This is a genomic window from Pseudomonas monachiensis (genome assembly GCF_047345015.1).
In the GTDB taxonomy this organism is placed as follows: Bacteria; Pseudomonadota; Gammaproteobacteria; order Pseudomonadales; family Pseudomonadaceae; genus Aquipseudomonas; species Aquipseudomonas monachiensis.
This window is the reverse complement of sequence record NZ_CP178857.1, coordinates 5621324-5736666: the sequence shown is the minus strand read 5'-3', so window position 1 is coordinate 5736666 and position 115343 is coordinate 5621324. Positions and strand designations below refer to the sequence as shown.

Here is a 115343-nt window from a genome sequence, read left to right as displayed (position 1 = left end):
TGCGAGTGATTGCTGGGGGAGAGGTGTTGCCTGACCGGGCCTCTTCGCGAGCAAGCCCGCTCCCACATTTGATCTGGGTGTACACAAAATCTGTATTCACCGAAGATCTAGTGTGGGAGCGGGCTTGCTCGCGAATAGCCGTAACGCGGTGTAACGCCTTAAGCGATCTGGCTCACTTCCCGCACCGGCTTGCCTTTCACCGGCGCTTCACCCGCCACATAGTAAGTGGCGGTGCTGCGCGGCAACGGCTTGCGGCCACGGATCTTGTCGGCGATTTTCTCGGCCATCATGATCGTTGGTGCGTTGAGGTTGCCGGTGGTGATGATCGGCATGATCGAGGCATCGACCACGCGCAGGCCTTGCATGCCATGCACGCGACCTTCGCCATCGACCACGGCCATTTCGTCGGTGCCCATCTTGCACGAGCAGGACGGGTGGAACGCGGTTTCGGCGTGTTCGCGGATGAACTTGTCCAGTTGCTCGTCGCTCTGCACGTCGATACCCGGGCTGATTTCGCGACCACGGAAGGCGTCCAGTGCAGGCTGCTGCATGATTTCACGGGTCAGGCGGATGCCGTCGCGGAATTCCTGCCAGTCCTGCTCGGTGGCCATGTAGTTGAACAGGATGCTCGGGTGCTGGCGCGGGTCCTTGGACTTGGCCTGGATGCGCCCGCGGCTCGGCGAACGCATGGAGCCCATGTGCGCCTGGAAGCCGTGCTCTTTCACGCCGTTGCTGCCGTTGTAGTTAATCGCTACCGGCAGGAAGTGGTACTGGATGTTCGGCCATTCGAATTCCGGACGGGTACGGATGAAACCGCCGGCTTCGAACTGGTTGCTGGCGCCGATGCCGGTGCCGTTGAACAGCCACTCGGCACCGATGGCCGGCTGGTTGTACCAGAGCAGCGACGGGTACAGCGAGACCGGTTGGGTGCAAGCGTATTGCAGGTACAACTCAAGGTGATCCTGCAGGTTTTCACCGACGCCCGGCAGGTCGTGGACCACCGGAATGTCGAGCTTGTTCAGCAGTTCGGCCGGGCCGACGCCGGAGCGTTGCAGGATCTGCGGCGAAGCGATGGCGCCGGAGCACAGCAGCACTTCCTTGCGCGCCTTGACCTCAACGCGCTCTTCAGCGGCGCCGACCAGGTAACGCACGCCGACCGCACGCTTGCCTTCGAACAGGATCTTGTCGGTCAGGGCATGGGTGACGATGGTCAGGGTCGAACGCTTCTTGGCCACGTCCAGGTAACCACGGGCGGTGGAAGCACGACGACCTTTGGGTGTCACGGTGCGGTCCATCGGGCCGAAGCCTTCCTGCTGGTAGCCGTTCAAGTCTTCGGTACGCGGGTAACCGGCCTGCACGCCGGCTTCAACCATGGCGTGGAACAGCGGGTTGTTGCCGGCTTTCGGCGTGGTCACGCTGACCGGGCCGTCGCCACCGTGGTAGTCGTTCGGGCCGATGTCGCGGGTTTCCGCTTTACGGAAATATGGCAGGCAATCCAGGTACGACCAGTCTTCCAGGCCTGGCAGTTTCGCCCAGCCGTCGTAGTCCATAGCGTTGCCGCGGATGTAGCACATGCCGTTGATCAGCGAGGAACCACCCAGGCCCTTGCCGCGACCGCATTCCATGCGACGGCCATCCATGTGTGGTTCTGGATCGGTTTCGTAGGCCCAGTTGTAGCGACGGCCTTGCAGCGGGAACGCCAAGGCGGCCGGCATCTGCGTGCGGAAGTCGAAACGGTAGTCCGGGCCGCCCGCTTCGAGCAGCAGGACGGTGACGCCGGCGTCTTCGGTCAGACGGGTCGCCAGGGTGTTACCGGCCGAGCCGGCACCGATGATGATGTAGTCGAATTCTTGGGACATTGAATGCACCCTCTTTGATGTTGGTCAGGTCTGGCCTGACGAGTGCTGCGCACTCGATTCGCGAGTAAGCCCGCTCCCACATTTGATCTCTGGTGTACACAGGATCTGTGTTCGCCACTGGTCCCTTGTGGGAGCGGGCTTGCTCGCGAGAGGCCCTCGCGAGCAATACGGGTCTCAGTCTTAGAACACCGAGACGTAATCGCCCAGCTCGACCTGTACCGATTTGATGCGGGTGAAGTTGTTCAGCGAGCTGATGCCGTTCTCACGGCCGACACCCGACTGCTTGTAGCCGCCAACCGGCATCTTCGCGTCGGACTCGCCCCAGGCGTTGATCCAGCAGATACCGGCTTCCAGCTGATGAATCACGCGGTGGGCGCGGTTCAGGTCCTTGGTGACGATACCGGCGGCCAGGCCGAAGTCGGTGTCGTTGGCGCGGCGGATCACTTCTTCCTCGGTTTCGTAGGACAGGATCGCCATGACCGGGCCAAAGATTTCTTCACGCACGATGGTCATGTCGTCGGTGCAGTCGGTGAACACGGTCGGCGCCACGAACGCACCTTTGGCGAATTCGCCGTCGGTCAGGCGCTCACCGCCGCACAGCAGGCGGGCACCTTCTTCCTTGCCCTTGGCGATGTAGCCCAGCACGCTTTCCATGTGCGCAAAACTGACCAGCGGACCGAAGTTGGTGTTTTCGTCTTGCGGGTTGCCGATGCGGATGCGTGCAACGCGCTCGGCGATCTTGGCTTCGAAAGCGGCTTTCAGGTGGGCCGGGACGAACACGCGAGTGCCGTTGGTGCAGACCTGCCCGGAGCTGTAGAAGTTGGCCATCATCGCGGTGTCGGCGGCGCGATCGAGGTCGGCGTCGTCGCAGATGATCAGCGGGGATTTGCCGCCCAGTTCCATGGTCACGTCCTTGAGCGAAGAGCTCGAGGCGCTGGCCATGACTTTCTTGCCGGTGTCGGTGCCGCCGGTGAACGAGACTTTCTCGATGCGCGGGTGCTCGGTCAACCAGGTGCCGACTTCACGGCCGCTGCCGGTCAGGACGTTGAACACGCCGTTTGGCACGCCGGCTTCGGTGTAGATCTCGGCCAGTTTCAGGGTGGTCAGCGAGGTGACTTCGCTTGGCTTGAAGATCATCGCGTTGCCGGCCGCCAGGGCGGGTGCGGATTTCCACAGGGCGATCTGGATCGGGTAGTTCCACGCGCCGATACCGGCCACGACGCCCAGCGGCTCGCGACGGGTGTAGACGAACGAAGTGGTGCGCAGTGGAATCTGCTCGCCTTCGATGGCCGGTACCAGGCCTGCGTAGTACTCCAGCACGTCAGCGCCGGTGACGATGTCGACATAGCGGGTTTCGGAGTAGGCCTTGCCGGTGTCCAGGGTTTCCAGGGCGGCCAGTTCGTCGTTGCGCTCGCGCAGGATTTCCACGGCGCGACGCAGGATGCGCGAACGCTCCATGGCGGTCATGGCGGCCCAGATCTTCTGGCCCTTTTCGGCGCTGACGACGGCGCGTTCGACGTCTTCCTTGGTCGCACGTTGCACTTTTGCGAGGACTTCACCGTTAGCCGGGTTGATGGCTTCGAAAGTGGCGTCGCTGCTGGCGTCGCTGTACGCGCCATCGATGTAGAGTTTTTGCAGTTCGAAACGGGCCATAAAGTCCTCGCAAGAGCATTAAGTGGCTGGCGCGGTTCGGTGGTTGAGCGTTTATGTGTGCTCTAACTCACCCGCTTGGCCAGTTGGGTATCCATGTATTCGTAAGCAATCTGTTGCGCCTGCCCGGTGTCGAAAGCATCTCCCGACAGCGCGCCGCGTAACCACAGGCCGTCGATCAACGCAGCCAGGCCTCGGGCGGCACTGCGCGCATCATTGAGCGGCAGTACGCGGCGGAACTGGCAGCACAGGTTGGAATACAGACGGTGATCGTTGATCCGCTGCAACCTGTGCAAAGACGGCTGGTGCATGCTGGTGGCCCAGAAGGCCAGCCAGGTTTTCATCGCCGGGCCATTGACCTGGCTGGCGTCGAAGTTGCCTTCGATGATCACCTGCAGATGCGCCCGCGGGCTGTCATCTGTCAGCGCCTGTCGGCGCAGGGTGACGTTCTCGCTCAGGACGGTCATCAGGTACCCCATGGTGGCGGCAATCAGGCCGTTCTTGTCCTGAAAGTAGTGACTGATGATGCCATTCGAGACACCTGCCAAACGGGCGATCAGCGCAATGCTGGCGTCCCCCATTCCGACCTGATCGACGGCCAGCAAAGTGGCTTCGATCAATTGCTGGCGGCGGATGGGTTGCATACCGACCTTGGGCATCTTGCACATCTCCTTAGGCCTTCCGGTGGACGTAGTACGGCTACCGGGTTGAAGGCCAGTCTATTTTGTTTTGATTGAACGTTCAATCAACAAAGAATAAGATCTGCGACAAATCGTCGCTGCCTGTGAATTTTCCTACGCGCTGTGGCGGAAAAAACGACAACTGAAACGGCTCGAAACCTACGCGCTGCGGCGCTCCAGGGGTTTCGGGCTTTTTTCGGGGTGTCTTTATATCACCCGCCGGTCGGCTGCCCACTAACCGATTGGTCGGGTAACACGTTTGTCTTGCGTTCTTCTCTCGCACTGCCCGGAGCATCTGTGCCATGAGTTCTGCCTCGCTAATAAAGACCCCACCCGAGAAGGTGACGGTCAACGGTTGGGTGTTCTACACCTCTACCGCGTTGATTCTGTTGTTGACCGCCATTCTGATCATCGCCCCGCAAGAGGCCGGCAGAATGCTGGGTACGGCGCAAGCCTGGTTGTCCCGCAGCTTCGGCTGGTACTACATGGTGGTGATTGCCGCCTACCTGATTTTCGTCGTCGGCCTGGCGTTTTCGTCCTACGGCAAATTGAAACTGGGCAGCAAGGACGACACCCCGGACTTCAGCTACGGCGCCTGGGCGGGGATGCTGTTCTCGTCGGGTATCGGCATCTCATTGCTGTACTTCGGCGCGTCCGAGCCGCTGGACCACTACTTCAACCCGCCGGAAGGCGTGGCCGGCAGCAACCTTGCCGCCCGTCAGGCCGTTCAACTGACGTTCCTGCACTGGGGCCTGCACGGCTGGGCGATCTATGCGCTGGTGGGGTTGGCCGTGGCGTACTTTGCCTACCGGCATAACCAGCCGCTGGCGTTGCGTTCGGCGTTGTATCCGCTGGTGGGCGAGCGTTGGGTCAAGGGCGCGGCCGGGCATGCGGTGGACGGCTTCGGCATGTTCGTGACCCTGCTGGGGCTGGTGACGAACCTGGGGATCGGTTCGCTGCAAGTGTCGTCGGGGCTGGAAAACCTGTTCGGCATGGAACACAGCAACACCAACCTGCTGATCGTGATCATCGTGATGAGCACCGTGGCGACCATCGCTGCCGTGTCGGGCGTGGAAAACGGCATCCGCCGTCTGTCCAACCTGAACATCGTGCTGTTCAGTGGCCTGCTGATTTTCGTGCTGTTGTTCGGCCCGACCTTGCACCTGCTCAACGGCTTCGTACAGAACGTCGGTGACTACCTGAATGGCGTGGTGCTGAAGACTTTCGACCTCTATGTCTACGAGGGCGATAGTGAGAAGTCCGACCGCTGGTTGGGCCTGTGGACCCTGTTCTACTGGGCCTGGTGGATTTCCTGGGCACCATTCGTGGGCATGTTCATCGCGCGTATTTCCCGTGGCCGCACCGTGCGCGAACTGGTAGCCGGCGTGCTGCTGATTCCGCTGGGCTTCACCCTCGCGTGGCTGTCGATCTTCGGTAACTCGGCTTTGGACCTGGTGATGAACCATGGGGCGGTGGAGCTCGGGAAGACGGCACTGGAACAGCCGTCCATGGCGATCTACCAGTTGCTTGAGCACTACCCGGCGTCGAAGGTTGTGATCGGCGTGTCGATCTTTGTCGGTTTCGTGCTGTTCCTGACCCCGGCGGACTCCGGCGCGGTGATGATGGCCAACCTTTCGTGCAAGGGCGGTAATGTCGACGAAGACGCACCGCACTGGCTGCGGATCTTCTGGTCGGCGGTGATCACCCTGGTGACCATCGGCCTGCTGTTCGCCGGCAACTTCGAAGCCATGCAAACTATGGTGGTGCTGGCCGGTCTGCCGTTCTCGGTGGTGTTGGTGTTCTTCATGTTCGGTTTGCACAAGGCCATGCGCCAGGACGTGCAGATTGAACAGGAGCAAGCGCAGTTGGCCGAACGTGGCCGTCGAGGTTTCAGCGAGCGCTTGACTCAACTGGACCTGCAACCGAGCCAATCGGTGGTGCAGCGCTTCATGGACAAACAGGTGAGCCCGGCGCTGGAAGATGCGACGGCGCAGATGCGTGCACAAGGCCTGCAAGTGCAGACTTTGCTCGGTAAGTCCAAGCGTTGCATGGGCGTGCGCGTGGAAATGGAAGAGGGAAACCCTTTCGTCTACGAAGTGAGCCTGGATGGCTATCTGGCCACGCCGACCGAATCGGTGCAATCCGACGAGGCGCGCCAGCGTTTCTATCGCGCCGAGGTGTACCTGCACAACGGCAGCCAGGACTACGACTTGATGGGCTTCACCCAGGATCAGATCACCCGTGACGTGCTCGATCAGTTTGAAAGCCATCGGCAGCTACTTGGCCGGGTTTATAGCTGAGTGGTGAAAGGGCGCGGTGTGTCAGTGGCATCGCGTCAGCCTTAAAAGATCGCAGCCTTCGGCAGCTCCTACAGGGGAATGCGTTTTAGGTAGGAGCTGCCGAAGGCTGCGATCTTTTGATCTTTGCTCTTCAAACAAAAACGCCGCGATTCTATCGCGGCGTTTTTGTGTCTGTTGCCTTACCCCAGGTTCTTGCCGAGCAGTGCGTGATATAGCTCGCTGTCGCCAAGAATCCCCACCACCTTGTTGTTGTCGTGCAGCACCAGCTTGTTGCCGGTCTGATAACGAATCTGCAGTGCATCGCGCATGCCGATGTTCGAGTCCACCAGGGTTGGTCGACGACCCAGGCCTTCAACGGCCTGACCCGGTATCCAGTTCTGCAAGTCCAGCACAGAGCCGTTTTGGCGAGCGCCCTTGATGGTGTTGCCATCGGCCAGGTCCAGCCACGAATCACCGCCTGGATCCAGGCACACCGAACCGTTGATGCGTTTGCAGTTGTCCAGGGTGCGCATCAGGCTGCGACCGCACAGTACGTTGAGCGGGTTGGTGTGGGCAACGAAGGTCCGCACGTAATCGTCCGCAGGGTTGAGGACGATTTCTTCCGGTTTGCTGTACTGGATAATCCGGCCGTCTTTCATGATCGCGATGCGGCTGCCCAGTTTCAGGGCCTCATCGAGGTCGTGGCTGACGAATACGATGGTCTTGTTGAGCTTGTGCTGCAGCTCCAGCAGCTCGTCTTGCAGGCCCTGGCGGATCAACGGGTCGAGGGCCGAGAACGGTTCGTCCATCAGCAATATGTCGGCGTCCATCGCCAGCGCACGGGCCAGGCCCACGCGTTGCTGCATACCACCGGACAGCTCATCGGGTTTCTTGTTGCGCCACTGGGCCAGGCCCACCAGCTCAAGCTTTTCGTCCACCAGTTTGCGTCGTTCCTTTTCCGGACGACCCTGCATTTCCAGGCCGAAGCTGATGTTCTCGCGCACTGTCAGCCAAGGCATCAGGGCGAACTTCTGGAACACCATCGCGATGCGCTTGGTGCGCATCATTTTCAGTTCTGCCGGGGTGCACGAGGCAATGTCGATCTGCTTGCCTTCGTGCTCGACGAACAGCTTGCCGCGGCTGACGGTGTTGAGGCCGTTGATGCAGCGCAGCAGGCTGGACTTGCCGGAGCCGGACAGGCCCATCAGCACGCAGATTTCACCTTTTTCGATATCCAGGCTGGCTTTTTCAACGCCGACAATCTGCCCGGTCTTTTTCAGGATTTCGTTACGGGTCATGCCTTGATCCAGCAGCTTGAGGGCCTCGCGTGGATCCTTGGAGAAGATAACGTCAACGTTATCAAAGCGAATAATGCTCATGCATCACCCCCTACTTTGGCGTCGGGTTGTTTGCAGATACGGTCGAGCATGATCGCCAGCAGTACGATCGCCAGGCCTGCTTCGAAGCCCAGGGCGATATCAGCAGTGTTCAGTGCGTTGACCACCGGTTTGCCCAGGCCATCGGCGCCCACCAGTGCCGCAATCACCACCATCGAAAGGGACAGCATGATGCACTGGGTGATGCCGGCCGCGATGCTTGGCATGGCGTGGGGCAGTTCGATTCTTGAAAGCAACTGACGGCGCGAGCAGCCAAAGGCCTTGCCGGCATCCATCAATTCTTCCGGAACATCGCGGATACCCAGGTAAGTCAGGCGGATGGGCGCGGCAATCGCGAACACCACCGTGGAGATCAGGCCCGGGACCACACCCAGCCCGAAGAGGGTGAGGGTAGGAATGAGGTACACGAAGGTCGGTACGGTCTGCATCAGATCGAGTACCGGACGCATTAAAGTATAGAACATCGGCTTGTGCGCGGCGACGATGCCCAATGGCACACCGATGAGCACGCAGACCAGGGTGGCGAATAGCACCTGGGCGAGGGTTTCCATGGTTTCCTGCCAGTACCCCAGATTGAGGATCAGCAGGAAGGAGGCAACGACAAACGCGGTCAGGCCCCATTTGCGTTGAATGAAGTGTGCCAGTAGTGCGATCAGGCCGATCAATGCCAGCGGGTTGAACCAGGTCAGCGCAAACGTCACGCCGTGGATCATCGTTTCCAGTGTCACGGCGATGGCGTCGAAGGTGCTGGCGCCGTGTTGCGTCAACCATTCAACGAAGCCTGCGATGTACTGGCCTAGGGGTATTTTCTGATCAATCAGCATGGTAGTGAACGTCCGCATGCAAGGTAATTAACAGCCCGGGCAGGCGAACCTGCCCGGCATAAACGATGCTCCCTAATTCAAGGCGTCAGTTTGGCTTTCACGGCCTCCAGGCCAGGTTTACCGTCAATGGTGGTCACGCCAGCGAGCCAGGTATCGAGCACCTGTGGATTCTTTTTCAGCCAGGCCTTGGCGGCCGCGTCAGGCTTCATCTTGTCGTCCAGGATGTTGCCCATCAGTTCGCTTTCCATGTCGACAGTGAACTCCAGGTTCTTCAGCAACTGGCCAACGTTGTTGCACTCCTGGGCGTAACCCTTGCGGGTGTTGGTCGCCACGGTGGCGGCACCGAAATCCGGGCCGAAGAAGTCATCACCACCGGTCAGGTATTGAATTTTGAAGCGCTTGTTCATCGGGTGCGGCGCCCAGCCGAGGAACACCACGGCGGTGTCGCGTTTCTGCGCGCGGTCGACCTGCGACAGCATGCCGGCTTCGGAGGACTCGACGACTTTGAAGCCGGCGGTCTTCAGGCCGAAGGCATCCTTGTCGATCATGCTCTGGATCAGACGATTGCCATCGTTGCCAGGCTCGATGCCGTAGATCTTGCCGTCGAGCTCTTTCTTGAATTTGGCAATGTCGGCGAAGTCATGCAGGCCCTTGTCGTACAGCGCCTGAGGGACGGCGAGGGTGTACTTGGCGCCCTTTAGGTTGGTGCGCACGGTTTCCACGGTGCCGGCATCGCGGTAGGCCTTGATGTCGTTTTCCATGGTCGGCATCCAGTTGCCCAGGAACACGTCCATGTTCTTGCCGTCGGCCAGGGACTTATAGGTCACGGGCACGGAAATCATGGTGGTCTTGGTCTTGTAGCCGAGGGCGTTGAGCACGACGCTGGTGGTCGCGGTTGTCGCGGTGATGTCGGTCCAGCCGACATCGGAGAAGTTTACGGTGCTGCATTGGGCCGGTTCGGCGGCTTGCGCCAGAACCGGCAGACTAAGCATTGCGGCCAACAACAACGACGGGGAACCTTTCATGGATGGACTCCTTGGTGTTTTTTTTGGCAGTGTTCCGACTGGACCACCGCACTTATAGGTTGCGGTTGGATGGCGTTCTGGAGACAGCTCTACCACGTCGCCTTGCAATCGAGTCGATACGATCATGTACCAGTGAAAATCTGACGCCTACAGGGTGCGTCGTATCCAGTACAGGGATGGTCGCATCCAGTGTCGGTGACGTCGTTTACAGATTTTTTCAGCCCGATTTCCCCCTCTGAACCGCAAAAAAACGGCGAAAACACAGCGTAAAAGACACGCGGCGCTGGTGGGCATGAGTGCGTCGGTTAGAGACGTCGAACAACTGGATAAAAGCTTGATGATGCGGTCATCTCGGCGGATTGCAGCTTGAGCGTAGCAGCTCCGTCACCGTGCGCTTTCGCGTGCGCAGTGGGCCCATCCAGGAGTTCGGCAGTAATGGCTATCAGTGTTTTCGACCTGTTCAAAATCGGCATCGGCCCTTCCAGTTCACACACCGTGGGGCCCATGCGGGCGGCGGCGTTGTTTGTGCAGGGCCTGCGTGAGCGCGGGCTGCTTGAGCAAGTGCGGCGTGTCGAAGTCCAGCTGTTCGGCTCGTTGTCGGCCACCGGCATCGGCCATGGCAGCGACAATGCCGTGATCATGGGCCTGATGGGCGAGTGGCCGGACGCGATCGATCCGTCGCAAATCGGCATTCGTATCGCCACCCTGCGCGAGACCGATACGCTGCTGCTCGACAGTCGCTTGCCGGTGCCCTTCATCTGGGCCCGGGACATGCGCCTGATCGACGAGAACCTGCCATTCCACCCCAACGCCATGACCCTGATTGTCGAGGGCGAGGACGGCGAGTTGCATCGCGACACCTACTATTCGGTTGGCGGCGGTTTTGTCGTCGATGAGGCGCAGGCCTCCAGCGGTGTCGTCGACCTCGACCGCACCGTGTTGCCTTATGACTTTTCCAGCGCTGCCGAGCTGCTGGAGCTGTGTAAAAAGCACAAGCTGCGCGTGGCTGAGTTAATGATGGCCAACGAGAAAGTCTGGCGCAGCGAGGATGAAATCCGCAGCGGCCTGATGAAGCTCTGGCGCGCCATGCAGGATTGCGTTGAACAAGGCCTTAAACACGAAGGCATCCTGCCCGGCGGGCTGAACGTGCGTCGCCGTGCGGCCAAGCTGCATCGCAGCCTGCAGGAACTGAACAAACCCAACGTGATCGGCTCGACCTTGAGCGCCATGGAATGGGTCAACCTGTTCGCCCTGGCGGTCAACGAAGAAAACGCCGCCGGCGGGCGTATGGTCACGGCACCGACCAACGGCGCGGCGGGGATCATTCCGGCGGTACTGCACTACTTCATGAAGTTCAGCGAGGCCGTGACCGACGCCAATGTCGTCGACTACTTCCTCGGCGCGGCGGCGGTGGGAATCCTGTGCAAGAAGAACGCCTCGATCTCCGGTGCCGAAGTCGGCTGCCAGGGCGAAGTCGGTTCGGCCTGCGCCATGGCGGCGGCGGGACTGGCGGAAATTCTTGGTGCCACGCCAGAACAGTTGTGCAACGCGGCGGAGATCGGTCTGGAGCACAACCTCGGCCTGACCTGCGACCCGGTGGGTGGGTTGGTCCAGGTGCCGTGCATCGAGCGCAACGCGATTGCCGCGGTGAAAGCGATCAACGCTGCGCAAATGGCATTGCGCGGTGATGGCCAGCACTTTATTTCGCTGGATCGGGTGATCCGCACCATGCGCGATACCGGTGCCGATATGCATGACAAATATAAGGAGACATCGCGGGGTGGGTTGGCGGTAAGCGCGGTGGAGTGCTGAGACCGCGTCGCCTTCATCGCGAGCAAGCTCGCTCCCACAGGTTTTGCGTCGGTCACAAAAATTGTGTTCACCTCGATCCCTGTGGGAGCGAGCTTGCTCGCGATAGCGCCAGACCAGTCAAAACTGCGCGCTAAGTGAACACCCTGTTTAAAACGCGCCACCTTTTGGCGCGTCGCTCACAGATAAATCGTCTTGCCACTGATCGAGGGCCAACCGGCCTTCGACCGCCTGTCACCCGTGCCTGCGGTGACACTCCTTTCCATCGCGGCGCAACGCCGTTCCCACAAGTGCTACCGAATTGCTCACAGCTTGTGGGCGGGGGCGTTTGCCAGTCCTGATGGCCATTTAAATCCCCCTGCCTTGCAAGACATATATAGACACATTCCGACGTCGTTTTTAGGAGTTATTGAACGCGCATTCAAATTTAGGCATGGCAATTGCTCTGTCATTACAAAGCCCGTCTCCCACGCGAGAACGATGGCGATAAAAAGAGCCTCCGCCTGAGGCCATCACCCGCTTTGTGTGAGGAGATACCGCGATGACGACGTTCAACTCCGGGGCCCAACCCCAGAACCGTGCGCCTCAATCCATCGGCTTTCTGCTGTTGGACAATTTCACGCTGATTTCTCTGGCCTCCGCAGTGGAACCCCTGCGCATGGCCAACCAGTTGTCCGGTCGCGAGCTGTATCGCTGGACCACCCTCACCGTCGACGGCGGCCAGGTCTGGGCCAGTGACGGCCTGCAGATCACCCCCGACGCCTCTATGCACAAAGCGCCGCCAATGGACACGGTCATCGTCTGCGGCGGTATCGGCATCCAGCGCACTGTTACCCGCGAACATGTGTCATGGCTGCAAAGCCAGGCTCGCCAGTCCCGCCGCCTCGGTGCGGTGTGCACCGGCAGCTGGGCCCTGGCCTGCGCCGGCCTGCTCGACGGTTTTGATTGCAGCGTGCACTGGGAATGCCTGGCGGCGATGCAGGAAGCTTTCCCGCGTGTAGCGATGAGCACACGCTTGTTCACCCTCGACCGTAACCGTTTCACCAGCTCCGGCGGCACCGCGCCGCTGGACATGATGCTGCACTTGATCAGCCGCGATCACGGTCGTGAGCTGTCGGCGGCCATTTCGGAAATGTTCGTCTACGAGCGCATCCGCAACGAGCAGGATCACCAGCGTGTGCCGCTCAAGCACATGCTCGGCACCAACCAGCCGAAGTTGCAGGAAATCGTCGCGTTGATGGAAGCCAACCTCGAAGAACCGATCGACCTGGACGAACTGGCGGTATATGTCGCGGTGTCCCGTCGTCAGCTCGAGCGCCTGTTCCAGAAGTACCTGCACTGCTCGCCGTCGCGTTACTACCTCAAGCTGCGCCTGATCCGCGCGCGGCAGTTGCTCAAGCAAACGCCGATGTCGATCATCGAAGTGGCGTCGGTCTGTGGCTTCGTGTCCACGCCGCACTTCTCCAAGTGCTACCGCGAATACTTCGGCATTCCGCCGCGTGACGAGCGCGTAGGGTCCAACACCACCCAGCAAGTGGCGATGATGCCGCTGCCGCAAGCATTGGTGCTGTCGCCGTTGTCCGGTCCGTTGTCGGCGCTGAGCCAGGCGCGCAATGAGTCGACTTTCGCTAGCGTAAGGCTTTAAGCCGAGAAGCCATTAAAAGATCGCAGCCTTCGGCAGCTCCTACAGGGAACGTGTTTCAACTGTAGGAGCTGCCGAAGGCTGCGATCTTTTGATTTTCTGTCAGCCGCGATGGCTTTGCTGGTACTCCGACAACGCCGGCAGCAATTGTTTGTCGATGGCCTGGCGCACTGCCGGCAGGATCGTCGCGCTGCTGGTGTACATCTCCTTGACCATCTTGCGAAGTTCATACGCACGGGCATCGTCCAAGCCCCTTACCACGCACTCGCAAGCCTGCTCGGCGGTGGCTCCAGTGGGCACGTTGAATCCCAACGACTTGAGCTGGCCCAACAGGTCTTCCTGGTCTATCAAATCGGCGTGCATCATGACGCAATCCTTCTTCAGGGAACGGTGTCGTGGTTCGATTCTGGTAGGGGTGCCGTGTGTCGGCAAGGACGAATTGTCGCAATGGCAGCATTGGCTATGAACAGGTCGCTTTCGGGCAACTTGCCGGCCAAAGGAGGGGGCACACTGGACTCAGCTTGCTTCACGAAGGTTTGGTCACCCTCGCACGGCAGCTCCTCAACAGTACCCTCTGCCTCGATCCTGTCACGGCTTGATCGGGGTTTTTTTTGCCTGTGATTCAGTGGGTTTTGTGTTGATTGATATACCGCTTTCGCGAGCAAGCCCGCTCCCACAGTTGACCGAGTTCTCCCAGAGGAATGCGATCGAATGTGGGAGCGGGCTTGCTCCGGGCGGCGTTCCGACGAAGAACGATGACGCGGTTTAACGCTGCAACACCAGAATCCGCGACAACAACTCATCACGGTCCACATAGCAGCCCTGGAAGTGCCGCGCCCCGGTGGCGGGGTCGAAGGCGTTGCGGGCATGCAGGGTGCGGCGGTTGTCAAAGCACCACAGCTCACCGGGATTGAGCCGCTGCATCAACCTGAATCGAGGCTCGCGGGTCATCGCGATAAAGCGCCGGTAGGCCTGATACAGCTTGGGCATCTGCTCCACCGAAGCATCGAACGGCCCGCGCAGAAAGTTCGCCATGCGGATTTCCGACACCTGCCCCAACGCATCCAGGGCGATGATCGGCGCCAGGCAGCGGTAGTCGCTGTGGCGGTCCTTATTGCGAAACTCCACGGGGATTTCACACAGGCTTTTGAAAGCCTCCGGGGCTTCCAGGCGCAAGGTGTCGGCAATGGCAAAACCGTCGACAAAAATGCTCTCGCCACCCTCGGCATCATTGACCAGGCAATGCAAAAATTGCAGCCCCGGTTGCAACTCCCGGGTCGGCAGGTCGCTGTGCAGCGGCAGGTTGAAGGCGGTGTAGGCGTTGCTGTCTGCGTCGGCCTTGGATTGCACGTTGAACAGCACGCCGAAATTGCTCTCGCGGATGAAGGAAATACGCTGGGCGATCAGTTTCAGGGAGCCGGGCTCGGTGGGCACGCCACGGACCTGGGTCAATCCGACATCCCGCACAGCCAACAACCATTGCAACAAGGCGTCGGAGTCGCTCATCAGCGCTTGATACTCGAACACCGGCAACTGCAAATCGCTGTGCCAGAGCCTGGCTTTCGGCTTGCGCTGCTGACGCTCGGCGCGGGATTCATCGTCATAGGCGTGGGCGCGCAGCCAGCCAGGGTCGAAGCGGCTGCTGTGGCCGTCCTGCCAAGCCACCGACAGGCAACCTTCGCTGTCGATACCGGCGTTATCGGGCATCAGATCTTGAGCCACGTCGACGATTTCCAGTACTTGCTCGCGGGTCACGGTGTAAACGCATTGCGGGCACGGGCAGTTATCCCGCAGCCATTGATGGTGGAAAGGGCTGACGCGATCGTCGGCCCACTTCACCAGAACACTGTCCGCCAGGGTCTGCACGCCAGCCAGCGCGCTGATCAACGGATAGGTACGGAAGTCGGCAAATGCAGCGGCGGTATTCATGGCGATCTCCTTGTTATTTTTTTTGGGGTAGTGCGATCACTCGGCCAATGTACCCGGGTGTTGGCAGGTCCGCCTGTTCGGCGACGATGGCTTGCAAGCGGCCCAACGACTGTTCGCTGAACGGCGCCGAACGCGGCCCGGCGAGATCCACGTGCAGCAGCATCTGTTCGTTGCCTGCGAGCTCCTGGGCTTCACCGACCAGATGCAGGCTGTGATAGAGGTGCACGCGCTTGCTGTCGTGGGCGATGATTTGGGTGTGCACTTCGACCTGGGCGTCGAGCTTCACTTCGTGCAGGTAATTGAGGTGCAGTTCGAGGGTGAACAGCGAGTTGCCACTGGCCTCGCGGCTGTTGCTGTCCAGGCCCAGGCGATCCATCAGGGCATCGGTGGCGTAGCTGAAGATCAGCAGGTAGAAGGCGTCGCGCAGGTGGCCGTTGTAGTCGACCCAGTCGGGGATGATGGTGGTTTGGTAGGTGGTGAGGGTGGGCATGGTTTCTGATCCAATTTATAGAGTGACTGGACTGCCGCTTTCGCGAGCAAGCCAGCTCCCACAGGGGGAATGCATTCCAATGTGGGAGCGGCGGTGCGACGATTCGACTTGCTCGCGAAGAGGCCAGTGCTGTTGGCCCCAAGCCTAGGGGTTACTCGCTGAAAGCCATCCCATGCTTCTCTTTGGTGGTCTTTACCGCCTCCAGCACCGCCAGCAGGCAGTCATCACGATAGCGCTCCAGCGCCGAAATGCTGTGTTTGCCCAATTGATCGCTGGTGCCATCGACCACGTCGTCGATCAGCTTGTCGGTCAACTCCGGTGCCGGCAGGTAGGTCCACGGCAATTGCAACGCCGGGCCGAACTGTGCCATGAAGTGGCGCATGCCGGCATCGCCACCGGCCAGGGTGTAGGTCAGGAACGTGCCCATGAACGACCAGCGCAAACCCGCGCCAAAACGGATCGCGTCGTCGATTTCGCCGGTGGTCGCCACGCCGTCGTTGACCAGGTGCAGAGCCTCACGCCACAGCGCTTCGAGCAGGCGGTCGGCGATGAAGCCCGGCACTTCCTTGCGCACGTGCAGCGGGCGCATTCCCAGGGATTCATAGACTTTCATGGCCGCTTGCACTGCTTCAGGGGCAGTGTTTTTACCGCCGACCACTTCCACCAATGGCAGCAGGTAAACCGGGTTGAACGGATGACCGACCACGCAACGTTCCGGGTGCGTGGCGCTCTCGTAGAACTCGCTCGGCAACAGCCCGGAAGTGCTGGAGCCGATCAACGCATTGGGCTTGGCTGCCGCGCTGATTTTGCTGTGCAGCTCCAGTTTCAGCTCCAGTCGTTCCGGGGCGCTCTCCTGGATGAAATCGGCATCGCGCACGCACTCTTCGATGGTCGCGACAAAGCGCAGGCGATCTTGCGATGCACCCGGCGCCAGACCTTGTTTCTCCAGCGCGCCCCAGGCATTGGCGACGCGTTTGCGCAAGGCGGCTTCGGCGCCGGGGGCCGGATCCCAGGCCACGACATCCAGGCCATGGGCGAGGGCGCGGGACACCCAGCCGCTGCCGATGACACCGCTGCCCAGCGCGGCGAAGGTTTTGATTTCGGTGATAAAGCTCATGGTGGTTTCCTGAAGAGTTCGAAGAACCCTGTGGGAGCGGGCTTGCCCGCGAAGAGGCCGGTACATCCGACGAATCTTCAGCGGTAGAACCACCGCTTTCGCGGGCAAGCCCGCTCCCACAAGGGTATGTGTAGGTTCGGATCAACCGCGCTTGGTCAGGCCCATTTTTGCCCGGCCTTCAGCCGGGGTCAGGATGCGGGCACCGAGGCGGCTGAGGATTTCGCCGGCGCGCTCGACCAGTTGGCCGTTGGTCGCCAGCACGCCCTTGTCCAGCCACAGGTTGTCTTCCAGCCCGACCCGCACGTTGCCGCCGAGCAACACCGCTTGCGCCGCCATCGGCATCTGCATGCGACCGATACCGAAACCGGCCCAGACCGCGTCGGCCGGCAGGTTGTCGACCATGGCTTTCATGGTGGTGGTGTCTGCGGGAGCGCCCCAAGGGATGCCCAGGCACAGTTGGAACAACGGGTTGTCGAGCAGGCCTTCCTTGATCATCTGCTTGGCGAACCACAGGTGGCCAGTGTCGAAGATTTCCAGCTCGGCTTTAACGCCCAGCTCTTGAATGCGTTTGGCACCGGCACGCAGCTGGGCCGGGGTGGAGACGTAAATGGTGTCGCCGTCGCCGAAGTTCAGGGTGCCGCAGTCGAGGGTGCAGATTTCCGGCAGCAGTTCTTCGACGTGGGCCAGGCGGGTCAGCGGGCCGACCAGGTCGGTATTCGGGCCGAACTCCATCGGGTTCTCGCCGGCACCGATCTCCAGGTCGCCGCCCATGCCAGCGGTGAGGTTGACGATGATGTCGACGTCCGCCTCGCGGATGCGCTCCATCACTTCGCGGTACAGCGCCACGTCACGGCTGAACTTGCCGGTTTGCGGGTCACGCACATGGCAGTGAACCACGGTGGCGCCGGCCTTGGCGGCTTCCACGGCGGCAGCGGCGATCTGTTTCGGGGTGACCGGCACGTGTGGGCTCTTGGCGGTCGTGTCGCCAGCACCGGTGAGTGCGCAGGTGATGATGACGTCGTGGTTCATTTGGCGGTTCCTTACAGGCGAGTTTTGGCTTTGGCCAGGCGTGGTGGTCCCGTTCGCAGCCCGTCGGGGCTGCGAGTCGGTGGTTCGTTCGGGTTTATTTACTGGTCAGTTGCAGGTTTTCAGCGGCCGGCTTGCCATCGAAGGTGGTGACGCCTTCAAGCCAGCGCTTTTTGTCCTGCGGGTGATCCTTGAGCCATTGTTTGGCCGACTCGAAAGCGTCCTTGTGATTCAGCAGCGGCTGCATCATCCGGCTCTCGTCTTCGGCGGTGAACGTCAGGTTGCTCAGCAGGCGACCGATGTTCGGGCATTGTTCGGTATATGTCGGCGCGGTGACGGTCCACACGGTGGCCTTGCCTTCGTTCGGGCCGAGGGCGTCGTCGCTGCCGGTGAGGTAGGTCATCTTGACGTTGACGTTCATTGGGTGCGGCGCCCAGCCGAAGAACACCACGGCTTCGTTGCGACGTACGGCGCGATCCACGGCGGCGAGCATGCCGGCTTCGCTGGATTCGACCAGCTGGAACTTGCCGAGGCCGAACTGGTTCTTGGAGATCATTGCCTTGATCTGGGTGTTGGCGCCCGAGCCAGGCTCGATGCCGTAGATCTTGCCGCCCAGTTCTTTTTCGAACTTGGCGATGTCGGCGAAGGTTTTCAGGCCCTTGTCGGCGAGGTAGGTCGGCACGGCGAGAGTCGCGCGGGCGTCCTGCAGGCTTGGCGCCTCAAGCACCTTGACCTGTTTGGCGTCGACGAACGGGGTGATGGTCTGGGTCATCAGCGGGTTCCAGTAGCCGAGGAACAGGTCCAGACGCTGGTCGCGGATCCCGGCGAAGATGATTTGCTGGGAGGCGCTGGTTTGTTTGGTGCTGTAGCCGAGGCCATCGAGCAATACCTGGGTCATGGCACTGGTGGCGATCACGTCGGTCCAGTTCACTACACCCATGCGCACGTTCTGGCATGCGGCGGGTTCGGCGGCCATGACACTGGCGCTCAGTAAAGCGGTACCACTGAGTGCAAGAACACAGCTGCTGATCAGTCGTTTCATTCTCAGGTTCCTCGGCAGTTCGTTTATTGTGAGTTCCGGTGTCTGATGCGCCGGTGATGCCAAGTTACGCAGCAAAGCACCGATGAAAGCGCACTGCGGCGACCAGCTCTTGCACTGCAGCGACCTGCCCCCTTGAATGCCGCTCGCAACTGGCGTATCAACTCCCTACGCTGCCCGCCCTCTCGTTACCTGGCCTCCTGTTACCTGCTAAGCGAGTGCGCTCCATGTCCCAGGATTTCTACTTCTTGTTGATGCCGGGTTTCTCGGCCATCGGATTTATCTCGGCCATCGAGCCGTTGCGGGTCGCCAATCGCTTTCGCGGCGAACTGTACCGCTGGCATGTGCTGAGCGCCGATGGCGGGGCGGTGCTGGCCAGTAACGGCATGTCGGTCAACGCCGATGCGGCGCTGGAGCCGTTGAAAAAAGGCGCGACGCTTCTGGTGGTCGCCGGTTTCGAGCCCCTGAAGTTCACCACCCCGGCGCTGGAACACTGGCTGCGCCGCCTGGACCACGAAGGCGTGACGCTCGGCGCCATCGACACCGGCAGTTTCATCCTCGCCGAGGCCGGTTTGCTCGATGGTCATCGCCTGACCCTGCACTGGGAAGCCATCGATGCCTTCAAGGAATCTTATCCACAGCTCAGCGTTACTCAGGAGCTGTTCGAGATCGACCGCCGCCGCATCACCTCCGCTGGCGGCACTGCTTCCATTGATCTGATGCTGGATCTGATCGCCCAGGCCTACGGCCCTGATCTTGCGATCCAGGTCAGCGAACAATTCGTGCTTGGCCGCATCCGCCCGCGCAAAGACCACCAGCGCATGGAAGTCGCCACGCGCTATGGCATCAGCAACAAGAAGCTGGTGCATGTGATTGGCGAGATGGAGCAGCACAGCGAACCGCCCCTGAGCACGCTGGAACTGGCGGAATCGATCAAGGTGACGCGGCGACAGCTGGAGCGCCTGTTTCGCCTGCATCTGAACGACACACCGAGTAATTTCTACCTGCGCTTACGGCTGGAAAAGGCCCGGCAGTTGCTACGGCAGACGGACATGAGTGTGCTGGAGGTGAGCATTGCCTGCGGATTTGAATCGCCGTCGTACTTCACCCGCAGTTATCGGGCGAAATATGAGCGGTGCCCGAGGGAAGACCGGCGTACTGCCAAGGCATAAATTAAAAGATCGCAGCCTTCGGCAGCTCTTACATGAGATCTCCTGTAGGAGCTGCCGAAGGCTGCGATCTTTTGATCTTATTTCTTCACCAACGCCGAACACGCCGCTTTGTAAGCCTCATGCTGATACTTGTTCAGCGTCCCTGGCAGTTCGAAATTGTGCTTTTTAGCCTGCGCATTGATGGTCTGCGGCGACAGCAGGGTCACCTCGCAATTCTCCAGCAATTGGAAAACCCCTTCGATCTTGAATGTCGTCGGCCCGCCGGCGAACTCGCCTTTCTTGCTGCGCTTCTTGATCGCAATGCGGTCGATGGAATTCTCACGGACAAACGAAGCGACCTGAGCGGCGAACACTTTGACATTGGCGGCTTCGTCGTCATCGTCCAGGGCAATTTTCTTGGTTGCGAGCGCGACATGGCTCAGCGCCTGACCGTCCAGCGTGGCCACGGCGATGATCGCTTCGCTGCCTTTGATTTCGATGCCGCAGACTTTCATGTTCAATCCCATTAGTGACAGAGGGTATGCAGCTTACAGCTCAAGCTGGCTGGCCGTGATGCCAAACGCCAAAGCGATTTTTTCGCGAGTGGCTTTACGGGGCTTGGCGACTGTTTCCTGTTGGGCAAAGGCAGGCTGGGTTATGCCCATGCGTTTGGCTACTTCATCCTGGGTAAGGTTCAAATGTTCGCGCCAGGCGCGGATAGGGGTAGCGCCATCGACGATACGGCTCACTACCTCATGGGGGATCAAGTCGGGCTCGATTTTCTGCGCCACGTATTGTGCATAGGGAATGACCACGAAGGCTGGATTGCCTTCGGCGTCGTTGATGATTTGAATGTCAGTAGGTGCGTTCATCGCGTTTTTTGACCTCTTGAATACTGACCACTTTGATCGCGCCATCCCAATCAAACATGACCCGGTAATTACCGACACGCAGCCGATAAGCGTAGTCATGACCGACCAGTGCTTTGACATTGCCTGCCTCAGGCATGCCAGCGAGCGCCGTGATGGCATCACGAACCTGAATCTGGTGAACGGAATGCAATCTCAAGAGTTGCTTAACGGCCTTTCGAGTCCAGTGAATGCTGTTCATGGAAGAATATAAGTCTTTTATAAGATTTGCGAATCTTTGCTTATATTTTTATGCTTGGCCATCAGCAACATTTGTCGGCATGTTGCGTGAAAGGTCCGCAGAGCAGCGGCTTTGGACAGAAGCTGTAGGTCAGAGCAGAGTGCTTTGTGGGAGAAGGTTTTTTGGCGATTGAAAGCTGGTGGTAGCGCCAGCTTTCAGCGGGATACTCAGGACTATTCCTGCCCAATCGACTCCAAAAACTCCGACCGTTCATCACTCATCCGTGCCACACAATCGTTTTGGGCAATGGTGAGCGCCTTGCTGCCGGCGGTGGCCGGGAAGGTTTCGACGGCGCAGTCTGCGTCGCGGGTCTTCAGCCATTGCTGTTGGGCGGCTTTGATCCTGGCGGTGATGTCGGCCAGTTGCGACGGGTTTTTGCCGTACTGCGACTGCATGCGCTCGGTCAGGCCCTGGAGGTTTTCCTTGAGCAGATCTTCGGCGGAGGTTTTGCTGAAGGCCGAGCATTCCAGGGTCTGGATGTCGTTTTCGACTTTGTCGCACGGGTTGTCGTCGGACACCTGCGCTGCGTTTACGCCGGTCGCAATCAGTGCCATTGCCAGAATGATCGATTTCATTATCGTCGCCGCTCTTGTCCAGTGAAGCATCCAGTGATGCGGCGAATTCTGGCCCAAGCCGAGGGCCTTGAACAGGTCGGAGATTGTGCCTGGCGACGACCCTTTGTCGCGGATTGACGCTTTCGGCAAACCCCCTGTCGTTTTTGCACCCGGCTGCCCCTGCACCGAGGCATATGCTGGCCCCAAAGCGCCGGCACACGATTCGGCGCATGAATCGCTAATAGGGGACAGCCTGATGAGCCCAGCCGAATTGCACGCCGACAGCATCGTTATCGACGGGCTGATTATTGCCAAGTGGAACCGCGAGCTGTTTGAAGACATGCGCAAAGGCGGTCTGACCGCGGCCAACTGCACCGTGTCGGTGTGGGAGGGCTTCCAGGCCACTGTCAACAACATCGCTGCCAGCCAGAAGCTGATCCGCGAGAACAGCGACCTGGTGATTCCGGTCCGCACCACCGCCGATATCCGTAAAGCCAAGGAGCAGGGCAAGACCGGCATCCTTTTCGGCTTCCAGAATGCCCACGCCTTTGAAGACCAGATCGGCTATGTCGAAGTCTTCAAGCAGCTTGGCGTCGGTATCGTGCAGATGTGCTACAACACCCAGAACCTGGTGGGCACCGGCTGCTACGAGCGTGACGGCGGCCTGTCGGGCTTCGGTCGCGAAATCGTCGCCGAGATGAACCGGGTTGGCGTGATGTGCGACCTGTCCCACGTCGGTTCCAAGACTTCCGAAGAAGTCATCCTCGAATCGAAGAAGCCGGTCTGCTACTCCCACTGCCTGCCGTCGGGGCTCAAGGAGCACCCGCGCAACAAGTCCGATGAAGAACTCAAGTTCATTGCCGACCACGGTGGTTTTGTCGGCGTGACCATGTTCGCGCCGTTCCTGGCCAAGGGTATCGATTCGACCATCGACGACTACGCCGAAGCCATCGAGTACGTGATGAATATCGTCGGCGAAGACGCCATCGGCATCGGTACCGACTTCACCCAGGGCCATGGCCAGGACTTCTTCGAATACCTGACCCACGACAAGGGCTATGCCCGCCGCCTGACCAGCTTCGGCAAGATCATCAACCCGCTGGGTATCCGCACCGTGGGCGAGTTCCCGAACCTGACCGAGACCCTGCTCAAGCGCGGCCACTCCGAGCGGGTAGTGCGCAAAATCATGGGCGAGAACTGGGTCAACGTCCTCAAGGACGTTTGGGGCGAATAAGCCGCCGCATCTCTGAATCCTTTCCCGCTGCCGTTCGTGCAGCGGGCAACACAACAAATTTTCTGGAGTTAAGTTTTCATGGCCAAGATCGCCCCTCAATTGCCAATCGAAGTCGACAGTGAAACCGGTATCTGGACCTCCGACGCCTTGCCGATGCTGTACGTGCCGCGCCATTTCTTCGTCAACAACCACATGGGCATCGAGGAAGTGCTGGGCGCTGAAGCCTACGCCGAAATCCTCTACAAGGCCGGCTACAAGTCCGCCTGGCACTGGTGTGAAAAAGAAGCCGAATGCCATGGCCTGGAAGGCGTCGCGGTGTTCGAGCACTACATGAAGCGCCTGTCGCAGCGCGGCTGGGGGCTGTTCAAGATCCAGGACATTGACCTCGACAAAGGCACCGCGAGCGTCAAGCTCGAACACTCGGCATTCGTCTACGTGTACGGCAAAGTCGGGCGCAAGGTCGACTACATGTTCACTGGCTGGTTTGCAGGGGCGATGGACCAGATCCTCGCCGCTCGCGGCAGCAAGATCCGTACCGTGGCCGAACAAGTCTACGGTGGCTCCGAAGAGGGTCACGAAGACGGCTTGTTCACCGTCAAGCCGTTGTAAGTCGAGGAACCCGCCATGGCTTTCGAAGCAATGTTCCAGCCGATCCAGATCGGCAAACTGACCATCCGCAACCGCGTGCTCAGCACCGCGCACGCCGAGGTCTATGCCACCGACGGCGGCATGACCACCGACCGGTACGTCAAGTATTACGAAGAGAAAGCCAAGGGCGGGATCGGCCTGGCGATTTGTGGCGGCTCGTCCGTCGTGGCGATCGACAGCCCGCAGGAGTGGTGGAGCTCGGTGAACCTGTCCACCGACCGCATCATTCCGCACTTCCAGAATCTGGCCGATGCCATGCACAAGCACGGCGCCAAGATCATGATCCAGATTACCCACATGGGTCGTCGCTCGCGTTGGGACGGCTTTAACTGGCCAACGTTGATGTCGCCGTCGGGCGTGCGTGAGCCGGTGCACCGTGCCACTTGCAAGACCATCGAGCCGGAAGAAATCTGGCGGGTGATCGGCAACTATGCGCAGGCTGCGCGTCGTGCCAAGGCCGGTGGCCTGGACGGCGTGGAATTGTCGGCTGTGCACCAGCACATGATCGACCAGTTCTGGAGCCCGCGCGTCAACAAGCGTACCGACGAATGGGGCGGTACCTTCGAAGGCCGCATGAAGTTCGGCCTGGAAGTCTTGAAAGCCGTGCGCGCCGAGGTCGGTGACGACTTCTGCGTAGGCATGCGCATCTGCGGTGATGAGTTCCACCCGGACGGCCTGTCCCACGAAGACATGAAGCAGATCGCCAAATATTACGACGACACCGGCATGCTCGATTTCATCGGCGTCGTCGGCTCGGGTTGCGACACTCACAACACCCTGGCCAACGTGATTCCGAACATGAGCTACCCGCCCGAGCCGTTCCTGCACCTGGCGGCCGGGATCAAGGAGGTGGTCAAGGTTCCGGTGCTGCACGCGCAGAACATCAAGGACCCGAACCAGGCCACGCGCATTCTGGAAGGTGGCTACGTCGACATGGTCGGCATGACCCGCGCCCACATCGCCGACCCGCACCTGATCGCCAAGATCAAGATGGGCCAGATCGACCAGATCAAGCAGTGCGTCGGGGCCAACTACTGCATCGACCGTCAATACCAGGGTCTGGATGTGTTGTGCATCCAGAACGCCGCAACTTCCCGTGAATACATGGGCCTGCCACACATCATTGAAAAAACCACCGGCGTGAAACGCAAAGTGGTGGTAGTTGGCGCTGGCCCTGCGGGGATGGAAGCCGCTCGCGTTGCCGCCGAACGTGGCCACAACGTGACCCTGTTCGAGAAGAAAGAATTCATCGGCGGCCAAATCACCACCGCTTCGAAAGCACCACAACGGGATCAGATCGCCGGTATCACCCGCTGGTACCAGTTGGAGCTGGCTCGGTTGAAAGTCGATCTGCGCCTGGGCACTGCGGCGGATGCGCCGACCATCATGGACCTGCGTCCAGACGTGGTGGTGCTGGCCGTCGGTGGACATCCGTTCATCGAGCAGAACGAACACTGGGGTGCGGCTGAAGGTCTGGTGGTCAGCAGCTGGGATGTGCTCGACGGCAAGGTTCTGCCTGGCAAGAACGTGCTGGTTTACGACACCATTTGCGAGTTCACCGGCATGTCTACCGCGGACTTCATTGCGGACAAGGGCAGCCAGGTCGAAATCGTCACCGACGACATCAAGCCGGGCGTGGCGATTGGCGGCACGTCGTTCCCGACGTACTACCGCAGCATGTACCCGAAAGAAGTGATCATGACCGGCGACATGATGCTGGAGAAGGTTTACCGCGAAGGCGACAAGCTGGTTGCAGTGCTGGAAAACGAATACACCGGTGCCAAAGAGGAGCGGGTGGTGGACCAGGTGGTCATCGAAAACGGTGTGCGCCCGGACGAGGAAATCTACTACGCCTTGAAGGAAGGCTCGCGCAACAAAGGCCAGATCGACGTCGAAGCCTTGTTCGCGATCAAGCCGCAACCTTGCCTGGAGCAGAGCGGCGACGGCTACCTGCTGTTCCGCATCGGTGACTGCGTGGCACAGCGCAACGTGCATGCGGCGATCTACGACGCGCTGCGGTTGTGCAAGGATTTCTAAGGTTTTGACACCCCCTGTGTAGGAGCTGCCGAAGGCTGCGATCTTTTGATCTTGTTTTTAAGATCAAGATCAAAAGATCGCAGCCTTCGGCAGCTCCTACGCCGACCGTGTTTCTCCAAGATGTACTGGTGGGAGCTTCACCATGTTGAACACCCTTCTTCCAATCCTGTTGTTCGCCGCCCTGGGCCTTGGTGTCCTGGGCGCGTTGCGGCGGGTGGCCATGTGGCGCCGGGGCCGGGCTTCGAAAGTCGACCTGATCGGCGGCCTGTTCGCCATGCCCAAGCGCTACATGGTCGACTTGCACCATGTGGTGGCGCGAGACAAATACATTGCCAACACCCACGTCGCCACGGCCGGCGGTGCGGTGGCGTCCATCGTGCTGGCGATTCTGGTGCATGGTTTCGGCCTGCATAACCGTTTCCTCGGCTATGCGCTGCTGCTGATGACAGCGGTGATGTTCGTCGGCGCGATCTTTGTTTACCTGCGTCGGCGCAACCCTCCGTCGCGCTTGTCGAAAGGCCCGTGGATGCGCCTGCCGAAAAGCTTGCTGGCGTTCTCGGTCTCGTTCTTCCTGTTGACCCTGCCGGTGGCCGGGATCCTCCCGGAAAACTTCGGTGGCTGGCTGGTGGCGGCGGTTCTCGGGGTAGGCGTGTTGTGGGGCGTGTCGGAACTGTTCTTCGGCATGACCTGGGGCGGGCCGATGAAGCACGCCTTCGCCGGTGCGCTGCACCTGGCCTGGCACCGTCGCGCCGAACGCTTCGGTGGCGGTCGTTCCACGGGCCTCAAACCTCTGGACTTGAACGACCCGACCGCGCCACTGGGCGTGGAAAAACCCAAGGATTTTACCTGGAACCAATTGCTCGGCTTCGACGCCTGCGTGCAGTGCGGTAAATGCGAAGCAGCGTGCCCGGCCTTCGCCGCCGGTCAGCCGCTGAACCCGAAAAAACTGATTCAGGACATGGTCGTCGGCCTGGCCGGTGGCACCGATGCAAAATTCGCCGGCAGCCCGTATCCGGGCAAGCCGATAGGCGAACACGGGGGCAATCCGCATCAACCGATCGTCAACGGTCTGGTGGACGCCGAAACCCTGTGGTCGTGCACCACCTGCCGTGCCTGCGTCGAGGAATGCCCGATGATGATCGAGCACGTCGATGCCATCGTCGACATGCGCCGCCATCTAACCCTGGAAAAAGGCGCGACTCCGAACAAGGGTGCCGAAGTCCTGGAAAACCTGATCGCCACCGACAACCCGGGCGGTTTCGCGCCGGGCGGGCGGATGAACTGGGCAGCAGACTTGAACCTCAATCTGCTGAGCGAAAAGAAATCCACCGACGTGCTGTTCTGGGTTGGCGATGGCGCCTTCGACATGCGCAACCAGCGCACCCTGCGCGCCTTCGTCAAAGTGCTCAAAGCGGCGAAAATCGACTTCGCCGTGCTCGGCCTCGAAGAGCGCGACAGCGGGGATGTGGCCCGACGTCTGGGCGACGAAGCGACCTTCCAGCTGTTGGCCAAACGCAACATCCAGACCCTGGCCAAGTACAGCTTCAACCGCATCGTCACCTGCGATCCGCACAGCTTCCACGTGCTGAAAAACGAGTACGGCGCCTTCGATGGCAACTACCTGGTGCAGCACCACAGCACCTACATGGCGGAAATCATTGATGCTGGCGCGCTGAACCTCGGTCAGCACAAAGGCGACAGCGTGACCTACCACGACCCGTGCTACCTCGGCCGCTACAACGGCGAATACGAGGCGCCGCGTCAGGTCCTGCGCGCCCTCGGGATCGAAGTGAAAGAGATGCAACGTTCCGGTTTCCGCTCCCGCTGCTGCGGCGGTGGTGGCGGCGCGCCGATCACCGACATTCCGGGCAAGCAGCGCATTCCCGACATGCGCATGGAAGACATCCGCGAAACCGGCGCCGAACTGGTGGCCGTGGGTTGTCCACAATGCACCGCGATGCTTGAAGGCGTGGTCGAACCCCGGCCGATGATCAAGGACATCGCCGAACTGGTGGCTGATGCGCTGCTCGAAGACGCCGCGCCGGGAAAGCCTTCGGCACCGGCCAAACGTGAACCTGCGGAGGTGCACTGATGAGCGACATTATCCGCCGCGACCCTCGGGCCGAATGGATTGCCCGCAACCGTCTGCACCCGCTGCACGCAGCCATGCAGCCGGCGCAACACAGCTGGATGGGGCCTAACGGCGTCATCCGCAAAAATCCCCATGGCATCGGTTTCATTGGTCCCAATGGCATCAAGCGTATCGACCGTAGCGGCGCTCAGCAGGGTGGAGCGACAAAACGTTCAGCCGCTGTTGAAGTGCAATTGCCGCTACATCAGGTGACCGCGCCGGCGTTTTACATCAGCGTGGTGCCGGACATGGTCGGTGGCCGCTTGAGCAGCCACGACCGTGACCTGCTGGGCCTGGCCCATCAACTGGCCGGCAAGGACGGCGCAGTGCTGGCCGTGGTGTTCGGCGAACACAAGGAAAACGCCTTCGCCACGGCAGGCGTCGACCGCCTGTTGGTGCTGGAAGGCGAAGAATTCAGCGGTTATGCACCGGAACAACGGGTCCAGGGGCTGCGGGCTGTGGATAACCAGTTCAGTCCGCGTCACTGGTTGCTGCCGGACAGCCGCAGCGGTGGTGGCGAACTTGGTCGCCGCTTTGCCGCCGCACTGGGCGAACGCCCGGCCACGCGGGTTTGGCAGGTCAAGGATCAGGAATGCATCGGCCGCGCCGGTGCTGGTTTGCAGGATCTTGCACGTCCGCTGGCGCGATTGATTCTGGCGGCTGTCGAGTGCGCCGAACCGGTCAGTGAAACCCGTCACGAAGCCTTGCCCGTGGAGTTATCCACAACCGTGGCGCGCAGCCTGTCGCGGATCGAAGATCTGGGCGCGGTGGCCGTCGATCCGGCGGCAATTCCCATGGCGGAAGCCGAGTTCATCTTCTCCGGCGGCAACGGGGTCAAGGACTGGGGCCTTTTCCACAGGACCGCCGAAGCCCTCGGCGCGACCGAAGGCGCATCGCGGGTGGCGGTGGACGACGGCTTCATGGCCCGCGACCGCCAAGTCGGCGCATCCGGTACCTGGGTCACCGCACGGGTCTATGTGGCGGTGGGGATTTCCGGGGCGATCCAGCACCTGCAAGGCATTGGTGCCTGCGACAAGGTGGTGGCGATCAACCTCGACCCCGGCTGCGACATGATCAAGCGCGCGGACCTCTCGGTGATCGGCGAGAGCGCGGAAATTCTTCAAGCCTTGATCGAGGCGGTAGAGGTTTACCGCAACGACGCAAAGCGCGATGCGGCTTAAGGGAAGGAAAGGGTTATGAGCACGAAAATCATCAGCCTGGTGTCCATCGGTGCCCACCCGACATCCGGTCGGCCGCGTCGCGCGGAGCAGGATGCGCGGGCGGTGGAACTGGGCCTGCAACTGGCTGGGGATAACTTGCAGGTGCTGCATGCCGGCGACATTGCCGAGCCTGCCTTGCGCGCCTACCTGGGCATGGGGCTTGAGCAACTGCATGTGCTGGAGCAACCCCAAGGCGCCGACGCGCTACCGGCGCTGACCGACTATTTGCGTGATGCCGGGGCGCAGGTGGTGTTGACCGGCAGCCAGGCGGAAACCGGTGAAGGCTCGGGCATGTTGCCCTTCCTGCTGGCCGAAAGCCTGGGCTGGCCGCTGGTGGTGGGGCTGGCGCAGGTCGAGTCCATCGATGGCGGTTCGGCGCTGGTGCTGCAAGCCTTGCCCCGTGGTCAACGCCGTCGCCTGAAGGTACGCCTGCCGTTTCTGGCGACGGTGGATAACGCCGCCCCCAAGCCTCGGCAAAGCGCTTACGGCCCGGCTCGACGCGGTGTGCTGCAAGCACAGGACGTCGAGGTCATCGACGATGAACTGCTCGCGGTCGCCACTCTGCAACCGGCCAAGCCACGGCCCAAGCGCCTGAAGGTGATCAAGGCCAAGAGCGGCGCCGACCGCATGAAAGCCGCGACGGCCAAGGCCAGTGGTGGAGGCGGGCAGGTGCTTAAAGGCGTAACGGCCCAGGCCGGTGCCGAGGCCATCCTCAAATTGCTGATTGAAGAAGGTGTGGTCCGCTAACGCTTTCCTTCATGTGGACTGGATAAATCTGGCAGAGAAAAAATAATGGCAGTTGAATTTCGTTCGGCAGTGCGTGCGGACGCGCGCGCGATTGCGCGTCTGTTCCAGATTTCCTCAGAGGGCGCTTCGGATTACATCTGGAGCCAGTTGGCCGAGCCCGGTCAGGATTTGCTGGATGTAGGTGCCATTCGATACGCCCGGGACGACGTGGATTTCTCCTACCAGAACTGCCTGATTGCCGAGGCCGATGGTCAGGTCATTGGCATGATGCACAGCTACGCGATGCGCCACGATCCACTGGCTGTGCCGACGACCGACCCGGTACTGGCGCCTTACGCCGACATGGAGGTACCCGATACCCTGTACATCTCCAGCCTGGTCCTGCATGAAGGCTGGCGCAACCGGGGACTGGGCGTGCAGTTTCTCGCCCATGCTCAAGAACGCGCCGACCAACTGGGGCTCAATGGCCTGAGCCTGATCGACTACGCCGCCAACGCTGGCGCCCGGCGTTTTTACGAGCGGCACGGTTTCGGGATCATCAAGACCTGCCAGATCACCCCTCATCCCATGATCCGCGTCAGCGGTGACGCCTATCTTATGCACAGGCCTTGAGCTTGCTCGAGGGGGCGACCGGCGGCGGTTATCCACAACGCCACGAACCCTTGCTCTCGCCCCACGCCGACGAGGGCAGTGAGCTACAGTTTTCAATGCGCTGATCAGGGGTGCGGTACGCTTTCGGGAGCTTTCAGACATTCAGCGCTGACTCATAAAAACCGGTTTTTATGACTGGCCTGAATATGAAGACTTTCGCTCTTCTGGTGCTCTGTGCATCAGCCATGTGGTTATCCACAGGTGTGATCTCTGCCGCCCAGACAAATGCGCCTGTGGCTGACCAGGATTTTTACCGCTGGATAGACTCCGAACAGGGGCGCAGCGCGTCCCTGGCGCAACTGCGGCAACAGTGCGACAAGGTGCTGGATGCCGATAGACACCTCAGTTGCTCGGTAACTGTCTTCGCCAGATTGCTCGAAGCCAAGGCCGCCAACCAACTCCCTGAATACTACCTCGCGATCAAGGCCAGGCATGCCCGGGCGATTGCCGCCAGCGCCGATCTGAAACCTCTGTTCTCCACGTTTGGCAGCAAATCACTGGCTATGCTGGCGGCGACTGGCGATTTCACGGTCAAGGGTTCGACGCGGCATGAGGTGCTGCCGCTCTATCCGTATGCCGGCGACTTTTACATCGCTGAACAAGTGCTGCCATTTATCGAGGTCGGCGCGGCCAATGGTGCCTCGGCGCGTTTTGTACTGGACACGGGGGCACCGCAAACCCGGGTCAACATCGACACCGCGAAACAGATGGGCATCAGGTTGTTGCCCGATGCTTTTTATCGCTACAGCACGTTTTATGGCGAAAAAGGCCTGGCTGCGAGGCTGGGCATTCTCCGGTCGCTGAAAGTCGGCACCCGTGAATTCAGGAACGTCCTGGTCTTTGTCAGCGACCGCGATAATCTGTTGGGGCTGGATCTGATCAGCAAGCTGGGGCGCTTGAAGATCACCAGCAGAACACTGGAGCTGAATCCGCCGCCTGCCACACGCTGTGATGCACCGATTGCCATTAGCCGCCTGGATCTCAATCAACGGTTGGTGGTGGCCGCACAGCTGGATCGCCGGGCAACGCAGGCCATCATCGATACGGGAAATGTCGACTACCTGACGGCCTCGTCACCTGGCAGGCAACTCAGCGATGCGCAGGCGCTGACACCGGGAAGCTCGAGCGTTTCCACCAACGACAACAAGCGTTTCCAACGCTTCGACGGCGTATTGGCCCTGCCGGGCAACACCATGGCGGTTACCTACAAATACTACCCGGGCTTTACCATCCCGCCGGCGCTGATAGCAGGGCAATACGTCCCGTCGATATTGCTCGGATGGCGCGCCTTCAAAGACTTTGAACTGAACCTGGATATTGAGTCGGGTCGGTCGTGTTTTAATAAAGTCGGATAGTAATTTTATTTTGTGTCCGAAAAAATAACCCTGTTCGTAAGACGATTCTTTTATTTGTTTAGGTCTTTTCTTGGTTGTTGATGTTTTGTTTCTTTGTTTGTAGGAAGTGATTGGTTTTTGTTGGTTTTTTACTTTTAATCTCTTTCTATTTCAATTGGTTAGCCTTTTGGTTTGTTGTTTTTAGATGTTTAATAATAAGTCTGGCTCGCCTTCAGAGTCTCAGATTGATCCATGATGAGGCTGTTGTTGGTCGGCATTGATTGATGTATATCTACTTCGCCGGCTGCTGCGATACGAGTTTTTAAAGTCGCGTTATTCTCGACTCATGATGATCATGGATCAAAGGCCGGGCTGGAGATGATATGTGCGGCAACTGTTGGCACAGAAAATTTACATTTATAGGGATGTATCGGATGAACAATGGAATTGTACTCCCTCCTTTAGTAGTTAGAGCAATGGCACCAACTTATTCCCCGGTGCCAGCCGGTGCTGCCTGGCCGGCGCCAATTCCTGCAATGGTGTTTGCTGCTCAGCAAAGGGAACGTAATATTTATTATAGTCAAGGCTTGTGGCGAGAGATGATCATAAAGATCACTGAAGAACAGGGCTTTTACATTAAAAATGGTGTTCTCACCGCTGGCTTCACCCCGGCCTTGGCGCGTGACATGGTGACGATGCCGTTTGCGGATAATTACATTTGTTTAAATCCAAATATGTCACCGACCCAAGCACTGAATTATGCATCTTTTAACTTGGCGAATGCCTCCACTCAACAGCCTACGGGGTTTTCCGGTGGGGTACTAACTCCGGTTGCTGCTTTAGGTCATTTCCTTTTGGGTAAGGGGAGGGCTGCCGAAACAAATATCAATAGTTTAGGGTTGAACTTGTCTAGTACTAAAATTCCTATGCTTGAGGCTGCGCTAGCTGCGGCACCCATAGGTCGGACAGTAATAACTTTGGATAAAGTTCCTTACGACATCTCATCGGATTCTTGGATGACGTCTTCCTGGCTGGGGAATATTACGCTGAAAATTGAAGGTGCTATAACAAGGCAAGATAACGGTCGATTGACATTTAGCGGTGGAGCGCGAGCCTATAATGATATTTATGATGCGAACCCCAGTACTTTTAGAAGTGCGGTTGGGGAAAATGCAACGAGTGTGCTGGCTGTTATTGAGAAATACTTGAATGCAATGCCGTACGAAATCGCTATTAAGGGTACTAACGTAATATATATAGAGCGTTAAATGTTTAGTTGGATTTGATATCGAAAGCGCATAGGTTAGAGGCTTTCGATAGGTATTTTTCAGCTTGGTCGTGCAAAGCTGGCGGCCAAGTTAAATTTCCTAGAGGCGGAATGTTTATGCGGTCTTGTCAGTTTCTGTTAATCGCCATTTTATTTTTTATTGGTGCTTGGATTTGTTTGCTTTGCGCAGGAGTATACGTTCCACCAAATCCGACAGATCTTTCTGATACGGACGGTCTGTCTGCAATAATTCTGTATACGGTTGCTCTACAAGGTATTGGCCTTGTAGCCATCTTGTTTGTCGTGGCGGGAATATTAGTGTCGTTGGGAGTAAAGTCGAAGCCCTATAATGTAAGGTTAATGGTTTTTATATTGTCAAATTCTATTTTTGTACTTTCATCTTTTCTAGGCATTTCGATAATTTTGTCAAATGTATTTGGCACACTTTGCGGTGGATTTGGACTTGTTCTTTATTTAAGTGCGATTGGTCTGACGCTGGCTGCTGCTCCCAGGCGCCCATAGTTTCGGTCTAAGGTGCCGACATCCTGATCCCTGTGACACGCTTTCAGTTCTTCATAAGCGTGTTTACCCACAATCCCTGTTGGTGGTTCTGTGGATAACATGTTCGCCCCTCGCTACACCCCATATAGATCAAGCCCTGCAAGCCTTCGGTTAAAAAACAACCAGCCCTGTTCGTGGTTTTCCCAAGCTTTTTCAAGGGGATAAGTGCTGCTGTGGATGCAGACTTGCCCCCAATCTCTGTTGGCGCTTCTGTGGATAAGATGTTTGCTATCGGCTGTAGGCCTTACAAATAGCGGCTTTCATGGGTGTGATCAAAAAGTGATCAATTGATGGTTGTGAGCCGTAGAATTCCATGCAGACACCGGCTTTTTGCGGGTCATAGCGGTTTTCCACAGCGTCTTCGAAGTTAACCCCAAAGTCTGTTGGCGCTTCTGTGGATAAGGTGTTTGCCATCCTCTGGAAGCTACGCAGTTCGTGCCTTTCAGGCTTCTGATCAAAAAACGACCAGTCCGTCCGTGGAAGCATGCTTCTGGATAAGTCACGGTTTTTCTTTGGTTTTTGTGGAGAAATTTTGCAACCTTTCCACAGTTGTCCCCAATAGCTGTGGGTGGAGATGTGGATAACTTGTTTGCGGAAGGCTGGGAGGTGCGGCGGGCATAGGCCTGAACGAGATAGATCATATTTCGTACAGTTCTAAATGATCGGGGAAAGTGAGGCCGCTTTCGCGAGCAAGCCCGCTCCCACAATGACCGAGGCGTTCACAGGGTTTGTGTGCGCCACCGATCCACTGTGGGAGCGGGCTTGCTCGCGAAGCTTTTTGCGTTTGATGTTTAGCCGCTAACCGGAACCCCTTTCAGATACGGCGCAGGCTCGGCCCCCAGGTTGCTCAGCAGACGCTCGCTGTACCAGTCCACGAAGTTCACCACGCCAAACTCATAGGTCTTGGAGTATGGCCCAGGCTGGTACGCGGTGGAGTTGATGCCGCGCTGGTTCTCTTCGGCCAGGCGGCGGTCCTGGTCGTTGGTGGCGTCCCAGACCTGGCGCATGCGCTCCACGTCGTAGTCCACGCCTTCGACCGCGTCCTTGTGCACGATCCACTTGGTGGTGACCATGGTTTCCTGGGCGCTGATCGGCCACACGGTGAACACGATGATGTGATCGCCCATGCAGTGGTTCCAGGAGTGGGGCAGATGCAGGATGCGCATCGAGCCCAGGTCCGGGTTCTTGATGCGGCCCATCAGCTTGGCGCAGCCCTGTTTGCCGTCCATGGTCATCGACACGGTGCCCTTGAGCAGCGGCATGCGCACGATGCGGTTACGCAGGCCGAAGCTGGCGTGGGCGTAAGGGATCTTCTCGGCTTCCCAGGCAGCGGCGGAGGCGGCCACGTGGTCCTTGAACGCCTGGTCGGCGCGCGGATCGGTGACGTCGTCCCATTCCAGCAGGGTTTTGAGCAGTTCCGGGTGCGACGCGTTGCAGTGGTAGCACTCGCGGTTGTTTTCCAGCACCAGTTTCCAGTTGGCCTTTTCCATCAAGGTGGTTTGCACCGCCACCTTGGTGTTCTCCATGTCGTACGGTTCCATGTAGTGGTTGAGCGTCGACAGGAAGTCATCGATGGCCGGTGGGTTCTCCGCCAGGCTGATGAAGATGTAGCCGCCAGCGGTCTTCACGTTCACTGGCTTGAGGCCGTACTGGTTCATGTCGAAGTCGGCGCCCATTTCGGTGCCGGCGAACAGCAGGCGGCCGTCCAGTTCGTAGGTCCACTGGTGGTAGTGGCAGACCAGCTTGGCGACCTTGCCCTTGTCGCTGGTGCACAGACGCGAGCCACGGTGGCGGCAGACGTTGTGGAACGCATGCACCACGCCTTCGGCGCCACGGATCACGATGATCGGGTTCTTGCCGATCTGCAGGGTCAGGTAGTTGCCCTTGGCGGGGATCTCGCAGGTCATGCCCGCGATCAACCACTCTTTCTGAAAGATTTCCTGCATGTCGATATCAAACAGGCGCTCGTCGGAGTAAAACGGCTGCGGCAGCGAGAACGTGCGCTCGCGCTCTTGCAGCATCTGTGCAGTGGCCTTGCGTGCGGGTTCCAGCGGATCGCCCAGGCTGATTTTTGCGGTGACGTCCATCGATTTGATCCTCAAGGCCATTCTGTGTGGCCGGCGAAAGTGACTTGGCTACGGTTTGCTACGCAAGGTGTAAAAGGTTGTGTCTTGGTATGGGGCGAGTGTGGGGCCGGCGCGGGGCAGAACCTTATCCATGGGCGACATGGTGCAATCTGTTCCCGACGCGCAAGCCCCGGTAGCCGGGGGCTGGTCGCGATAAGCATGTCAATGTCGCAGATAGGTAAATGGATGGTTCGCGCTATACGCAGAATCGCCAACATGAAGGCCGGCAGTCGGCCGTGGAGATCAGCATGTCCAATAGTTTCCTGAATCCGGTAACCACCCAGACCTGGGCCAATGGTCGACACATCGTCCGTTGCGTCAAAGTCATCCAGGAAACCTGGGATGTGCGCACCTTTTGCTTCATGGCCGACCAACCGATCATGTTCTTCTTCAAGCCGGGGCAGTTCGTCACCCTTGAGCTGGAGATCGAAGGGCAGCCGATCATGCGCTCGTACACCATTTCCAGCTCGCCGTCGGTGCCGTACAGCTTTTCGGTAACCATCAAGCGCGTGCCGGGTGGCAAGGTGTCCAACTGGTTGCACGACACCCTGCACGAAGGCCAGGAGCTGGCGGTGCACGGGCCGGTCGGGCTGTTCAACGCCATGGACTTCCCGAGCCCGAAAGTCCTGTACCTGAGCGGCGGCGTGGGGATCACCCCGTGCATGTCCATGGCGCGCTGGTTCTATGACACCAACGCCAACGTCGACATGACGTTTATCCACAGCGCCCGCTCGCCCAAAGACATCATCTATCACCGCGAGCTGGAACACATGGCGTCGCGGATCGATAACTTCAGCCTGCACCTGATCTGCGAGAAGCACGGACTGGGCGAGCCATGGGCCGGTTATCGCGGTTACCTCAATCACAAGATGCTGGAACTGATGGTTCCTGACTTCCTCGAGCGCGAAGTGTTCTGCTGCGGCCCGACGCCATACATGAACGCGGTCAAACGCTTGCTCGAAGCCGCTGGCTTCGACATGTCGCGTTACCACGAAGAGTCCTTCGGAGCGACCCCGCCAGAGGCGCGCGCCGACGCCGTGGAGCACGCCGAGCAAGCGGCCGACGCACCGGAACTCGACGCGGCAGACCTGCATCAAGTGGAATTCACCGCCTCCGGCAAGAGCATCCGCGTGGCCCCGGGCGAGACCGTGCATGCGGCAGCGGCCAAGGTCGGCCTGCTGATTCCGAAAGCGTGCGGCATGGGGATTTGCGGGACGTGCAAGGTGTTGAAGCTGGGCGGCGAAGTGGAGATGGAGCACAACGGCGGGATCACCGAGGAAGACGAAGCCGAAGGGTTCATCCTGTCGTGCTGCAGCGTGCCGAAGGGGGATGTGCGGATCGAGTTCTAAACAGCGCCGATCTTCGCCCTGTAGGAGCAGCCGAAGGCTGCGATCTTTTGACTTTTTTACAATCAAGATCAAAAGATCGCAGCCTTCGGCAGCTCCTACGGGGCATGTTTAGAAAATCAGTCGACAAACAGATCCGTCATCAGCTTGTCGCTGCTGTCGGGCGCGAACCGATAGTGTTCGAACTCCGTCACACCGTTCTCCCGCAGTATCTCCTCATCAATCAGCAAGCGCCCGGTGATGCTGCGCCCGCTGCTGCCCAGAATCACATGCGCCGCATCCGCCATGATCGCTGGCAGGCGCGCATGCTTGAACGATTCCCTCGACCCCAGCTGAAACTCGATGGCGGCGGTGGCAATCATCGTCTGTGGCCACAGCGAGTTGACGCTGATCCCGTAGTTCTTGAATTCCTCACTCATGCCAAGCGTCAGCATGCTCATGCCGTACTTGGTGACGGTATAGGGGCTGTATTGGGCGAACCACTTGGTGGCCAGGTTCAGCGGAGGGGACAGGTTGAGGATGTGGCCACCGGACTTCTTCAGGTACGGCAACGCAGCCTGGCTGCACAGCAAGACGGCGCGGGTGTTGATCTGGTGCATCAGGTCGAAGCGCTTGAGTTCGAGGTGCTGGACCCCGGTGAGCTTGATCGCCCCGGCGTTGTTGATCAGTGCATCGATACCACCGAAATGTTCGTTGGCCTGGGCCAGGGCCTCACGTACGGCATCCTCCTCCCGCACATCCACTTGCAAGGCCAGCGCCTTGCCGCCTGCGGCTTCCACTTCCTTGGCCACACTGAAAATCGTGCCCGGCAGCTTGGCGTGGGGTTCGGCGCTTTTGGCGGCTATGACGATGTTGGCCCCGTCGCGTGCGGCCCGCAGCGCGATCTCGCGGCCAATGCCGCGGCTGGCGCCGGTGATGAACAGGGTTTTGCCTTGCAATGACATGCTGACGCTCCTGATTGTTGTTATGTGAGCGGTTCGGCTCGACAAACAATGTAGACGAGGAGCAAGCAACAGGGGGAGATGGTGTTGGCTTTTGTGGGAGCGAGCTTGCTCGCGATAGCGGAGTGTCAGTCGACATCAATGTTGGATGTGCTGGCCTCATCGCGAGCAAGCTCGCTCCCACAGGGGAGCGGTGTAAACCAATGTTTTAGTGGGACATGACTTCCCGGATATCCCGCGCCAGTTCCCGCACCCGCTCTTCCTCGGTGTCCCACGAGCACATGAAGCGTGCGCCGCCGTTGCCGATGAAGGTGTAGAAGCGCCAGCCCTTGGCGGTCAGTGCGGCGATGGCCGGTTCCGACAGTTGCAGGAACACGCCGTTGGCCTGTACCGGGAACATCAGCTCAACGCCGGGAATGTCGCTGACCAGTTCGGCGAGCAATTGTGCGCAGTGGTTGGCGTGGTTGGCGTATTTGAGCCAGGCGTCGTTTTCCAGGATCCCGACCCACGGTGCCGACAGGAAGCGCATTTTCGAGGCCAGCTGCCCGGCCTGCTTGCAGCGGTAATCGAAGTCTTCGGCCAGTTTGTGGTTGAAGAACAGTATTGCCTCGCCCACCGCCATGCCGTTTTTCGTGCCGCCAAAGCACAGCACGTCGACACCGGCCTTCCAGGTCAGGTCAGCCGGGGTGCAGCCGAGGAATGCGCAGGCGTTGGAGAAGCGCGCGCCGTCCATGTGCAGGTTCAAGCCAAGCTCTTTGCAGGTGGCGCTGATGGCGCGGATTTCGTCCGGCGTGTAGACGCTGCCGACTTCGGTGGCTTGGGTCAGGGTCACGACGCGGGGTTTCGGGTAATGGATGTCCTGGCGCTTGAGCGCGACCTCGCGGATCGATTCCGGGGTCAGCTTGCCGTTTTCAGTGCGGGCGATCAGCAGTTTGGAGCCGTTGGAGAAGAATTCCGGGGCGCCGCATTCGTCAGTTTCGACGTGGGCGGTTTCCGAGCAGATTACGCTGTGGTAACTCTGGCACAACGACGACAACGCCAGCGAGTTGGCGGCGGTGCCATTGAAGGCGAAAAACACTTCGCAGTCGGTTTCGAACAGCTTGCGGAATCCGTCAGAGGCGCGGGCGGTCCACTCGTCGTCGCCGTATGCGCGTTGGTGGCCGTGGTTGGCCTGTTCCATGGCCGCCCAGGCTTCAGGGCAGATGCCGGAATAGTTGTCGCTGGCGAATTGTTGGCTCTTGTCGGTCATGGCCTGCTTCCGTGGTCGAGATGCCTATGGTGAAGCGTCCCGTGGTCAATGAGGGTGCGCACCGTACCCAAGATCGTCAGGTGGAGCACACTGGATGTCGCTGTCGGGAACATACACAGTCGAAGGGCAATTATGCACGTGACTATGTACAAGAGCATGTACAAGAGCATGCACGAGGCCATGCACTTAAAGCCGCGCGATGGGGCACTGGATCTGCTCAAGTGGCTGGCGCTTTTGAGCATGGTGCTCGATCACCTGCGATATGTCGGTTATTCCGCCGATTTGTTGTATGTGCCGGGGCGCCTGGCGTTTCCGTGGTTCTGCCTGGCGATGGCGGTCAATCTGGCGCGAAAGCCTGTTTTGGTGAACGCCGGGCAATGGCGTTATCTGGGCTGGTTGTTGCTGTTTAGTGCGGTGAGTGAAATTCCTTACCGGATGTACATTCCCAATCCCGACACCTTGAATGTGCTGCCCACCCTTGCCCTGGGCTTGCTGGTGGTTCGTGGCTGGCAGCAGCCGGTGCTTGCGTCGCGCCTGCTGGCGGTGGGCGCGTTGCTGTTGGCAGGTTTTTTCTCCCAGCGATTGATGTTCGGGTTCTTTGGCGTGCTGTTGCCACTGGCGATGTTGCTGGTGCTGCAACGGCCCTGGTATTTCGCGCTGTTGGCGGGGTTGGTATGCCTGGCGGCCAATCAGTGGCAGGTGCTGTATTACGCCGCTCGTCTGGGCAATTTCACGGCGATTCCGGCCATCGTCGCGTGTCTGATTGCGCCATGGCTCGGGCTGTTCTTGTTGCGACATGCAAAGGACGTAAAACCACCACCGATGCGGCGCTGGGCGTATGCGCTCTATCCATTGCATTTCCTGGTGTTGCTTGCAGTGCGTCAGGTTATCGCCTGACCCTGTGGGAGCGGGTTTGCTCGCGAAGCAGGCACTGCGGTATTTCAGACAGACTGCGTTATCGTTCTTCGCGAGCAAGCCCGCTCCCACAGGGGTTGCATGCTGATTTGAGGTTTGTGTTTGGCCCGCCATTTCTCCCCATGTCGTAAACGCACCTTTGCGTGGCGCCCGTAGGCATTTGACCCTTTGAAGCCAGTCATACCATCGCTACCAAAGGGCACTGCCGAAATGCCAGTGCCTTACCGAGACGAATGGCGCAAAGATGCCGCTGGGAGAGACGCGATGTTCAGCAAGCAAGACCAGATCCAGGGTTACGACGATGCACTGCTGGCGGCGATGAATGCCGAGGAGCAACGCCAGGAAGATCACATCGAGCTGATCGCGTCGGAGAACTACACCAGCAAGCGCGTGATGGAAGCGCAAGGCAGCGGTCTGACCAACAAATATGCCGAAGGCTACCCGGGCAAGCGCTACTACGGTGGCTGCGAGCACGTCGACAAGGTTGAGGCGCTGGCCATCGAGCGCGCCAAGCAACTGTTCGGCGCCGATTACGCCAACGTGCAGCCGCACTCCGGTTCCTCGGCCAACAGCGCCGTGTACCTGGCCCTGCTGCAAGCCGGCGACACCATCCTCGGCATGAGCCTGGCCCACGGCGGTCACCTGACCCACGGCGCCAAAGTGTCGTCCTCGGGCAAGCTGTACAACGCCGTGCAGTACGGCATCGACACCAAGACCGGTCTGATCGATTACGACGAAGTCGAGCGCCTGGCCGTCGAGTGCAAGCCGAAGATGATCGTTGCCGGCTTCTCGGCCTACTCCAAGACCCTCGACTTCCCACGCTTCCGCCAGATTGCCGACAAGGTTGGTGCACTGCTGTTCGTCGACATGGCCCACGTGGCCGGTCTGGTCGCTGCCGGCCTGTACCCGAACCCGCTGCCGTACGCCGATGTGGTCACCACCACTACCCACAAGACCCTGCGCGGTCCACGTGGCGGCCTGATCCTGGCCAAGTCCAACGAAGAAATCGAGAAGAAGCTCAACGCGGCAGTTTTCCCGGGTGCCCAGGGCGGCCCGCTGATGCACGTGATCGCCGGTAAGGCGGTGTGCTTCAAGGAAGCGCTGGAGCCTGGCTTCAAGGTTTACCAGCAGCAAGTGATCGACAACGCCCAGGCCATGGCCGGCGTGTTTATCAAACGCGGCTACGATGTAGTGTCCGGCGGTACCGACAACCATCTGTTCCTGGTCAGCCTGATCCGTCAGGGCCTCACCGGTAAAGAGGCAGATGCCGCTCTCGGTCGCGCCCACATCACTGTGAACAAGAACGCTGTCCCGAACGATCCACAGTCGCCGTTCGTGACCTCGGGCCTGCGCATCGGTACCCCGGCGGTCACCACTCGCGGCTTCAAGGTGACCCAGTGCGTCACGCTGGCCGGCTGGATCTGCGACATCCTCGACAACCTCGGCGACGCCGATGTCGAGGCCAATGTCGCCGAGCAAGTGGCAGCCCTGTGCGCGGACTTCCCGGTTTATCGCTGAGTGCGGTTTTGGAGTAAATGACTATGCAACGCTACTCGGGCTTCGGCCTCTTCAAACACTCTCTCAGCCATCATGAAAACTGGCAGAAAATGTGGCGCACGCCGACCCCTAAAAAGGTCTACGACGTGGTCATCGTCGGCGGTGGCGGGCATGGTCTCGCCACGGCCTACTACCTGGCCAAGGAGCACGGCATCACCAACGTGGCCGTGGTCGAGAAAGGCTGGCTGGGCGGTGGTAACACTGCGCGCAACACCACCATCGTTCGCTCCAACTACCTGTGGGACGAGTCGGCGCACCTGTACGAACACGCGATGAAACTGTGGGAAGGCCTGTCCCAGGACCTGAACTACAACGTGATGTTCTCCCAGCGTGGCGTCTACAACCTGTGCCACACCCTGCAGGACATCCGTGATTCCGAGCGTCGGGTCAGCGCCAACCGCCTCAACGGCGTGGACGGTGAGCTGCTCGATGCCAAACAGGTGGCCGACGAGATTCCGTACCTCGACTGCTCCAAGAACACCCGCTACCCGGTGATGGGCGCTACCGTCCAGCGTCGCGGCGGCGTGGCCCGGCACGATGCCGTGGCCTGGGGCTTTGCCCGTGCCGCTGATGCCTTGGGCGTGGACCTGATTCAACAAACCGAAGTGATCGGGTTCCGCAAGGAAAACGGCGTGTGCATCGGCGTTGAAACCAACAAAGGCTTTATCGGCGCCAAGCGCGTCGGCGTAGTGACCGCCGGTAACTCCGGGCACATGGCCAAGCTCGCCGGTTTCCGCCTGCCGATCGAATCGCACCCGCTGCAGGCGCTGGTGTCCGAGCCGATCAAGCCGATTATCGACAGCGTGATCATGTCCAACGCCGTACACGGCTACATCAGTCAGTCCGACAAGGGCGACCTGGTGATCGGCGCCGGTATCGACGGCTACAACGGCTACGGCCAGCGTGGTTCGTACCCGGTGATCGAGCACACCGTCCAGGCCATCGTCGAGATGTTCCCGGTGCTGTCGCGGGTACGCATGAACCGTCAGTGGGGCGGCATCGTCGACACCACGCCGGACGCATGCCCGATCATCTCGAAAACCCCGGTACCGAACATGTTCTTCAACTGCGGTTGGGGCACCGGCGGCTTCAAGGCCACACCTGGTTCGGGCAACGTGTTTGCCGCGAGCCTGGCCAAGGGTGAAATGCACCCACTGGCCGCACCTTTCTCCATCGACCGTTTCCACAACGGTGCGTTGATCGATGAACACGGCGCTGCTGCGGTTGCCCACTAACAGGAGAAATCCCCATGTTGCATATCTTCTGTCCTCACTGCGGCGAGTTGCGCTCCGAAGAGGAATTCCACGCATCCGGCCAGGCGCACATCCCGCGTCCACTGGATCCGAACACCTGCACCGACGAGGAGTGGGGCGACTACATGTTCTTCCGCGATAACCCGCGCGGTCTGCACCACGAGCTGTGGGATCACGTCGCCGGTTGCCGTCAGTACTTCAACGTCACCCGTGACACCGTGACCTACGAGATTCTCGAAACCTACAAGATCGGCGCCAAGCCACAATTCACCGACAAGACCGATAGCCCGAAAGCGGCCAGCACGGCTCTGGGAGAGAAGGTATGAGCCAGATCAATCGCCTGTCCAATGGCGGACGGATCGACCGCAACAAAGTCTTGACCTTCACCTTCAACGGCCAGAACTACAAAGGCTTCGAAGGCGATTCCCTGGCCGCTGCTCTGCTGGCCAACGGCGTCGACATCATCGGTCGCAGCTTCAAGTATTCCCGTCCGCGCGGCATCTTCGCTGCCGGCGCTGAAGAGCCGAACGCGGTACTGCAGATCGGCGCCACCGAAGCCACGCAGATCCCGAACGTGCGCGCCACGCAACAGGCGCTGTACCAAGGTCTGGTCGCCACCAGCACCAACGGCTGGCCGAGCGTCAACAACGACATGATGGGGATTCTCGGCAAGGTCGGCGGCAAGCTGATGCCACCGGGTTTCTACTACAAAACCTTCATGTACCCGCAATCGTTCTGGATGACTTACGAGAAGTACATTCGTAAGGCTGCCGGTCTTGGCCGCTCGCCGACCGAGAACGATCCGGACACCTACGACTACATGAACCAGCACTGCGACGTGCTGATCGTCGGCGCCGGCCCTGCTGGCCTGGCCGCTGCACTGGCGGCTGCGCGCAGCGGTGCCCGCGTGATCCTCGCCGATGAGCAGGAAGAGTTCGGCGGCAGCCTGCTCGACTCCCGCGAAAGCCTCGACGGCAAACCGGCGATGGAGTGGGTGGCCAGCGTTATCGACGAACTGAAGAACACCCCGGACGTGCTGCTCTTGCCGCGCGCCACCGTAAACGGCTATCACGATCACAACTTCCTGACCATTCACGAGCGTTTGACCGATCACCTCGGCGACCGCGCACCGATTGGCCAGGTGCGTCAGCGCATCCACCGGGTCCGCGCCAATCGCGTGGTACTGGCGACCGGCGCTCACGAGCGTCCACTGGTCTACGGTAACAACGACGTGCCGGGCAACATGCTCGCCGGCGCCATCTCGACTTACGTGCGTCGTTACGGCGTGGCACCGGGCAAGAAGCTGGTGCTGTCGACCAACAACGACCACGCCTACCGCGTTGCCCTGGATTGGCTCGATGCCAGCCTGCAAGTGGTGGCTATCGCCGATGCCCGCAGCAATCCGCGTGGTGCGCTGGTGGAAGAAGCCCGCGCCAAAGGCATCCGCATCCTCACCGGCAGCGCCGTGATCGAGGCCCGTGGCAGCAAGCGCGTGACCGCTGCCCGTGTGGCCGCCATCGACGTCAAAGCCCACACCGTGACCAGCCCGGGCGAATGGCTCGACTGCGATGTGGTCGCCAGCTCCGGTGGCTACAGCCCGGTGGTTCACCTGGCTTCGCACCTGGGCGGCAAGCCGACCTGGCGTGAAGACATCCTCGGTTTCGTACCGGGCGAAGCACCGCAGAAACGCGTGTGTGTCGGTGGCATCAACGGCGTCTACGGCCTCGGCGATTCCCTGGCCGATGGTTTTGAAGGTGGCGTTCGCGCTGCTGCCGAAGCCGGCTTCCAGTCGGTCGAAGGCGTGTTGCCAAAAGCCCTGAGCCGTCTCGAAGAGCCGACCCTGGCGCTGTTCCAGGTGCCCCATGAAAAGAACACCGCCCGGGCGCCGAAGCAATTCGTCGACCTGCAAAACGACGTCACCGCCGCCGCCATCGAACTGGCGACCCGCGAGGGCTTCGAGTCGGTCGAGCACGTCAAGCGCTACACCGCGCTGGGCTTCGGTACCGATCAGGGCAAGCTTGGCAACGTCAACGGCCTCGCCATCGCTGCCCGCTCGCTGAACGTGACCATCCCGCAGATGGGCACCACCATGTTCCGCCCGAACTACACGCCGGTGACTTTCGGCGCCGTGGCCGGTCGTCACTGTGGGCACATCTTCGAGCCGGTGCGTTACACCGCACTGCATCAATGGCACCTGAAAAACGGCGCCGAGTTCGAAGACGTCGGCCAGTGGAAACGTCCTTGGTACTTCCCGAAATCCGGTGAAGACCTGCATGCCGCCGTGAAGCGCGAATGCAAAGCCGTGCGCGACAGCGTCGGCCTGCTGGATGCTTCGACCCTCGGCAAGATCGACATCCAGGGCCCGGATGCGCGTGAGTTCCTCAACCGCGTCTACACCAACGCCTGGACCAAGCTCGATGTGGGCAAGGCGCGTTACGGCCTGATGTGCAAAGAAGACGGCATGGTCTTCGACGACGGCGTGACGGCTTGCCTGGCCGACAACCACTTCGTCATGACCACCACCACCGGCGGCGCGGCTCGTGTTCTGCAGTGGCTGGAGCTGTACCACCAGACCGAATGGCCGGACATGAAGGTGTACTTCACCTCCGTCACCGACCACTGGGCGACCATGACCCTGTCCGGGCCGAACAGCCGCAAGCTGCTCGCTGAAGTCACCGACATCGACCTGAGCAGCGAAGCCTTCCCGTTCATGACCTGGAAAGAAGGCCTGGTGGGTGGTGTGCCGGCGCGGGTATTCCGGATTTCGTTTACCGGTGAGCTGTCGTACGAAGTCAACGTGCAAGCCGACTACGCCATGGGCGTGCTGGAAAAAATCGTCGACGCCGGCAAGAAGTACAACCTGACCCCGTACGGCACTGAAACCATGCACGTGCTGCGGGCGGAGAAGGGCTTCATCATCGTCGGCCAGGACACTGACAGCTCGATGACCCCGGACGACCTGAACATGGGCTGGTGTGTCGGTCGCACCAAACCGTTCTCGTGGATCGGCTGGCGTGGCATGAACCGTGAAGACTGCGTGCGTGATCAGCGCAAGCAACTGGTTGGGCTGAAGCCGATCGATCCGAACAAATGGCTGCCGGAAGGCGCGCAACTGGTGTTCAACACCAAGCAAGCCATCCCGATGACCATGGTGGGTCACGTGACTTCCAGTTACCTGCACAACTCCCTGGGCTATTCGTTCGCCATGGGCGTGGTCAAGGGCGGGTTGCAGCGGATGGGCGAGCGAGTGTTCGCACCGCTGGCCGACGGCAGCGTGATCGAGGCGGAAATCGTTTCTTCGGTGTTCTTTGATCCGAAGGGCGAACGCCAGAACGTTTGATGGCTTCAAGGCTTGTGAGTGGGCATTGACACCGAGTCGGCCCATTCGCGAGCAAGCCCGCTCCCACAGGGGAATGCGGTCAAATGTGGGAGCGGCGGTGCGACGATTCGCCTTGCTCGCGAAGGCGGTAGTGCAGCCACCACAAGGCCGGAACCAACAGAATTCAGGAAAGGTGCTTTATGACCGCAGCCAATGTTTACCAACAACGCCCAACCTCCGGGGCCAAGGCCGAGTCGTCGTTGCATCACGCCGACCTCGCCAGCCTGGTGGGCAAGGGTCGCAAGAACGCCGGCGTGATCGTGCGTGAAAAGAAACTCCTCGGCCACCTGACCATCCGTGGCGATGGCCACGATGCAGCATTCGCCGCAGGCGTGCACAAGGCCCTGGGCATTGAGTTGCCAGGCGCACTGAGCGTCATTGTCAAAGGCGAAACCAGTCTGCAATGGATGGGGCCGGATGAGTGGCTGCTGATCGTGCCGACCGGTGAAGAACTGGTCGCCGAGCAAAAACTGCGCAAAGCGCTGGGCGATTTGCACATTGCGATCGTCAACGTCAGCGGCGGCCAACAACTCCTCGAACTGAGCGGCCCGAACGTGCGCCAGGTGCTGATGAAGTCCACCAGCTACGACGTGCACCCGAACAACTTCCCGGTGGGCAAGGCCGTCGGCACGGTGTTCGCCAAATCGCAACTGATGATCCGTCACACCGCCGAAGACACCTGGGAACTGCTGATTCGTCGCAGCTTCTCGGATTACTGGTGGTTGTGGTTGCAGGACGCTTCTGCCGAGTATGGCCTGAGCGTGCAGGCCTGATCACCACCTTTACCGATTTCTCAGGAGTCACCGCATTATGAGCCGCGCCCCAGACACATGGATTCTGACCGCCGACTGCCCCAGCGTACTCGGCACCGTGGACGCGGTGACCCGCTTTCTGTTCGAGCAGGGCTGCTACGTTACCGAGCACCATTCCTTCGATGACCGGCTCTCGGGCCGTTTTTTCATTCGTGTGGAATTCCGCCAGCCTGACGGTTTCGACGAGCAGTCCTTTCGCGCGGGCCTGGCCGAGCGCGGTGAAGCCTTCGGCATGATCTTCGAACTGACCGCGCCGAACTACCGGCCGAAAGTGGTGATCATGGTTTCCAAGGCCGATCACTGCCTCAACGACTTGCTCTATCGCCAGCGCATCGGCCAGTTGTCGATGGACGTGGCCGCCGTGGTCTCCAACCACCCGGACCTCAAGCCGTTGGCCGACTGGCACCAGATTCCGTACTACCACTTCCCGCTGGACCCGAACGACAAACCGTCGCAAGAGCGCCAGGTGTGGCAGGTGATCGAAGAGTCCGGTGCGGAACTGGTGATCCTTGCGCGCTACATGCAAGTGCTGTCGCCGGAGCTGTGCCGCAAGCTCGATGGCAAGGCGATCAACATTCACCACTCCCTGCTGCCCGGGTTCAAGGGCGCCAAGCCCTACCACCAGGCCTACAACAAGGGCGTGAAACTGGTGGGCGCCACCGCGCATTACATCAACAACGACCTGGATGAAGGCCCGATCATTGCCCAGGGTGTCGAGGCAGTGGACCACAGCCATTACCCGGAAGACCTGATCGCCAAGGGGCGGGATATCGAAGGGCTGACCCTGGCCCGGGCGGTGGGGTATCACATTGAGAGACGAGTGTTTTTGAACGCCAATCGTACGGTCGTTCTCTAGATTGCTATCGCGAGCAAGTCGAATCGTCGCACCGTCGCTCCCACAGGGTTTTGTGTCGTTCACAAATCTTAAGTTCAACCCGAATCACTGTGGGAGCGGGCTTGCCCGCGAAGAGGCCCTTACAGGCAACACAAGAAACAGCATCTGTACCCAAGCACTTAACGCGCTGCCTGCCTGGGCAACGCGGTTCCATAAAAACAACAGCGAGGTGAAAGCATGTCTGGTAATCGTGGTGTGGTGTATCTCGGCGCTGGCAAGGTCGAAGTGCAAAGTATTGACTATCCGAAAATGCAGGACCCGCGCGGCAGGAAGATTAACCACGCTGTCATCCTGCGTGTGGTGTCCACCAACATCTGTGGTTCCGACCAGCACATGGTGCGCGGGCGTACCACAGCGCAAACCGGCCTGGTGCTGGGCCATGAGATCACCGGTGAAGTGATCGAGAAGGGCAGCGACGTCGAGAACCTGCAAATCGGCGACCTGGTATCCGTACCGTTCAACGTGGCTTGCGGGCGCTGCCGTTCCTGCAAGGAAATGCATACCGGCGTGTGCCTGAGCGTCAACCCTGCGCGTCCGGGCGGTGCTTATGGTTACGTCGACATGGGCGACTGGACCGGCGGCCAGGCCGAATACGCCATGGTGCCGTACGCCGACTTCAACCTGCTGAAACTGCCGGATCGCGACCGTGCGATGGAAAAAATCCGCGACCTGACCTGCCTCTCCGACATCCTGCCGACCGGCTATCACGGTGCCGTGACCGCTGGCGTCGGCCCGGGCAGCACTGTGTACATCGCCGGTGCCGGTCCGGTCGGCCTGGCGGCGGCCGCATCCGCTCGCCTGCTGGGCGCGGCGGTGGTGATCGTTGGTGACGTCAACACCGTGCGCCTGGCCCATGCCAAGGCCCAGGGCTTCGAGATCGCCGACCTGTCACTCGATACCCCGCTGCACGAACAGATCGCCGCACTGCTGGGCGAACCGGAAGTGGATTGCGCCATCGACGCTGTAGGCTTCGAGGCCCGTGGCCATGGCCATGACGGCGTGAAACACGAAGCCCCGGCCACCGTGCTCAACTCGCTGATGGGCGTGGTGCGCGTGGCCGGCAAGATCGGTATCCCCGGCCTCTACGTGACCGAAGACCCGGGCGCCGTCGACGCTGCCGCGAAAATGGGCAGCCTGAGCATCCGCTTCGGCCTGGGTTGGGCCAAATCCCACAGCTTCCACACCGGCCAGACCCCGGTGATGAAGTACAACCGCGCGCTCATGCAAGCGATCATGTGGGACCGCATCAACATTGCTGAAGTGGTGGGGGTGCAGGTGATCAGCCTGGATCAGGCGCCGCAGGGTTATGGCGAGTTTGACGCGGGTGTGCCGAAGAAGTTTGTGATTGATCCGCATAAGATGTTTAGTGCGGCGTAAGTCTTTGCGTAAACAAAAAACGGCGACCTTCGGGTCGCCGTTTTTGCTTGGATATCTTTTTCAAACAGCCGCCAAGGTTCCTGATTCGATGCCGGCCCCAACCAGCTGCCCGGTCGTGCCGTTCATCGCGTGGCATCCGGGGATTCACGTTTTCTATGCGTGACCGGGTAAAAACGGATGCGCGGCAAGGAACATGATTGAGGATACCCGGTCAAATCGGCAGTTTTACCGCCGGTTTTCGGATGGTTTCGTGGCACAAGAGGATGTCTGAATGAAGATTTCACGCGGTATTGCACTGGCTTCGCTGTTGACGCTGTCCGCCAGCCCGGCCTTTGCACAGTTCAGCCTGGGCGATGCGGCCAATGCCATTGCCGGCATGAAGGGCGGTGACGCAGCTGCGACCGCCGCACCAACGCCGCAGACAGCCGATCTGCTGAGCACTCTCAGTGAACTGGACATCACCCCAGAGCAAGCCATTGGCGGTGCCGGGGCGATGCTGGGGCTGGCGAAGAACCAGTTGAGTTCGACCGACTACTCGCAACTGGCCAAAAGCGTGCCGGGCATCGACATGCTCTCGGGCGGCGGTGAGTTGGGCGCACTGGCCGGTCTGCTTGGCTCCAGCGGCAAAGCGGCAGGGCTGGATAACGCCCTGGGCAACGTCAAGGACACCAACGACCTGAACAATGCCTTCAGCGCCTTGGGCATGGACAGCGGCATGATTGGCCAGTTTGCCCCGGTGCTCCTGCAATACTTCGGTCAGCAGGGCGTCGGCGGTACGCTGCTGAGCAGTCTGGGCAGCATCTGGGGCGCTGGCGCCGGTAGCTGATTCAGCGGCGTCCGGCGCGCAAGGCGTCGATGCGCCGGTCCTTCTCGATCCAGAGCTGGTTGACCCAGTTCTGGACCTTCTCGCGAAATACAGGATCGTTTTCGTAATCGCCCTGCCACAGCGCCGGGTCGAGTTCGCGGGTCTGGATATCGATGATGACCCTCGGCACATTGCCGCTGATCAAGTCCCAGAACCCCGGAATCTTCTGCTGCGGGTAAACCACCGTCACATCGAGAATCGCGTCCAGCTGCTCACCCATCGCCGCCAGCACAAAGGCCACCCCGCCGGCCTTGGGCTTGAGCAGGTGATTGAACGGTGACTGCTGCTGGGCACTTTTGGCCGCCGTGAAGCGGGTGCCTTCCAGATAATTGACCACTGTTACCGGTTGGCGCTTGAACAGTTCGCAAGCCTGTCTGGTGATTTCCAGATCCTTGCCGGCCAGTTCCGGGTACTTGGCCAGGAACGCCTTGCTGTAGCGCTTCATGAACGGGTAATCCAGCGCCCACCACGCCAGGCCCAGGAAGGGTACCCAGATCAGTTCTTTCTTGAGGAAGAATTTGAAGAACGGCGTGCGCCGGTTCAGCGTCTGGATCAGCGCCGGGATGTCGACCCAGGATTGATGGTTGCTGATCACCAGATATGAAGTGTCGCGACGCAGATCGTCACCGCCACGGATGTCCCATTGGGTGGGGATACACAGGCGGAAGATCAGCTTGTCGATCTCCGACCAGGTCTCGGCGATCCACATCACCGACCAGGAGGCGTAATCGCGAAAACGGCCGGGCAGGACCAGCTTGAGCAAGGCAAACACCATCAACGGCCCGATCAGGACCAGGGTGTTGAGCACAAGCAGCAGGGTCACGAAACAGCCGGTGAGCAGGCGGCGCATAAGTCACTCGTGGAAGCGGTTGGGCGCGCCATGATAAGCAGCTTCGGGCGACAGGCCAAATCAGCGGTGACGAATGTTTCACTTTTGGGTCGGTAGGCTTGTGGGAACGTTCAAGCGCACGACGGTCTAAAATCCGACTGTTCACTCTCATGGAAACCCATTACGTGAAATCCCTCCTTGCAGTGCTCTCCCTCATCGCCCTGCCGGTCATGGCCGCCGAGCCGACCCTCTATGGTCGTTACGAATACATCGCCCTGCCGGAAATCGGCGGGAAGGTCCTCAAGGCGAAAATGGACACCGGCGCCCTGACCGCGTCGCTGTCGGCCAAGGACATCGAAACCTTCAAGCGTGACGGCGAAGACTGGGTGCGTTTCCGCCTAGCCACCAAGGATGCGGGCAATCAGGTCTATGAACACAAGGTCGCACGGGTAAGCAAGATCAAGACCCGTTCCGAAGAGGACGAGGATGACAGCGAAGTGATCGCACCCACCAAGCGTCCGGTGGTCGATCTGGAACTGTGCCTGGGTAACGTCAAGCGCACGGTCGAGGTCAATTTGACGGATCGCAGCAGCTTTAACTACCCATTGCTGATTGGGGCCAAGGCGCTGCGTGAATTTGGGGCTGCGGTGAATCCAGCTCGGCGTTTTACGGCGGATAAGCCGGATTGTTGATTATATGAACGGGGCACCTTCGCCGGAAGGTGCCAAGCTAGATATGATCCGTGTTTGGTTCAGCTTGAAAAATACCCCGGCTCCCCCCGACGTATACCCCTATTACTAATGGGTTGCGCACTAAAGAAATTCAGCTCTCTGATTGTTGTTTCACTGTCTACGGTTCTTAAAATGTTGTTCCTTTCGGTGCCGACATTTTGCCATGCGCTTACAGTCTTCCGAAATTGAGTAAACTCTTGTGTTGGCATGTGTTCAACTGAGTCTGAAAGAGCAGAATGACTTGAAGTGATGGTGCCGCTGTTCGGCGCGCTGTTAGGTGAGGTTGCTGAATTACCGCTTGTACTGTTTGCATTGTTCAAACGAAGCTTCCGGTCCATGTTATTACCGTCGACATATGCTTGGTTGAGCTCCTTTTGGAACTGTTTCTCCTCCTTTTTCGTCAGTTTTGTCTGCTTTTGTTTTGAGGGGATTTTGGAGGGGAGTTGTACGCGATCTGGGTTGCCCGGAACTTGTTGCCATGCACCAATTTGTACAACGGTTTCGGGTTTGGATGTTTTTTTCATCACACCGATTTTTCTTAGAAAAATTTTAAGCGGACGCCAGGTGTGCCCCGTTGGATCATTGCGATTTACTGGTTCTCCTCCACAGTACGCATAAGCATTAACCCCACCCACCCCAAACGGACTCCAACTATCCGGGCTGTTAAACCGCATCAACACCGGATTGAACTGGCGATAACCATTGCCCAAATGATAATGCCCGGTCACCGGGTCCGGCCGTTCGCCGTTGAAGCCGAGCAGGCTGAGCAATCCGTTTTCCGCCGGGCGATGACCGTAGGGTGAATAGGTGAGGGGGTTGGGCTGAGTGGCATCGAGAGCGTTGAGCACCGAGAGTTGTTGGTCGGTTGCCAGCAGTGTGGTGGTCGCTTTGGTATCGAGTTGTTTTAGCTCAGCCAGTGGTTGGCCGTCATGCTGAAGGATGCTTGACCGAACGGCACCCTGAATCTCGGTGGCCAGTCGATTTTTGCAATGAAAGTGCTGAATAGCAGGTTGCTGAAGTACTGTGCAGCCATTTTGGCGATCCAATGGATCGTAGTGATAGCGACACAGTTCGGTGTCACGTGATGTGTTGGACATGGGTTGAACTCCATTCAAGATCCGGATCGCTCAACCTTGAGCATCGGAGTTTTTTCAGCCATTGCCTACTATCAGAACTGCTAGGTACTACAGACCTGACCGCCAATCAGTTCAGCCGGATTGACGCCGATCCCCCCTTGAGTCACCGTTCGCCCACTCAACCAGCGGGCTCGGACGCCATGCCTCATATCCTGATTGTCGAAGACGAAGCGGCCATTGCCGACACCCTGGTTTTCGCCCTGCAAGGCGAGGGCTTCACCACTACATGGCTTAGCCTCGGCGCGGCGGCGCTGGAGCACCAGCGCCAGACTCCGGCGGATCTGATCATTCTCGATATCGGCCTGCCGGACATCAGCGGCTTCGAAACCTGCAAGCAACTGCGGCGCTTCAGCGAAGTGCCGGTGATGTTTCTCAGTGCCCGGGATGGCGAGATCGATCGCGTCGTGGGCCTGGAAATCGGCGCCGACGATTATGTGGTCAAACCGTTCAGCCCTCGGGAAGTAGCGGCGCGGGTCCGGGCGATTCTCAAGCGCATGGCGCCCCGCACAGTGAGCGAACCGTCGACGCCGCTGTTTCGCATCGATAGCGAGCGTGTGCAAATCAGTTATCGCGGTCAACCGCTGACTCTGACCCGCCATGAATTCCGTCTGTTGCAATGCCTGCTGGAGCAGCCCGGGCGCGTCTTCAGTCGCGAACAGTTGCTCGATGCCCTGGGCGTGGCCGCCGACGCCGGTTACGAGCGCAGCATCGACAGCCACATCAAGAGCGTGCGCGCCAAGTTGCGACTGGTGAAGGCTGACGCCGAGCCGATCCAGACCCACCGCGGCCTCGGCTATAGCTACAACCCGGGACAAAGCTGATGCCGTTGGGAATCCGGATTTTCCTGGTCTATGCACTGTTCATCGGCTTGACTGGCTACTTTGTGCTCAACACGGTCATGCAAGAGATCCGCCCCGGCGTTCGCCAGTCCACCGAAGAAACCCTGGTCGATACTGCCAACCTGATGGCCGAGATCCTGCGCGACGATTTCAAGGCCGGCAGCCTCAATCAGAACCGCTGGCCGGAACTGCTCAAGGCCTATGGTGAACGACAGCCCGGAGCGAAAATCTGGGGTTTGCCAAAGAATCAGGTCAATCACCGCATCTACGTCACAGATGCCAAAGGTATCGTCGTGCTGGACTCCAGCGGGGTGGCGGTGGGGCAGGATTACTCGCGCTGGAATGACGTCTACCTGACCCTGCGCGGCGAATACGGCGCTCGCTCCACGCGCAATGACCCGAACGATCCGGGGTCTTCGGTGATGCACGTCGGCGCGCCGATTCGCGACAACGGCCAGATCATCGGCGTGGTCACCGTGGCCAAGCCCAACAGCTCGTTGCAGCCTTATGTGGATCGCACCGAACGCCGGTTGCTGGCGTATGGAGCCGGGCTGATCGGCCTCGGTCTGCTGTTCGGCGCATTGTTGTCCTGGTGGCTGAGCCGTGCCCTGCGAAGATTGACGGCCTACGCCCAAGGCGTCAGTAAAGGCCGGCGGGTTGAAGTGCCGCACTATCGCGGCGGTGAACTCGAGCAGTTGGCCACGGCGGTGGAGCAGATGCGCACGCAGCTTGAAGGCAAGGCCTACGTCGAGCGTTACGTGCACACATTGACCCATGAGCTGAAGAGTCCGCTGGCGGCGATTCGTGGTGCGGCGGAGCTGTTGCAGGGCGAGATGCCTCCGGGACAGCGGCAACGGTTCGTCGGCAACATCGACAGCGAAAGTGCGCGCATGCAGCAGTTGATCGAGCGGCTTTTGAACCTGGCACAGGTCGAGCAGCGCCAAGGGTTGGAGGAGCGGGTGGCGGTGCCATTGGCGGCATTGGTGGATGGCCTGCTGAACGCGCAATCTGCGCAGATCGAAGGTAAACAGTTGCGCGTAGAGCAAACGATTCCATCGGACCTGGTGCTAATCGGCGAGCCATTTCTGCTGCGTCAGGCGTTGGGCAATCTGCTGGACAACGCGCTGGATTTCACCCCTGTTGAAGGCGTGCTGCGATTTACCGCCGAACGGGCAGGCGAGCAGGTCGAGTTCAAGCTTTTCAATCAGGCAGAGCCTATTCCCGACTACGCGCTGCCGCGTTTGAGCGAGCGTTTCTACTCGTTGCCGCGTCCCGACAGTGGGCGCAAAAGTACCGGGCTCGGGCTCAATTTTGTCGAGGAGGTGGTCAAGCTGCATGGCGGCACCCTGAGCATCGGCAATGTCGATGGCGGTGTGCAAGTGACAGTGCACCTGCCATAGGGCCGGGTCCAGTCTCCACAAAGTCTCCACACTCCCTCCATTCATTCCTCACACAGCCAACCCAGACTTTCCCCATCCAAAACAGGGAGAGTCCCATGAACCGTAGCCTGACCCTAAAACTCGGGGCAATTGCCCTGCTGATTCTGTTGTTGCTGGTTCCACTGCTGATGATCAACGGCGTGATTCAGGACCGCCAGCAACTGCGTGACGGTGTGCTCGAAGACATTGCCCGCAGTTCCAGTTACAGCCAGCAATTGAGCGGGCCGCTGATGGTGGTGCCGTATCGCAAGGTGGTGCGTACCTGGAAGACCCGTGAAAAAACCAACGAGCGTTATCAGGAGATCGGCGAAGAGCGCGGTCGACTGTATTTCCTGCCGGAACGCTTCGAACTCGACGGCCAGGTGCAGACTGAGTTGCGCTCCCGGGGGATTTACCAGGCGCGGCTGTTTCATGCCGACAATCGCATCAGTGGGCATTTTTCGCTGCCGGCGCAGCTCGGTATCAAGGAAGACTTTGCCGATTACCGGTTCGACCAGCCGTTTCTCGCCATTGGCATCAGCGACATCCGTGGTATCGAAAATGCCTTGAAACTCGAACTCGACGGCCAGAGTCTGGACTTCATTCCCGGAAGTCAGGTCGGATGGCTGGGGGAGGGCGTGCATGTGGCGCTACCGACGCTCAACACAGAGAAGGCCACGGAGCTGGATTTCGGTTTTGACCTGCGCCTGCAAGGCACGGGTGTGTTACAGGTTTTACCGGTGGGTAAAACCAGCACAGTCTCGCTGAGCGCCGACTGGCCTCACCCAAGCTTCATCGGCAACTATCTGCCGGCCCAGCGTAAAGTCACCGATCAGGGATTCTCCGCCAACTGGCAGGCGTCATTCTTCTCTACCAATTTGCAGGAGGCCTTGAACAGTTGCGTCACCGGCGGTGACTGCACAGCCTTTAGCGGCCGCAGCTTCGGCGTGAGCTTCATCGACCCGGTGGACCAGTACCTGAAAAGCGATCGGGCGATCAAATATGCGTTGTTGTTCATCGTCCTGACTTTCGCCGGGTTCTTCCTGTTCGAAGTGCTGAAAAGCCTTGCGGTACACCCGGTGCAATATGCACTGGTAGGTGTGGCGCTGGCATTCTTCTACCTGTTGTTGCTGTCGTTGTCCGAGCACATCGGCTTTGCCCTGGCGTACCTGTTGTCAGCCAGCGGTTGTGTGTTGTTGATCGGGTTCTACGTTTGCCACGTGTTGCGCAGCGTGCGACACGGGCTGAGCTTTTCCGCGGGATTGGCGGCGTTGTATGGACTGCTCTACGGGTTGTTGAGTGCAGAGGACTACGCGCTATTGATGGGCTCGTTGCTGCTGTTTGGTTTGTTGGGTGTGTTCATGGTGCTGACCCGCAAGCTGGACTGGTATGGGGTTGGGCAAAAAACGCCAAAACCATTGGACTTCGATATTGGAGCGGTGCAATGAGCCGGTCGGTGGGGCTGCGCGAGGACCAGCGCTGGAGCGAGGTGCTGGCGACGCGGATTTTGCAGTGGTTGCCGGATGAACCGCGTTGGTATTTTCGCGAGCAGGCTCGCTCCCACATGGGACCGCAGTCAAAGGTGGGAGCGAGCCTGCTCGCGAAGGGGGCGACGCAGTCAGCGAAGATCTAAACCTTCGGTATCGTCGCAATCATCGAAGGCCGCTGGCTCACCTCGAAATACCACGCTGCAAGTTGAGGATTCACTGTGCGCCAGTCCAGATCCGGATGGCGCAGGTCCAGGTAACCCAGTGCACAGGCCACGCTGATCGCGGCCACGTCGAAGTGGCAGGTCAGCTCGGCAATCGCGTCCTTTTCCAGCAATGCCAGGGCGCGACGGATTTTGTCGCGCTGGCCGTCGAGCCATTCGTCCCAGTGTTTTTCCGGGGCGCGCAGGGCGGTTTCGTAGCGCACCAGCACGGCCGCGTCCATGACCCCGTCGGCCAGTGAGGCGAGGGTAAGACGACGCCAACGGGCTGAACCTTCACGGGGGATCAGCGGGTTGCCGACGTGCTGGTGGTCGAGGTAGTCGAGGATGACCCGGCTGTCGTGGATGATGTTGCCGTCGGCCAGGCGCAGGGCCGGGATTTTGCTCAGGGGGTTGTCTTCGATCAGGGTCAGGTCCGGGTTGACCGGTGTGAGTACGCTGGATTGCAACGCCACGCGGTTCTGCTGGCCGGTTTCGTGGAGCAGCACCATGACTTTGCGAACGAAGGGAGAGAGCGGGTTGTGGTACAGGGTCATGCTCGGGGCGGACATGGCTGTGTCTCGATCGGTGGCAGTGTCGGGCAGCATAGCGTGTTGGGGGGATAGCTCAAGATGGCAAACACCTTTGTAGGAGCGAGCAGGCTCGCTCCTACAGGTTTTGTGTTTTAGCTCGCAGGTTGCAGCGTTTGATCAGCGGCAGGCCCCGAAACTATTTTCGGCTTGATCTCACGGGCAACGGTCCAGACGATGAACGCGGCAACGATGTCGAAAATCGCCAGTACCACGAACAGCGGGCTGTAGCCGATCCTGGTCACCATCACGCCAAACACCAGGGTGAACGCAGCTGCGCCCAGGTAGCCGAACATGCCGCCCATGCCGGTGGCGGTGGCCACTTCGTTTTTGCCGAAGGAGTCGGAGGTGATCGCATACAGCGCACCGGACAGGGTCTGGTGCGCGAAGCCGCCGATGCACAACAACGCGATGGCTGTGTACGGGCTGGCCACCAGGCCAATGCACGCAGGGCCGATCATGCACGAGGCGCCGAACAGCAGGACCATTTTGCGCGAGGTGAACAACGACACGTTGCAGTACTTGTGGAAGAACGGGCTCAGGTAACCGCCGAGCACGCAGCCGAGGTCGGCGGCGAGGAACGGCAGCCAGGCGAACATTGCGATCTCTTTGATGTTCATGTGCCGCTCGGTCATCAGGTACAGCGGAATCCATGCGTTGAAGGTCTGCCAGGCTGGCTCGGAGAGCATGCGCGCGCTGGCGATGGCGTAGAAGTTGCGGTTGCCGATGATCTTTTTCCAGCTGCCTTTTTTCGTCGCCGGGTCTTTGAAGTGTGCTTCCTGACCGCTGAGGATGTAGTCGCGCTCTTCGTCGCTCAGGCGCTTCTGGTCCCGTGGGTGCTTGTAGAGAACCATCCACAGGAAGGTCCAGGCCACGCCCAGGCCGCCCACGATCAGGAACGCCAGTTCCCAGCCGCTGTGCAGGATCGCCCAGACCACCAGCGGCGGCGCCAGCACGGCACCAATCGACGAGCCAATGTTGAACCAGCCAATGGCCACCGAGCGTTCTTTGGCCGGGAACCATTCAGTGGAAGTCTTGACCGCCGCCGGCAACCCCGCCGCTTCGGTCAGGCCAAGCAGGCCGCGGACAAAGGCCAGGCCCTGCCAGCCGGTCGCCAGGGCCGCCAGTGCGCAGGCAATCGACCAGGCGAAGGCGAAAATCGCGAAGCCCATTTTGGTGCCGATGGCATCGATGATGTAGCCCGCCACCGGTTGCATCAGCGCATAGCACACCTGCCATGCGACGACGATGTGCGAGTACTGCTCGGTGGAGATGTTCATTTCGCTCATCAGGGTCGGAGCGGCCACTGACAGGGTATTGCGAGCCAGGTAGTTGACCATCAGGCCGGCCGTCACCAGACCGACCATCCACCAGCGGATGCCTTTGACTTTCATCACTTCACCATCATTTTTTTGGATTTATTTTTGGTGCTGCATCTGTTGTAGGTTGTCGTACAACGTGCGTCTTTATAGGAGCGCAAGGGTAAAACTGTCAACAGATATGTCAGAGGATTTGCAGGGGGAGGCGACGGATGGGGGAAGTGTTGTCGTATGACTGTCAGGGTTTTAGGTTTTCGCAGAACCTGTGGGAGCGAGCTTGCTCGCGATGGCGGTGTGTCAGATACGACAATGGCGACTGACATGGCCCCATCGCGAGCAAGCTCGCTCCCACAGGGATCAGCGGCGTTGCAGGAGGCCACGCAGGGCTAGCACAGCAGGGATACCCAAACCCACCCAGCTCAACGAATCCCAAACACCATCCCCGAGCAACGCGGCAAACAACCCTGCCGCGCTGAGCACCGCGATGACGGTCGGAATGGTAAACACTTTCCAGAAGTTCGACTGCCGGGGTTTCATGCCACGCTCTCCGCTTTTTCCAGCACCGGCCTGGCGACCTTGCGCCGAACCACCCACAGGTAGACCCCGCTGCCGAGCACGATGATGGTCAGCACATCGAGGGTCGCCCAGAGTATCTGCATCGGCATGCCGCCGTAGTCACCGAAGTGCAGCGGTTGTGACATGCCCATGACGTCCATGTACCACGGGCGTTCGACCACCGCGGTGACTTGCAGGGTGCTGGCATCGATCAGTACCGGCGTCAGCAGGTGCGAGGTCAGGTGCGTGCTGCCCTTCATGAACACTGCGTAATGATGCTCACTGGAAAAGCGCGTGCCGGGGAAGGCGATGAAGTCCGGTTGCATGCCCGGTGCGGCTTCCCTGGCGATATCGAGCAAACGGTTGGCGGGCGCCAGTTGTGTCAGCGGTGGTGCATCCCGATAGGGCGCGATCATCGCGGTCAGCGTGTCGTTGCGCCATGCGGCAACCAGCAGGTCCGCGCAGGCACTGACGACGCCCGTCACGCCGACCACCAGCGCCCAGGTCAGGGTCACGACGCCGATCAGGTTATGCAGGTCAAGCCAGCGCAGGCGGGTGGATTTGTCCTGGCGCACGGTGGCGAATTTCAAGCGGCGCATGAACGGCAGGTACAGCACCGTACCGGAGACAATCGCTATCACGAACAGAATCCCCATGAACGCCAGCAACAACTTGCCAGGCAGCCCGGCGAACATGTCCACGTGCAGGCGCAGCATGACCATCATGAAACCGCCGTTGGCCGATGGCGTCTCCAGCGCTTCGCCGGTACGGGCGTCGAGCATGAAGGTGTGGGACGAGTTCGGCTCGGTGCCCGCCGTCGCGGCCATGATGGTCAGCACCGCGTTGGGCTCATCGTCCTCGAAGCCGAAATACTGCATGACTTCACCGGGGCGATGCTTCTCGGCGGTCTCCACCAGCTGCTGCAAATTCAGGTGCGGGGTGTCCGCCGGCATTTCCTTCACTTCAGGCGCATCGCCCAGCAAGTGGTCGATCTCGTGGTGAAAGATCAACGGCAGGCCGGTCAGTGCCAGCAGTAACAGGAACACCGTACAAATCAGGCTGGTCCAGGTATGAACAGCGGACCAGCGGCGAATCGTTTTACTTTTCATTTCAAAGCCTTCAGAAAAACCAAAGCCGCCCACGAAGGACGGCCTGGTCATTGGGCGTGTCAGCTCAAAGCGTTACCACTTGTAGGTTGCACTTGCGACGACACTGCGCTGGTCGCCGTAGTAGCAGTAGTAGCTGTCGCAAGTCGAGATGTAGTCCTTGTCGAACAGGTTGGTCGCGTTAACGGCCAGCGAAGCGCCTTTGAGGCTGTTGTCCAGGCGACCGAGGTCGTAGTGAACCACTGCGTCGAACACCGTGTAGGCGTCGGCCTTGCCCAGCCAGGTGTTGGCCTGGTCTCCATAGGTATTGCCGGTATAGCGCGCACCGGCACCGATGCCGAAGCCGTCCAGCACGCCGTTGTGCCAGGTGTAGTCGCCCCACACCGACGCTTGCTGGTTAGGCATCAGTTGCAGGCGATTGCCCTTGTAGATGCCCTCTTGCACTTCGGATTTGGCCAGGGTGTAGGCAGCGGTGACCTTGAGGTTTTCGGTCACGTCGGAAACGGCTTCCAGCTCCAGGCCTTTGACTTTCACTTCGCCGGTCTGGCTGGTGACTGTCACGTTGCCCACGTTGTTGGTGACGGAAACGTTTTTCTGGGTCAGGTCATACACAGCCGCCGTCAGCAGGGTGTTGCTGCCCGGTGGCTGGTACTTGATCCCCAGTTCCCATTGCTTGCCCTCGGTCGGCTTGAACGACTCGGTCGGCGAGGCGACGGCATTGCTGGTCGGCTGGAACGATTCAGCGTAGGACAGGTAGGGTACGAAGCCCGAGTCGAACACGTAGCTGATCGCCGCGTTGCCGCTGAAGTTCTTGTCGCGCTCAGTGTTGGTGGCATCGCCCTTGTTGAAGAACGTGGTTCCGGTGTGGACCCAGTCTTCACGACCGCCGAGGGTCAGGCGCCATTGGCCGAGGGCCATCTGGTCCTGGATGTACAGGCCGGTCTGCTGGGTCTTTTGTTCGTAGTCGTAGAACGCCGTGGAGCGTGGCGGACGGGTTATCGGCAAACCATAGATCGGGTCGTTGACGTTGATGCCCGGCGCGGTGCCGAAGATCGAGAGGTAGTTGGTGGTGTTGCGCTGGTGATCCAGGCCGATCAGCAAGGTGTGACTGACGTCGCCGGTGACGAAGTCGCCCTGGAGGTTGTTGTCCACGGCGAACTGTGCGATGTCTTCGTCGACATTGGTGGTGCCGCGGCCGGTGTTGCCTTGATCGTCAACGACAAACCCGAGATCGGCAAAGTCGGGGTTGTAGCTATTGACGGTCACGGCCTGGAACGATAGCTCTGACTTGGTGTAGCGCAGGTTCTGCCGGAACTGCCAGACATCGTTCAGGCGGTGTTCGAAGGCATAACCCAGCGCGTAGTAGGTGCGGTCGTAGTAGTCGTAGTCCGGGTCACCCAGGTTCTTGTGGTGGGAGATATCGCCGAACGGCATGTCGATCTTGGTGCCCTGGATCGGATAGAACTGACTGGTGATACCGGTATCGTCACGGGTGAACTGCGTAAGCAGGGTGAACCTGGTGTCTTCGTCGATGTTCCAGGTCAGGCTGGGCGCGATGTTGTAGCGCTTGTCATCGATGTGGTCGATGGGCGTGCCGCCGTCGCGCAGCACGCCGCTGAGGCTGTACAGGAACTGGCCTTCCTCATCGATCTTGCCAGTGCTGGCGAAGTTGATCTGGCGATGATTGTCGCTGCCGTATTGCAGCTGGATCTCGCTGCTGGCTTCAGCGCTTGGGCGACGGCTGACCATGTCCAGCAGGCCGCCCGGCGGGGTCTGTCCGTACACCGAGGAAGCCGGGCCGCGCAGCAGCGCCAGTCGGTCGAGGTTCCAGGTTTCCTGTTTCGGGTTGGAGTACACACCTTTTGGCAGTGGCAGGCCGTCGAGGAATTGAGTCGGCTCGAACCCCCGCACGCGCAACCAGTCGGCGCGGGTGTCGCTGCCGAAGCTGCTGGAGGTGATGCCCGGCAAGTAGCGCACGGCATCGTCGAGGGTGTGCGCGTTGCGGTCGTCCATCTGCTCTCGAGTGACGACCGAAATCGAACGCGGCGCCTCGACCAGCGCGGTGTCGGTCTTGGTGCCGGCGGCGGTGCGCTTGGCCAGGTAGCCCTGTACCGGGCCCCAGGCGCTTTCAGTGTCTTGCACGCCGATCACGCTGGTGGCCGGCAGGTCCATCACCCCTTCTGGCACGGCCACCAGGGTATAGGTGCCCGCACTGCTCTGCTCCAGTTGCAGGCCGGTGCCACGCAGGGCTTCGCGCAGGGCGTCGGGTGCGTCGAACTGGCCTTTGACCGGCGCCGAGGTCTTGCCCGCCGCGAGGGATGGATTCAATGACAGGGCCAGACCGGCCTGGCTGGCAATCTGGTTCAGAGTGTTGACCAGTGGCGCGGCCGGCAGGTTGTAGGCGCGGACGCTGGACGTCTGTTCAGCGGCGACCAGTTGGCTGCTGGCCAACGGGGTACAAAGGGCAATGGCGACCGCCAGCAAACTGCGGCGCAACAGGGAGTCTAGCGAACGAGGCATACAGCGGCTCCTGAATGGAAACATTTCTCAATTGCCTGTGTGCCGAACGAAAATAAAAAAGTGATAGGGCTGGATGAAAATAATTTCGATTCAGAAGTCGGTTGCGGCTGGTATTGGGTCAAAACGGTTTTTGCGGGGAGTCGAACGCCGCCATCGCGAGCAAGCTCGCTCGCGATGACGGTTGATCAGACAAAAAGCTTTTCAGGGCTTGGTATCAGCCTTGGCCACGACCTTCACCCACCATTGCGTGTGCTGTTCGATCTGCACCGGCAGGGTCGGCAACAGGGCGTTGAGTGCCAGGTCGGTGTCGCGTAGCGGGAAGCTGCCGGTGATGCGCAGGTCGGCCACTTCAGGGGCGACCCCGACGTAACCGTTTCGATAGCGGCCGATTTCATGCACCAAATCTTCCAGCCGCGTGTTGTCCACCACCAGCATGCCGCGGGCCCAGGCATCCGCGCCGAGGTTGACGGCCAGAATCGGGCCCAGGCCGTTGTTGCGGATCAGCACCTGCTGGCCTTCGTGCAGAATCTGTTCGTCAGGATTGGACTCAGGGTGAACCGCCACCGCCGACTGCAATACGCTCAAGCGCGTTCCGTCTTCCTCGCGCTTGACCAGAAACCGCGTTCCCAGCGCACGCATGCTGCCTTCACGGGTTTCTACGATGAACGGCCGGGGATCGCCATGGCCGGTTTCGACCAGGATTTCGCCTTCCTGAAGCACAACGCGCCGCTGTTTTTCATCGAAACGCACATCCAGTGCGCTGTGGGTGTTGAGATTGATCAGCGTGCCGTCAGCCAGACGCAGGGTGCGCTGCTCGCCAACGGCGGTGCGCTGGTCGGCCAGCCAATAGTCGATCGGCAGGTAACGATCCCCGGCGAACAGGGCCAGGCCGATCATGGCAACGATACTGGCGAAACCGTTGCCAAGCTTGCGCACTCGCCGGCGGATGCCTTCGCGCGATTGCAGCAAGGCCGTGCGGGCCGGGCCGCTGGCCACGCTGAAACGCTGGTCGAGCATACCCAACTGGCGCCAGGCGCGGGCGTGCTCTTCGTGGGCCGCGTGCCACTTGGCGAACTCTTCACGTTCTATCGGGTTGGCGCAGTCCATGGACAACTGCCAGGCAATCGCCGCGTCCAGCACGTTGGCCGATACCGGTTTGGAACCGAGCGGATTCATGTCGGCTCACCATACAGCGCGATGTAGCACTGGCGAATGCCTTGAGCCAGGTACTGGCGCACCCGCGGCACCGATACACCGAGGCGCTCGGCGATTTCTGCATGGCTGAGGCCGTCGAGACGGTTGTAGAGGAACGCCGCCCGGGCCTTGCTGGAAAGCTTGCCGAGCAGGCGGTCGATGTTTTTCAGGTCTTCGAGGATCATTTGCTGTTCTTCCACCGACGGTTGTTCGGCTTCGGGAATCAGCATCAGCTCGGTGAGGTAGGCCTGTTCCAGCGCGGCACGGCGGAAATAATCGAACAGCAGGCCCTTGGCGATCGCCACCAGGAACGCCCGGGGCTCGCGCGGTACCTTCAGTTCTTCACGGCCCAGCAAACGCACGAAAGTGTCCTGGCTCAGGTCTTCGGCCCGCTGCGGGCAGGCGACGTTGCGTCGAAGCCAGGCCAATAGCCAACCGCGATGGTCGCGATATAACGCGCCGACGAGCTCACTTTGGGGGCTTGGGACTGACGACACGCCGCATCACCGATTGGGAAGTATTAACTAACGAGAATTGTTCGCGATTGTGGCAGAGGCGAGGGAGGTAAGCAATTGGCGTTGGTCGGGCGGGACATTTGCGACGGCCCCTGTAGGCGCGAGGAGGCTCGCTCCTACAGGGATGGCGTATGGGTCAGAAGGACGGCGCCTGCTGCCGGCGTTTCCACTGATTCAAGCGCTGTTGCAGGTTCAACGGGCTGTGAATCTGCTGCTGTCGCGCACGGCTGAACAGGATCATCATCAGTTCGGCGGTGGCCAGGGCGTCGGCGCTGGCGTGGTGGCGCTCGAAGACTTCGAGCTTGAACCAGTCGATCCAGTCGTCCAGCCCGGCCTCGCGAATGTGCGCCTGGGGACATAGCAGCGGCGCAATATCCGCCACATCCAGAAACGGATGCTGCAATTTGAAACCCAGGTGATCTTTCAATGCACGGCCGAGCATGTGCTGGTCAAACGGCGCGTGGAAGGCCAGTACCGGACTGTCCCCGATGTACTCCATCAGGTCGAGCAGTGCTTCTGCCGGTTCGCTGCCCGCCGCAATGGCGCTGGGGCCAATGCCATGGATCAGCACGCTGGGGCCGAGTTTCACTTGCGGATATTGCAGGGTGCGTTCGAACATTTGGCGAAAGTCGATGGCCCCGTCCTCGATCACCACCGCGCCGATGGACACCACGTGGTCCTTGTTCAGGTTCAAACCGGTGGTTTCCAGATCGAGCACCACCCAGCGCTGTTCGCGCAGGCTGCACTGCGCCAGCTCGGCAACCGTCGGTAATTGCCCCAGCCGATGTTGCAGGTCGGCTGGCAGGGTGAGGCTCGGCGGGCGCAGCCACCAAAACAGGCTCATAACTGATACCGCAAGGCCAGGCTGCTTTGCAGGCGTTGTGCCTGGCGCAGGGACTCACGCAGGATGCGTCGGTCCAGATGATTGAGGCTGTCGGGATCGACCCGATTCGAGTAAGGAAAATTCTCCCGGGTCTGTAGTTGGTGTTGCTGCATGCGGGTTTGCTGGATGAAGTGATAGGCCTCTTCGTACGCGGCGCCGTCCAGGGGATCGATGATCTCCTTGTCGACCAACTGGCGAAAGCGCTCCAGCGTGTTGTTCGCTTCGATACCGTGGACCAGGGCCAGCAACCGGGCGCCGTCGACAAAGGGTGCCAGGCCCTGGGTCTTCAGGTCCAGGGTGGCCTTCTCGCCATTTTTGCGCGCCAGCACGAAGTCGCGGAAACGTCCTACGGGCGGTCGATTGCGCAGCGCATTCTCGGCCATCATGCGCTGGAACAAGCGGTTGTCGCCGACCTGGTCGAGAATGCCCCGGCGCAACTGCTCACAGCCTTGCTCGCTGCCCCAGACCACGCGCAAATCGAAATAAATGCTCGAACCCAGCAGGTTTTCCGGGGTTGCCTCGCGGATAAACGCCGCAAAGCGCCGTGCCCATTCGGCGCGGGACAGGCACAGTTCGGGGTTACTGGCCATGATATTGCCCTTGCACAGGGTGAAACCGCACAGCGCCAGGCTCTGATTGATCTGCTGGGCAATGGGCAACAGCTTGCCGCGAATCTCGGCGGCTTGTGCCGCGTCGCTGGCTTCGAACAGAATGCCGTTGTCCTGATCGGTGTGCAGGGTCTGCTCGCGACGGCCTTCGCTGCCGAAACACAGCCAGCTGAACGGCACACCGGGGTCGCCTTTTTCGGCGAGGGTCAGTTCGATCACCCGGCACACGGTGTGGTCGTTGAGCAAGGTGATGATGTGGGTGATCTGCGTCGAAGACGCGCCGTGGGCCAGCATGCGCTCGACCAGTTGACCGATTTCGCCCCGCAGCGCCACCAGGTTTTCCACTTTCTGGGCATTGCGGATAGTGCGCGCCAGGTGCACCAGGTCGACCCGTTGCAGGGAAAACAGGTCGCGCTCGGAAACCACGCCGCACAAGCGCTGGTCCTTGACCAGGCAGACATGGGCGATGTGACGCTCGGTCATGGCAATCGCCGCGTCGAATGCACTGTGATCCGGCGACAGGAAGAACGGCGCCCGGGTCATGTGCCCTTCGATGGCTTCGTTGAAATCACTGCTGCCGTTGGCTACGGTCTGACGCAGGTCGCGCAGGGTGAAAATCCCCAGTGGCGCCTTGTGTTCGTCGACCACCACGATGCTGCCGACCTGTTGTTCGTGCATCAACGTCACGGCTTCGCGCAATGGTGTCTGCGGGGTGCATGTCACCGGGTGACGCATAGCCAACTCGCCCAGACGGGTATTGAGCGAATATTGGGTGCCGAGGGTTTCCACGGCTTTTTGCTGCACTTGTTGGTTGACCTGATCCAGCAGACTGCTGACGCAGCGCAGGGCGAAGTTGCGGAAAGTGTCCGATAGCGAAAACAGGCGGATGAACGCCGGCTTGTTCAGTTGCAGGCAGAAGGTGTCTTCGCCGGCCAGGTGCTCGGTGCGGGTCGCCCGTTCACCCAGCAACGCCGCGAGGGGGAAACACTCGCCGGTGGTGATCTCGAAGACCGTTTCGGTGCCACCTTTTGCCGTATGCGGACGCTCGCCCACGACCCGGCCTTGCTTGACGATATAGAAGTGCTCGACCGGCCCGTCGGCGGGTTTGATGATGCTCTCGCCGGGGGCATAAAAACGCAGTTGACATTGCTCGACCAGATACGCCAGGTGAGCGTGTTCCATCTGGTTGAAGGGCGGGAAGCGCTGAAGGAATTGCAACGTGCCCTGGATGTTCTGCAACACCGCGGTTTTCCCTGCCTGTGTGAAGGCGTCCGCTTTACTCATAACCATTACCGCAGTCTTTTTTGAATTGTTGTGGTCGGGTGACATGGACATGGTCGACCCCTACGGTCGGGGTGCCCATTGGACGTAAGTCTAGGTAGGCGGTTAGCGCCCTGAAATGTCGGAAGAAGCCTACGCAAGTGTGCGAAAAACCTCTCTGCTCCCCTATTGGAAAATTATCTGCCGGAGTGCACATTGGTGGTCAGCTTAGCGATGTCTCTTAACTGTGCTAGGGAATTGAATTGAACATGTAGAGAACGCCATGTCCGACCACGATATTTTGAGCGACGCCGAGCGCGAAGCGCTGAGTGCCGTCATGCTGGAGCCTGACCTGCCGCTGCAACGAGTGCTGATCGTCGACGACGATAAAGACGCCCGGGAACTGCTGTCAGAGATCCTCGCGTTGGAGGGCATCAACTGCATAACGGCGGCCAGCGGAGAAGCGGCACTCAAGATGCTGGTGACCGAGGCTGAGATCAAAAAAACCTCGATCGGTTTAATGATCACCGACTTGCGAATGGGCCACATTGACGGTCTGGAACTGATTCGTCAGGTTCGCGAATCGGTAAGGGCGGCATTGCCGATCATCATTGTCTCGGGTGACGCCGACGTGAAGGATGCGATCGCCGCGATGCATATGAGCGTGGTGGATTTTTTGCTCAAGCCGATTGATGCCAGCCATCTGGTGACACTGGTAAAACGCGAGCTGGGCATTAAGTAACTCAAGCCTGTAGTTATTAATTACAGGCTTGAGTTGTTTTGTTGGTTTTTATTTGTAATTTAACTTATCTAACTGGCCCGCGAAAAAGCTACTCACAAATAGCTTGTTTTTTCTTCCTGTGTTTCAGTTATCGTTCAGTTCTTGAGGGCTAATGCAGGCATTTATTTGATGTCGCGCTTGGTTCAATAAAATCTGTCGTAGCACTATCCAGGTTGCCAGTTTGACTCTTAAATATTAGCGGCTTGAGTATGCCGATGGCAGTCGTGTATTCAGGCTTCGGCTAATTCCTGTGGATAAAACTCCGGTAAAGGTCAGGTCATTACTCTTCCTGGATTGTGTGGCTGTGTATCACAATGAGGACGATATGATAAAGAAAATGGAGTTTCGCGATCTTGTACTTGTTATCGGTGTGACAGTGATGTGGGGTAGCAATTTTACGGTAATTGGTATCAGTCTTGACGGTATCGATCCTTTCATATTGACAGCATTGCGTTTTACTTTCTGTGCATTACCGTTGGTGTTTTTCCTCCCCAAACCCAAGGGTATCAGTACATTTGTAACTATCGTCTACGGTTTGTTGTTTGGTGTCGGAATGTGCTGGTTGATGAACTATGGCATGTTTCTTGGTGTCAGTGCCGGCGTGACATCTTTGCTCTTGCAATTCAGTGCTTTTTTCACAGTCATCTGGGGAGTACTTCTGTTTGGCGAGAAAATGACGGCAATACAGGTGGCTGGCATTCTCATGGCGTTGGTTGGGCTGATGTTTATAATTCATGTAACGGACGGCGATGCCGAAAGCTTTGGACTTTTTCTGGTATTGCTCGGCGCATTGTTCTGGAGTCTTTGCAATGTGTTGGTCAAGAGAAGCAAAGTTGTTGATATATTTTCCTTTGTCGTTTGGTCGAGTCTGTATGCAACACCTCCTCTATATCTGATGACTTACTGGGTCAAAGGCGCAGCCCCTTTCCAGTCGTTGCTAACGGACATGACCGCTCCGGTGCTGGCATCTGTCCTGTTTCAGGCCTATGTGGCGACGGTATTCGGGTATTGGGTGTGGAACCGAATGATTGAGAAGTATCCGGCGAGCCAGGTTGCACCGTTGTCAGTGATTGTTCCGATATCGGGCATCTTGACCTCGTGGTATGTACTCGACGAACCCATTGGTGGCGAAAAACTGTTTGCTCTCGTAATCACGGTCCTCGGAATTGCCTTGTTCATGAATGCGTCGAGAATAGGCCATTGCATCGCTGCAAACGCGTTGCGTTACAGGAGGTAGCCCTGCATTTGCTGGAAGCTGAAACAAAAATCCCCCGGTTTTTCAACCGGGGGATTGCTGTGAAGACAGCTGGTTACAACCCGTTCTTCGCCTTGAACTCGCGACGACGACGGTGCAGGACCGGCTCGGTGTAGCCGTTCGGCTGCTTCGTGCCTTCGACCACCAGTTCAACCGCCGCCTGGAAGGCAATGTTGCTGTCGAAGTTCGGGGCCAGCGGACGGTACAGCGCATCGCCGGCGTTCTGACGATCAACCACCGGCGCCATGCGCTTGAGGCTTTCCATGACCTGGTCTTCGGTGACGATGCCATGGCGCAGCCAGTTGGCGATGTGCTGGCTGGAAATACGCAGCGTGGCACGGTCTTCCATCAGGCCGACGTCGTTGATGTCCGGCACTTTCGAACAGCCGACGCCCTGGTCGATCCAGCGCACTACGTAACCGAGAATGCCCTGGGAGTTGTTGTCCAGTTCGTTCTTGATCTGTTCGGCGGTCCACTGCGGGTTCACCGCCAGCGGGATGGTCAGGATGTCGTCCACCGAAGCGTGGGCACGCTTGGCCAGTTCGGCCTGACGGGCGAACACGTCAACTTTGTGGTAGTGCAGCGCGTGCAGCGCAGCAGCGGTCGGCGATGGTACCCAGGCGGTGTTGGCACCGGCCATCGGGTGAGCGATTTTCTGTTCGAGCATCGCCGCCATCAGGTCAGGCATGGCCCACATGCCTTTACCGATCTGTGCGCGACCTTGCAGGCCGGTGCTCAGACCGATATCGACGTTGGAGTTCTCGTAGGCGCCGATCCATTTTTCCGCCTTCATGTCCGCCTTGCGCACCATCGGGCCGGCTTCCATGGAGGTGTGGATTTCATCGCCGGTGCGGTCGAGGAAACCGGTGTTGATGAACACCACACGCTCACTCGCCGCCTTGATGCAGGCCTTGAGGTTGATCGTGGTACGACGCTCCTCGTCCATGATCCCGACTTTGAGGGTGTTGAGCGGCAGGCCCAGCACGTCTTCGATGCGACCGAACAGCTCGTTGGTGAACGCCGCTTCTTCCGGGCCGTGCATCTTCGGCTTGACGATGTAGATGGAGCCGGTGCGGGTGTTTTTGCGCGAAGTGTTGCCGTTCAGGTTGTGCATCGATGCCAGGCAAGTCACCAAGCCATCGAGAATGCCTTCCGGCACTTCGTTACCGTCTTTGTCCAGGATCGCATCGATGGTCATCAGGTGACCGACGTTGCGCACGAACAGCAACGAACGACCGTGCAGGCTCAGTTCACTGCCGTCGACAGCGGTGTAGGTGCGGTCGGCGTTCATGGTACGAGTAAAGGTCTGACCGCCCTTGGCGACGTTTTCCGACAGATCGCCCTTCATCAGGCCGAGCCAGTTGCGGTAGATCACCACTTTGTCATCGGCGTCGACGGCGGCAACCGAGTCTTCGCAGTCCATGATGGTGGTCAGTGCGGCTTCCATCAGGATGTCTTTGACGCCGGCCGCGTCGGTCTGGCCGACCGGGGTGTTGGCGTCGACCTGGATTTCGAAATGCAGGCCGTTGTTTTTCAGCAGGATCGCGGTCGGTGCAGCGGCATTGCCCTGGAAACCGATCAGTTGTGCGTCGTTGCGCAGGCCGGTGTTGCTGCCGCCTTTAAGGGCGACCACCAGTTTGCCGTCAACGATCTTGTAGCCGGTGGAATCGACGTGGGAGCCGGCCGCCAATGGCGCCGCTTCGTCGAGGAAGGCACGGGCGAAGGCGATGACCTTGTCGCCGCGAACTTTGTTGTAGCCTTTGCCTTTTTCCGCGCCGTCAGCTTCGCTGATGGCGTCGGTGCCGTAGAGCGCGTCATACAGCGAACCCCAACGGGCGTTCGAGGCATTGAGGGCGAAACGGGCATTCATCACCGGCACCACGAGCTGCGGGCCGGCCATGCGGGCGATTTCTTCGTCGACGTTTTGCGTCGTTGCCTGGAAATCGGCCGCTTCTGGCAGCAGATAACCGATCTCTTGCAGGAAGGCTTTATAGGCCACGGCGTCATGCGCTTGACCGGCACGGGATTGGTGCCAGCCATCGATGCGAGCCTGGAAATCATCGCGTTTGGCGAGTAGGGCTTTGTTCTTCGGCGCCAGGTCATGAATGACCTTGTCGGCACCGGCCCAGAACTGATCGGCGGTGAGGCCGGTTCCGGGAATGGCTTCGTTGTTCACGAAGTCGAACAGGACTTTGGCGACCTGCAGGCCACCGACTTGAACGTGTTCAGTCATTGCTTGCCTCACTCTGCTCAGCTATTTCGCTTTTCAGCTCTTCAATTTAACAATGAAGCCTTTGGCCATTTAAACCACAAACCCCTCTACCAGTACATGCCCATGACAGGCGGCTGGGTTGGGACCAATCAACGGCTTGGGGCCTTGCTGACAGGGCTTTCAGGGTTGCGAACGTGCCTGCGGCAGACATCGATCCAACGTTATGTAGTGCGCGCTGCGGCATACTACATGATGAATTGCGGTTGTGAAAATTAGACTAATTACGTCGTTCTGCGACCCCATGACGCATTGCGGTCACGTCGGGGAGCGTGATGTTCTCAAAAAACTATTGGATTGTTCCAGCTAAATATCAAAAGTTGTACACGATTTGTTGGGTCAGTCAGATCGGCGGTGCCTTCATTCGCGAGCAAGCCCGCTCCCACAAGGACAGCGCATGACCCTGTGGGAGCGGGCTTGTCCGCGAAGAGGCCAGTCGATACACCTTTGATTTCGGATCTGCCCAGGCACCATCCAACCCTTGCCTATACTTGGTTCTCTATAACAAAAGTCATGACAAGAGGGCTGTGCCATGGACCACCTCGTACTCACTGTTTTTGCTCCGGACAAACCCGGGCAAGTCGAGCGCATTGCCCAATGCATTGCCGAGCACGGCGGCAACTGGCTGGAAAGCCGCATGTCGCGTATGGCGGGACAATTCGCCGGGATTCTTCGGGTGGGGGTGCCGGCCGAGGCCTACGACGAACTGGTCGATGCCTTGCAGAGCTTGTCCGCTCATGGCATTCGCGTATTGATCGCAGAAAGCGGTATCGAACAATCCTGCACCTGGAAACCGATTGCCATGGAACTGGTGGGCAATGATCGCCCGGGGATCGTGCGTGACATTACGCGCTTGCTGAGCGAGCAGGGGGTGAATCTGGAACGGCTGGTCACCGAAGTGCGTCCGGCACCAATGAGCAGCGAGCCGCTGTTCCATGCCGAAGCGATTCTCGCGGTCCCGCTGACGCTGTCGCTGGACGTACTGCAATCGCGCCTGGAAACCCTGGCTGACGACCTGATGGTCGAGTTGGTGCTGCGCAGTGAACCCTGATCAGGTTATCCAAGTTAAACGTGCACCGGCCTGTGGATAACCTGTAGAGACACATCGCCAGGCCACGCCGACCGGGGGTTTTCAGGTTCTGATCAAAAAACCAGCAGTTTCAGATACTTGCGCACAAACGGCGGGGATCACGCTGTGGATAACCTTGGGAAGGAATGATGCAGGCCACGGAAGACGTGGCCTGCAGGCTTTTGTGCGTTTTTTGATCAGCTGCGGCGGCGCAAACTTATCCACGCATCGATGCTGTAAACCGCCAGGCCGGCCCAGATAAACATGAACGCTACCAAGGTACTGGACGACAGGTGTTCGCCAAACAGCAGGACTGCTTGCAGTAGCACCAGTGTCGGGGCCAGATACTGGAGAAAGCCCAGTGTCGTGTAGGGCAAATGCCTTGCAGCAGCGTTGAAACAGACCAGCGGCACCAGCGTGATCGGGCCGGCGGCGACCAGCCACCAAGCCTGGGACGTGGTCCAGAATTCGGCCTGGGCGCTGCTGGCCGTCGGATTGAGCAGCAACCAGCCAAGTGCAATCGGCACTAGCATCCAGGTTTCCACCACCAGCCCCGGCAGCGCCTTGACGGGCGCCTGCTTGCGAATCAGGCCATAGAAACCGAAGGTCAGTGCCAGCACCAGCGACACCCATGGCAGGCTGCCGACTTGCCAGACCTGTTGCGCCACACCGACAGCCGCCAGACCGACGGCAATCCATTGCATGCGCCGCAGCCGTTCGCCAAGAATCAGCATGCCCAGCAACACGTTCACCAAGGGGTTGATGTAGTAACCCAGGCTGGCCTCCAGCATGCGTCCGTTGTTCACCGACCAGACGTAGGTCAGCCAGTTGGCTGCGATCAGCGCACCGCTCAGGGCCAGGATCGCCAGCCGCCGCGGGTTTTCTCGCAGTTCGCGCCACCAGCCGGGATGCTTCCAGACCATCAGCAACAAGGCGCCGAACAGCGCCGACCACAGTACCCGGTGAATGATGATTTCCACGGCGGGCACACTGGCGATGGCTTTGAAGTAGAGGGGGAAAAGTCCCCAGATGATGTAGGCACTCAGGCCTAGAATGTACCCGCGACGCGGGTTGGCGGCTTGCATGCAGAATCCTTGCTTAGGCAGCTAACAAAGAAGGGATTGTAAGGTGGTTGTATAGATGTGTCGTGTCAGAAAAAAGATCGCAGCCTTCGGCAGCTCCTACAGAGAAAACATATTCGCCCTGTAGGAGCTGCCGAAGGCTCGGGCCGCGTTCGGACGATCTTTTGATTTTCGATTAAAACAGCTTCAACGGCTCTTCATTGAGCGCCGCCAATTGCTCGCGCAACGCCAACACCTGATCCCCCCAATACCGTTCGGTACCGAACCAAGGGAAACTGCGGGGGAAGGCCGGGTCTTCCCAGCGGCGGGCGAGCCAGGCGCTGTAGTGCATCAGGCGCAAGGCGCGCAGCGGTTCGATCAAGGCCAGTTCACGGGGGTTGAAGTCGTGGAACTCGTTGTAGCCGTCCATCAGTTCCGACAACTGGCTCAGGCAATCCTGACGGTCGCCGGCGAGCATCATCCAGATGTCCTGCACCGCCGGGCCCATGCGGCAGTCGTCGAGGTCGACGATATGGAACATCTCGTCACGGCACATCATGTTGCCGGGGTGGCAGTCACCGTGCATGCGGATGTTCTGGTGCGGCGTGTTGCTGTAGGCATCTTCCACACGCTTGAGCAGATCGCGGGCCACCGATTCGTAGGCCGGTAGCAGGCTGCGGGGGATGAAGTTGCCATCGAGCAACGTGGCCAGCGAGTCATGGCCGAAGTTCTTTACCGCCAGCGCTTCACGGTGCTCGAACGGCCGAGTCGAGCCGACCGCATGCAGGCGTCCGAGCAACTGGCCCAGGCGATACAACTGGTCGAGGTTGCCCGGTTCCGGTGCGCGGCCGCCACGACGGGGGAACAGGGTGAAGCGGAATCCTTTGTGTTCGTGCAGGGTTTCACCGTTGTGGATCAACGGCGCCACGACCGGCACCTCGCAGTCGGCGAGTTCGGCGGTGAACTGGTGCTCTTCCAGAATCGCTTCGTTGCTCCAGCGTTGCGGCCGGTAGAACTTGGCGATCAGCGGCTCGGCGTCTTCGATACCGACCTGATAGACGCGGTTCTCGTAGCTGTTGAGGGCCAGGATGCGCGCGTCGCTGAGAAAGCCGATGCTTTCAACGGCATCGAGCACGAGGTCTGGGGTGAGGGTTTCAAACGGGTGGGCCATGCTGACTCCTGCGCGCAGCAGGCTGCTGCGTCCGGCCAGGCATGGTAGCGCAGACGGCGCGGTTTTAGTGGTTGGACTGAGATGTGTGGTGTCTGGGCTGACGCCATCGCGAGCAAGCTCGCTCCCACAGGAGATCTCTGGTGTGCCGCCGATCGCATGCACGCCGACAATCCAAAGTGGGAGCGAGCTTGCCCGCGAAGAGGCCCTGTCAGGCGCCGACGATCCCGCCATCTTCCCGAGAAATCGCCATCACCGAAGACCGCGGCTTGCCATTGGGCAGATGCTCGGGAAAGGTCGAACCACCGTTTTCACCCGGATGCTGGATCCCGACAAACAGGGTCTTCTGGTCCGGCGAGAAGCTGATCCCTGTCACTTCACAACCTACCGGGCCAACCATGAAGCGGCGAATCTCGCCGGTTACCGGGTCGGCACAGAGCATCTGGTTGTTGCCCATGCCGGCAAAGTCTCCGGCGTTGCTCGAATCGCCGTCGGTGAGAATCCACAAGCGTCCGGCCTTGTCGAAGCCCAGGCCGTCCGGGCTGTTGAACATGTTCTGCGGCGTGATGTTCGACGATCCGCCTTTGGGTGTGCCGGCGTGAACCCCCGGATTACCGGCGACGACGAACAGGTCCCAGGCAAAGGTTTTCGAGCCGTGATCGTCACGCTCGGTGCGCCAGCGCAGGATCTGCCCGTAGACGTTCTTCTCGCGCGGGTTCGGCCCGCCCACCGGTTGCCCGTCTTCGCCGCGTTTGGCGTTGTTGGTCAGCGTGCAGTAAACCTGGCCATCCTTGGGGCTGACCACGATCCATTCCGGGCGGTCCATGCGGGTGGCTTTCACCACACTGGCAGCCAGGCGGGCGTGGATCAGCACTTCGGCCTGATCGGCAAAGCCGCTGCTGGCATCGATGCCGTTTTTGCCATGGGTCAGTTCGATCCATTCGCCCTGGCCTTTCGGGTGATCGACGTTGCCGTCGCCGGCATCGAAACGCGCTACGTACAGGGTGCCGTGGTCGAGGATGTCGCGGTTGGCCTTGGGGTTCTTGTGGTCGATCTTGTCGCGGCTGACGAATTTGTAGATGAACTCACCGCGCTCATCGTCGCCCATGTACACCACGGCATGACCGTCGGCGGTTTCGGCCAGGGCGGCGTTTTCGTGTTTGAAGCGGCCCAGGGCCGTGCGTTTGACCGGCGTCGACTTCGGATCGAACGGATCGATCTCCACCACCCAGCCGTGACGGTTCAGCTCGTTGGGGTTCTTGGCCATGTCGAAGCGCTCGTCGTACTGGTGCCAGTTGATCTCTTTGCTGGTGGCCACCACGCCGTAGCGTTTTTGCGCCGGGTCGAATTTCTGCTCGGCGTTGCTGCTGCCGAAGCAGTCGGTGAAGTTCTCTTCACAGGTCAGATAGGTGCCCCACGGTGTCTTGCCGTTGGCGCAGTTCTGGAAGGTGCCCAGGACATTCTTGCCCTGTGGATCGGCGCTGGTTTTGAGCAGGGCATGTCCGGCGGCCGGGCCGCTCAGGGTGATGGGTGCGTTGCCGTGAATGCGGCGGTTGTAGCGCGAGCCCTGGACGAAATGCCATTGGCCGTTCTTGCGCTGCACTTCAATCACCGACACACCTTCACAGGCCAGCGCCTTGCGCACTTCTTCGGCCGATTGCGGCATGCCGCCGTGGGCGTAGAGGTAACGGTAGTTGGTGTATTCGTTGTTGATCGCCATCAGCGCCCGGTCTTTTTCGCCCGGAAATTCGAACAGGCTCATGCCGTCGTTGTTGTCGCCGAACTGGACTTCCTGATGTTCGGCGCTGCCGTTGCCGCTCGGGTCGAACGCCGGACCGTCCTTGTGCAGAGGCTGGCCCCAGCTGATCAGTACCGAGGACTTGTAGCCAGGTGGCAAGGTGATGGAGTCGCTGGTGGCGGCGGCAATGCTGTCGAAGCCCAACAACTGGCTGTTACCGGCGCTGACACTGGCGGCCATTACGCTGCGGCTCAGCAGATTGCCGCCGAGGAACATCGCAGCGCCGCACAGGGCACCTGCGCTGATGAAGCCGCGACGGCTGAGGCCGACCATGTTTTCGAGGTCGGTGGACTGGTTTTCTTCTAATAGGCTCATTTCAGGCTCCCTGCGGATTTTGCAGACACCTTAAAGATGAGTAATGAACCTTTTGTTGCAGTTTGCTTAAAGCGGCGTGCCCAGTAGAACCCGGGACGGCGAGAACTCCACGCGCACCGGCTTGCCGCAGGTCAACTCCGATGCTTGCAGAAGACTCGGTTCGACCAGGGCGCATAGGGTCAGACCGTTGGCCAGGGTGATGCGCACTTCGCTGGGGCCGTCGTCGGCGTCGAGGACTTTTTCGATGATGCCCCTGAGGCAATTGTTTCCAGGCGTTTCGACGGTGTCAGTTTGCAGTACGTCGAGCCAGCCGGCCTTGATCAATGCCACGACATCGGTGCCGATTTGCAGCTCCAGGCGCTCGGTGCTGTCGTGGGTGATTTGCGCGGTGACGATCAGGCCTTCGGCGACTTCAAGGCGAATCAGGTCGTTGCGCCCCTGAGGTTCAATCGCCACCACCTTGCCGTGTAACTGGTTGCGCGCGCTCGTGCGCAGCATCAGGCGCCCGAGCAGGTCCAGATCGCTCGCGTCTTCAGCGGCTTCCAGCACCTGGGTCTGCAAGGCTTGCAGCTTCTGGTACAGGCGCAACACCCGCTCGCCTTCGTTGGACAATCGCGCACCGCCGCCGCCCTTGCCGCCGACAATCCGCTCCACCAGCGGTTTCTGCGCCAGGTTGTTCAGCTCATCGATCGCATCCCAGGCGGCCTTGTAGCTCATGCCCGCGCTTTTGGCCGCCCGGGTGATCGAGCCTTGTTCGGCGATGTGCTGCAACAGGGCGATGCGCTGCGGACGGCGGACGATGTGCTGGGACAGCAAGGTGGGCAAAGACATGACAAGTCGCTTTGAGTGGTGACGATGGTCAGGAAGTTGGCCGCTTGGGTCGCGCGAGTCAAGTCAGGGTGTTTCGCCGGGTTTGGGCGTACGGGCCAGGCAATAGACGTCGACCCTCGCCGCACCGGCGTCCATCAGCAGGCGAGCCAGGGCCTGGGCCGTGGCGCCGGTGGTCAGTACATCGTCGACCAGCGCCAGGTGCAAGCCTTTGACGACGGCGCCGGGTGCCAGGGAGAAAGCGTTGCACAGGTTCTTTCGGCGGGCTTGGGCGTTCAAGGCCTGTTGGGCGTCGGTGTCCTGGTGGCGTAGCAGCAACCGTTCGTCGCAAGGGATATCGAGACTCGCACTCAGCCAGTTAGCCAGCATCGCCGCCTGATTGAACCCGCGCTGGCGCAGGCGTCGGATGGCCAACGGGACCGGAATCAGCGCATGGGGGCGCGGCAGGTCGTCTTCGAAGCGATGTTGCAGGTATTGAGCAAGAAGTTCGCCGAGCAGGCGGCCAAACGGCCACTTGGCGTTGTGTTTGAAGCGGGTGATCAGGCTGTCTACCGGAAAGCTGTAGGTCCAAGGCGCAATCACCTGTTCAAAGGCCGGTGGCTGCTTCAGGCAATGGCCGCAGGTGAGGCCCGGGGCCGGGAGCGGCAGGGCGCAGGCCAGACAGTGATCGCCGAGCCAGGGCAGCTCGATTTCGCAGGCTGTGCAGACAGGAGGGATACCGTCGGCCGGTTCATCGCACAAAAGGCACGATTGTTTGTTTTTTGACCAGATGTAAACCTGCCCTTCGTATCGTGGTTGACAGCGCATCGCTCTTCCTTAAATATGCCGAAACATCTGTGAAGCGGCTGTGACATTCCATTACCCAGCCGCATGCCAAAGCATAATTCAAAGGAAACGCCCATGAGCGCCAGCACCACTGCAACCCTGCGTCATGACTGGACTTTGGCCGAAGTCAAAGCACTCTTCGTTCAGCCATTCAATGACCTGTTGTTCCAGGCGCAGACGGTGCACCGTGCGCATTTCGACGCCAACCGCGTCCAGGTGTCGACCCTGCTGTCGATCAAAACCGGCGCCTGCCCGGAAGATTGCAAATATTGTCCGCAGTCCGGTCACTACAACACCGGCCTGGAAAAAGAAAAACTGATGGAAGTGCAGAAGGTCCTCGAAGAGGCCGCTCGCGCCAAGGCCATCGGTTCGACCCGCTTCTGCATGGGCGCGGCGTGGAAGCACCCGTCGGCCAAGGACATGCCTTATGTTCTGAAGATGGTTGAAGGCGTGAAAGCCCTGGGCCTGGAAACCTGCATGACCCTCGGTCGCCTGGATCAGGATCAGACCGAAGCGCTGGCCAAGGCCGGCCTTGACTACTACAACCACAACCTCGATACGTCGCCGGAGTTCTACGGCAGCATCATCACCACCCGCACCTATAGCGAGCGCCTGCAAACCCTGGCCTATGTGCGTGAGTCGGGGATGAAGATCTGTTCCGGTGGCATCCTCGGCATGGGCGAGTCGCTGGACGACCGCGCCAACCTGCTGATCCAGCTGGCCAACCTGCCGGAGCATCCGGAGTCGGTGCCGATCAACATGCTGGTGAAAGTCGCCGGTACGCCGCTGGAAAATGCCGATGACGTCGACCCGTTCGACTTCATCCGCATGCTCGCCGTCGCGCGCATCCTGATGCCGCAATCCCACGTGCGCCTGTCCGCCGGCCGCGAAGCCATGAACGAGCAGATGCAGGCCCTGGCGTTCTTTGCCGGCGCCAACTCGATTTTCTACGGCGAAAAACTGCTGACCACCGCCAACCCGCAGGCTGACAAGGACATGCAACTGTTCTCTCGCCTGGGCATCCTGCCGGAAGCCCGCGAAGAGCACGCCGACGAGGTGCATCAGGCGGCGATCGAGCAGGCCCTGGTGGAGCAGAAGAGCAGCGAGCAGTTCTATAACGCGGCCATCTGAAATTCGCTCCGGTTCCTCTGAAGGAGTGCGAAACCCCCTGTGGGAGCGGGCTTGCTCGCGAAGGCGTCAGTCCAGTCGACATCAATGTTGAATGTCAGTCCGTATTCGTCGGATCGCCGCCCGGAGCAAGCCCGCTCCCACAGGGGACATGTGTCATTTGATAGTCGAGGCCTGCATGTCTTTCGATCTCGCCGCACGCCTTGCCGCCCGTCGTGCCGAAAACCTCTACCGCCAGCGCCCGCTGCTCGAAAGCCCGCAGGGGCCGCAAGTAGTGGTCGATGGCCAGCCGTTGCTGGCGTTCTGTAACAACGACTACCTGGGCCTGGCCAATCATCCGCAAGTGATCGAAGCCTGGCGTGCCGGTGCGTCGAAGTGGGGGGTGGGCGGAGGGGCATCCCATCTGGTCATCGGCCATAGCTCCCCGCACCATGCCCTGGAAGAAGCGTTGGCCGACCTGACCGGTCGCCCGCGCGCGTTGCTGTTCACCACCGGCTATATGGCCAACCTCGGCGCGGTCACGGCGCTGGTGGGGCAGGGTGATACGGTGCTCGAAGACCGGCTCAATCATGCTTCGCTGCTCGACGCGGGGCTGTTGTCCGGCGCGCGGTTCAATCGTTACCTGCACAACGACCCGGTGAGTTTGGCCAAGCGCCTGGAAAAAGCCACTGGCAATACGCTGGTGGTCACCGACGGCGTGTTCAGCATGGACGGTGATATCGCCGACTTGCCAGCGCTGGCCCGAGAGGCCAAGGCCAAAGGCGCCTGGTTGATGGTCGACGATGCCCATGGTTTTGGACCGCTGGGCGCCAACGGTGGCGGCATCGTCGAACACTTCGGCTTGAGCCAGGATGACGTTCCGGTGCTGGTCGGCACCCTTGGCAAGGCGTTCGGTACGGCGGGTGCCTTTGTGGCTGGCAGCGAAGAACTGATCGAAAGCCTGATCCAGTTCGCCCGTCCCTACATCTACACCACCAGTCAGCCACCTGCGCTGGCCTGCGCCACGTTGAAAAGCCTGGAACTGCTGCGCAGCGAACACTGGCGCCGCGAGCATTTGCAGACGCTGATCCGCCAGTTCCGCAAAGGTGCCGAGCAGATTGGCCTGGAACTCATGGACAGCTTCACGCCGATCCAGCCGATCATGATCGGTGACGCCGGGCGCGCGGTGCGCCTTTCGCAGATGTTGCGTGAACGCGGGTTGATGGTGACCGCGATTCGCCCGCCGACCGTACCCGCCGGCAGCGCCCGGCTGCGGGTCACGCTGACGGCTGCCCACAGCGAAGCCCAGGTACAGCTATTGTTAAATGGACTGGCCGATTGTTTTCAGCAACTGAAGCCGGAGCCAAGCCATGCGTGATCGTTTGATTCTGCTGCCCGGCTGGGGCCTTGGCGTTTCACCGCTGGAGCCTCTGGCGGCGGCCTTGCGTGGCCTGGATGAGCACCTGCATGTCGAGATAGAGCCGTTGCCGGAGCTGGAGTCGAGCGATCTTGAAGAGTGGCTCGATGAGCTTGATTCGACTTTGCCGCAAGACGTCTGGCTAGGTGGTTGGTCATTGGGCGGCATGCTCGCTTGCGAGTTGGCGGCCCGGCGTGGCGATCGCTGCTGTGGCGTGTTCACCCTGGCCAGCAACGCTTCTTTTGTCGCCCATGATCAATGGTCAAGCGCGATGCCCGGAGAAACCTTCGACGCGTTTCTGGCGGGATGCGAAGCCGATCCGCGCGCGACCTTGAAACGCTTTTCACTACTCTGCGCCCAAGGCGCCGAAGACTCCCGCGGACTGTCGCGGTTGTTGCTCGGCGGCGCCCCGAATACCGCCGCGCCAGTGCTGCTCAGTGGCCTGCAGGTGCTCGCACAACTGGATACACGACAGGCTCTGCAATCGTTCCGCGGTCCGCAACTGCATCTGTTCGCCGGCCTCGACGGGCTGGTGCCGGTGGAAGCGGCGGGCGAGTTACTGGCATTGCTGCCGGATGTCGAAATCGGTCTGATTGAACAGGCCAGCCACGCGTTTCTCCTGGAGGATCCCCACGGTGTGGCGGGGGCGATCCAGGCCTTTTTGCATGAGTCCGGCGATGACTGATTTATCCCTTCCCAACCTGCCCGGCGCCTTGCCTGACAAACGTCAGGTAGCCGCTTCATTCTCCCGCGCGGCGGCCAGCTACGACAGCGTGGCCGAGTTGCAGCGGGATGTGGGCAGACAATTGCTCGGGCGCATGCCGCAAGACTTCGTACCGCAGCGCTGGCTGGACCTTGGCTGTGGCACCGGGCATTTCAGTCGTGCCCTGGATGAGCAATTTCCGGGCAGTCACGGTGTGGCGCTGGACATCGCCGAGGGCATGCTCAACCACGCCCGGCCATTGGGCGGCGCCACACACTTCGTGGCCGGCGATGCCGAGCGCTTACCACTGCAGGATTCGACCTGCGACCTGATCTTCTCCAGCCTGGCGGTGCAGTGGTGCGCGGACTTCGACTCGGTGCTCAGTGAAGCCTTTCGAGTACTGAAACCGGGTGGCATTTTCGCGTTTGCTAGTCTGTGTGTAGGGACGTTGTTTGAATTGCGCGACAGCTGGCGCGAAGTCGACGGCATGGTGCACGTCAACCGCTTCCGGGAGTTTGGTGTTTATCAGCAGTTGTGTGCGGCCAGCGCCTTGAATGTGGTCAGTCTGCAAAACCTTGCGCATGTGCTGCATTACCCGGATGTGCGCAGCCTGACCCATGAACTCAAGGCGTTGGGTGCGCACAATCTCAATCCCGGGCGGCCGGGTGGCTTGACCGGCCGGGCGCGGATTTTGGGTCTGATTGAAGCTTACGAACAGTTTCGTCAGGCCCAGGGCCTGCCGGCGACTTATCAAGTGGTGTACGCCGTTTTGGAGAAGCCCTTATGAGCGCAGCCTATTTCATCGCCGGCACGGATACCGATGTCGGTAAAACAACGGTCGCTGCGGGGCTGCTGCATGCGGCGCGTTCGGCGGGATTGAGCACGGCGGCGGGCAAGCCGGTCGCGTCCGGTTGCGATGTGACGCCCAAGGGCCTGCGCAACGCCGATGCGCTGGCCTTGCTGGCGGAGTGTTCGCTGCCGCTGACCTACACGCAGGTCAATCCGATGGCCTTCGAACCGGCCATTGCCCCGCATCTGGCGGCGCGAGAGGCGGGCGTGGCGCTGACGGTGCAGTCGTTGCTGACGCCGATGCGGCAGATCCTGGGCATGCAGGCGGACTTCACCCTGATCGAAGGCGCTGGCGGCTGGCGCGTACCCTTGGCGGATCAGGACAATCTGTCGGACCTGGCCATCGCTTTGAAGCTGCCGGTGATCCTGGTGGTCGGCGTGCGGCTGGGGTGCATCAGCCATGCCTTGCTGACCGCTGAGGCGATTGCCCGGGACGGTTTGCAACTGGCGGGCTGGGTGGCCAACATTATCGACCCCAAGACCTCGCGGCTGGAAGAAAACCTGGCCACCCTTGCCGAGCGTATCCCGGCACCGTGCCTGGGGCGTGTGCCTAAACTCAAGGTCGTCACGGCCGAGGCAGTGGCCGAGCACTTGCAACTGGACCTGTTGGACTGAGGTTTGTCGCATGGGGGCTTTGCCTATGGCAAGGCACTGTGCCATTAGTGTTTTTGACGGGTGTTTTGCCAGCCACTCTGCTTCAATGGCCGCTGTTGATCCTTTGAAAGGACGAGTTCTCCCATGGAAATCTCAGGAAACACCGCTTTTTATGCCGGTCTGAGCACTCTTCAGACGGGGCAGAACCGTGTCGATCAAGCCGTCGGGCAGATCGCCAACACGACGATCGAGCGTTCAGTCACCAGCCAGTCCTCCGAGGTGCAGGTCGATCGTCTGCGATCGGTTGATCGCAGCCGGCAATCGGACCTGGCCAGCAATGTGGTCGAAATGGTCCAAGGCAAGATTCAGGCGGAGCTGGGCGTGAAAATCGCCAAGGCAGCCGACGAAGTGCTCGGGACGTTGATCGATACCTACGCCTGATTCTTTAAAGAAATTTGCACCCTCCAGCGCCGCGCCTGTTCGCGGCGTTTTTCTGCGTAAGTCTTTCTTGTTCAACTAATCTTTTCGGTGCGGCGGGCTGCTTCGCAAGCGCGGCTGCGTTGTCGCGTGCCTGTGTGTCCAATCCTGCGATGACGAACGGCAAAAGATCGACGCTTGACAAGATTTGGGCGTAAACGTATGTTTCAAACAACTGTTTGATCGCAACAACAAATCAATGCGGTCGTTCATTCCCGGTTACATCAGCAGAGGTTTATCGCTATGCCTGACTACAAGGCCCCCTTGCGTGATATTCGCTTCGTTCGTGACGAGTTGCTCGGCTACGAAGCGCACTATCAGAGCCTTCCGGCTTGTGCCGACGCAACTCCGGACATGGTTGACGCCATTCTTGAGGAAGGCGCCAAGTTTTGTGAGCAGGTACTGGCTCCGCTGAACCGCGTGGGCGACCTCGAAGGCTGCACCTGGAGCGAGTCCGGCGTTAAGACCCCGACTGGCTTCAAGGAAGCCTACAAGCAATTCGTCGAAGGTGGCTGGCCGAGCCTGGCTCACGACGTAGAGCACGGTGGCCAAGGTCTGCCGGAGTCCCTGGGTCTGGCCATCAGCGAAATGGTTGGCGAGTCCAACTGGTCGTGGGGCATGTACCCAGGCCTGTCGCACGGTGCGATGAACACCATCTCCGAGCACGGCACCCCTGAACAGCAAGAGGCTTACCTGACCAAGCTGGTTTCCGGCGAGTGGACCGGCACCATGTGCCTGACCGAGCCGCACTGCGGCACCGACCTGGGCATGCTGCGCACCAAGGCCGAGCCTCAGGCCGACGGTTCCTACAAGGTTTCCGGCACCAAGATCTTCATCTCGGCCGGTGAACACGACATGGCCGACAACATCGTCCACATCGTTCTGGCCCGCCTGCCGGATGCACCGGCTGGCACCAAAGGCATCTCCCTGTTCATCGTGCCGAAGTTCATGCCGAACGCCGATGGTTCGGTTGGCGCGCGTAACGCTGTGTCCTGCGGTTCCCTGGAACACAAGATGGGCATCCACGGCAACGCTACCTGCGTGATGAACTTCGACGGCGCTACCGGTTTCCTGATCGGCCCGGCGAACAAAGGCCTGAACTGCATGTTCACCTTTATGAACACCGCACGCCTGGGTACTGCGCTGCAAGGCCTGGCCCACGCTGAAGTCGGTTTCCAGGGCGGCCTGAAATACGCTCGCGACCGTCTGCAGATGCGCTCGCTGACTGGCCCGAAAGCGCCGGACAAAGCCGCTGACCCGATCATCGTGCACCCTGACGTACGCCGCATGCTGTTGACCATGAAGGCATTCGCCGAAGGCAACCGTGCAATGGTTTACTTCACCGCCAAGCAGGTCGACATCGTCAAGTACGGTGTGGACGAAGAAGAGAAGAAGAAAGCCGACGCACTGTTGGCGTTCATGACGCCAATCGCCAAAGCCTTCATGACCGAAGTCGGTTTCGAATCGGCCAACCACGGCGTGCAGATCTACGGTGGCCACGGCTTCATCGCCGAGTGGGGCATGGAGCAGAACGTCCGCGACAGCCGCATCTCGATGCTGTACGAAGGCACCACCGGTATCCAGGCACTCGACCTGCTGGGCCGTAAAGTGCTGATGACCCAAGGCGAGGCCCTCAAAGGTTTCACCAAGATCGTCCACAAGTTCTGCCAGACCAACGAAGGCAACGAAGCGGTCCAGGAGTTCGTCGCTCCGCTGGCCGCACTGAACAAGGAGTGGGGCGAGCTGACCATGAAGGTCGGTATGGCCGCCATGAAAGACCGCGAAGAAGTCGGCGCGGCCTCCGTGGATTACCTGATGTACTCCGGTTACGCCTGCCTGGCCTACTTCTGGGCTGACATGGCGCGTCTGGCTGCCGAGAAACTGGCTGCCGGCACTTCCGAAGAGGCGTTCTACACCGCCAAGCTGCAGACTGCGCGTTTCTACTTCCAGCGCATCCTGCCGCGTACCCGCACTCACGTCGTAACCATGCTGTCGGGCGCCAACAACCTGATGGACATGAAAGAAGAGAACTTCGACCTGGGCTACTAAGCCTTAACGAAGTACTTGAAAAAGCCGCTGCTCCTTCGGGAGCAGCGGCTTTTTTTGCTTTAAAGGTTGCCGGTGAAATGAATGGTTGGAACGGCCTTTGAAAAATACCTCAGTAATTCACTCAGCAACTCGGGCTTCCTGCCGTTACAGTAGTGGGCACATTGCCATCTATTGATTTGACGGGTCGGAGCTTTACCCTTGCCGCGCTCATCTGCTGTACGTTTCAGTCATTTCCTGCCGTCATTAGTGCTGTTACTGGCGGGGCTTGCGGCTGCTTACATCAAGGATCTGAACGTCTTCTTCACGTCGCTGTTCAACGTGTTGCCCACCCTGGTGTTGTTGCTCGGGGGCGCCTATTGCGCGGTGTACCGACGCCAGCGTGAACTGTTTCTGATGGTCACGGTGTACATCGCCTACTTCCTGCTCGACACCCAGACCGACTATTACCGCGACAACGGCAAGGTGCGTGACGATGCCGCCGTGGTCTTTCATTTGTGTTGCCTGCTGCTGCCGCTGTTGTTTGGCGTGTTCGCGGCGTGGCAGGAACGCACCCATCTGTTCCAGGACATGGTGGCGCGCTTCGCGGTCTTGCTCGCGGTCGGCAGCGTAGCGCTGGGGCTTGAGCAAAGTTATCCACACGCGCTACTGATCTGGCTCTCGGAGATACGCTGGCCTGCCTTGCATGGCGCCTGGATGAGCCTGATCCAGTTGTCCTATCCGGTGTTCATCGCTGCGTTCCTGCTGCTGGCCTGGCAATACTGGCGCAACCCGCGACCGCTGCATGCCGCGCAATGGGTGGGGCTGCTCGGGTTGTTCTGGATGTTGCCGAAAACCTTCATCCTGCCGTTCACGCTGAACATCATGTGTAGCCAGGTGATGCTGATGATCGCCGCCGCCGTTGCCCACGAAGCCTATCAAATGGCCTTCCGCGACGAACTGACCGGACTGCCGGGCCGTCGTGCGCTGAATGAACGCCTGCAACGGTTGGGGCGCAACTACGTGTTGGCCATGAGCGACGTCGACCACTTCAAGAAATTCAACGACACCCACGGCCACGACGTCGGTGACCAGGTGCTGCGGCTGGTGGCCAGCAAGCTGTCGAAAATCGGCGGTGGCGGTAAGGCGTATCGCTATGGCGGCGAGGAATTTGCCCTGGTGTTTGCAGGCAAGACCCTCGAAGAGTGCCTGCCGCACCTGGAGGTCATCCGCGAGTCCATCGCCACTTACAACATTCAGCTGCGCAATCAGGAAAATCGCCCGCAGGACGATAGTCAGGGGCGTCAGCGGCGTGCCGGTTCCGGTGCGTCGAGTGTGTCGGTGACGGTCAGTATCGGTGTTGCGGAGCGGATCGACCAACGCACCCCCGAAGAGGTACTCAAGTCCGCTGACCAGGCGCTCTACAGCGCCAAGGGCGCCGGGCGCAACTGCGTGATGGCGTTCGGGCAGAACCGCCGTGGCGCCGTGCGCATGGACACCGCTACGGTTGAGTGATGATGGCGCATTCAGCGAGCGCAAAATGATTGTGAGGCGTGGTCGGCAGCAGTAGGTTGGAGAAATCTGCCGACGGAGAATGACCATGCCCGAGTACAAAGCTCCCTTGCGCGACATGCGCTTTCTGATCGACCACGTCTTCGACTTTCACCGCAATTACGCCGCGCTGGGGGCCACCGATGCCAGCTCGGACATGGTCAATGCGATCCTCGAAGAAGGGGCGAAGTTCTGCGAAAACGTGCTGTCGCCGCTCAACCGCAGTGGTGATGAAGAAGGCTGCCATTTCGACAATGGCGTGGTCACCACCCCCGCGGGCTTCAAGCAGGCATTCGCCCAATATGTCGAGGGCGGCTGGCATGGCCTGGCGGCGGATCCGGTTTACGGCGGTCAAGGGTTGCCGATCTCCCTGGGCCTGGTGATCAGCGAGATGGTGGGTTCCAGCAACACCTCATGGGGCATGTACCCCGGCCTGACCCACGGTGCGATGTCGGCGATCCACGCCCATGGTACCGAGGCGCAGAAGCAGACCTATTTGAAGAAGCTTACCGCTGGCCAATGGACCGGCACCATGTGCCTGACCGAAGCCCATTGCGGCACTGACCTGGGCATCATCAAGACCCGCGCCGTACCTGCGGCCGATGGCAGCTACGCGATCTCCGGCAGCAAGATCTTCATCTCCGCCGGCGAGCACGACATGAGCGCCAACATCATTCACCTGGTGCTGGCCAAATTGCCGGACGCACCGGCCGGGACCAAGGGCATTTCGCTGTTCATCGTGCCCAAGTTCCTGCCCGATGCGACGGGCGAAGCGGGCGAGCGCAACGGCGTGTCCTGCGGCTCGATCGAACACAAAATGGGCATCAAGGCCTCGGCCACCTGCGTGCTGAACTTCGACGAGGCCAAGGGCTTCCTGATCGGCGAGCCGAACAAGGGACTCAACTGCATGTTTACCATGATGAACCACGCGCGGCTGGGCACTGGCATGCAAGGGCTTTGTCTGGGGGAGGCGAGCTTCCAGGGCGCGATAAAGTACGCCAACGAGCGTTTGCAGATGCGCTCGCTGACCGGCCCGAAAGCGCCGGAAAAAGCCGCCGACCCGATCATCGTGCACCCTGATGTGCGGCGGATGTTGCTGACCATGAAAGCCTTCAACGAAGGCAACCGCGCGCTGACCTATTTCACCGCGCAGTTGCTCGACGTTGCACACCTGTGCCCGGATGAAACGGCGCGCCAGGACGCCGAAGACCTGTTGGCGTTCCTCACGCCGATCTGCAAAGCCTTCATGACCGACACCGGGCTGGAAGTGACCAACCATGGCATGCAGGTGTTTGGCGGCCACGGGTTCATTCGCGAATGGGGCATGGAGCAACTGGTCCGTGACTGCCGGATCGCACCGATCTATGAAGGCACCAACGGCATTCAGGCGCTGGACTTGCTCGGGCGCAAGGTACTCGGCAGCCAGGGCAAGCTGCTGCGCGGCTTCACCAAAATCGTCCATAAGTTCTGCGCGGCGAACGCCGAGCATCCACAACTGGCCGGGTATGTGGCGCAGCTCAATCAACTGAACCAGCAGTGGGGTGAGTTGACCACCAAGGTCGGAATGGCGGCGATGAAAAACCCGGACGAAGTCGGTGCCGCGTCGGTGGATTATCTGATGTACAGCGGTTACATCATCCTTGGCTACCTGTGGTTGCGCATGGCGCTGGTGGCTCAGGCGCAACTCGATGCCGGCAGCGGCGATGGCGACTTCTGCCGGGGCAAACTGGCGACCAACGAGTTTTACTTCAAGCGTCTGCTGCCACGCACTGCCGCTCATCGGGCAGCCATAGAGGCGGGTAGCGATTGCCTGATGCAGCTGCCGGCGGAGTTGTTTGCGCTTTAGTCATAAAAGTCCGTTACAAAGAAGCTCGCCTTGCGCGGGCTTTTTGTTGATGACTAAAAATAACAAAACAGTCATGAGTTGACCCTATGTGTCGCAAAAGTTGTTGGGTTACACTCGGCCCAACGAAAACACTCTTCCTGTGAATCATCTGTATAGATCTTGCGAGGTTTGCCATGGCTGACTACAAAGCGCCCCTGCGCGATATGCGCTTCGTCCTCAATGAAGTTTTCGAGGTCGCCAAACTCTGGGCCGAACTGCCTGCACTGGCTGAAACCGTGGATGCAGAAACGGTCGAAGCCATTCTGGAAGAAGCCGGCAAAGTCACCAGCAAAAGCATCGCACCGCTGAGCCGTGCCGCTGACGAAGAAGGTTGCCATTGGGCCGACGGTGCCGTCACCACTCCGGCAGGTTTCCCACAGGCTTATCAGACCTACGCTGAAGGCGGTTGGGTCGGTGTCGGTGGCGATCCGACCTACGGTGGCATGGGCATGCCCAAGGCGGTTTCGGCGCAGGTCGAAGAAATGGTCAACTCCGCGAGCCTGTCGTTCGGCCTGTACCCGATGCTGACCGCCGGTGCTTGCCTGTCGATCAACGCCCACGCCAGCGAAGGGCTGAAAGCGGCGTACCTGCCAAACATGTACGCCGGTGTATGGGCCGGTTCCATGTGCCTGACCGAGCCGCACGCCGGTACTGACCTGGGGATCATCCGTACCAAGGCCGAGCCTCAGGCTGACGGTTCCTACAAAGTCAGCGGCACCAAAATCTTCATCACCGGCGGCGAACACGACCTGACCGAGAACATCATTCACCTGGTACTGGCCAAACTGCCGGACGCACCGGCGGGGCCGAAAGGTATTTCGCTGTTCCTGGTGCCGAAGTTCATGGTCAATGCCGATGGCAGCCTGGGCGCGCGCAACCCGGCGAATTGTGGTTCGATCGAACACAAGATGGGCATCCAGGCGTCCGCGACCTGCGTGATGAACTTCGACGAAGCCGTGGGTTACCTGGTCGGCGAGCCGAACAAGGGCTTGGCGGCGATGTTCACCATGATGAACTACGAGCGTCTGGGCGTCGGTATCCAGGGCCTGGCCACTGGCGAGCGCTCGTACCAGAACGCCGTGGAATACGCCCGCGACCGTCTGCAAAGCCGTTCGCCAACGGGAGCGCAGAACAAGGACAAAGTGGCTGACCCGATCATCGTCCACCCGGACGTGCGTCGCATGCTGCTGACCATGAAAGCCTCGAACGAAGGTGGCCGTGCGTTCTCCACCTACGTGGCGATGCAACTGGACACCGCCAAGTTCAGCGAAGACGCAACCACCCGCAAGCGTGCGGAAGACCTGGTGGCATTGCTGACCCCGGTGGCCAAGGCGTTCCTGACCGACCTCGGCCTGGAAACCACCGTACACGGCCAGCAGATCTTCGGCGGCCACGGTTACATCCGTGAGTGGGGCCAGGAGCAGCTGGTGCGTGACGTGCGCATCACCCAGATCTACGAAGGCACCAATGGCATTCAGGCGCTGGACCTGGTCGGACGCAAGATCGTGGGCAGCGGCGGGGCGTTCTACAATCTGTTCGCCGACGAGATTCGCCACTTCACGGCAACCGCCAGCGCGGACCTCGCCGAGTTCACCAAGCCACTGAACGACGCCGTAACCACCCTCGATGAACTGACCGCGTGGTTGCTTGACCGTGCGAAGAGCAATCCGAACGAAATCGGCGCGGCGTCGGTCGAGTATCTGCAGGTGTTCGGTTACGTGGCATACGCCTACATGTGGGCCCTGATGGCCAAGGCGGCTTTCGGCAAGGAAGCGCAAGACGATTTCTACGCCAGCAAATTGGGTACGGCTCGCTTCTATTTCGCCCGCCTGCTGCCGCGCATTCACTCGTTGAGCGCGTCGGTGAAGGCCGGTAGCGAATCGTTGTTTCTGCTGGATGCAGGACAATTCTGATGAAGTAACGTTATGTAAGCATTCTCTTACATAACGTGCTGCTGTTCTCCCATAGATGCAAATTGGATCCACAGCTAATCTACTTCTCATGGACGTAGCGCAGGAAGCGCAAAGCAACAACAGGGACACGTAGGATTCTGCCAGGACGGCGGAGTGAAATGGATGTCAGGGAAACAGTCTGCAAAGCCCCGCTTCGGCGGGGTTTTCTTTTGCCTGAAGAAAAGTTTTCAGCTTGTCCCATCCAGAGCCTGCGCGCTGTTCAAGCGCCCGTCCGGGCCGTTTATCACCTCTTCCAGCAATGTCCGCAGCAATGCCAGCGAGGCCTGCTGCCGTTGCACATCCCGACACACCAGACCGACCTTCAGCGGCACCCGGGGTTCGCTCAGGGGCTTCCACAACAGTTCGTGGTTGCCATGGGTCTTTTGCGAGCGACCGGGCAATACCGTCGCCAGGCGCGTGTGGGGCAGGCTGTCGAGGATGCCGGCCATGTTGTTCAGCTCGGCTTGCACCTGTGGGCGACGACCAAGGCTTGTCAGCTGTGCCTGCCAGATCTGCCTGATCTGAAATTCTTCGCCCAGCAGCAACATCGGCAGTTCGGCCGCCTGACTCATGGACACTTTCTTGAATTCACGCAGCGGATGCTCTGCCGGGATGACCAGGGTCAGTTCATCTTCGTACAGCATCACGCCATGCAAGCCAGGCTGGCGGGGCGGCAGGTAGCCGATGCCGATATCCAGAGAACCGTTGAGCAGTCGCCGCTCGATTTCCAGGCCGGTCAGTTCATAGATCTGCACCACCAGATGCGGCTGCGCCTTGCGCACCCGTTCGAGCATCTGCGGAACGAGGCTGGTGTGCACGGTCTGCAACACACCGATGGCCAGGGTGCGCAGGGCCTGCCCCTTAAAGTTGCCGAGCGCTTCCCGTGCCCGTTGCAGACCATCGAGCAAAGGCAGTGCGTGGTTGTACAGCGTGTGCGCCGCGAGGGTCGGCAACAGGCGTTTGCTGCTGCGCTCGAACAGGCTCACCTCGAGGTTTTGCTCGAGGTGGCGGATTTGCTGGGACAGCGCCGGCTGGGAGATGGACAGACGCTCGGCGGCCCGGCCCACGTGGCCTTCTTCGTAAACCGCGACGAAATAACGCAGTTGCTTGAAATCCATAAGTAATGCTTATCGAAAATGCTGGGAAATCGAAATGGCTGAACGCCTCGCCTGAGCCTAGTCTAACCGCATTCACAGGGCTTACAGGGCCACAGAGTGCGATGAATACCCTTTGCTTCGATGGTATTTACATAGGTAAGGCAAAAAACCTCATCAGAGGTTTTGTCAGATGAATCTGTTCAGTCTGCGCCGCAGTCCACCCAGTCTTGATGATCTGGTCATGGACGCCTTCCTGCCATCCCAAGGCGATAACCTTTCCAGCGAGTACTTGATGCCCAGTGTCGAGCGGCCGAAACAGATATTTGTGCGTGGCCAGGGTTCATGGTTGTGGGACAGCGATGACCGTGCGTACCTGGATTTTTCCCAGGGCGGCGGGGCCAACAGCCTTGGTCACAGCCCTTCGGTACTGGTCAATGCAATCACATCCCAGGCTCAGTTGCTGATCAATCCGGGTTTCGGCCTGCACAATCGCGGCATGCTCAGCCTCGCCGAACATCTGTGTGCCAGCACCGGCAGTGATCAGGCCTACCTGCTCAATACCGGCAGCGAAGCCTGTGAGGCGGCGATCAAACTGGCGCGCAAATGGGGTCAACAGCATCGCGGTGGTGCGTCGCGCATCATCGTGGCCAACAACGGTTGCCATGGCCGCAGCCTGGGGACGATTTCGGCGTCGGACAGTTCGACATTGGCCAACCGTTTCGAGCCGCAATTGCCAGGCTTCAGTCGTGTCCCGTTCAATGATCTGCCAGCGTTGCATGCGGCCGTGGATGAACGGACCGTAGCGATCATGCTCGAGCCGATCCAGAGCGAAGCCGGCGTGATCCCGGCCACCGCGCACTACCTCAAGGGCGTCGAACGCTTGTGCCGTGAACTCGGCATTTTGCTGATCCTTGACGAAGTGCAAACCGGCATCGGCCGTTGTGGCACCTTGCTCGCGGAACAGTCCTGTGGCGTCACGGCGGATATCGTCGTGCTTGGCAAAGGCTTGGGCGGCGGGGTGCCATTGGCCGCATTGCTGGCGAGGGGCAAGGCTTGCTGCTTCGACATTGGCGAGGTGACAGGCACTCATCACGGTAATGCGTTGATGACGGCGGCGGGACTTGCGGTGCTCGATACCGTGCAGGACAAGGTTTTCCTCAAACACATTGCAGAAGCCGGTCAACACCTGCGTGAAGGGTTGGAGCGTCTGGCCCATCGTTACGGTCACGGCGAGTTGCGCGGACAAGGGCTGCTTTGGGGGCTGACGCTGTCGGACGATTCCGCCGACGCGGTGGTCAAGGCCGCGCTGTATGAAGGCTTGTTGCTCAATGCACCACAACCCGACTGCCTGCGCTTTACCCCTGCGCTCAATGTCAGCAACGCCAACATCGATGAAATGCTCCTGCGCCTGGCGCGTGCCTTCTCCCGAGTACGCACCGCGCAATTGCAGTGCCGCAAAGGGATTGCCGTCTGATCCGGCGCGCCCTGCACACATTCCAGAACCGTCTCGCGGTAATACGCACGCCCTACGCCCGACACTTTTGGCGTGGGGCGTTTTTTTGTGGCCGGCCTTTTCCAAAGGCAATTTCGGCTTGAGCGGTTAGCACATCAATGGCTTTCTAGCGTGCATCGGCAGGGAGTGCCGGTGCCAGCGAAACTGTATTACCTTCGCGTTGGTTTTGATTTCTATACCACTGGGTGGTATGTTTTATGGAAGGGATGCCGATGTCACCAAGGTTGTTCAAGACAAAGCGCTTCGCAATGCAGGCCGCCAAGGCCTGGATCGGTGATGACGAACTCCGGGAGGCATTCACCGAAATGCTCAATGGTCAGGCTGACAATTTGGGTGGCGGGGTCTGGAAGAAGCGTTTGAATGCCAACCGCCATCGCTCGATTATCCTGGCCAAGGGCGGTGCTCATTGGGTCTATCAGTTCCTGTACGCAAAAAAAGATCAGAGCAATATCAGTCCCAGGCATCTGCTCGACTTGCGAGAGTTGGCCAAGACATATGGTGGACTGACCGAAATGCAAATTCAGCGTTTGCTGGATGCAAAGGAGTTTGTGGAGATACCAAATGAGTAAAAAATTCAAAAGTGAGCTATCGGAATCGATCCACGAATCGGCCAGTGCCTTGTATGCCATAGGTGCAATCAGCAAAGCGACCATGCGTGAATTCGATGAATCCTGCCTTGCAAGGGTGCCGGATGCGATTCCCGCGCAGGAGATCAAGGCATTGCGCGAGCGCAACAATGTCAGTCAACCTGTGTTTGCGCGCTACCTGAACACCAGTGCTTCCACGGTCAAGCAATGGGAAGCAGGGGATAAGCACCCCAGTGGCATGGCGCTGAAGTTGCTGAGTATCGTGCGCAAACACGGTCTGGAGATACTCGCCTGAGAAATCGGGCTGAACCCTGACAAACGGTACAGGTCGATTAGCTGTAGGGCTCGAACGAGTCCACCCCAATCAGGAGCTGCCCCATGGACTTCATTCGCATCATCATCGCCATCCTGTTGCCGCCACTGGGTGTGTTTCTGCAAGTAGGATTCGGCGGGGCGTTCTGGCTGAATATTCTGCTGACGTTGTGCGGTTACATTCCGGGGATCGTGCATGCGGTGTACATCATCGCCAAGCGCTGAGTAGAACGTCGGCAGGTAGACCGCCTTCGCGAGCAGGGCTCGCGATTGAGGCGCCACCGTTTCGGCAATGAGCGCAGGCTTCAGTTCACTGAGTCCATCACCCGCCGATAAAACAACCACTCCTGCTCCAGCGCATGGGCCTGGTTACCGGCCTTGCGAAAGCCATGGCGTTCATCGGCGTAGTAATGCGCTTCGACCAGGATACCGTTGTCTTGCAGCGCCGTGACCATGTCGCGGGTTTGTTGCGGGACGACCACGGCATCCAGTTCTCCTTGAAAGAAGATCATCGGCACGCGGATGTTGCCGGCATGCAGCAGCGGCGTGCGGGCGGCGTAGCGTTCGGCATCCAGTTGCGGATCGCCGATCAGCCAGTCCAGATAGTCGCTTTCGAATTTGTGGGTCGCGCGCCCCAGCGCCACCGGGTCGCTGACCCCATACAGGCTGGCGCCAGCGCGGAACACGTTGTGAAAAGCCAGGGCGCACAGGCTGGTATAGCCGCCAGCGCTGCCGCCGCGAATGAATGCCTTCTCGCCGTCGATCAAGCCACGGTCGTTGAGGTAACTCACCACGGCGCAAGCGTCTTGCACATCCACGTCGCCCCAACTCAGGTGCAGTGCCTGGCGATAGGCCCGGCCATAGCCGCTGCTGCCGCGGTAGTTGAGGTCGGCGACGGCGAAGCCCCGCTGTGCCCAGTACTGGATACGCGGATCGAGCATCGGGTAGCACGCCGAGGTCGGGCCGCCATGGACGAACACCACCAATGGCGGTTTCGCCGCGCCGGTCATCGCCGGGTAGAAGAAGCCGTGGGCTTCGCCTGAGCCACTTGGGTAGCGCAAGGTTTGCGGGCGGCTGATCTGTTCGGGAGCAAGCGGTGCGATGCCGCCGGCCAGTACTTGCACTTGCCGGCTCTGGCGGTCAATGGCGATGACGGCAGTTGAGCTGACGGGCGACGCCGCGATGCAATAGATGAACTGCTCATCCACGGCGAGATGGCGAAAGCGGCTGTAGTCGCCGGTGAAATCGGCGCTGGAATCGCCGCCTATGCCCAGTCGGCCAAAGCCACCCTCGGTCCAACTGGCCAGATAACTGTCGTCGCCCAGCGGCAACCAGGTGCTGCCGCCGAGTTGCCAAGGCGCGGGGCCGTGGTCGGCGGCCGCACTTGGCAATGGGCTCAAGCCTTTTTCAGTTTCTTTCCATGGCTGCCAGTAACCTGCGCGATCCGTCAGGCAATACAAGCGACCGTCGGCATCGAACCGCGGTTGTTGCACAGACTCTTGAACGCCGTCGCCGGCCACACAACGAGCCTCGGCAAAGCCACCGTTGGCGAGGCCTTCAGCAACCATCAAACGTGTCGCTGTCCATGGCTGATCCGGACGACTCCACTCGATCCAGGCCAGGCGCCGGGCATCAGGGCTCAGCGTCGGCGCCGAGTAGAAATCAGCACCTTCGGCCAGCAGGTGACGTGCGCCATCCAACAGATCGATTGCCACCAGCCGGTGTTGATCGCGATGCTCCTCGACCGCCAGCACTTGTCCGTTGGCGAACTGCAGATCGCCATATCGGCACGCACCGGAGGTCAGCCTTTCGGGCGCTTCGTCTTGCAGTGATTGCCGATACAACTGCTGGTCGGCCTCGTTGACGAAAACGATACCGTCGTCCGTCAGACAAAACGCGCCGCCGCCATATTCGTACACCCGACTGCGCGCGCTGAACCCCGGTGGCGTCAGGCATTTCGCTGCACCATCGCGCCAGTGCCAGATCCGGCACGCCGCGTCTTCGGGGCGGTACTCGTTCCAGAACAGGCCCTGCCGCCCGACCTGCAGTTCGGCAAAGTCGATACCGGCGGCCACGGCTTTGGCAGCGCTGAAAGGTTCAGCTTTTGGCGATGAGGCGTGAGTTTCGTTCATTGCGAAAGGCCAGTTGGTCGATGGTCTGAGTGGCGCTCTCGGCTTCTTCGCGGGCCTTGAGGATCACGCCGTGTTGTGGCGACTTGCTGCACACCGGGTCGGCGTTGCTGGCGTCCCCCGTGAGCATGAACGCCTGGCAGCGGCAGCCGCCGAAGTCTTTTTCTTTCTCGTCACAAGAGCGGCACGGCTCGGGCATCCAGTCGTAACCGCGAAAGCGGTTGAAGCCGAACGAGTCATACCAGATGTGCTGCATGCTGTGGTCGCGCACGTTGGGAAATTGCACCGGCATCTGTCGGGCACCGTGACAGGGCAGGGCGGTTCCGTCTGGCGTGACCGTCAGAAAAATACTGCCCCAGCCATTCATGCAGGCTTTCGGGCGTTCTTCGTAATAGTCCGGCGTGACGAAAATCAGCTTGCACGGATGCCCTTCGGCTTCCAGTTTGGCGCGGTATTCGTTGGTAATGCGTTCGGCGCGCACCAGTTGTTCTTTGGTCGGCAAAAGCCCAACGCGATTGAGTTGCGCCCAGCCGTAGAACTGGCATGTGGCGAGCTCGACGAAGTCCGCCTCCAGGGCGATGCACAGCTCGATGATGCGGTCGATCTGGTCGATGTTGTGCCGATGGGTGACGAAGTTCAGCACCATCGGATAGCCGTGGGCTTTCACCGCCCGGGCCATTTCCAGTTTCTGCGCGAAGGCCTTTTTCGAACCGGCCAGCAGATTGTTCACCTGCTCGTCGCTGGCCTGGAAACTGATCTGGATGTGATCGAGCCCGGCCTTCTTGAAGTCGCTGATTTTCTGCTCGGTGAGGCCGATGCCGGAGGTGATCAGGTTGGTGTAGAAACCCAGCTTTCGGGCCTCGGCAATCAACTCGGCGAGGTCCTGACGCACCAGCGGCTCGCCACCGGAAAAGCCCAGTTGCGCCGCGCCCATTTCCCGCGCTTCGCGAAACACCTTGAGCCACTGCTCGGTGCTCAGCTCTTTGCCTTGCTCGGCGAAATCCAGCGGGTTGGAGCAATACGGGCATTGCAGCGGGCAGCGATAGGTCAGCTCGGCCAGCAGCCACAGCGGCAGGCCGATTTCAGGTTTGGGCGGTACTTGCACCGATGAATCAGGCAAGTTCGATCCAGTGCTGCGCACGGGCAACCTCCATGAATTGCTCGATGTCGTCACCGAGCTCGGGCACGCCAGGGAACTGCTGATCGAGCTCATTGATGATGGCCGCGACATCCCGTTCACCGTCAATCAAACCGCCGATCAGCGCGGCACTTTCGTTGAGCTTGATCATGCCTTCCGGGTACAGCAGCACATGGCCTTTTTGCGCCGGTTCGTACTGGAAGCGATAGCCAGGGCGCCAGGTCGGGGTCTTGCTGCGATCGAAACTCATAAGGTGATTCCTTTGTGCCAGACCCGTTCCCCGGTCACGCTGTGGTACGGCGGGCGTTTCAGTTCGTAGGCCATGCTCATGGCATCGAGCATGCTCCAAAGAATGTCCAGTTTGAACTGGAGAATTTCCAGCATGCGCTCCTGGCCTTCACGGGTGGTGTAGTGCTGCAGCGTGATCGCCAGACCATGCTCGACATCACGCCGTGCCTGGCCCAGGCGCGTGCGGAAATACTCGTAGCCGGCCGGGTCGATCCACGGGTAATGCTGGGGCCAGCTGTCCAGGCGCGACTGGTGGATCTGCGGGGCGAACAGTTCGGTCAGCGAGCTGCTTGCGGCTTCCTGCCAACTGGCGCGGCGGGCGAAATTGACATAGGCGTCCACGGCGAAGCGCACGCCGGGCAACACCAGTTCCTGGGAGCGCAGTTGGTCCGGGTCGAGGCCCACGGCCTGGCCCAGGCGCAGCCAGGCTTCGATGCCGCCGTCTTCACCGGGCGCACCGTCGTGGTCGAGCAGGCGCTGAATCCATTCGCGGCGGATCTCGCGGTCAGGGCAGTTGGCGAGGATCGCCGCGTCCTTCAGGGGGATGTTCACCTGATAGTAGAAACGGTTGGCGACCCAGCCCTGGATCTGTTCGCGGGTGGCCCGGCCTTCATACATCGCCACGTGATAGGGGTGATGGATGTGGTAATAGGCGCCCTTGGCGCGCAGGGCCGCTTCGAATTCGGCGGGGGACATTGGGGTGTCGGTCATTGCGGTTCTCCGGTGTACAACCGTTGAAATCTTGGGTGTCTGGTCGGACGCTTTCGCGGCGGTGCGGCGATCCGAGAAGCCCGCTCCCACAGGGGTTGTGTACGCCACAGATCCAATGTGGGAGCGGGCTTGCCCGCGAAGGGGCCCTCCGCTACAACACAATACTCATGCCGTCATACGCCACTTCAACCTGGCGCCGATCCAGCTCCGCCCGTTCCGACGAATCCTCATCAAGAATCGGGTTGGTATTGTTGATGTGGATAAGTACTTTGCGCTGGTTGGGCAGTTGCTCAAGCACTTCAAGCATGCCACCGGGGCCGTTCTGCGCCAGATGGCCCATCTCGCGACCGGTGCGGGTGCCGACGCCGCGACGCTGCATTTCATCGTCATCCCACAGCGTGCCGTCGACCAGCAGGCAATCGCTGCCAGCCATGATTTCCAGAAGCTCTGCATCCACCTTGCCCAGGCCCGGTGCGTAGAACAGTTTGCCGCCGGTGTTGAGGTCTTCGATGATCAGGCCGATGTTGTCGCCCGGATGCGGGTCGAAGCGATGTGGCGAGTAGGGCGGCGCGGCACTGCGCAAAGGCAGCGGGGTGAAGCGCAAATTCGGGCAGGCCGGTACGCTGAAGCTTTGATCGAGTTCGATCCGGTTCCAGGTCAGCCCGCCATTCCAGTGGTTGAGCATGGTGAACAGCGGGAAACCGGTGCTCAGGTCTTCGTGGACCATGTCGGTGCACCAGACCTGATGCGGGCAGCCTTCGCGCAGCATGAGCAGGCCGGTGGTGTGGTCGATCTGGCTGTCCATCAGGATGATCGCGCCGATCCCGGTATCGCGCAGGGCGCGGCCCGGCTGCATCGGGGCGAAGCTCTGGAGTTGGGCGCGGATATCCGGGGAAGTGTTGCAAAGCACCCAGTTCACGCCGTCGTCGGAAATCGCGATGGACGATTGCGTCCGCGCCTTGGCCCGCAGGCTGCCGTTGCGAAATCCCGCGCAGTTCACGCAGTTGCAGTTCCACTGGGGGAAGCCGCCGCCAGCAGCGGAACCTAGAATCTGGACAAACATGGACGCTCCATCATTTCAACGCTGAAAATAAAACGCCTCGGATAACCGAGGCGTTGTGCTGCATCTCTGTCAAAGCTGAGATTAGCGGCTTGCGAAGTACATGGTGACTTCAAAGCCAATACGCAGGTCGGTGTAGGCAGGTTTGGTCCAGGCCATAAATTGAACTCCTCAGGTAGGGTGGGACAGCGCTATCTATAGGTATAGTCCACCTCAAGTCAGAGATGTTCCAGATAGTTAGGTTGCTATGTTACTCAAAATTTCAAAGAAATTGCCCGTGAAACTTTGAGAAAGCTCCTTGCAGCCCCGGTAATGATCATTTTGCCGCTTGCCATGGCGCGCCTGGCGAAGCGCTGTTGGCAAGGCACAGCCAGCCGCCTTCGGCCTGATTCAGGCGTTGGGCCGAAGCCAGTAGAGCGGTCCGGTCAATGCGCACTATGGCCTCGGGCAATTGCGTCAGATAATCCGACGAACGGCCGGCCAGCTTGCCCTGCCAAAGCAATTCGGCCGCTTGCGCCGTAGTGAGCGCAGCGCTGGAAAACTGATCCGCCAGGGCCTGGCGTTGAGCGTTGAAGCTAGTGTCGTCGAGTGTGTGGATCAGTTCCGGCAATCGATTCAGGAATTGCTCGGTGTGTTGCAGCAGCTCCACCGGCGCAACGCTTGGCGATTGCACGCCGAACAGCAACCCGGTTTGTCCGTGAATCTGCCGCAGGGCGCTGAACACCGCATAGCCGAGTTGCAGTTCCACCCGCAGGCGTTGGTAGAACGGCGTCTGACAGACATGCGCGAGCAAACGCCATGCAATTTCGTCGGCCAATTCCTGGGTGGCTGTCGGACAGAACAGCAGCAACGCGTGCTCGCTGGAGGCGGTATCGACATTGCTCCACAGGTGCTGTGCAAGGATAGAAGAGCGCGGCGTCAGTTGATTGTCCGGCGTGCCGGGTATGCGGCTCAAGGCCAGTCCCATGGCTGCCTGAGCCTGAGCCGATAACCCGATGGCCAGCCCATCCCAGCGCGCACTCGACCAGAGTGGCTGCACGTCGTCCGAGTTCGCGGTGTGCCCGAGGCAGTGATCGGGCAATGCCTTGAGCAGTTGTCGAATCGGAATCAACGCAACGCTGGTCGATTCGGCTTGTGAGACAGCGGCATCGGGTTTTGTCAGTTCTTTGAGCACATGCTCCAGGACGCTGGGCATCGGCTCCTGTAGCCCGTTCAGTTTGAGCAGCCATTCGTTGCCCGACGCACTGAAGGAAATATCCACACCAGCCTGGCGCGCGTCTTCGCGCAACGGTTGCAGGTGGTTTTCCAGCCGTGATTGAAGCTGGCTGCCGGGGGCCGGGTCCAGACGCCAGCGCAGATAAATCGCACCTTCAGCACCGTTGTCCGGCCATGCCTGACTGAACTGCATCGGCGAGCGTTCACGACGGCTGCGCGAGCGATCCTGGGCAAACGTGCGCAGGCCACGGTGGGCGCTGGTCTGGCCGCGAATCAATCCGGCGTTAGGTGTTGGTGCTTCGGCGCACAGGAACGGATTAGGTTCTGGCAATTGCCATGGGCCGTTGAAGTTATCCACAGCGCCGATTTGTTGAAGGATTTGCTTGAGGGCTGTTACACCCGGTTCGGATAACCCGACTTCGCGTTGTTCGCTGTCCAGGCGGGCCAGTTGCAAGGCACTGCTGATTTGCTGCTGGCGCTGGAGCAGGGTGGCGTACTCTTCGCGCAATCGGTTCCAGTCTTGCTCGGCAAAGAAACCGAGCCAGTCCAGCAGGCGTCCGCGGATGCCTGTTGCCGAGACTGTGGCAGGCAGGGTGAATTCGATATGCAGCAAGGCTTGCCCGGCGAACTGGTACAGCGGCTGGGCTTTCAGGTGATCGGCCAGCCCGCGCTCGCGCAGGTCCGCCAACAAGCCGCCGGGTTTTACCTGGTTCAGCCAATGGCACAGGAACGCCAACGCTTCGGCAGAGTTGTCAGGCAGTGTTTCGAGGGCAAACAGCAGGTCCAGACGTCGTTCGTCAGCCTGTTGATAACTTTTATCTGGCGCATCCATCAGCGGTATCGGCGCTTGCTGCGTGACTGTTTCGCCTTTGGCAATGACGCTGCCAAAGGCTTCTGCCATCGCTTTCAATTCATCGAGGCCCTGCGGTCCGGCCAGGCTCAGGGTCATTTGCCCGGTCTGGTAATAGCGCTGATAAAAACCCTGCAGCGCCTGCTGAAACTCCGGTTGTTGCAGTGGCAGACTGTCGCGATTGCCAGCATGAAAACCCCTCAGCGGATGAGCCTCGGCCAGTCCATTGAACAGCGCAAACTGCTGCTGCGCCTCGGCATCCTGCGACCAGGCGACAAACTCCGCCTGCAACACTTCCCGTTCCCGCTGCTGGTCGTCCGGATTCATACGCGGATGGGCGAGCATGTCTGACAAACGCTCCAGCCCACGGGCAAACGCCTGGGGCGGCAGTTCGAAAAAGTAGTCTGTGGTGCGTTCGCTGGTCCGCGCGTTTACCTGGCCGCCATGACTCTGGACGTAGGCCATCAACCCTTGCCCGGCAGGAAAACGCTCAGTCCCCAGAAACAGCAAATGCTCAAGAAAATGCGCCAGGCCAGGCCACGCCAGCGGCACATCATGGCTACCCGCGGCGACCCGTAACGCTGCTGCGCAACGCTTCAAATTCGGGGCATGACGCAGCGTCACCCGCAGGCCGTTGGCCAGGGTTTCAGTGTGGGGGCGAAGGGGATTCAACGCGGGCATGGGCACTTCCAGAACAGTGAAGTGCCAATGCTAGCGGATTAGGACTTGTTCAGCTCGCCGTAAAGCTCGGGGCGACGATCGATCAGGTAGCGATTGGCGGCGCGGGAGTCGACCATCAACTGTCGATCCAGCTCGCCGACGATCAATGCTTCATCAAGGCCTGCCTGAGCGATGCGGCTGCCATCCGGCGCAGCGATGCTGCTTTGACCGCAATAGTGGATATCGCCTTCATGGCCGCAGTAGTTGGCGTAAGCCACATAACATTGGTTTTCGAAGGCGCGGGAACGCACGGTGACATCGGCGACGAAATCGAACGGAATCATGTTCGCGGTCGGCACCAGGATCAGTTCGGCACCGGCCAGGGCCAGGCGTCGGGCGTTTTCCGGAAACTCCAGGTCGTAGCAGATCAGGAAGCCGAGTTTCCAGCCGTTGAGTTCAACGACGGGAAACTCATCGGAACCTGCACTGAACATCGAGTGATCCAGATCGCCGAACAGATGGGTCTTGCGGTAATTGCAGATGCGCTCGCCGTTAGCGTCGATCAACTGCACGGCGTTGTAGATCTGCCCGTCCTCGGTGCGCTCGGGATAGCCATACAAAATGGCGATCCCGGCAGTCTTGGCAATGCGCGCAATCTGCTGTGCCGACTCACCGTTATGCACCTCCGCCAGCACGCTGACGGCATCGACGCCGATGTTGTAGCCGGTCAGGAACATCTCCGGCAGCACCAGCAGGTCGGCGCCTTTGGCTTCCAGCGCCAACTGATGCAGGCGTTGCAGGTTGCCAGCGACGTCCAGAGGCAGCGGCGGACATTGGTAAAGGGCTACGCGCATTTCGGATTCCTCTTACTCGGGCAGGGCGATCGGTCCGATCTCGTTGAATACATCTCCTGGACCCGGATTCTCGGCGTGAGTTGCACCGCCGAAGTGCTTCATGATGCCCCATACCGCGTTGAGCGAGGTCTGTACCGCGCCCTCAACCCAGGCAGGCGTCCACGAAACGTCGTCGCCGGCGATGAAAATCCCGCGCTGCTCGGCTGGCATGTCGTCCTGCATGAAGTGCGCGTACATGCGCTGGTTGTAGCGGTAGTGGCCGGGCAGGGCGCCTTTGAACGCGCCGAGGAAATGCGGGTCGGCTTCCCACGAAACGGTGATCGGATCGCCGATGATCCGTGCGGCGATATCGACCTTCGGGTAGATCTTCTTCAACGCATCCAAGGCCAGCTTCACGCGTTTTTCCACCGGCTGCGGGAGCATTTTCAGCGCATCGCTCATCCACGAGTACGACAGGCAGATCACCCCCGGCTTGTCGTCGCCGTTGTCGAACAGGTAGGTGCCACGGGTCAGGCGGTCGGTGAGGGTCATGCTCATCAGGTCGCGGCCGGTTTCCGGATCCTTGTCCTTCCAGAACGGGCGGTCGACCATCACGAAAGTTTTAGACGACTGCATGTAGCGGGTACGGTCCAAAGCCATCCACATTTTTTGCGAGAACAGGGTTTCGTCGCATTCGATCTGGGTGGTCAGCAGCCAGCTCTGGCAGGTGGTCAGCACGGCCGCGTATTCGCGGGTGTCGCCCCAGTTGTCGGTGACGGCGAAACGGCCGCCCGGCGCGTGGGCAATTTTCTTCACGCCGGTGCGCGGTGCGCCGTTGTGCAGCGAGCTGAGGCTGGTGCCCGCTGGCCAATGCGCGCAACGCTCCGGTACATGACGCCAGATGCCCTGGGGTACCTGTTCCACACCGCCAACCACCAGGTGCTGGTGATCGTCGCAGTTGGTCATCACCACGCGGAAGATTTCCAGCATCGAGTTGGGGAAGTCCGAATCCCAGCCACCGGTACCGAAACCGACCTGGCCGAACACTTCGCGGTGATGGAACGAGAGCTTGGCGAACGCCTTGGAGGTGGCGACGAAATCGTAGAAGGTGCGGTCGTCCCACAACGGAACCAGGGTGTTCCACAACTCTTTCAGACGTGGCACATCACGGTCGCGGATGGCTTGCTGGATATCGGAGAACTGCGAGCCGGCTTCCAGGGCATCGGCCCAGGCGTCAGCCACTTCCTGGAACAGTGCAGGAAGGTCCGACAGCTTCTGTGCGTAATGGGTCTGGCCTTCGAGGTCGATCACCGTGCTGCCCGACGCGGGTGTCAGCGGGTTAGGGAAAGGTTTGGTTTCCAGACCCAGTTTGTCGACGTAGTGATAGAACGCGGTGGACGACACCGGGAAGCGCATCCCGCCCAGCTCGGCAATGATGCCTTCGGCGCCATTGAACGCCTGGGAACGCAGACGGCCGCCCATTTTCGAAGCTTCGTAGACGACCGGTTTCAGGCCCAGCTTCATCAGCTCATACGCCGCCACCAGGCCGGCAATCCCGCCGCCGACAATCGCCACTTCGGCACCGTGATTATGCTCGGGAATACTGCCCAGCCCGGCCGGATGCTCAATCCAGTCGTCGAAGGCGAAAGGAAAATCCGGGCCGAAAATGGTGACTGGTTTCTTACCGTCTGCAGGATGGCGATTGTTCTTGTTCATGGCTGACCTTGCTGGCGACCCGACGCGGGATGCGCATCTGAGTATAGGAAAAGATGTCAGCCATTCTAGAGAGCGCAGAACACGTTATTAAGACGCAAAGTGTCGTCATTTTGATGTTTGTTTGATCAATATGACGAGCTATCAATGCACACTGACCACTGTGGGAGCGAGCTTGCTCGCGATAGCGCCAGTTCAGTCACTGATGAACCCAGGCCTGAAAACTCAAACCGGCTGCCCCCGATCAATCTTGCTACTCAAGATGATCGACGTCGTGGTCTTCTCCACCCCATCCACACTGCCAATCTGATCCAGCAACTGATCGAGTTGCTCCGGCGAATCGGTGCGCAACCACGCCACATAATCAAATTCGCCACTCACCGCGCACAGCTGTTGCACCTGCGCCATTGCGCTCAGGCGTCGCAACACTTCCTTGCCGGAACGCGGTTGCACAGTGATCCCCACATACGCCTGCAACCCGCCATCCACCACGCGCTGGCCGAGGCGCACGCCGTAACCGGTGATCACCTTGGCCTTTTCCAGCCGCGCCAGGCGCGAAGTGACGGTGGTACGGGCGATGCCCAGTTGTCGGGCGAGCATGGCCACGCTCTCGCGGGCGTTGATCTGCAGGGCGGCAATCAATTGGCGGTCGATTTCATCGAGAACGGGCGTGCGAGTGTCAGGCAAGGGGTTATCTCCAGGGGCATGGATCAGTGCGCAAGCATGTTACAGGCAGTTCCTGCAGGACGCTCGCGACGGCGATTTGATCTAGCCTCAATACCGTTCATGACATTTTTGCCTGCGACAAATTGCCATAAGTAACTAGGTAGTACATTATTCCGCCCTTGTCACAAATGGGGAAAATTTCCGACATGAATAATTCTGGGGCTGCCGCCGGCAGCAAATGGTTGCTGGCGGGGCTGGGTGTGCTGATTGCACTGATCGGGCTCGGCCTGGCCGGTGGCGGTGGCTATCTGATCGCGCTGGGTGGCAGCTGGTATTTCCTGCTGATGGGGCTGGCAATGCTGGCGTCCGGGTTGATGATTGCCCGGCGCAAGCCGCTCGGCGCCTGGCTGTATGCTGTGGCATTGCTCCTCACTGCGATCTGGGCCGTTTGGGATGCGGGCCTCGAGTACTGGCCGCTGGTCTCGCGGGTACTGACCTTCGCCGTGATCGGTCTGGTGGTGGCGTTGATCTATCCGACCCTGGTCCGTGCTTCGGGCGCGACCGCTGGGCGTGGCGCCTACGGTCTGGCTGGCATTCTGGGCGTGGGCGTCGTTGCCACGATGGCCTACATGTTCGTGCCGACCCATGTGGTCAAAAACACCACCGTACCTGCGGTAACGCCGGTCACTCCGGGCACCGAGCAGAAAGACTGGGCCCACTGGGGCAACACCACCGCCGGCAACCGCTTTGCCGCGCTGGACCAGATCACCAAAGGCAACATCGACAAATTGCAGGTCGCCTGGACCTTCCGCACCGGTGACATCCCGCAAAGCACCGGTGCCGGCGCCGAAGACCAGAACACTCCGCTGCAAATCGGTGACACGGTCTACACCTGCACCGCCTACGGCAAAGTCTTCGCCCTGGATGCCGACACCGGCGCCCAGCGCTGGAAGTTCGACCCCCAAGGCACCGCGCCCAACTGGCAGCGTTGCCGTGGCCTGGGCTATTCCGAAACTCCGGCGTCTTCGGACAATCAGCCAACCGCCTGTACGAAACGTCTGTTTCTGCCGACCGGCGATGCGCGCCTGATCGCTATCAATGCCGACACCGGCAAGCCCTGCGAAGAGTTCGGTAACCACGGCACTGTCGATCTGACCACTGACATGGGCGAAGTGAAGCCCGGTTACTACCAGCAAACCTCGACCCCATTGGTCGCAGGAGACGTGGTGATCGTCGGCGGCCGCGTGGCCGATAACTATTCCACTGGCGAACCGCCGGGCGTGGTGCGTGCCTACGACGTGCGCAGCGGTGAGCTGATGTGGGCGTGGGATCCGGGCAACCCGAACACCACCAAACGCCCACCGACCGGTGAGACCTATACCCGTGGTACGCCGAATGTGTGGTCGGCCATGTCCTACGACGCCAAGCTCGGTCTGGTTTACTTGCCAACCGGCAACGCCACCCCGGACTTCTTCGGCGGTCAACGCACCGAGCTCGACGACAAGTGGAACTCGTCCATCGTCGCCATCGATGTGAAAACCGGCCAGGTACGCTGGCACTTCCAGACCACTCACCACGACCTGTGGGACTTCGACCTGCCGGCACAGCCGCTGCTGTACGACGTGCCGGACGACAAGGGCGGCACCCAGCCAGCCCTGGCGCAAGTCACCAAGCAGGGCGAGATCTTCCTGCTCAACCGCGAAACCGGCGTGCCTATCGCCCGAGTCGAAGAGCGTCCGGTGCCGCAAGGCAAGGTTCCCGGCGAACGTTACTCGCCAACCCAGCCGTTTTCGGTGGACATGCCGTCAATCGGCAACAAGACCCTGACCGAATCCGACATGTGGGGCGCCACGCCGTTTGATCAGTTGATGTGCCGCATCCAGTTCAAAGGCATGCGCCACGAAGGCGTCTACACCCCGCCGGGCATGGACCGCGCCCTGCAGTTCCCGGGCTCGCTGGGCGGCATGAACTGGGGCAGCGTCTCGGTTGATCCGAACACCAACTACATGTTCGTCAACGACATGCGCCTGGGCCTGGCCAACTACATGATCCCGCGCGACAAGATCAAAGCCGGGGCCAGCGGCATCGAAATGGGCGTGGTACCGCAGGAAGGCACGCCGTTCGGCGCCATGCGCGAACGCTTCCTCTCGGCGGTCGGCATTCCGTGCCAGAAACCACCATTCGGCACCATGTCCGCCATCGACCTCAAGACCCACAAACTGATGTGGCAAGTCCCGGTCGGCACCGTGCAGGACACCGGCCCGCTGGGCATCCGCATGCACCTGCCGATTCCGATCGGCATGCCGACCCTCGGCGCATCGCTCGCCACCCAGTCGGGCCTGCTGTTCTTCGCCGGCACCCAGGACTTCTACCTGCGCGCCTTCGATACCGGCAACGGCAACGAAATCTGGAAATCGCGCTTGCCGGTGGGCAGCCAGTCCGGGCCGATGACTTACGTTTCACCGAAAACCGGCAGGCAGTACATCCTGCTCACGGTAGGCGGTGCGCGTCAGTCGACGGATCGTGGGGATTATGTGATTGCCTACGCTTTGCCCAAGTAAGGGCTGAAGCTTGAGTCAGAAAAGCCGCGCCATTGCGCGGCTTTTTCTTGGGCGAAAGAGCGCGTGTGGAAATCGGCTAGGATTGAGACAGTCGAGGGTGCGAGGCGAAGGATATGACAATGAAGCTACCTGCTGCTGTACGGGACCGTGCATTGCAGATCGCCCATCACGAAATGGGCCACTACGTGGTGGCCCGCGCCCTGGGGTTTGAAACGGGCGGCGTGACCCTGACAGTGAGCAAGGATTTGCGGCACCAGGGAGGGGCCTCCATTACCTTGGTGCGCCCGATTTCGTCGATGGAAGCCATGAAGGAACATCTGGAAGCCCGGATGATGGTGCTCCTGGCTGGCTCAATGGCGCAGACCCTGCCTTCAAAACCTTCAGCCGCCAAACGCGTCGATAAGCCCAAGGCCACCGCCATCCTCAAAGGCAAGCAGGGGGCGGAACAGGATTACGCAAAAATCAGGGAGCTTCAGCATCTGCTGCGAAATATCGTCTACCCGGACACTGATCCTGCGTCGGGTGAGCGGATAACGGCGGAGCTTAAAGAGATGACAGGTCGGCTGTGGCTGCGGACGCAAAAAATCATAGAAGATCAGGCCGAGACGATTGCCGAATTGGCTGTGGCGCTGGTGGACGGCATGGTCATCGTGGAGCAGTGGGGACGGCCGGCGGATACGTATGAGGGCATGCTGACGGGGCAGGAGCTGGAGCGGCGGCTGGCCGTGCAGGCCATGCCTTCATGATGTGTTTGAACTGAATAGCCGAAGCATTTGGCTCTAATCAGCCCCAAAAAGGGAACGCTCGGTCCCTATTTGGGAACTTTGAGGCTCTGTGTGTTTTATTGATCTGCTTGTGCTCTCGTTTGAGCAGGTTTGCGCGTCAACACCTTCACTACATTATCAATCACCGCTTTGCTCATCGTCGTCAGGTAATGCGCGGCCCAGGCGTGGCGGTCGGAGTCTTGGGCGTAGGCGGCGTCCACGGTGAGGGACTTGGCGAGGAACAGCAGGTCGGAGGCTTGGGCCAGAGCGTCGGCGATGGGGACGTCACGGCAGACGTGGAACAGTGGTTGATCCGAGAGATATAGGAAGGGGGTGAAGCCGATGGTTTTCAGTTCTGAAGGATCGTGCGAGATGGTTTTGCTCATGATGTAACTCCTTAATCCAAGAAGCCGCCACGTTCGTTTCCAAGCGAATGGGTGGCAGCTGTACGCAGGTTGGAAAACCGGGGATCAAGGAAACCGGCACGCCCGAAAGCGTCCCACGCACAGCTGCCATAACACAGTTTCGCAGTCGTAAAAAACGACTGGAGTAGTGGTAGATTCTGCTGCGATTTGATCCGACGGGTTTCCAAGCCCGATCGCTGAATGGTCAGCGACGACCGGAGACTATCCCGTCAAAGAAAAGCGCAACAAGGCGGCAAAGTGCCCAAAAGCAAGGTTCGGAGTTTGCCTACAAGGTTTACGGACGTCATCCGATATTGCGACACCCTCTGTAAACGAAGACTGGCGCGACGAGCGATTTTCCAGGCCGGTGCATCCTCTGAGTAGTTGAGCCAAGCGCTGGGTTCCCACGTTGTCATGAGGGCGCTGAAGCAATTGGCGAAACGGCAAACCTACTGCGAGTAACCATCGTTAACAATTGACAGAGGAGTCAGAGTGGTTGGGCACCTCTGAAGCTCATACATTTATTCCTTTGAGGTTATATTCCTTTGGTGGCATATTTGTATGAAATGGGACGTCGAATACACGGATGAATTTGAGGCCTGGTGGGATCACCTGAACGAGTTCGAACAGGACTCGGTTCAGGCCACAGTGATGTTGCTGGGCGAGGATGGCCCACACTTGGGTTTTCCACATACCAGCGATATCAAGGGTTCACGGCATGGCAACCTTCGTGAGTTAAGAGTGCAGCACGCTGGCAGGCCGTACCGTGTGCTGTACGCGTTTGATCCACGGCGCAGTGCGATTCTGCTGATTGGCGGTGATAAAACCGGCCAGGAGCGTTGGTATACGGAACACGTGCCACTGGCCGAACGTCTCTACGACGAGCACTTGGAAACATTGAAGAAAGAGGGCTATGAGAATGGCTAAAAAATTTGCTGATTTGGTGTCACGTCGCTCTCCAGAGTCTCAAGCGCGTGTTGAGGCCTTGCATCAGAAGCTACGAGCACAAATGCCGCTGCACGAGTTGCGCCAGGCGCAAGCGTTGAGTCAGGACACACTGGCCAGGACACTGCATGTCAACCAGGCGGCGATCTCCAAGATGGAGCGGCGAACGGACATGTACATCAGTACTTTGCGCAACTACATCCGCGCCATGGGTGGCGAGTTGGAAATCATCGCCACCTTCCCCGAGGGCCAGGTAAAGATCGAAAACTTTGCCAACTGAACGATTAAAAAATGGCTCTACTGTTTCGGGCTATTCAGATACGCAAAAGCCGCGCAATGCGCGGCTTTCTTGTTTGGTGGGCCCACACGGACTTGAACCGTGGACCAAAGGATTATGAGTCCTCTGCTCTAACCAACTGAGCTATAGGCCCTCAGTAGGTCGCGGATTATAGCGACGGTTTTGCGACTGTGCTATCCGAAAAAGCCTTTACTGTTGTACGAAGAAACGTCGCGGCGAATTCGTCGGGGGGCAGGGGCAGGCTGACGATGTAGCCCTGGATTTGTTCACAGCCCTCGGCGGCGAGGAATTGCTGTTGCGCCCGGGTCTCGACCCCTTCGGCAATCACGGTGAATTGCATGCTGCGGCCGAGGGCGATGATGGCGCGTACGATGGCGGCATCGTGGGGATCGTCCGGCAGGCCGCGGACGAAGGACTGGTCGATCTTGAGGATGTCCAGCGGCAGGCGCTTGAGGTAGCTCAAGGACGAGTAGCCGGTGCCGAAGTCGTCGATGGCCAGTTGCACGCCCAGTTGTTTGAGTTGATGCAGCACCGCCAGCGCTTCCTCGGCCTGGCTCATGATGAAGTTTTCGGTGATTTCCAGTTGCAGGAAACCGGGGTTGAGGCCGTTGTCCTTGAGCAACTGTTCGATGCGGCCCACCAGGTTGGGTTGGCGCAGTTGGGCGCCGGCCAGGTTGACCGACAGCGGACCGGGGCTTTCGTACAGCCTGTGCCATTCGGCCATCTGCCGGCAGGCGGTTTCCAGCACCCAGTCGCCGATTTGCAGGATCATGCCGTTTTCTTCGGCCAGCGGGATGAAGTGTTCCCGCGGTACGTCGCCAAAGGTCGGATGGTGCCAGCGGATCAGGGCTTCGGCGCCGACCAGGCTGTAGTCTTCGAGGCTGATTTTCGGTTGGTAGCACAGGTGCAATTCGTTGCGCTCGATGGCGCGGCGCAGTTCGTGTTCCAGCGCCACGCGTTCGCTGGCCTGGGCGGTGAGGTCGCGGGTGTAGCTTTCGACGCGGTTGCGGCCCTTGGCCTTGGAGCGGTACATCGCGGCGTCGGCGTTCTTGATCAGTGTGGCAACGTCGCAGCCATCTTTCGGATAGAGGCTGGTGCCGATGCTGGCGCTGATGAAAAACTCGTGTTCGCCGGCCTGGAATGGCGCGGCGAAACAGTTGAGCAGTTTATTGGCGATGTGGTCGGCGTCGCTGGATTGTTGCAGGCCCGGCAGCAGGATAATGAACTCGTCACCTCCCAGGCGCGCCACAGTGTCGATATCACGCAGTTGCTCCTTGAGGCGCACGGCGATGCCCTTGAGCAGCAGGTCGCCGACCGGGTGGCCGAGGCTGTCGTTGATGTGCTTGAAGCGGTCGAGGTCGAGGAACAGTACCGCGCCCTGGCCACCGTTTTCCTGCTGGCTGTTGAGCGCGGTCAGCAGGCGGCTTTCGAACAGTGTGCGGTTCGGCAAGCCGGTCAGCGGGTCGTGGTGCGCCTGGTAGTCGAGTTTGGCCTGGGCATGCTTGAGGCTGGAAATGTCGGCGAACACCGCGACAAAGTGGGTGATGAACTTCTCCCGGTTGCGCACGGCACTGATGGTCAGCCAGCTGGGGTACAGCTCGCCATTCTTGCGTCGGTTGGAAATTTCACCTTGCCAATGGCCTTCGGCGGTCAGTTGGTGCCACATGGCCGCGTAGAACGCGCTGTCATGCAGGCCCGAGGCGAGCAGGCGTGGCGTGTGGCCCAGGGCTTCGCTTTCGCTGTAACCGGTGATTTCGGTGAACGCACGGTTGACCGCGCTGATGTGCTGTTGGGTGTCGGTGATCAATACGCCTTCGGCGGTGCTTTCGAACACGGTGGCGGCCTGTTGCAGTTTTTCCTGCATCAGGTGCCGCTCGGTGATGTCCCGGGCGATGGTCAGCATGCAGTTTTCATCGCCAATCGGCAGCGGACGGCTGGACACTTCGCAGAGGCGGATCTGCCCGTCGCTGCGGCGGATATGGCAGCTGAAATCGCGGACAAAACCGTCGCGGTGCAGCAGGTCGAGCATTTGCTTGCGTTCATTGAGGTTGACCCAGATCCCCAGGTCCAGCGCCGAACGATCCACCGACATGGCGCTGTTGAAGCCGGTGATGCGGCTGAAACCGTCGTTGACCTCCAACAGCAAGCCATCGCTTTGCCGCGACAGCAGCAAGCCGTCGGGGGAGGCGTGGAAGGCCTTGGCGAACTTTTCTTCGGACGTTTGCAGCTGTTGCTGGGTTTCCTTGAGCTGGGTGATGTCCCGCACCACGACCACCAGCGCCGGTGTCATGTCGAGGTCGAACGGTTCGGCGGAGATCAGGCCGGTAAACACCTGGCCGTTGCTGCGACGGAAGGGCATTTCCAGGTTGCGGATGCTGCCGGCCTGCAAGCGTTGCAGAAGGCCCGGCCCGACACCGGGAATCCCCCAGATGTTCAGGTTGGTGGCGGTCTGGCCAATGACGTCCTCGGCCTTGAGGCCAATTTGCTCCTCGAACGCTTCGTTGACCTCCAGCAGACAACCGTCGCTCAGGCGCGCGATCACCAGAATGTCCGGGCATTGCTGGAACACAGAGGCGAATTTCTGTTCCGACAGGCGCAGTGCTTCTTCGGTGCGCTTGGCGTCGGTGATGTCGATCATCAGCCCACGCATCACCGGTTCATGCCCGTGCTCGATCAGGCTGACGATGTCGCGCACCCACAGGCAGCGCCCGTCGGCGGTGATCACCCGGTAATCGAGGCGATGGTCGCGCCCGGCCAGCACTTCGTGGTCGCAGAAGGTCTGGGCGCGGGTCAGGTCGGCGGGGTGAATGATGTTGCGCCAGAAGCCCGGGATCAGCCAATGGGACAGGGGATATCCGAGAAGGTCTTCGGCGTGGGGCGATACATAGCTGTAGGTGAAGTCGGTGACTTTTGCTTCCCAAGCGATGGCCGACAGGCTCTCCACCAAGCCGCGGTAGTGGTATTCGCTGCTGCGCAGTTCCTGTTCAAGGTCGACCCGGCGGGCGATTTCCGAGCTCAAACGGCGGTTGATGCGGATGACCACCGCCAGCACGACAGTCAGCAGCAGCAGTCCGGGCAGGCCATACACCAGCAGGTCGCTCCAGAACGTTCGATGATCGAGGACGTTGCCGACCCAATGCTCCTGAATGGCGCTGATTTCAGCGGGGCTCATGTCCGCCAGGACTTTGTCGAGAATGCCAACCAGCATCTTGTTGTTGCGGGGTACACCCATGGCCAGTTGATAGCGATAGGGCGTTTCACCGCTGACATACAACCCGTCGAGCTTGAGTTGGCGTAGGCTCCAGACGCTGGAAGCCAGATCGCCTACCACGGCGTCCACTTCGTCGGTGGCCAGTGCCTGTAGCGCCGAACTGACGTTGGGCATCGCTACCAGATTCAAGTCGGGATGGTGGGTGCGCAGCAGTTCGTGAGGGGCGTAGTTTTCCACTACGGCGATTTTCAGGCCGTACAGGTCTTTCAGGTTGTGTGGTTGGGGGCCCCCGACATGGGCCAGGATGACAATCGGAAAATCCAGGTAGGGGCGGGTGAACGACAGGTATTGCTGGCGTTCCGGGGTCGACATGATGCCCGGCAGCAGGTCTAGCTTGCCCTTCTTGGCCTGCTCCAGGACGGCGGTCCAGCTCACCGGCTCGATGGGCGTGAGTCGGGTTGCCAGCCTTTTGCGGATGACCTCGATGTAATCGGCGGCAAGGCCCTGGTAGCGGCCCTCATCGTCACGAAACTCGAAAGGCGGCCACGACGCATCGACACCCAGGCGCAATTCCGGGTGAGCCGCCAGCCAGCTACGTTCTTCGTCAGTGAGAGTCAGCGCGCCAGCCGTTGCGGTCCAGGTCATCAGCGACAGCAAAAAAAGCACGGTCGGCAGTCTGGGCATAACGGTCTCGTTATGGCTCGGGGGAATGTTTCGAGTGTAGACGGCTACAGGGCGGAGGGGGGAGGCGGGGGGATTTAATCTGTACAAAGCAAAACCCCCGGCCTGGGCCGGGGGTTTTGTGATCACTCGTCGAGGAAGGAGCGCAGATGCTCGCTTCTCGTCGGGTGGCGCAGCTTGCGCAGCGCCTTGGCTTCGATCTGACGAATCCGCTCACGGGTCACGTCGAACTGCTTACCAACCTCTTCGAGGGTGTGGTCGGTATTCATGTCGATACCGAAGCGCATGCGCAGTACCTTGGCTTCACGGGCAGTGAGGCCGGACAGCACTTCGCGAGTCGCTTCTTTAAGGCTCTCAACGGTTGCAACATCGATTGGCGACTGCATGGTCGAGTCTTCGATGAAGTCACCCAGATGGGAGTCT

Annotated in this window: 99 protein-coding genes and 1 tRNA gene (1 of these 100 cut by a window edge); 49 read left to right on the top strand and 51 right to left on the bottom strand. The window is 59.9% G+C overall.

Features of this window, described 5'->3' with window-relative positions; genetic code table 11:
- Positions 1-158: 158 nt before the first annotated feature.
- From betA to betI, 3 genes are all read right to left on the bottom strand, one after another.
- Positions 159-1859 carry a choline dehydrogenase gene (gene betA, locus ACMDB8_RS25835; protein WP_223541340.1) on the bottom strand — a complete coding sequence of 567 codons (1701 nt, stop codon included), beginning with the start codon at positions 1857-1859 and terminating at the stop codon, positions 159-161.
- Positions 1860-2039: 180 nt separating this feature from the next.
- Complete coding sequence (gene betB, locus ACMDB8_RS25830; protein WP_223541341.1) at positions 2040-3512, bottom strand: betaine-aldehyde dehydrogenase; 1473 nt, start codon at positions 3510-3512, stop codon at positions 2040-2042.
- A 62-nt stretch (positions 3513-3574) separates the two neighbouring features.
- Positions 3575-4168, bottom strand: a complete 594-nt coding sequence (betI, locus tag ACMDB8_RS25825) for a transcriptional regulator BetI (protein ID WP_056726553.1) — start codon at positions 4166-4168, stop codon at positions 3575-3577.
- A gap of 380 nt (positions 4169-4548) precedes the next feature.
- Here betI and ACMDB8_RS25820 point away from each other — a divergent pair, with 380 nt between their 5' ends.
- Positions 4549-6489, top strand: coding sequence for a BCCT family transporter (locus ACMDB8_RS25820; RefSeq protein WP_223541379.1), 1941 nt, complete (start codon positions 4549-4551; stop codon positions 6487-6489).
- Between the two features lie 179 nt (positions 6490-6668).
- Here the strand turns inward: ACMDB8_RS25820 and choV are convergent, their stop codons facing one another.
- The 3 genes from choV to ACMDB8_RS25805 form a co-directional block, all read right to left on the bottom strand.
- Positions 6669-7847, bottom strand: coding sequence for a choline ABC transporter ATP-binding protein (choV, locus tag ACMDB8_RS25815; protein ID WP_056726555.1), 1179 nt, complete (start codon positions 7845-7847; stop codon positions 6669-6671).
- The gene (gene choW / locus ACMDB8_RS25810) at positions 7844-8689 is read right to left on the bottom strand and encodes a choline ABC transporter permease subunit (protein ID WP_056726556.1); all 846 of its coding nucleotides are present in this window, start codon (positions 8687-8689) and stop codon (positions 7844-7846) included. Before choW ends, choV begins: the two co-directional genes overlap by 4 nt.
- Positions 8690-8766: 77 nt before the next feature.
- On the bottom strand, positions 8767-9714 hold the full coding sequence (locus tag ACMDB8_RS25805) for a choline ABC transporter substrate-binding protein (RefSeq protein ID WP_409078142.1): 948 nt from the start codon (positions 9712-9714) through the stop codon (positions 8767-8769).
- Positions 9715-10149: 435 nt separating this feature from the next.
- Here ACMDB8_RS25805 and ACMDB8_RS25800 point away from each other — a divergent pair, with 435 nt between their 5' ends.
- Together ACMDB8_RS25800 and ACMDB8_RS25795 are read left to right on the top strand one after the other, a co-directional pair.
- Positions 10150-11526, top strand: coding sequence for an L-serine ammonia-lyase (locus ACMDB8_RS25800; RefSeq protein WP_056726558.1), 1377 nt, complete (start codon positions 10150-10152; stop codon positions 11524-11526).
- A gap of 538 nt (positions 11527-12064) precedes the next feature.
- Positions 12065-13168 carry a GlxA family transcriptional regulator gene (locus ACMDB8_RS25795; RefSeq protein WP_007975492.1) on the top strand — a complete coding sequence of 368 codons (1104 nt, stop codon included), beginning with the start codon at positions 12065-12067 and terminating at the stop codon, positions 13166-13168.
- Between the two features lie 99 nt (positions 13169-13267).
- Here ACMDB8_RS25795 and ACMDB8_RS25790 read toward each other — a convergent pair whose 3' ends face one another.
- From ACMDB8_RS25790 to ACMDB8_RS25765, 6 genes are all read right to left on the bottom strand, one after another.
- On the bottom strand, positions 13268-13531 hold the full coding sequence (locus ACMDB8_RS25790) for a hypothetical protein (RefSeq protein ID WP_056726559.1): 264 nt from the start codon (positions 13529-13531) through the stop codon (positions 13268-13270).
- A 399-nt stretch (positions 13532-13930) separates the two neighbouring features.
- Positions 13931-15094 carry a gamma-butyrobetaine dioxygenase gene (locus ACMDB8_RS25785; protein ID WP_056726560.1) on the bottom strand — a complete coding sequence of 388 codons (1164 nt, stop codon included), beginning with the start codon at positions 15092-15094 and terminating at the stop codon, positions 13931-13933.
- A gap of 13 nt (positions 15095-15107) precedes the next feature.
- Positions 15108-15584 (bottom strand): thioesterase family protein, encoded by a 477-nt coding sequence (locus ACMDB8_RS25780; RefSeq protein WP_409078141.1) that lies wholly within the window; start codon positions 15582-15584, stop codon positions 15108-15110.
- 151 nt (positions 15585-15735) lie between these two features.
- Positions 15736-16701, bottom strand: a complete 966-nt coding sequence (locus ACMDB8_RS25775; protein ID WP_007975496.1) for an L-carnitine dehydrogenase — start codon at positions 16699-16701, stop codon at positions 15736-15738.
- A 141-nt stretch (positions 16702-16842) separates the two neighbouring features.
- Positions 16843-17730, bottom strand: a complete 888-nt coding sequence (locus tag ACMDB8_RS25770) for a 3-keto-5-aminohexanoate cleavage protein (protein WP_056726562.1) — start codon at positions 17728-17730, stop codon at positions 16843-16845.
- 94 nt (positions 17731-17824) lie between these two features.
- Positions 17825-18769, bottom strand: a complete 945-nt coding sequence (locus ACMDB8_RS25765; RefSeq protein ID WP_056726563.1) for a choline ABC transporter substrate-binding protein — start codon at positions 18767-18769, stop codon at positions 17825-17827.
- Between the two features lie 224 nt (positions 18770-18993).
- On the opposite strand from ACMDB8_RS25765, the gene ACMDB8_RS25760 reads away from it, so the two are divergent.
- Positions 18994-19938 carry a GlxA family transcriptional regulator gene (locus tag ACMDB8_RS25760; RefSeq protein ID WP_056726564.1) on the top strand — a complete coding sequence of 315 codons (945 nt, stop codon included), beginning with the start codon at positions 18994-18996 and terminating at the stop codon, positions 19936-19938.
- Positions 19939-20015: 77 nt separating this feature from the next.
- Here ACMDB8_RS25760 and ACMDB8_RS25755 read toward each other — a convergent pair whose 3' ends face one another.
- The 4 genes from ACMDB8_RS25755 to ACMDB8_RS25740 form a co-directional block, all read right to left on the bottom strand.
- Positions 20016-20432, bottom strand: a complete 417-nt coding sequence (locus tag ACMDB8_RS25755; RefSeq protein WP_340313383.1) for a DUF3010 family protein — start codon at positions 20430-20432, stop codon at positions 20016-20018.
- Positions 20433-20465: 33 nt separating this feature from the next.
- Positions 20466-20789, bottom strand: a complete 324-nt coding sequence (locus ACMDB8_RS25750; protein ID WP_056726566.1) for a helix-turn-helix domain-containing protein — start codon at positions 20787-20789, stop codon at positions 20466-20468.
- Positions 20773-21027, bottom strand: a complete 255-nt coding sequence (locus ACMDB8_RS25745; protein ID WP_056726567.1) for a type II toxin-antitoxin system RelE family toxin — start codon at positions 21025-21027, stop codon at positions 20773-20775. Before ACMDB8_RS25745 ends, ACMDB8_RS25750 begins: the two co-directional genes overlap by 17 nt.
- A 212-nt stretch (positions 21028-21239) precedes the next feature.
- Positions 21240-21641 (bottom strand): lysozyme inhibitor LprI family protein, encoded by a 402-nt coding sequence (locus tag ACMDB8_RS25740; protein ID WP_409078140.1) that lies wholly within the window; start codon positions 21639-21641, stop codon positions 21240-21242.
- A 235-nt stretch (positions 21642-21876) separates the two neighbouring features.
- Here ACMDB8_RS25740 and ACMDB8_RS25735 point away from each other — a divergent pair, with 235 nt between their 5' ends.
- The 9 genes from ACMDB8_RS25735 to ACMDB8_RS25695 all read left to right on the top strand — a co-directional run bounded on the left by ACMDB8_RS25735 (position 21877) and on the right by ACMDB8_RS25695 (position 32890).
- On the top strand, positions 21877-22854 hold the full coding sequence (locus tag ACMDB8_RS25735; protein WP_032829497.1) for a dipeptidase: 978 nt from the start codon (positions 21877-21879) through the stop codon (positions 22852-22854).
- Between the two features lie 78 nt (positions 22855-22932).
- Positions 22933-23463 (top strand): DUF5943 domain-containing protein, encoded by a 531-nt coding sequence (locus ACMDB8_RS25730; protein ID WP_056726569.1) that lies wholly within the window; start codon positions 22933-22935, stop codon positions 23461-23463.
- Between the two features lie 15 nt (positions 23464-23478).
- Complete coding sequence (dgcA, locus tag ACMDB8_RS25725) at positions 23479-25539, top strand: dimethylglycine demethylation protein DgcA (RefSeq protein WP_056726570.1); 2061 nt, start codon at positions 23479-23481, stop codon at positions 25537-25539.
- 142 nt (positions 25540-25681) lie between these two features.
- Positions 25682-27631, top strand: a complete 1950-nt coding sequence (gene dgcB, locus ACMDB8_RS25720; protein WP_223541344.1) for a dimethylglycine demethylation protein DgcB — start codon at positions 25682-25684, stop codon at positions 27629-27631.
- The gene (locus ACMDB8_RS25715) at positions 27631-28851 is read left to right on the top strand and encodes an electron transfer flavoprotein subunit alpha/FixB family protein (RefSeq protein WP_223541345.1); all 1221 of its coding nucleotides are present in this window, start codon (positions 27631-27633) and stop codon (positions 28849-28851) included. Before dgcB ends, ACMDB8_RS25715 begins: the two co-directional genes overlap by 1 nt.
- A 15-nt stretch (positions 28852-28866) precedes the next feature.
- Positions 28867-29637: an electron transfer flavoprotein subunit beta gene (locus ACMDB8_RS25710; protein WP_056726573.1), complete on the top strand. Its 771-nt coding sequence runs from the start codon at positions 28867-28869 to the stop codon at positions 29635-29637.
- Positions 29638-29682: 45 nt separating this feature from the next.
- On the top strand, positions 29683-30249 hold the full coding sequence (locus tag ACMDB8_RS25705) for a GNAT family N-acetyltransferase (protein WP_056726574.1): 567 nt from the start codon (positions 29683-29685) through the stop codon (positions 30247-30249).
- A gap of 224 nt (positions 30250-30473) precedes the next feature.
- Positions 30474-31643 carry a retropepsin-like aspartic protease gene (locus ACMDB8_RS25700; protein ID WP_409078139.1) on the top strand — a complete coding sequence of 390 codons (1170 nt, stop codon included), beginning with the start codon at positions 30474-30476 and terminating at the stop codon, positions 31641-31643.
- A gap of 413 nt (positions 31644-32056) precedes the next feature.
- The gene (locus tag ACMDB8_RS25695) at positions 32057-32890 is read left to right on the top strand and encodes a lipid II-degrading bacteriocin (protein ID WP_409078138.1); all 834 of its coding nucleotides are present in this window, start codon (positions 32057-32059) and stop codon (positions 32888-32890) included.
- A gap of 1351 nt (positions 32891-34241) precedes the next feature.
- On the opposite strand, the gene gbcA is transcribed toward ACMDB8_RS25695, so the two are convergent.
- Entirely contained in the window at positions 34242-35537 is a 1296-nt protein-coding gene (gene gbcA, locus ACMDB8_RS25690) for a glycine-betaine demethylase subunit GbcA (protein WP_056726576.1), read from the bottom strand.
- A 287-nt stretch (positions 35538-35824) separates the two neighbouring features.
- Here gbcA and gbcB point away from each other — a divergent pair, with 287 nt between their 5' ends.
- The gene (gene gbcB, locus ACMDB8_RS25685) at positions 35825-36925 is read left to right on the top strand and encodes a glycine-betaine demethylase subunit GbcB (protein WP_056726680.1); all 1101 of its coding nucleotides are present in this window, start codon (positions 35825-35827) and stop codon (positions 36923-36925) included.
- Between the two features lie 116 nt (positions 36926-37041).
- Here the strand turns inward: gbcB and ACMDB8_RS25680 are convergent, their stop codons facing one another.
- On the bottom strand, positions 37042-37866 hold the full coding sequence (locus ACMDB8_RS25680; RefSeq protein ID WP_056726577.1) for an SDR family oxidoreductase: 825 nt from the start codon (positions 37864-37866) through the stop codon (positions 37042-37044).
- Between the two features lie 205 nt (positions 37867-38071).
- Positions 38072-39112 (bottom strand): low specificity L-threonine aldolase, encoded by a 1041-nt coding sequence (locus tag ACMDB8_RS25675; RefSeq protein WP_056726578.1) that lies wholly within the window; start codon positions 39110-39112, stop codon positions 38072-38074.
- Between the two features lie 132 nt (positions 39113-39244).
- Here ACMDB8_RS25675 and ACMDB8_RS25670 point away from each other — a divergent pair, with 132 nt between their 5' ends.
- The 9 genes from ACMDB8_RS25670 to ACMDB8_RS25630 all read left to right on the top strand — a co-directional run bounded on the left by ACMDB8_RS25670 (position 39245) and on the right by ACMDB8_RS25630 (position 50126).
- Positions 39245-40009 carry a TraX family protein gene (locus ACMDB8_RS25670; protein WP_409078137.1) on the top strand — a complete coding sequence of 255 codons (765 nt, stop codon included), beginning with the start codon at positions 39245-39247 and terminating at the stop codon, positions 40007-40009.
- A 282-nt stretch (positions 40010-40291) separates the two neighbouring features.
- Positions 40292-41545 carry a serine hydroxymethyltransferase gene (glyA, locus tag ACMDB8_RS25665; RefSeq protein WP_046039380.1) on the top strand — a complete coding sequence of 418 codons (1254 nt, stop codon included), beginning with the start codon at positions 40292-40294 and terminating at the stop codon, positions 41543-41545.
- A 23-nt stretch (positions 41546-41568) separates the two neighbouring features.
- A complete protein-coding gene (locus ACMDB8_RS25660; protein WP_038981138.1) occupies positions 41569-42819 on the top strand; it encodes a sarcosine oxidase subunit beta in 1251 nt (416 codons plus the stop codon).
- Between the two features lie 14 nt (positions 42820-42833).
- Positions 42834-43163, top strand: a complete 330-nt coding sequence (locus tag ACMDB8_RS25655) for a sarcosine oxidase subunit delta (RefSeq protein ID WP_056726580.1) — start codon at positions 42834-42836, stop codon at positions 43161-43163.
- Positions 43160-46177, top strand: coding sequence for a sarcosine oxidase subunit alpha (locus tag ACMDB8_RS25650; protein WP_056726581.1), 3018 nt, complete (start codon positions 43160-43162; stop codon positions 46175-46177). The genes ACMDB8_RS25655 and ACMDB8_RS25650 overlap by 4 nt, the downstream gene beginning before the upstream one ends.
- 179 nt (positions 46178-46356) lie before the next feature.
- A complete protein-coding gene (locus tag ACMDB8_RS25645) occupies positions 46357-46989 on the top strand; it encodes a sarcosine oxidase subunit gamma (RefSeq protein ID WP_056726582.1) in 633 nt (210 codons plus the stop codon).
- A 37-nt stretch (positions 46990-47026) separates the two neighbouring features.
- Positions 47027-47884: a formyltetrahydrofolate deformylase gene (purU, locus tag ACMDB8_RS25640; RefSeq protein WP_007981374.1), complete on the top strand. Its 858-nt coding sequence runs from the start codon at positions 47027-47029 to the stop codon at positions 47882-47884.
- Positions 47885-48100: 216 nt separating this feature from the next.
- Positions 48101-49300, top strand: a complete 1200-nt coding sequence (gene fdhA, locus ACMDB8_RS25635; RefSeq protein WP_056726583.1) for a formaldehyde dehydrogenase, glutathione-independent — start codon at positions 48101-48103, stop codon at positions 49298-49300.
- Positions 49301-49571: 271 nt separating this feature from the next.
- Positions 49572-50126: a DUF2780 domain-containing protein gene (locus tag ACMDB8_RS25630; RefSeq protein WP_223541350.1), complete on the top strand. Its 555-nt coding sequence runs from the start codon at positions 49572-49574 to the stop codon at positions 50124-50126.
- A 1-nt stretch (position 50127) separates the two neighbouring features.
- On the opposite strand, the gene ACMDB8_RS25625 is transcribed toward ACMDB8_RS25630, so the two are convergent.
- Complete coding sequence (locus tag ACMDB8_RS25625; RefSeq protein ID WP_409078136.1) at positions 50128-51015, bottom strand: acyltransferase; 888 nt, start codon at positions 51013-51015, stop codon at positions 50128-50130.
- A gap of 164 nt (positions 51016-51179) precedes the next feature.
- Between ACMDB8_RS25625 and ACMDB8_RS25620 the strand changes: the two genes are divergently transcribed.
- Positions 51180-51686, top strand: a complete 507-nt coding sequence (locus ACMDB8_RS25620; protein ID WP_056726681.1) for an ATP-dependent zinc protease family protein — start codon at positions 51180-51182, stop codon at positions 51684-51686.
- A gap of 59 nt (positions 51687-51745) precedes the next feature.
- On the opposite strand, the gene ACMDB8_RS25615 is transcribed toward ACMDB8_RS25620, so the two are convergent.
- Positions 51746-52822, bottom strand: coding sequence for an RHS repeat-associated core domain-containing protein (locus ACMDB8_RS25615; protein ID WP_409078135.1), 1077 nt, complete (start codon positions 52820-52822; stop codon positions 51746-51748).
- Between the two features lie 179 nt (positions 52823-53001).
- On the opposite strand from ACMDB8_RS25615, the gene creB reads away from it, so the two are divergent.
- The 4 genes from creB to ACMDB8_RS25595 all read left to right on the top strand — a co-directional run bounded on the left by creB (position 53002) and on the right by ACMDB8_RS25595 (position 56751).
- Positions 53002-53682 carry a two-component system response regulator CreB gene (creB, locus tag ACMDB8_RS25610; protein ID WP_056726587.1) on the top strand — a complete coding sequence of 227 codons (681 nt, stop codon included), beginning with the start codon at positions 53002-53004 and terminating at the stop codon, positions 53680-53682.
- Positions 53682-55100: a two-component system sensor histidine kinase CreC gene (gene creC, locus ACMDB8_RS25605; protein WP_409078134.1), complete on the top strand. Its 1419-nt coding sequence runs from the start codon at positions 53682-53684 to the stop codon at positions 55098-55100. The genes creB and creC overlap by 1 nt, the downstream gene beginning before the upstream one ends.
- Before the next feature lie 95 nt (positions 55101-55195).
- A complete protein-coding gene (creD, locus tag ACMDB8_RS25600; RefSeq protein ID WP_056726589.1) occupies positions 55196-56566 on the top strand; it encodes a cell envelope integrity protein CreD in 1371 nt (456 codons plus the stop codon).
- A complete protein-coding gene (locus ACMDB8_RS25595) occupies positions 56563-56751 on the top strand; it encodes a hypothetical protein (RefSeq protein ID WP_056726590.1) in 189 nt (62 codons plus the stop codon). Before creD ends, ACMDB8_RS25595 begins: the two co-directional genes overlap by 4 nt.
- Here the strand turns inward: ACMDB8_RS25595 and ACMDB8_RS25590 are convergent.
- The 9 genes from ACMDB8_RS25590 to ACMDB8_RS25550 all read right to left on the bottom strand — a co-directional run bounded on the left by ACMDB8_RS25590 (position 56748) and on the right by ACMDB8_RS25550 (position 67385).
- Positions 56748-57377 carry a glutathione S-transferase family protein gene (locus ACMDB8_RS25590; RefSeq protein ID WP_056726591.1) on the bottom strand — a complete coding sequence of 210 codons (630 nt, stop codon included), beginning with the start codon at positions 57375-57377 and terminating at the stop codon, positions 56748-56750. The genes ACMDB8_RS25595 and ACMDB8_RS25590 overlap by 4 nt on opposite strands.
- A 113-nt stretch (positions 57378-57490) precedes the next feature.
- Positions 57491-58789: an MFS transporter gene (locus tag ACMDB8_RS25585; RefSeq protein WP_223541354.1), complete on the bottom strand. Its 1299-nt coding sequence runs from the start codon at positions 58787-58789 to the stop codon at positions 57491-57493.
- Positions 58790-59071: 282 nt separating this feature from the next.
- Complete coding sequence (locus tag ACMDB8_RS25580) at positions 59072-59251, bottom strand: hypothetical protein (RefSeq protein WP_223541355.1); 180 nt, start codon at positions 59249-59251, stop codon at positions 59072-59074.
- Entirely contained in the window at positions 59248-60378 is a 1131-nt protein-coding gene (locus ACMDB8_RS25575; RefSeq protein ID WP_223541356.1) for a PepSY-associated TM helix domain-containing protein, read from the bottom strand. Before ACMDB8_RS25575 ends, ACMDB8_RS25580 begins: the two co-directional genes overlap by 4 nt.
- Before the next feature lie 72 nt (positions 60379-60450).
- Positions 60451-62895, bottom strand: a complete 2445-nt coding sequence (locus tag ACMDB8_RS25570; RefSeq protein ID WP_056726594.1) for a TonB-dependent siderophore receptor — start codon at positions 62893-62895, stop codon at positions 60451-60453.
- A gap of 201 nt (positions 62896-63096) precedes the next feature.
- Positions 63097-64071, bottom strand: a complete 975-nt coding sequence (locus tag ACMDB8_RS25565; protein WP_056726595.1) for a FecR family protein — start codon at positions 64069-64071, stop codon at positions 63097-63099.
- Positions 64068-64586, bottom strand: coding sequence for an RNA polymerase sigma factor (locus ACMDB8_RS25560; RefSeq protein ID WP_056726596.1), 519 nt, complete (start codon positions 64584-64586; stop codon positions 64068-64070). Before ACMDB8_RS25560 ends, ACMDB8_RS25565 begins: the two co-directional genes overlap by 4 nt.
- Positions 64587-64740: 154 nt before the next feature.
- On the bottom strand, positions 64741-65448 hold the full coding sequence (locus tag ACMDB8_RS25555; protein WP_409078133.1) for a 3'-5' exonuclease: 708 nt from the start codon (positions 65446-65448) through the stop codon (positions 64741-64743).
- Positions 65445-67385 (bottom strand): putative nucleotidyltransferase substrate binding domain-containing protein, encoded by a 1941-nt coding sequence (locus ACMDB8_RS25550; protein ID WP_056726598.1) that lies wholly within the window; start codon positions 67383-67385, stop codon positions 65445-65447. The genes ACMDB8_RS25555 and ACMDB8_RS25550 overlap by 4 nt, the downstream gene beginning before the upstream one ends.
- Positions 67386-67638: 253 nt before the next feature.
- Here ACMDB8_RS25550 and ACMDB8_RS25545 point away from each other — a divergent pair, with 253 nt between their 5' ends.
- Complete coding sequence (locus tag ACMDB8_RS25545) at positions 67639-68097, top strand: response regulator (protein WP_056726599.1); 459 nt, start codon at positions 67639-67641, stop codon at positions 68095-68097.
- Positions 68098-68461: 364 nt separating this feature from the next.
- Complete coding sequence (locus ACMDB8_RS25540) at positions 68462-69373, top strand: EamA family transporter (RefSeq protein WP_056726600.1); 912 nt, start codon at positions 68462-68464, stop codon at positions 69371-69373.
- Between the two features lie 73 nt (positions 69374-69446).
- Here the strand turns inward: ACMDB8_RS25540 and ACMDB8_RS25535 are convergent, their stop codons facing one another.
- On the bottom strand, positions 69447-71624 hold the full coding sequence (locus tag ACMDB8_RS25535; RefSeq protein ID WP_223541359.1) for a malate synthase G: 2178 nt from the start codon (positions 71622-71624) through the stop codon (positions 69447-69449).
- Between the two features lie 568 nt (positions 71625-72192).
- On the opposite strand from ACMDB8_RS25535, the gene ACMDB8_RS25530 reads away from it, so the two are divergent.
- Positions 72193-72711, top strand: a complete 519-nt coding sequence (locus ACMDB8_RS25530) for a glycine cleavage system protein R (RefSeq protein WP_056726602.1) — start codon at positions 72193-72195, stop codon at positions 72709-72711.
- Between the two features lie 215 nt (positions 72712-72926).
- Here ACMDB8_RS25530 and rarD read toward each other — a convergent pair whose 3' ends face one another.
- The 5 genes from rarD to ACMDB8_RS25505 all read right to left on the bottom strand — a co-directional run bounded on the left by rarD (position 72927) and on the right by ACMDB8_RS25505 (position 78706).
- Complete coding sequence (rarD, locus tag ACMDB8_RS25525) at positions 72927-73814, bottom strand: EamA family transporter RarD (RefSeq protein WP_046039417.1); 888 nt, start codon at positions 73812-73814, stop codon at positions 72927-72929.
- A 172-nt stretch (positions 73815-73986) separates the two neighbouring features.
- Positions 73987-74961, bottom strand: coding sequence for a serine/threonine protein kinase (locus tag ACMDB8_RS25520; RefSeq protein WP_056726604.1), 975 nt, complete (start codon positions 74959-74961; stop codon positions 73987-73989).
- Between the two features lie 208 nt (positions 74962-75169).
- Positions 75170-77071 (bottom strand): PhoX family protein, encoded by a 1902-nt coding sequence (locus tag ACMDB8_RS25515; protein ID WP_056726605.1) that lies wholly within the window; start codon positions 77069-77071, stop codon positions 75170-75172.
- 66 nt (positions 77072-77137) lie between these two features.
- Positions 77138-77902 carry a TOBE domain-containing protein gene (locus tag ACMDB8_RS25510; protein ID WP_056726606.1) on the bottom strand — a complete coding sequence of 255 codons (765 nt, stop codon included), beginning with the start codon at positions 77900-77902 and terminating at the stop codon, positions 77138-77140.
- A 63-nt stretch (positions 77903-77965) separates the two neighbouring features.
- Positions 77966-78706, bottom strand: a complete 741-nt coding sequence (locus ACMDB8_RS25505; RefSeq protein ID WP_056726607.1) for a ComF family protein — start codon at positions 78704-78706, stop codon at positions 77966-77968.
- Between the two features lie 93 nt (positions 78707-78799).
- On the opposite strand from ACMDB8_RS25505, the gene bioB reads away from it, so the two are divergent.
- From bioB to ACMDB8_RS25455, 10 genes are all read left to right on the top strand, one after another.
- Positions 78800-79855, top strand: a complete 1056-nt coding sequence (gene bioB / locus ACMDB8_RS25500; RefSeq protein WP_056726608.1) for a biotin synthase BioB — start codon at positions 78800-78802, stop codon at positions 79853-79855.
- Between the two features lie 175 nt (positions 79856-80030).
- The gene (gene bioF, locus ACMDB8_RS25495) at positions 80031-81209 is read left to right on the top strand and encodes an 8-amino-7-oxononanoate synthase (RefSeq protein ID WP_223541360.1); all 1179 of its coding nucleotides are present in this window, start codon (positions 80031-80033) and stop codon (positions 81207-81209) included.
- On the top strand, positions 81202-81933 hold the full coding sequence (locus tag ACMDB8_RS25490; RefSeq protein WP_056726610.1) for an alpha/beta fold hydrolase: 732 nt from the start codon (positions 81202-81204) through the stop codon (positions 81931-81933). The genes bioF and ACMDB8_RS25490 overlap by 8 nt, the downstream gene beginning before the upstream one ends.
- Complete coding sequence (bioC, locus tag ACMDB8_RS25485; RefSeq protein WP_056726611.1) at positions 81926-82738, top strand: malonyl-ACP O-methyltransferase BioC; 813 nt, start codon at positions 81926-81928, stop codon at positions 82736-82738. The genes ACMDB8_RS25490 and bioC overlap by 8 nt, the downstream gene beginning before the upstream one ends.
- Positions 82735-83415, top strand: a complete 681-nt coding sequence (gene bioD / locus ACMDB8_RS25480) for a dethiobiotin synthase (protein ID WP_056726612.1) — start codon at positions 82735-82737, stop codon at positions 83413-83415. The genes bioC and bioD overlap by 4 nt, the downstream gene beginning before the upstream one ends.
- A 123-nt stretch (positions 83416-83538) precedes the next feature.
- The gene (locus ACMDB8_RS25475; RefSeq protein ID WP_056726613.1) at positions 83539-83835 is read left to right on the top strand and encodes a hypothetical protein; all 297 of its coding nucleotides are present in this window, start codon (positions 83539-83541) and stop codon (positions 83833-83835) included.
- 279 nt (positions 83836-84114) lie between these two features.
- A complete protein-coding gene (locus ACMDB8_RS25470) occupies positions 84115-85920 on the top strand; it encodes a phenylacyl-CoA dehydrogenase (RefSeq protein ID WP_095944826.1) in 1806 nt (601 codons plus the stop codon).
- A gap of 198 nt (positions 85921-86118) precedes the next feature.
- Positions 86119-87411, top strand: a complete 1293-nt coding sequence (locus ACMDB8_RS25465; RefSeq protein ID WP_056726615.1) for a GGDEF domain-containing protein — start codon at positions 86119-86121, stop codon at positions 87409-87411.
- An 85-nt stretch (positions 87412-87496) separates the two neighbouring features.
- Positions 87497-89293, top strand: coding sequence for an acyl-CoA dehydrogenase C-terminal domain-containing protein (locus ACMDB8_RS25460; protein WP_409078132.1), 1797 nt, complete (start codon positions 87497-87499; stop codon positions 89291-89293).
- A gap of 173 nt (positions 89294-89466) precedes the next feature.
- Entirely contained in the window at positions 89467-91245 is a 1779-nt protein-coding gene (locus ACMDB8_RS25455) for an acyl-CoA dehydrogenase C-terminal domain-containing protein (protein ID WP_409078131.1), read from the top strand.
- A gap of 227 nt (positions 91246-91472) precedes the next feature.
- Here the strand turns inward: ACMDB8_RS25455 and ACMDB8_RS25450 are convergent, their stop codons facing one another.
- Entirely contained in the window at positions 91473-92402 is a 930-nt protein-coding gene (locus ACMDB8_RS25450; RefSeq protein WP_056726618.1) for a LysR family transcriptional regulator, read from the bottom strand.
- Between the two features lie 169 nt (positions 92403-92571).
- Between ACMDB8_RS25450 and ACMDB8_RS25445 the strand changes: the two genes are divergently transcribed.
- The 4 genes from ACMDB8_RS25445 (at position 92572) to ACMDB8_RS25430 (ending at position 95018) form a co-directional block, all read left to right on the top strand.
- Positions 92572-93855 carry an aspartate aminotransferase family protein gene (locus tag ACMDB8_RS25445; RefSeq protein WP_056726619.1) on the top strand — a complete coding sequence of 428 codons (1284 nt, stop codon included), beginning with the start codon at positions 92572-92574 and terminating at the stop codon, positions 93853-93855.
- 251 nt (positions 93856-94106) lie between these two features.
- The gene (locus tag ACMDB8_RS25440) at positions 94107-94463 is read left to right on the top strand and encodes a type II toxin-antitoxin system RelE/ParE family toxin (protein WP_056726620.1); all 357 of its coding nucleotides are present in this window, start codon (positions 94107-94109) and stop codon (positions 94461-94463) included.
- Positions 94456-94776 (top strand): helix-turn-helix domain-containing protein, encoded by a 321-nt coding sequence (locus ACMDB8_RS25435; protein ID WP_046039442.1) that lies wholly within the window; start codon positions 94456-94458, stop codon positions 94774-94776. The genes ACMDB8_RS25440 and ACMDB8_RS25435 overlap by 8 nt, the downstream gene beginning before the upstream one ends.
- A gap of 83 nt (positions 94777-94859) precedes the next feature.
- A complete protein-coding gene (locus ACMDB8_RS25430) occupies positions 94860-95018 on the top strand; it encodes a YqaE/Pmp3 family membrane protein (protein ID WP_003228885.1) in 159 nt (52 codons plus the stop codon).
- An 80-nt stretch (positions 95019-95098) separates the two neighbouring features.
- On the opposite strand, the gene ACMDB8_RS25425 is transcribed toward ACMDB8_RS25430, so the two are convergent.
- The 10 genes from ACMDB8_RS25425 to ACMDB8_RS25380 form a co-directional block, all read right to left on the bottom strand.
- Entirely contained in the window at positions 95099-96925 is a 1827-nt protein-coding gene (locus ACMDB8_RS25425) for a S9 family peptidase (RefSeq protein WP_056726621.1), read from the bottom strand.
- Positions 96891-98027, bottom strand: coding sequence for a pyrroloquinoline quinone biosynthesis protein PqqE (gene pqqE, locus ACMDB8_RS25420; protein WP_409078225.1), 1137 nt, complete (start codon positions 98025-98027; stop codon positions 96891-96893). Before pqqE ends, ACMDB8_RS25425 begins: the two co-directional genes overlap by 35 nt.
- Before the next feature lie 7 nt (positions 98028-98034).
- Positions 98035-98310, bottom strand: coding sequence for a pyrroloquinoline quinone biosynthesis peptide chaperone PqqD (gene pqqD / locus ACMDB8_RS25415; protein ID WP_015097086.1), 276 nt, complete (start codon positions 98308-98310; stop codon positions 98035-98037).
- Positions 98307-99059, bottom strand: a complete 753-nt coding sequence (gene pqqC, locus ACMDB8_RS25410; protein ID WP_007993179.1) for a pyrroloquinoline-quinone synthase PqqC — start codon at positions 99057-99059, stop codon at positions 98307-98309. The genes pqqD and pqqC overlap by 4 nt, the downstream gene beginning before the upstream one ends.
- A gap of 151 nt (positions 99060-99210) precedes the next feature.
- Complete coding sequence (gene pqqB / locus ACMDB8_RS25405; RefSeq protein WP_056726623.1) at positions 99211-100122, bottom strand: pyrroloquinoline quinone biosynthesis protein PqqB; 912 nt, start codon at positions 100120-100122, stop codon at positions 99211-99213.
- A gap of 81 nt (positions 100123-100203) precedes the next feature.
- The gene (gene pqqA / locus ACMDB8_RS25400) at positions 100204-100278 is read right to left on the bottom strand and encodes a pyrroloquinoline quinone precursor peptide PqqA (RefSeq protein WP_003444522.1); all 75 of its coding nucleotides are present in this window, start codon (positions 100276-100278) and stop codon (positions 100204-100206) included.
- 157 nt (positions 100279-100435) lie between these two features.
- Entirely contained in the window at positions 100436-102865 is a 2430-nt protein-coding gene (gene pqqF, locus ACMDB8_RS25395; RefSeq protein WP_409078130.1) for a pyrroloquinoline quinone biosynthesis protein PqqF, read from the bottom strand.
- A 38-nt stretch (positions 102866-102903) separates the two neighbouring features.
- The gene (locus ACMDB8_RS25390; protein WP_056726625.1) at positions 102904-103698 is read right to left on the bottom strand and encodes a carbon-nitrogen hydrolase family protein; all 795 of its coding nucleotides are present in this window, start codon (positions 103696-103698) and stop codon (positions 102904-102906) included.
- A 12-nt stretch (positions 103699-103710) separates the two neighbouring features.
- Entirely contained in the window at positions 103711-105393 is a 1683-nt protein-coding gene (locus ACMDB8_RS25385) for a flavin monoamine oxidase family protein (RefSeq protein ID WP_056726626.1), read from the bottom strand.
- 222 nt (positions 105394-105615) lie between these two features.
- Positions 105616-106077, bottom strand: a complete 462-nt coding sequence (locus ACMDB8_RS25380) for an Lrp/AsnC family transcriptional regulator (RefSeq protein ID WP_046039454.1) — start codon at positions 106075-106077, stop codon at positions 105616-105618.
- Between the two features lie 185 nt (positions 106078-106262).
- Between ACMDB8_RS25380 and ACMDB8_RS25375 the strand changes: the two genes are divergently transcribed.
- On the top strand, positions 106263-108617 hold the full coding sequence (locus ACMDB8_RS25375; protein ID WP_409078129.1) for a glucose/quinate/shikimate family membrane-bound PQQ-dependent dehydrogenase: 2355 nt from the start codon (positions 106263-106265) through the stop codon (positions 108615-108617).
- Between the two features lie 113 nt (positions 108618-108730).
- Positions 108731-109363 (top strand): peptidase M41, encoded by a 633-nt coding sequence (locus ACMDB8_RS25370; protein ID WP_409078128.1) that lies wholly within the window; start codon positions 108731-108733, stop codon positions 109361-109363.
- A gap of 95 nt (positions 109364-109458) precedes the next feature.
- Here the strand turns inward: ACMDB8_RS25370 and ACMDB8_RS25365 are convergent, their stop codons facing one another.
- A complete protein-coding gene (locus tag ACMDB8_RS25365) occupies positions 109459-109767 on the bottom strand; it encodes a DUF3077 domain-containing protein (protein WP_409078127.1) in 309 nt (102 codons plus the stop codon).
- Positions 109768-110346: 579 nt separating this feature from the next.
- Between ACMDB8_RS25365 and ACMDB8_RS25360 the strand changes: the two genes are divergently transcribed.
- Both ACMDB8_RS25360 and ACMDB8_RS25355 read left to right on the top strand, forming a co-directional pair.
- The gene (locus ACMDB8_RS25360; protein ID WP_056726629.1) at positions 110347-110712 is read left to right on the top strand and encodes a type II toxin-antitoxin system RelE/ParE family toxin; all 366 of its coding nucleotides are present in this window, start codon (positions 110347-110349) and stop codon (positions 110710-110712) included.
- A complete protein-coding gene (locus tag ACMDB8_RS25355) occupies positions 110705-111010 on the top strand; it encodes an XRE family transcriptional regulator (RefSeq protein ID WP_056726630.1) in 306 nt (101 codons plus the stop codon). The genes ACMDB8_RS25360 and ACMDB8_RS25355 overlap by 8 nt, the downstream gene beginning before the upstream one ends.
- A gap of 74 nt (positions 111011-111084) precedes the next feature.
- On the opposite strand, the gene ACMDB8_RS25350 is transcribed toward ACMDB8_RS25355, so the two are convergent.
- From ACMDB8_RS25350 to rpoD, 3 genes are all read right to left on the bottom strand, one after another.
- Positions 111085-111161 (bottom strand) — tRNA-Ile (locus ACMDB8_RS25350).
- A gap of 15 nt (positions 111162-111176) precedes the next feature.
- Entirely contained in the window at positions 111177-114923 is a 3747-nt protein-coding gene (locus ACMDB8_RS25345; protein ID WP_056726631.1) for a bifunctional diguanylate cyclase/phosphodiesterase, read from the bottom strand.
- A 122-nt stretch (positions 114924-115045) separates the two neighbouring features.
- Positions 115046-115343 carry the 3' portion of an RNA polymerase sigma factor RpoD gene (gene rpoD, locus ACMDB8_RS25340; protein WP_150725191.1) on the bottom strand. The gene runs 1550 nt beyond the window's last position, so 298 of the gene's 1848 nt are visible here — the last part of the coding sequence; its start codon lies beyond the right edge, outside the window — the gene reads right to left on this strand; it ends in the stop codon at positions 115046-115048.

Excerpts from the sequence above, each read along its gene's own strand:
- ACMDB8_RS25565 (WP_056726595.1), bottom strand. The coding sequence starts at position 64,071 with ATGAATCCGCTCGGTTCCAAACCGGTATCGGCCAACGTGCTGGACGCG.
- ACMDB8_RS25785 (WP_056726560.1), bottom strand. The coding sequence starts at position 15,094 with ATGAATACCGCCGCTGCATTTGCCGACTTCCGTACCTATCCGTTGATC.
- ACMDB8_RS25795 (WP_007975492.1), top strand. The coding sequence starts at position 12,065 with ATGACGACGTTCAACTCCGGGGCCCAACCCCAGAACCGTGCGCCTCAA.
- ACMDB8_RS25615 (WP_409078135.1), bottom strand. The coding sequence starts at position 52,822 with ATGTCCAACACATCACGTGACACCGAACTGTGTCGCTATCACTACGAT.
- ACMDB8_RS25745 (WP_056726567.1), bottom strand. The coding sequence starts at position 21,027 with ATGAACAGCATTCACTGGACTCGAAAGGCCGTTAAGCAACTCTTGAGA.
- ACMDB8_RS25530 (WP_056726602.1), top strand. The coding sequence starts at position 72,193 with ATGGACCACCTCGTACTCACTGTTTTTGCTCCGGACAAACCCGGGCAA.
- ACMDB8_RS25475 (WP_056726613.1), top strand. The coding sequence starts at position 83,539 with ATGGAAATCTCAGGAAACACCGCTTTTTATGCCGGTCTGAGCACTCTT.
- ACMDB8_RS25355 (WP_056726630.1), top strand. The coding sequence starts at position 110,705 with ATGGCTAAAAAATTTGCTGATTTGGTGTCACGTCGCTCTCCAGAGTCT.
- betA (WP_223541340.1), bottom strand. The coding sequence starts at position 1,859 with ATGTCCCAAGAATTCGACTACATCATCATCGGTGCCGGCTCGGCCGGT.
- ACMDB8_RS25655 (WP_056726580.1), top strand. The coding sequence starts at position 42,834 with ATGTTGCATATCTTCTGTCCTCACTGCGGCGAGTTGCGCTCCGAAGAG.
- ACMDB8_RS25765 (WP_056726563.1), bottom strand. The coding sequence starts at position 18,769 with ATGAAACGACTGATCAGCAGCTGTGTTCTTGCACTCAGTGGTACCGCT.
- ACMDB8_RS25760 (WP_056726564.1), top strand. The coding sequence starts at position 18,994 with ATGTCCCAGGATTTCTACTTCTTGTTGATGCCGGGTTTCTCGGCCATC.
- ACMDB8_RS25700 (WP_409078139.1), top strand. The coding sequence starts at position 30,474 with ATGTGGTTATCCACAGGTGTGATCTCTGCCGCCCAGACAAATGCGCCT.
- ACMDB8_RS25790 (WP_056726559.1), bottom strand. The coding sequence starts at position 13,531 with ATGATGCACGCCGATTTGATAGACCAGGAAGACCTGTTGGGCCAGCTC.
- ACMDB8_RS25780 (WP_409078141.1), bottom strand. The coding sequence starts at position 15,584 with ATGCCCACCCTCACCACCTACCAAACCACCATCATCCCCGACTGGGTC.
- choV (WP_056726555.1), bottom strand. The coding sequence starts at position 7,847 with ATGAGCATTATTCGCTTTGATAACGTTGACGTTATCTTCTCCAAGGAT.
- ACMDB8_RS25755 (WP_340313383.1), bottom strand. The coding sequence starts at position 20,432 with ATGAAAGTCTGCGGCATCGAAATCAAAGGCAGCGAAGCGATCATCGCC.
- pqqF (WP_409078130.1), bottom strand. The coding sequence starts at position 102,865 with ATGCCCGCGTTGAATCCCCTTCGCCCCCACACTGAAACCCTGGCCAAC.
- ACMDB8_RS25470 (WP_095944826.1), top strand. The coding sequence starts at position 84,115 with ATGCCTGACTACAAGGCCCCCTTGCGTGATATTCGCTTCGTTCGTGAC.
- ACMDB8_RS25670 (WP_409078137.1), top strand. The coding sequence starts at position 39,245 with ATGCACGTGACTATGTACAAGAGCATGTACAAGAGCATGCACGAGGCC.
- creB (WP_056726587.1), top strand. The coding sequence starts at position 53,002 with ATGCCTCATATCCTGATTGTCGAAGACGAAGCGGCCATTGCCGACACC.
- ACMDB8_RS25430 (WP_003228885.1), top strand. The coding sequence starts at position 94,860 with ATGGACTTCATTCGCATCATCATCGCCATCCTGTTGCCGCCACTGGGT.
- ACMDB8_RS25705 (WP_056726574.1), top strand. The coding sequence starts at position 29,683 with ATGGCAGTTGAATTTCGTTCGGCAGTGCGTGCGGACGCGCGCGCGATT.
- ACMDB8_RS25625 (WP_409078136.1), bottom strand. The coding sequence starts at position 51,015 with ATGCGCCGCCTGCTCACCGGCTGTTTCGTGACCCTGCTGCTTGTGCTC.
- bioD (WP_056726612.1), top strand. The coding sequence starts at position 82,735 with ATGAGCGCAGCCTATTTCATCGCCGGCACGGATACCGATGTCGGTAAA.
- ACMDB8_RS25365 (WP_409078127.1), bottom strand. The coding sequence starts at position 109,767 with ATGAGCAAAACCATCTCGCACGATCCTTCAGAACTGAAAACCATCGGC.
- bioC (WP_056726611.1), top strand. The coding sequence starts at position 81,926 with ATGACTGATTTATCCCTTCCCAACCTGCCCGGCGCCTTGCCTGACAAA.
- ACMDB8_RS25440 (WP_056726620.1), top strand. The coding sequence starts at position 94,107 with ATGTCACCAAGGTTGTTCAAGACAAAGCGCTTCGCAATGCAGGCCGCC.
- betB (WP_223541341.1), bottom strand. The coding sequence starts at position 3,512 with ATGGCCCGTTTCGAACTGCAAAAACTCTACATCGATGGCGCGTACAGC.
- ACMDB8_RS25455 (WP_409078131.1), top strand. The coding sequence starts at position 89,467 with ATGGCTGACTACAAAGCGCCCCTGCGCGATATGCGCTTCGTCCTCAAT.
- pqqC (WP_007993179.1), bottom strand. The coding sequence starts at position 99,059 with ATGACCGACACCCCAATGTCCCCCGCCGAATTCGAAGCGGCCCTGCGC.
- bioB (WP_056726608.1), top strand. The coding sequence starts at position 78,800 with ATGAGCGCCAGCACCACTGCAACCCTGCGTCATGACTGGACTTTGGCC.
- ACMDB8_RS25660 (WP_038981138.1), top strand. The coding sequence starts at position 41,569 with ATGCAACGCTACTCGGGCTTCGGCCTCTTCAAACACTCTCTCAGCCAT.
- ACMDB8_RS25385 (WP_056726626.1), bottom strand. The coding sequence starts at position 105,393 with ATGAACAAGAACAATCGCCATCCTGCAGACGGTAAGAAACCAGTCACC.
- ACMDB8_RS25375 (WP_409078129.1), top strand. The coding sequence starts at position 106,263 with ATGAATAATTCTGGGGCTGCCGCCGGCAGCAAATGGTTGCTGGCGGGG.
- creC (WP_409078134.1), top strand. The coding sequence starts at position 53,682 with ATGCCGTTGGGAATCCGGATTTTCCTGGTCTATGCACTGTTCATCGGC.
- ACMDB8_RS25545 (WP_056726599.1), top strand. The coding sequence starts at position 67,639 with ATGTCCGACCACGATATTTTGAGCGACGCCGAGCGCGAAGCGCTGAGT.
- ACMDB8_RS25770 (WP_056726562.1), bottom strand. The coding sequence starts at position 17,730 with ATGAACCACGACGTCATCATCACCTGCGCACTCACCGGTGCTGGCGAC.
- bioF (WP_223541360.1), top strand. The coding sequence starts at position 80,031 with ATGTCTTTCGATCTCGCCGCACGCCTTGCCGCCCGTCGTGCCGAAAAC.
- ACMDB8_RS25675 (WP_056726578.1), bottom strand. The coding sequence starts at position 39,112 with ATGACCGACAAGAGCCAACAATTCGCCAGCGACAACTATTCCGGCATC.
- ACMDB8_RS25445 (WP_056726619.1), top strand. The coding sequence starts at position 92,572 with ATGAATCTGTTCAGTCTGCGCCGCAGTCCACCCAGTCTTGATGATCTG.
- ACMDB8_RS25425 (WP_056726621.1), bottom strand. The coding sequence starts at position 96,925 with ATGAACGAAACTCACGCCTCATCGCCAAAAGCTGAACCTTTCAGCGCT.
- ACMDB8_RS25650 (WP_056726581.1), top strand. The coding sequence starts at position 43,160 with ATGAGCCAGATCAATCGCCTGTCCAATGGCGGACGGATCGACCGCAAC.
- ACMDB8_RS25695 (WP_409078138.1), top strand. The coding sequence starts at position 32,057 with ATGAACAATGGAATTGTACTCCCTCCTTTAGTAGTTAGAGCAATGGCA.
- pqqD (WP_015097086.1), bottom strand. The coding sequence starts at position 98,310 with ATGAGTTTCGATCGCAGCAAGACCCCGACCTGGCGCCCTGGCTATCGC.
- gbcB (WP_056726680.1), top strand. The coding sequence starts at position 35,825 with ATGTCCAATAGTTTCCTGAATCCGGTAACCACCCAGACCTGGGCCAAT.
- ACMDB8_RS25360 (WP_056726629.1), top strand. The coding sequence starts at position 110,347 with ATGAAATGGGACGTCGAATACACGGATGAATTTGAGGCCTGGTGGGAT.
- ACMDB8_RS25585 (WP_223541354.1), bottom strand. The coding sequence starts at position 58,789 with ATGAAAGTCAAAGGCATCCGCTGGTGGATGGTCGGTCTGGTGACGGCC.
- ACMDB8_RS25390 (WP_056726625.1), bottom strand. The coding sequence starts at position 103,698 with ATGCGCGTAGCCCTTTACCAATGTCCGCCGCTGCCTCTGGACGTCGCT.
- ACMDB8_RS25740 (WP_409078140.1), bottom strand. The coding sequence starts at position 21,641 with ATGAAATCGATCATTCTGGCAATGGCACTGATTGCGACCGGCGTAAAC.
- ACMDB8_RS25490 (WP_056726610.1), top strand. The coding sequence starts at position 81,202 with ATGCGTGATCGTTTGATTCTGCTGCCCGGCTGGGGCCTTGGCGTTTCA.
- ACMDB8_RS25775 (WP_007975496.1), bottom strand. The coding sequence starts at position 16,701 with ATGAGCTTTATCACCGAAATCAAAACCTTCGCCGCGCTGGGCAGCGGT.
- dgcB (WP_223541344.1), top strand. The coding sequence starts at position 25,682 with ATGTTGAACACCCTTCTTCCAATCCTGTTGTTCGCCGCCCTGGGCCTT.
- ACMDB8_RS25575 (WP_223541356.1), bottom strand. The coding sequence starts at position 60,378 with ATGAAAAGTAAAACGATTCGCCGCTGGTCCGCTGTTCATACCTGGACC.
- ACMDB8_RS25515 (WP_056726605.1), bottom strand. The coding sequence starts at position 77,071 with ATGAGCCTATTAGAAGAAAACCAGTCCACCGACCTCGAAAACATGGTC.
- ACMDB8_RS25540 (WP_056726600.1), top strand. The coding sequence starts at position 68,462 with ATGATAAAGAAAATGGAGTTTCGCGATCTTGTACTTGTTATCGGTGTG.
- ACMDB8_RS25370 (WP_409078128.1), top strand. The coding sequence starts at position 108,731 with ATGACAATGAAGCTACCTGCTGCTGTACGGGACCGTGCATTGCAGATC.
- dgcA (WP_056726570.1), top strand. The coding sequence starts at position 23,479 with ATGGCTTTCGAAGCAATGTTCCAGCCGATCCAGATCGGCAAACTGACC.
- ACMDB8_RS25520 (WP_056726604.1), bottom strand. The coding sequence starts at position 74,961 with ATGGCCCACCCGTTTGAAACCCTCACCCCAGACCTCGTGCTCGATGCC.
- ACMDB8_RS25590 (WP_056726591.1), bottom strand. The coding sequence starts at position 57,377 with ATGTCCGCCCCGAGCATGACCCTGTACCACAACCCGCTCTCTCCCTTC.
- ACMDB8_RS25555 (WP_409078133.1), bottom strand. The coding sequence starts at position 65,448 with ATGAGCCTGTTTTGGTGGCTGCGCCCGCCGAGCCTCACCCTGCCAGCC.
- ACMDB8_RS25550 (WP_056726598.1), bottom strand. The coding sequence starts at position 67,385 with ATGGTTATGAGTAAAGCGGACGCCTTCACACAGGCAGGGAAAACCGCG.
- ACMDB8_RS25570 (WP_056726594.1), bottom strand. The coding sequence starts at position 62,895 with ATGCCTCGTTCGCTAGACTCCCTGTTGCGCCGCAGTTTGCTGGCGGTC.
- ACMDB8_RS25680 (WP_056726577.1), bottom strand. The coding sequence starts at position 37,866 with ATGTCATTGCAAGGCAAAACCCTGTTCATCACCGGCGCCAGCCGCGGC.
- ACMDB8_RS25460 (WP_409078132.1), top strand. The coding sequence starts at position 87,497 with ATGCCCGAGTACAAAGCTCCCTTGCGCGACATGCGCTTTCTGATCGAC.
- glyA (WP_046039380.1), top strand. The coding sequence starts at position 40,292 with ATGTTCAGCAAGCAAGACCAGATCCAGGGTTACGACGATGCACTGCTG.
- creD (WP_056726589.1), top strand. The coding sequence starts at position 55,196 with ATGAACCGTAGCCTGACCCTAAAACTCGGGGCAATTGCCCTGCTGATT.
- betI (WP_056726553.1), bottom strand. The coding sequence starts at position 4,168 with ATGCCCAAGGTCGGTATGCAACCCATCCGCCGCCAGCAATTGATCGAA.
- ACMDB8_RS25805 (WP_409078142.1), bottom strand. The coding sequence starts at position 9,714 with ATGAAAGGTTCCCCGTCGTTGTTGTTGGCCGCAATGCTTAGTCTGCCG.
- ACMDB8_RS25580 (WP_223541355.1), bottom strand. The coding sequence starts at position 59,251 with ATGAAACCCCGGCAGTCGAACTTCTGGAAAGTGTTTACCATTCCGACC.
- ACMDB8_RS25505 (WP_056726607.1), bottom strand. The coding sequence starts at position 78,706 with ATGCGCTGTCAACCACGATACGAAGGGCAGGTTTACATCTGGTCAAAA.
- ACMDB8_RS25800 (WP_056726558.1), top strand. The coding sequence starts at position 10,150 with ATGGCTATCAGTGTTTTCGACCTGTTCAAAATCGGCATCGGCCCTTCC.
- ACMDB8_RS25345 (WP_056726631.1), bottom strand. The coding sequence starts at position 114,923 with ATGCCCAGACTGCCGACCGTGCTTTTTTTGCTGTCGCTGATGACCTGG.
- ACMDB8_RS25535 (WP_223541359.1), bottom strand. The coding sequence starts at position 71,624 with ATGACTGAACACGTTCAAGTCGGTGGCCTGCAGGTCGCCAAAGTCCTG.
- ACMDB8_RS25450 (WP_056726618.1), bottom strand. The coding sequence starts at position 92,402 with ATGGATTTCAAGCAACTGCGTTATTTCGTCGCGGTTTACGAAGAAGGC.
- fdhA (WP_056726583.1), top strand. The coding sequence starts at position 48,101 with ATGTCTGGTAATCGTGGTGTGGTGTATCTCGGCGCTGGCAAGGTCGAA.
- ACMDB8_RS25630 (WP_223541350.1), top strand. The coding sequence starts at position 49,572 with ATGAAGATTTCACGCGGTATTGCACTGGCTTCGCTGTTGACGCTGTCC.
- ACMDB8_RS25735 (WP_032829497.1), top strand. The coding sequence starts at position 21,877 with ATGAGCCCAGCCGAATTGCACGCCGACAGCATCGTTATCGACGGGCTG.
- ACMDB8_RS25715 (WP_223541345.1), top strand. The coding sequence starts at position 27,631 with ATGAGCGACATTATCCGCCGCGACCCTCGGGCCGAATGGATTGCCCGC.
- pqqB (WP_056726623.1), bottom strand. The coding sequence starts at position 100,122 with ATGTTTGTCCAGATTCTAGGTTCCGCTGCTGGCGGCGGCTTCCCCCAG.
- ACMDB8_RS25750 (WP_056726566.1), bottom strand. The coding sequence starts at position 20,789 with ATGAACGCACCTACTGACATTCAAATCATCAACGACGCCGAAGGCAAT.
- gbcA (WP_056726576.1), bottom strand. The coding sequence starts at position 35,537 with ATGGACGTCACCGCAAAAATCAGCCTGGGCGATCCGCTGGAACCCGCA.
- ACMDB8_RS25435 (WP_046039442.1), top strand. The coding sequence starts at position 94,456 with ATGAGTAAAAAATTCAAAAGTGAGCTATCGGAATCGATCCACGAATCG.
- choW (WP_056726556.1), bottom strand. The coding sequence starts at position 8,689 with ATGCTGATTGATCAGAAAATACCCCTAGGCCAGTACATCGCAGGCTTC.
- rarD (WP_046039417.1), bottom strand. The coding sequence starts at position 73,814 with ATGCAAGCCGCCAACCCGCGTCGCGGGTACATTCTAGGCCTGAGTGCC.
- ACMDB8_RS25730 (WP_056726569.1), top strand. The coding sequence starts at position 22,933 with ATGGCCAAGATCGCCCCTCAATTGCCAATCGAAGTCGACAGTGAAACC.
- purU (WP_007981374.1), top strand. The coding sequence starts at position 47,027 with ATGAGCCGCGCCCCAGACACATGGATTCTGACCGCCGACTGCCCCAGC.
- ACMDB8_RS25510 (WP_056726606.1), bottom strand. The coding sequence starts at position 77,902 with ATGTCTTTGCCCACCTTGCTGTCCCAGCACATCGTCCGCCGTCCGCAG.
- ACMDB8_RS25595 (WP_056726590.1), top strand. The coding sequence starts at position 56,563 with ATGAGCCGGTCGGTGGGGCTGCGCGAGGACCAGCGCTGGAGCGAGGTG.
- ACMDB8_RS25645 (WP_056726582.1), top strand. The coding sequence starts at position 46,357 with ATGACCGCAGCCAATGTTTACCAACAACGCCCAACCTCCGGGGCCAAG.
- ACMDB8_RS25710 (WP_056726573.1), top strand. The coding sequence starts at position 28,867 with ATGAGCACGAAAATCATCAGCCTGGTGTCCATCGGTGCCCACCCGACA.